At 35.1% G+C, this 115,343-nt stretch carries 115 protein-coding genes (1 of these 115 running past the window's edge); 29 read left to right on the top strand and 86 right to left on the bottom strand.

Going from position 1 to position 115,343, the window contains the following annotated elements:
- Positions 1-888: the 5' portion of an EAL domain-containing protein gene (locus ACXYMZ_RS00575; RefSeq protein ID WP_458946400.1), read on the bottom strand. It extends 105 nt beyond the left edge of the window; 888 of the gene's 993 nt are visible here — the first part of the coding sequence; it begins with the start codon at positions 886-888; the stop codon falls past the left edge of the window.
- A 132-nt stretch (positions 889-1,020) separates the two neighbouring features.
- On the opposite strand from ACXYMZ_RS00575, the gene ACXYMZ_RS00570 reads away from it, so the two are divergent.
- The 3 genes from ACXYMZ_RS00570 to ACXYMZ_RS00560 all read left to right on the top strand — a co-directional run bounded on the left by ACXYMZ_RS00570 (position 1,021) and on the right by ACXYMZ_RS00560 (position 3,667).
- Positions 1,021-2,004 (top strand): sensor domain-containing diguanylate cyclase, encoded by a 984-nt coding sequence (locus tag ACXYMZ_RS00570; protein WP_458946399.1) that lies wholly within the window; start codon positions 1,021-1,023, stop codon positions 2,002-2,004.
- A gap of 342 nt (positions 2,005-2,346) precedes the next feature.
- A complete protein-coding gene (locus ACXYMZ_RS00565; RefSeq protein ID WP_458946398.1) occupies positions 2,347-2,853 on the top strand; it encodes an RNA polymerase sigma factor in 507 nt (168 codons plus the stop codon).
- Complete coding sequence (locus ACXYMZ_RS00560; protein WP_458946397.1) at positions 2,840-3,667, top strand: hypothetical protein; 828 nt, start codon at positions 2,840-2,842, stop codon at positions 3,665-3,667. Before ACXYMZ_RS00565 ends, ACXYMZ_RS00560 begins: the two co-directional genes overlap by 14 nt.
- 185 nt (positions 3,668-3,852) lie before the next feature.
- On the opposite strand, the gene ACXYMZ_RS00555 is transcribed toward ACXYMZ_RS00560, so the two are convergent.
- Positions 3,853-4,233: a hypothetical protein gene (locus ACXYMZ_RS00555; RefSeq protein WP_458946396.1), complete on the bottom strand. Its 381-nt coding sequence runs from the start codon at positions 4,231-4,233 to the stop codon at positions 3,853-3,855.
- A gap of 96 nt (positions 4,234-4,329) precedes the next feature.
- Here ACXYMZ_RS00555 and ACXYMZ_RS00550 point away from each other — a divergent pair, with 96 nt between their 5' ends.
- Complete coding sequence (locus ACXYMZ_RS00550) at positions 4,330-5,973, top strand: GMC family oxidoreductase (protein ID WP_458946395.1); 1,644 nt, start codon at positions 4,330-4,332, stop codon at positions 5,971-5,973.
- 86 nt (positions 5,974-6,059) lie between these two features.
- Here ACXYMZ_RS00550 and ACXYMZ_RS00545 read toward each other — a convergent pair whose 3' ends face one another.
- From ACXYMZ_RS00545 to ACXYMZ_RS00520, 6 genes are all read right to left on the bottom strand, one after another.
- On the bottom strand, positions 6,060-7,019 hold the full coding sequence (locus ACXYMZ_RS00545; protein ID WP_458946394.1) for a zinc-binding dehydrogenase: 960 nt from the start codon (positions 7,017-7,019) through the stop codon (positions 6,060-6,062).
- 239 nt (positions 7,020-7,258) lie between these two features.
- A complete protein-coding gene (locus tag ACXYMZ_RS00540; RefSeq protein WP_458946393.1) occupies positions 7,259-7,993 on the bottom strand; it encodes an SDR family NAD(P)-dependent oxidoreductase in 735 nt (244 codons plus the stop codon).
- A gap of 23 nt (positions 7,994-8,016) precedes the next feature.
- A complete protein-coding gene (locus ACXYMZ_RS00535; RefSeq protein ID WP_458946392.1) occupies positions 8,017-9,282 on the bottom strand; it encodes an MFS transporter in 1,266 nt (421 codons plus the stop codon).
- Positions 9,283-9,311: 29 nt separating this feature from the next.
- Positions 9,312-10,625: an MFS transporter gene (locus ACXYMZ_RS00530; protein WP_458946391.1), complete on the bottom strand. Its 1,314-nt coding sequence runs from the start codon at positions 10,623-10,625 to the stop codon at positions 9,312-9,314.
- Entirely contained in the window at positions 10,626-11,420 is a 795-nt protein-coding gene (locus ACXYMZ_RS00525) for an SDR family NAD(P)-dependent oxidoreductase (protein WP_458946390.1), read from the bottom strand.
- 35 nt (positions 11,421-11,455) lie between these two features.
- Entirely contained in the window at positions 11,456-12,205 is a 750-nt protein-coding gene (locus tag ACXYMZ_RS00520; RefSeq protein WP_458946389.1) for an SDR family NAD(P)-dependent oxidoreductase, read from the bottom strand.
- A 408-nt stretch (positions 12,206-12,613) separates the two neighbouring features.
- On the opposite strand from ACXYMZ_RS00520, the gene ACXYMZ_RS00515 reads away from it, so the two are divergent.
- Positions 12,614-13,027, top strand: a complete 414-nt coding sequence (locus tag ACXYMZ_RS00515) for a MarR family winged helix-turn-helix transcriptional regulator (protein ID WP_458946388.1) — start codon at positions 12,614-12,616, stop codon at positions 13,025-13,027.
- 27 nt (positions 13,028-13,054) lie between these two features.
- Here the strand turns inward: ACXYMZ_RS00515 and ACXYMZ_RS00510 are convergent, their stop codons facing one another.
- The 5 genes from ACXYMZ_RS00510 to ACXYMZ_RS00490 all read right to left on the bottom strand — a co-directional run bounded on the left by ACXYMZ_RS00510 (position 13,055) and on the right by ACXYMZ_RS00490 (position 15,751).
- A complete protein-coding gene (locus ACXYMZ_RS00510) occupies positions 13,055-13,834 on the bottom strand; it encodes a hypothetical protein (RefSeq protein ID WP_458946387.1) in 780 nt (259 codons plus the stop codon).
- 121 nt (positions 13,835-13,955) lie between these two features.
- Positions 13,956-14,258 carry a hypothetical protein gene (locus ACXYMZ_RS00505; protein WP_458946386.1) on the bottom strand — a complete coding sequence of 101 codons (303 nt, stop codon included), beginning with the start codon at positions 14,256-14,258 and terminating at the stop codon, positions 13,956-13,958.
- A complete protein-coding gene (locus ACXYMZ_RS00500) occupies positions 14,228-14,740 on the bottom strand; it encodes a hypothetical protein (RefSeq protein ID WP_458946385.1) in 513 nt (170 codons plus the stop codon). Before ACXYMZ_RS00500 ends, ACXYMZ_RS00505 begins: the two co-directional genes overlap by 31 nt.
- 24 nt (positions 14,741-14,764) lie before the next feature.
- Entirely contained in the window at positions 14,765-15,052 is a 288-nt protein-coding gene (locus tag ACXYMZ_RS00495; RefSeq protein WP_458946384.1) for a hypothetical protein, read from the bottom strand.
- 99 nt (positions 15,053-15,151) lie between these two features.
- On the bottom strand, positions 15,152-15,751 hold the full coding sequence (locus ACXYMZ_RS00490) for a TetR/AcrR family transcriptional regulator (protein WP_458946383.1): 600 nt from the start codon (positions 15,749-15,751) through the stop codon (positions 15,152-15,154).
- Positions 15,752-15,919: 168 nt separating this feature from the next.
- On the opposite strand from ACXYMZ_RS00490, the gene ACXYMZ_RS00485 reads away from it, so the two are divergent.
- On the top strand, positions 15,920-16,672 hold the full coding sequence (locus tag ACXYMZ_RS00485) for an SDR family NAD(P)-dependent oxidoreductase (RefSeq protein ID WP_458946382.1): 753 nt from the start codon (positions 15,920-15,922) through the stop codon (positions 16,670-16,672).
- Positions 16,673-17,282: 610 nt separating this feature from the next.
- Here ACXYMZ_RS00485 and ACXYMZ_RS00480 read toward each other — a convergent pair.
- Positions 17,283-17,531 carry a hypothetical protein gene (locus ACXYMZ_RS00480; protein WP_458946381.1) on the bottom strand — a complete coding sequence of 83 codons (249 nt, stop codon included), beginning with the start codon at positions 17,529-17,531 and terminating at the stop codon, positions 17,283-17,285.
- Positions 17,532-17,954: 423 nt separating this feature from the next.
- Between ACXYMZ_RS00480 and ACXYMZ_RS00475 the strand changes: the two genes are divergently transcribed.
- Entirely contained in the window at positions 17,955-18,890 is a 936-nt protein-coding gene (locus ACXYMZ_RS00475) for a methyl-accepting chemotaxis protein (RefSeq protein WP_458946380.1), read from the top strand.
- Positions 18,891-19,100: 210 nt separating this feature from the next.
- Here the strand turns inward: ACXYMZ_RS00475 and ACXYMZ_RS00470 are convergent, their stop codons facing one another.
- Both ACXYMZ_RS00470 and ACXYMZ_RS00465 read right to left on the bottom strand, forming a co-directional pair.
- Positions 19,101-19,457, bottom strand: coding sequence for a hypothetical protein (locus tag ACXYMZ_RS00470; RefSeq protein WP_458946378.1), 357 nt, complete (start codon positions 19,455-19,457; stop codon positions 19,101-19,103).
- A 23-nt stretch (positions 19,458-19,480) separates the two neighbouring features.
- Positions 19,481-20,068 (bottom strand): hypothetical protein, encoded by a 588-nt coding sequence (locus tag ACXYMZ_RS00465; RefSeq protein ID WP_458946376.1) that lies wholly within the window; start codon positions 20,066-20,068, stop codon positions 19,481-19,483.
- 233 nt (positions 20,069-20,301) lie between these two features.
- Here ACXYMZ_RS00465 and ACXYMZ_RS00460 point away from each other — a divergent pair, with 233 nt between their 5' ends.
- Positions 20,302-20,847, top strand: coding sequence for a DUF488 domain-containing protein (locus ACXYMZ_RS00460; protein ID WP_458946374.1), 546 nt, complete (start codon positions 20,302-20,304; stop codon positions 20,845-20,847).
- 669 nt (positions 20,848-21,516) lie between these two features.
- On the opposite strand, the gene ACXYMZ_RS00455 is transcribed toward ACXYMZ_RS00460, so the two are convergent.
- The gene (locus ACXYMZ_RS00455) at positions 21,517-21,594 is read right to left on the bottom strand and encodes a putative holin-like toxin (protein ID WP_458946898.1); all 78 of its coding nucleotides are present in this window, start codon (positions 21,592-21,594) and stop codon (positions 21,517-21,519) included.
- A 183-nt stretch (positions 21,595-21,777) separates the two neighbouring features.
- On the opposite strand from ACXYMZ_RS00455, the gene ACXYMZ_RS00450 reads away from it, so the two are divergent.
- On the top strand, positions 21,778-21,981 hold the full coding sequence (locus tag ACXYMZ_RS00450; RefSeq protein WP_458946372.1) for a hypothetical protein: 204 nt from the start codon (positions 21,778-21,780) through the stop codon (positions 21,979-21,981).
- Positions 21,982-22,141: 160 nt separating this feature from the next.
- A complete protein-coding gene (locus ACXYMZ_RS00445; protein ID WP_458946370.1) occupies positions 22,142-22,432 on the top strand; it encodes an AbrB/MazE/SpoVT family DNA-binding domain-containing protein in 291 nt (96 codons plus the stop codon).
- A 312-nt stretch (positions 22,433-22,744) separates the two neighbouring features.
- On the opposite strand, the gene ACXYMZ_RS00440 is transcribed toward ACXYMZ_RS00445, so the two are convergent.
- Together ACXYMZ_RS00440 and ACXYMZ_RS00435 are read right to left on the bottom strand one after the other, a co-directional pair.
- On the bottom strand, positions 22,745-22,951 hold the full coding sequence (locus tag ACXYMZ_RS00440; protein WP_458946369.1) for a hypothetical protein: 207 nt from the start codon (positions 22,949-22,951) through the stop codon (positions 22,745-22,747).
- 127 nt (positions 22,952-23,078) lie between these two features.
- Positions 23,079-23,945: an SDR family oxidoreductase gene (locus ACXYMZ_RS00435; RefSeq protein ID WP_458946367.1), complete on the bottom strand. Its 867-nt coding sequence runs from the start codon at positions 23,943-23,945 to the stop codon at positions 23,079-23,081.
- A gap of 134 nt (positions 23,946-24,079) precedes the next feature.
- Between ACXYMZ_RS00435 and ACXYMZ_RS00430 the strand changes: the two genes are divergently transcribed.
- Positions 24,080-24,664, top strand: coding sequence for a TetR-like C-terminal domain-containing protein (locus tag ACXYMZ_RS00430; protein ID WP_458946365.1), 585 nt, complete (start codon positions 24,080-24,082; stop codon positions 24,662-24,664).
- A gap of 350 nt (positions 24,665-25,014) precedes the next feature.
- Here ACXYMZ_RS00430 and ACXYMZ_RS00425 read toward each other — a convergent pair whose 3' ends face one another.
- The 12 genes from ACXYMZ_RS00425 to ACXYMZ_RS00370 all read right to left on the bottom strand — a co-directional run bounded on the left by ACXYMZ_RS00425 (position 25,015) and on the right by ACXYMZ_RS00370 (position 46,934).
- Entirely contained in the window at positions 25,015-26,064 is a 1,050-nt protein-coding gene (locus ACXYMZ_RS00425; RefSeq protein ID WP_458946363.1) for a CHAT domain-containing protein, read from the bottom strand.
- Positions 26,065-26,250: 186 nt separating this feature from the next.
- Positions 26,251-29,337 carry a type I restriction endonuclease subunit R gene (locus ACXYMZ_RS00420; protein ID WP_458946361.1) on the bottom strand — a complete coding sequence of 1,029 codons (3,087 nt, stop codon included), beginning with the start codon at positions 29,335-29,337 and terminating at the stop codon, positions 26,251-26,253.
- 15 nt (positions 29,338-29,352) lie between these two features.
- Positions 29,353-30,567, bottom strand: coding sequence for a restriction endonuclease subunit S (locus tag ACXYMZ_RS00415; protein ID WP_458946360.1), 1,215 nt, complete (start codon positions 30,565-30,567; stop codon positions 29,353-29,355).
- Entirely contained in the window at positions 30,564-33,125 is a 2,562-nt protein-coding gene (locus ACXYMZ_RS00410; protein WP_458946359.1) for a type I restriction-modification system subunit M, read from the bottom strand. The genes ACXYMZ_RS00415 and ACXYMZ_RS00410 overlap by 4 nt, the downstream gene beginning before the upstream one ends.
- A gap of 239 nt (positions 33,126-33,364) precedes the next feature.
- Positions 33,365-33,892, bottom strand: a complete 528-nt coding sequence (locus ACXYMZ_RS00405) for a hypothetical protein (RefSeq protein WP_458946358.1) — start codon at positions 33,890-33,892, stop codon at positions 33,365-33,367.
- 1 nt (position 33,893) lies between these two features.
- Entirely contained in the window at positions 33,894-35,561 is a 1,668-nt protein-coding gene (locus tag ACXYMZ_RS00400; protein WP_458946357.1) for an N-6 DNA methylase, read from the bottom strand.
- A gap of 802 nt (positions 35,562-36,363) precedes the next feature.
- The gene (locus ACXYMZ_RS00395; protein WP_458946355.1) at positions 36,364-37,212 is read right to left on the bottom strand and encodes a glycine betaine ABC transporter substrate-binding protein; all 849 of its coding nucleotides are present in this window, start codon (positions 37,210-37,212) and stop codon (positions 36,364-36,366) included.
- A 211-nt stretch (positions 37,213-37,423) separates the two neighbouring features.
- On the bottom strand, positions 37,424-41,032 hold the full coding sequence (locus ACXYMZ_RS00390) for a S8 family serine peptidase (RefSeq protein ID WP_458946354.1): 3,609 nt from the start codon (positions 41,030-41,032) through the stop codon (positions 37,424-37,426).
- Positions 41,033-41,373: 341 nt separating this feature from the next.
- On the bottom strand, positions 41,374-43,641 hold the full coding sequence (locus tag ACXYMZ_RS00385; RefSeq protein WP_458946352.1) for an ATP-binding cassette domain-containing protein: 2,268 nt from the start codon (positions 43,639-43,641) through the stop codon (positions 41,374-41,376).
- 625 nt (positions 43,642-44,266) lie between these two features.
- Entirely contained in the window at positions 44,267-44,992 is a 726-nt protein-coding gene (locus ACXYMZ_RS00380) for a Fic family protein (RefSeq protein WP_458946350.1), read from the bottom strand.
- A gap of 242 nt (positions 44,993-45,234) precedes the next feature.
- A complete protein-coding gene (locus tag ACXYMZ_RS00375; RefSeq protein WP_458946348.1) occupies positions 45,235-46,146 on the bottom strand; it encodes a hypothetical protein in 912 nt (303 codons plus the stop codon).
- A 125-nt stretch (positions 46,147-46,271) separates the two neighbouring features.
- Positions 46,272-46,934: a hypothetical protein gene (locus ACXYMZ_RS00370; protein ID WP_458946346.1), complete on the bottom strand. Its 663-nt coding sequence runs from the start codon at positions 46,932-46,934 to the stop codon at positions 46,272-46,274.
- A gap of 441 nt (positions 46,935-47,375) precedes the next feature.
- Between ACXYMZ_RS00370 and ACXYMZ_RS00365 the strand changes: the two genes are divergently transcribed.
- A complete protein-coding gene (locus tag ACXYMZ_RS00365; RefSeq protein WP_458946344.1) occupies positions 47,376-47,507 on the top strand; it encodes a hypothetical protein in 132 nt (43 codons plus the stop codon).
- 186 nt (positions 47,508-47,693) lie between these two features.
- Here the strand turns inward: ACXYMZ_RS00365 and ACXYMZ_RS00360 are convergent, their stop codons facing one another.
- From ACXYMZ_RS00360 to ACXYMZ_RS00315, 10 genes are all read right to left on the bottom strand, one after another.
- Positions 47,694-50,408 carry an ATP-dependent DNA helicase gene (locus ACXYMZ_RS00360; RefSeq protein WP_458946343.1) on the bottom strand — a complete coding sequence of 905 codons (2,715 nt, stop codon included), beginning with the start codon at positions 50,406-50,408 and terminating at the stop codon, positions 47,694-47,696.
- A gap of 180 nt (positions 50,409-50,588) precedes the next feature.
- Entirely contained in the window at positions 50,589-51,719 is a 1,131-nt protein-coding gene (locus tag ACXYMZ_RS00355; protein WP_458946341.1) for a protein kinase family protein, read from the bottom strand.
- A 147-nt stretch (positions 51,720-51,866) separates the two neighbouring features.
- The gene (locus tag ACXYMZ_RS00350; protein WP_458946339.1) at positions 51,867-55,118 is read right to left on the bottom strand and encodes a type I restriction endonuclease subunit R; all 3,252 of its coding nucleotides are present in this window, start codon (positions 55,116-55,118) and stop codon (positions 51,867-51,869) included.
- A gap of 39 nt (positions 55,119-55,157) precedes the next feature.
- Positions 55,158-56,450 carry a restriction endonuclease subunit S gene (locus ACXYMZ_RS00345; protein ID WP_458946337.1) on the bottom strand — a complete coding sequence of 431 codons (1,293 nt, stop codon included), beginning with the start codon at positions 56,448-56,450 and terminating at the stop codon, positions 55,158-55,160.
- The gene (locus ACXYMZ_RS00340) at positions 56,440-57,957 is read right to left on the bottom strand and encodes a class I SAM-dependent DNA methyltransferase (protein ID WP_458946335.1); all 1,518 of its coding nucleotides are present in this window, start codon (positions 57,955-57,957) and stop codon (positions 56,440-56,442) included. Before ACXYMZ_RS00340 ends, ACXYMZ_RS00345 begins: the two co-directional genes overlap by 11 nt.
- A gap of 15 nt (positions 57,958-57,972) precedes the next feature.
- A complete protein-coding gene (locus ACXYMZ_RS00335; protein WP_458946333.1) occupies positions 57,973-58,566 on the bottom strand; it encodes a helix-turn-helix domain-containing protein in 594 nt (197 codons plus the stop codon).
- Positions 58,567-58,890: 324 nt separating this feature from the next.
- Positions 58,891-59,232 (bottom strand): recombinase family protein, encoded by a 342-nt coding sequence (locus ACXYMZ_RS00330; protein WP_458946331.1) that lies wholly within the window; start codon positions 59,230-59,232, stop codon positions 58,891-58,893.
- Between the two features lie 100 nt (positions 59,233-59,332).
- On the bottom strand, positions 59,333-59,545 hold the full coding sequence (locus tag ACXYMZ_RS00325) for a helix-turn-helix domain-containing protein (protein WP_458946329.1): 213 nt from the start codon (positions 59,543-59,545) through the stop codon (positions 59,333-59,335).
- A 219-nt stretch (positions 59,546-59,764) separates the two neighbouring features.
- Positions 59,765-60,511 (bottom strand): ATP-binding protein, encoded by a 747-nt coding sequence (locus ACXYMZ_RS00320; RefSeq protein WP_458946328.1) that lies wholly within the window; start codon positions 60,509-60,511, stop codon positions 59,765-59,767.
- A gap of 4 nt (positions 60,512-60,515) precedes the next feature.
- Complete coding sequence (locus ACXYMZ_RS00315; protein WP_458946326.1) at positions 60,516-61,457, bottom strand: hypothetical protein; 942 nt, start codon at positions 61,455-61,457, stop codon at positions 60,516-60,518.
- Between the two features lie 578 nt (positions 61,458-62,035).
- Here ACXYMZ_RS00315 and ACXYMZ_RS00310 point away from each other — a divergent pair.
- Positions 62,036-63,037, top strand: a complete 1,002-nt coding sequence (locus tag ACXYMZ_RS00310; protein ID WP_458946324.1) for a replication-relaxation family protein — start codon at positions 62,036-62,038, stop codon at positions 63,035-63,037.
- A 529-nt stretch (positions 63,038-63,566) separates the two neighbouring features.
- On the opposite strand, the gene ACXYMZ_RS00305 is transcribed toward ACXYMZ_RS00310, so the two are convergent.
- The 23 genes from ACXYMZ_RS00305 to ACXYMZ_RS00195 all read right to left on the bottom strand — a co-directional run bounded on the left by ACXYMZ_RS00305 (position 63,567) and on the right by ACXYMZ_RS00195 (position 77,443).
- A complete protein-coding gene (locus ACXYMZ_RS00305; RefSeq protein ID WP_144925649.1) occupies positions 63,567-63,803 on the bottom strand; it encodes a glutaredoxin family protein in 237 nt (78 codons plus the stop codon).
- 51 nt (positions 63,804-63,854) lie between these two features.
- Positions 63,855-64,241 (bottom strand): DUF302 domain-containing protein, encoded by a 387-nt coding sequence (locus ACXYMZ_RS00300; protein WP_144925646.1) that lies wholly within the window; start codon positions 64,239-64,241, stop codon positions 63,855-63,857.
- A 30-nt stretch (positions 64,242-64,271) separates the two neighbouring features.
- Positions 64,272-64,571, bottom strand: coding sequence for a rhodanese-like domain-containing protein (locus ACXYMZ_RS00295; RefSeq protein ID WP_144925643.1), 300 nt, complete (start codon positions 64,569-64,571; stop codon positions 64,272-64,274).
- Positions 64,572-64,586: 15 nt separating this feature from the next.
- Entirely contained in the window at positions 64,587-64,946 is a 360-nt protein-coding gene (locus ACXYMZ_RS00290) for a rhodanese-like domain-containing protein (RefSeq protein ID WP_144925640.1), read from the bottom strand.
- A gap of 180 nt (positions 64,947-65,126) precedes the next feature.
- Positions 65,127-65,387, bottom strand: a complete 261-nt coding sequence (locus ACXYMZ_RS00285) for a metal-sensitive transcriptional regulator (protein WP_088051596.1) — start codon at positions 65,385-65,387, stop codon at positions 65,127-65,129.
- Complete coding sequence (locus tag ACXYMZ_RS00280) at positions 65,377-65,733, bottom strand: rhodanese-like domain-containing protein (RefSeq protein ID WP_144925637.1); 357 nt, start codon at positions 65,731-65,733, stop codon at positions 65,377-65,379. Before ACXYMZ_RS00280 ends, ACXYMZ_RS00285 begins: the two co-directional genes overlap by 11 nt.
- 212 nt (positions 65,734-65,945) lie before the next feature.
- Positions 65,946-67,640, bottom strand: a complete 1,695-nt coding sequence (locus ACXYMZ_RS00275; RefSeq protein ID WP_458946320.1) for an FAD-dependent oxidoreductase — start codon at positions 67,638-67,640, stop codon at positions 65,946-65,948.
- Between the two features lie 11 nt (positions 67,641-67,651).
- Entirely contained in the window at positions 67,652-67,948 is a 297-nt protein-coding gene (locus ACXYMZ_RS00270) for a rhodanese-like domain-containing protein (RefSeq protein WP_380772809.1), read from the bottom strand.
- 58 nt (positions 67,949-68,006) lie between these two features.
- Positions 68,007-68,786, bottom strand: a complete 780-nt coding sequence (locus ACXYMZ_RS00265) for a sulfite exporter TauE/SafE family protein (protein WP_458946319.1) — start codon at positions 68,784-68,786, stop codon at positions 68,007-68,009.
- A 63-nt stretch (positions 68,787-68,849) separates the two neighbouring features.
- The gene (locus ACXYMZ_RS00260) at positions 68,850-69,077 is read right to left on the bottom strand and encodes a sulfurtransferase TusA family protein (protein ID WP_151025989.1); all 228 of its coding nucleotides are present in this window, start codon (positions 69,075-69,077) and stop codon (positions 68,850-68,852) included.
- 39 nt (positions 69,078-69,116) lie between these two features.
- Entirely contained in the window at positions 69,117-70,244 is a 1,128-nt protein-coding gene (locus ACXYMZ_RS00255) for an MBL fold metallo-hydrolase (RefSeq protein WP_458946317.1), read from the bottom strand.
- Positions 70,245-70,327: 83 nt separating this feature from the next.
- Positions 70,328-70,723, bottom strand: a complete 396-nt coding sequence (locus ACXYMZ_RS00250) for a DsrE/DsrF/DrsH-like family protein (protein ID WP_458946315.1) — start codon at positions 70,721-70,723, stop codon at positions 70,328-70,330.
- 12 nt (positions 70,724-70,735) lie between these two features.
- The gene (locus tag ACXYMZ_RS00245) at positions 70,736-71,287 is read right to left on the bottom strand and encodes a sulfurtransferase TusA family protein (RefSeq protein ID WP_147669150.1); all 552 of its coding nucleotides are present in this window, start codon (positions 71,285-71,287) and stop codon (positions 70,736-70,738) included.
- Between the two features lie 341 nt (positions 71,288-71,628).
- A complete protein-coding gene (locus ACXYMZ_RS00240) occupies positions 71,629-72,438 on the bottom strand; it encodes a cupin domain-containing protein (protein ID WP_458946314.1) in 810 nt (269 codons plus the stop codon).
- Positions 72,439-72,638: 200 nt separating this feature from the next.
- Positions 72,639-73,334 carry an ABC transporter ATP-binding protein gene (locus ACXYMZ_RS00235; protein WP_380772803.1) on the bottom strand — a complete coding sequence of 232 codons (696 nt, stop codon included), beginning with the start codon at positions 73,332-73,334 and terminating at the stop codon, positions 72,639-72,641.
- Entirely contained in the window at positions 73,334-74,455 is a 1,122-nt protein-coding gene (locus ACXYMZ_RS00230; RefSeq protein WP_458946312.1) for an ABC transporter permease, read from the bottom strand. Before ACXYMZ_RS00230 ends, ACXYMZ_RS00235 begins: the two co-directional genes overlap by 1 nt.
- A gap of 133 nt (positions 74,456-74,588) precedes the next feature.
- Complete coding sequence (locus ACXYMZ_RS00225; RefSeq protein WP_458946310.1) at positions 74,589-75,167, bottom strand: TetR/AcrR family transcriptional regulator; 579 nt, start codon at positions 75,165-75,167, stop codon at positions 74,589-74,591.
- Positions 75,168-75,421: 254 nt separating this feature from the next.
- Entirely contained in the window at positions 75,422-75,676 is a 255-nt protein-coding gene (locus ACXYMZ_RS00220) for a spore coat protein (protein ID WP_144925623.1), read from the bottom strand.
- Positions 75,677-75,690: 14 nt separating this feature from the next.
- Positions 75,691-75,876 carry a hypothetical protein gene (locus ACXYMZ_RS00215; RefSeq protein ID WP_380772800.1) on the bottom strand — a complete coding sequence of 62 codons (186 nt, stop codon included), beginning with the start codon at positions 75,874-75,876 and terminating at the stop codon, positions 75,691-75,693.
- A gap of 191 nt (positions 75,877-76,067) precedes the next feature.
- Positions 76,068-76,283: a DUF7695 domain-containing protein gene (locus ACXYMZ_RS00210; protein ID WP_144925618.1), complete on the bottom strand. Its 216-nt coding sequence runs from the start codon at positions 76,281-76,283 to the stop codon at positions 76,068-76,070.
- 105 nt (positions 76,284-76,388) lie between these two features.
- Complete coding sequence (locus ACXYMZ_RS00205) at positions 76,389-76,811, bottom strand: hypothetical protein (protein WP_458946307.1); 423 nt, start codon at positions 76,809-76,811, stop codon at positions 76,389-76,391.
- Between the two features lie 18 nt (positions 76,812-76,829).
- Positions 76,830-77,135, bottom strand: coding sequence for a hypothetical protein (locus tag ACXYMZ_RS00200; protein WP_458946306.1), 306 nt, complete (start codon positions 77,133-77,135; stop codon positions 76,830-76,832).
- Between the two features lie 17 nt (positions 77,136-77,152).
- Positions 77,153-77,443 carry a hypothetical protein gene (locus ACXYMZ_RS00195; protein ID WP_458946304.1) on the bottom strand — a complete coding sequence of 97 codons (291 nt, stop codon included), beginning with the start codon at positions 77,441-77,443 and terminating at the stop codon, positions 77,153-77,155.
- Between the two features lie 121 nt (positions 77,444-77,564).
- On the opposite strand from ACXYMZ_RS00195, the gene ACXYMZ_RS00190 reads away from it, so the two are divergent.
- On the top strand, positions 77,565-77,927 hold the full coding sequence (locus ACXYMZ_RS00190; RefSeq protein ID WP_458946303.1) for a helix-turn-helix domain-containing protein: 363 nt from the start codon (positions 77,565-77,567) through the stop codon (positions 77,925-77,927).
- Between the two features lie 348 nt (positions 77,928-78,275).
- Here the strand turns inward: ACXYMZ_RS00190 and ACXYMZ_RS00185 are convergent, their stop codons facing one another.
- Entirely contained in the window at positions 78,276-78,734 is a 459-nt protein-coding gene (locus tag ACXYMZ_RS00185) for a hypothetical protein (RefSeq protein WP_458946301.1), read from the bottom strand.
- Positions 78,735-79,081: 347 nt separating this feature from the next.
- On the opposite strand from ACXYMZ_RS00185, the gene ACXYMZ_RS00180 reads away from it, so the two are divergent.
- The 8 genes from ACXYMZ_RS00180 to ACXYMZ_RS00145 all read left to right on the top strand — a co-directional run bounded on the left by ACXYMZ_RS00180 (position 79,082) and on the right by ACXYMZ_RS00145 (position 85,160).
- Entirely contained in the window at positions 79,082-79,555 is a 474-nt protein-coding gene (locus tag ACXYMZ_RS00180; RefSeq protein ID WP_458946299.1) for a hypothetical protein, read from the top strand.
- 53 nt (positions 79,556-79,608) lie between these two features.
- Complete coding sequence (locus ACXYMZ_RS00175; protein ID WP_458946297.1) at positions 79,609-79,818, top strand: hypothetical protein; 210 nt, start codon at positions 79,609-79,611, stop codon at positions 79,816-79,818.
- A 68-nt stretch (positions 79,819-79,886) separates the two neighbouring features.
- Positions 79,887-80,081: a hypothetical protein gene (locus ACXYMZ_RS00170; RefSeq protein ID WP_458946295.1), complete on the top strand. Its 195-nt coding sequence runs from the start codon at positions 79,887-79,889 to the stop codon at positions 80,079-80,081.
- 446 nt (positions 80,082-80,527) lie between these two features.
- A complete protein-coding gene (locus ACXYMZ_RS00165) occupies positions 80,528-80,701 on the top strand; it encodes a hypothetical protein (protein ID WP_458946293.1) in 174 nt (57 codons plus the stop codon).
- The gene (locus tag ACXYMZ_RS00160) at positions 80,701-82,215 is read left to right on the top strand and encodes a recombinase family protein (protein ID WP_458946291.1); all 1,515 of its coding nucleotides are present in this window, start codon (positions 80,701-80,703) and stop codon (positions 82,213-82,215) included. The genes ACXYMZ_RS00165 and ACXYMZ_RS00160 overlap by 1 nt, the downstream gene beginning before the upstream one ends.
- 230 nt (positions 82,216-82,445) lie before the next feature.
- On the top strand, positions 82,446-83,627 hold the full coding sequence (locus ACXYMZ_RS00155; protein ID WP_340716806.1) for a nucleotidyltransferase domain-containing protein: 1,182 nt from the start codon (positions 82,446-82,448) through the stop codon (positions 83,625-83,627).
- A gap of 16 nt (positions 83,628-83,643) precedes the next feature.
- Positions 83,644-84,330, top strand: a complete 687-nt coding sequence (locus tag ACXYMZ_RS00150) for a hypothetical protein (protein WP_458946289.1) — start codon at positions 83,644-83,646, stop codon at positions 84,328-84,330.
- 32 nt (positions 84,331-84,362) lie between these two features.
- Positions 84,363-85,160 (top strand): hypothetical protein, encoded by a 798-nt coding sequence (locus tag ACXYMZ_RS00145; RefSeq protein ID WP_458946287.1) that lies wholly within the window; start codon positions 84,363-84,365, stop codon positions 85,158-85,160.
- A gap of 141 nt (positions 85,161-85,301) precedes the next feature.
- Here ACXYMZ_RS00145 and ACXYMZ_RS00140 read toward each other — a convergent pair whose 3' ends face one another.
- The 5 genes from ACXYMZ_RS00140 to ACXYMZ_RS00120 form a co-directional block, all read right to left on the bottom strand.
- Positions 85,302-85,625, bottom strand: a complete 324-nt coding sequence (locus tag ACXYMZ_RS00140; RefSeq protein ID WP_340716809.1) for a nucleotidyltransferase family protein — start codon at positions 85,623-85,625, stop codon at positions 85,302-85,304.
- A 214-nt stretch (positions 85,626-85,839) separates the two neighbouring features.
- Complete coding sequence (locus ACXYMZ_RS00135) at positions 85,840-87,213, bottom strand: sensor histidine kinase (RefSeq protein WP_340716810.1); 1,374 nt, start codon at positions 87,211-87,213, stop codon at positions 85,840-85,842.
- Positions 87,210-87,908, bottom strand: a complete 699-nt coding sequence (locus ACXYMZ_RS00130) for a response regulator transcription factor (protein WP_340716811.1) — start codon at positions 87,906-87,908, stop codon at positions 87,210-87,212. The genes ACXYMZ_RS00135 and ACXYMZ_RS00130 overlap by 4 nt, the downstream gene beginning before the upstream one ends.
- A 24-nt stretch (positions 87,909-87,932) precedes the next feature.
- Positions 87,933-88,883 carry an ABC transporter permease gene (locus tag ACXYMZ_RS00125; RefSeq protein ID WP_458946284.1) on the bottom strand — a complete coding sequence of 317 codons (951 nt, stop codon included), beginning with the start codon at positions 88,881-88,883 and terminating at the stop codon, positions 87,933-87,935.
- Positions 88,884-89,804 carry an ABC transporter ATP-binding protein gene (locus ACXYMZ_RS00120; protein ID WP_458946282.1) on the bottom strand — a complete coding sequence of 307 codons (921 nt, stop codon included), beginning with the start codon at positions 89,802-89,804 and terminating at the stop codon, positions 88,884-88,886.
- Between the two features lie 475 nt (positions 89,805-90,279).
- Here ACXYMZ_RS00120 and ACXYMZ_RS00115 point away from each other — a divergent pair, with 475 nt between their 5' ends.
- Positions 90,280-92,034, top strand: a complete 1,755-nt coding sequence (locus ACXYMZ_RS00115; protein WP_458946281.1) for a recombinase family protein — start codon at positions 90,280-90,282, stop codon at positions 92,032-92,034.
- Here ACXYMZ_RS00115 and rlmH read toward each other — a convergent pair.
- Complete coding sequence (gene rlmH / locus ACXYMZ_RS00110) at positions 91,930-92,409, bottom strand: 23S rRNA (pseudouridine(1915)-N(3))-methyltransferase RlmH (protein ID WP_458946279.1); 480 nt, start codon at positions 92,407-92,409, stop codon at positions 91,930-91,932. The genes ACXYMZ_RS00115 and rlmH overlap by 105 nt on opposite strands.
- A 119-nt stretch (positions 92,410-92,528) precedes the next feature.
- Between rlmH and ACXYMZ_RS00105 the strand changes: the two genes are divergently transcribed.
- Entirely contained in the window at positions 92,529-92,705 is a 177-nt protein-coding gene (locus tag ACXYMZ_RS00105) for a Spo0E family sporulation regulatory protein-aspartic acid phosphatase (RefSeq protein WP_458946897.1), read from the top strand.
- Between the two features lie 188 nt (positions 92,706-92,893).
- Here the strand turns inward: ACXYMZ_RS00105 and ACXYMZ_RS00100 are convergent, their stop codons facing one another.
- Positions 92,894-94,117 carry a hemolysin family protein gene (locus ACXYMZ_RS00100; protein ID WP_458946277.1) on the bottom strand — a complete coding sequence of 408 codons (1,224 nt, stop codon included), beginning with the start codon at positions 94,115-94,117 and terminating at the stop codon, positions 92,894-92,896.
- Positions 94,118-94,215: 98 nt separating this feature from the next.
- Positions 94,216-95,382: a TraB/GumN family protein gene (locus ACXYMZ_RS00095; protein ID WP_458946276.1), complete on the bottom strand. Its 1,167-nt coding sequence runs from the start codon at positions 95,380-95,382 to the stop codon at positions 94,216-94,218.
- A gap of 150 nt (positions 95,383-95,532) precedes the next feature.
- Between ACXYMZ_RS00095 and ACXYMZ_RS00090 the strand changes: the two genes are divergently transcribed.
- Positions 95,533-96,078, top strand: coding sequence for a GNAT family N-acetyltransferase (locus ACXYMZ_RS00090; protein WP_458946274.1), 546 nt, complete (start codon positions 95,533-95,535; stop codon positions 96,076-96,078).
- Here the strand turns inward: ACXYMZ_RS00090 and ACXYMZ_RS00085 are convergent.
- The 13 genes from ACXYMZ_RS00085 to ACXYMZ_RS00025 form a co-directional block, all read right to left on the bottom strand.
- On the bottom strand, positions 96,075-96,413 hold the full coding sequence (locus ACXYMZ_RS00085; RefSeq protein ID WP_458946272.1) for a YqzG/YhdC family protein: 339 nt from the start codon (positions 96,411-96,413) through the stop codon (positions 96,075-96,077). The genes ACXYMZ_RS00090 and ACXYMZ_RS00085 overlap by 4 nt on opposite strands.
- Positions 96,414-96,740: 327 nt before the next feature.
- Positions 96,741-98,456 carry an ABC transporter ATP-binding protein gene (locus tag ACXYMZ_RS00080; protein WP_458946271.1) on the bottom strand — a complete coding sequence of 572 codons (1,716 nt, stop codon included), beginning with the start codon at positions 98,454-98,456 and terminating at the stop codon, positions 96,741-96,743.
- A gap of 359 nt (positions 98,457-98,815) precedes the next feature.
- The gene (locus tag ACXYMZ_RS00075; RefSeq protein ID WP_458946269.1) at positions 98,816-100,021 is read right to left on the bottom strand and encodes a S1C family serine protease; all 1,206 of its coding nucleotides are present in this window, start codon (positions 100,019-100,021) and stop codon (positions 98,816-98,818) included.
- A 70-nt stretch (positions 100,022-100,091) separates the two neighbouring features.
- A complete protein-coding gene (locus ACXYMZ_RS00070) occupies positions 100,092-100,892 on the bottom strand; it encodes an MBL fold metallo-hydrolase (RefSeq protein ID WP_458946267.1) in 801 nt (266 codons plus the stop codon).
- Entirely contained in the window at positions 100,889-101,806 is a 918-nt protein-coding gene (locus ACXYMZ_RS00065; protein ID WP_458946266.1) for a two-component system regulatory protein YycI, read from the bottom strand. The genes ACXYMZ_RS00070 and ACXYMZ_RS00065 overlap by 4 nt, the downstream gene beginning before the upstream one ends.
- A gap of 2 nt (positions 101,807-101,808) precedes the next feature.
- A complete protein-coding gene (locus ACXYMZ_RS00060) occupies positions 101,809-103,146 on the bottom strand; it encodes a YycH family regulatory protein (protein WP_458946264.1) in 1,338 nt (445 codons plus the stop codon).
- Positions 103,143-104,969, bottom strand: coding sequence for a cell wall metabolism sensor histidine kinase WalK (walK, locus tag ACXYMZ_RS00055; RefSeq protein ID WP_458946263.1), 1,827 nt, complete (start codon positions 104,967-104,969; stop codon positions 103,143-103,145). Before walK ends, ACXYMZ_RS00060 begins: the two co-directional genes overlap by 4 nt.
- Before the next feature lie 5 nt (positions 104,970-104,974).
- A complete protein-coding gene (gene yycF / locus ACXYMZ_RS00050; protein WP_458946261.1) occupies positions 104,975-105,676 on the bottom strand; it encodes a response regulator YycF in 702 nt (233 codons plus the stop codon).
- Positions 105,677-105,951: 275 nt separating this feature from the next.
- Positions 105,952-106,836, bottom strand: coding sequence for a TIGR01777 family oxidoreductase (locus ACXYMZ_RS00045; RefSeq protein WP_458946259.1), 885 nt, complete (start codon positions 106,834-106,836; stop codon positions 105,952-105,954).
- Between the two features lie 171 nt (positions 106,837-107,007).
- Positions 107,008-108,378, bottom strand: a complete 1,371-nt coding sequence (dnaB, locus tag ACXYMZ_RS00040; protein ID WP_458946257.1) for a replicative DNA helicase — start codon at positions 108,376-108,378, stop codon at positions 107,008-107,010.
- Between the two features lie 66 nt (positions 108,379-108,444).
- Positions 108,445-108,891 (bottom strand): 50S ribosomal protein L9, encoded by a 447-nt coding sequence (gene rplI, locus ACXYMZ_RS00035; protein ID WP_458946256.1) that lies wholly within the window; start codon positions 108,889-108,891, stop codon positions 108,445-108,447.
- A complete protein-coding gene (locus ACXYMZ_RS00030; protein ID WP_458946255.1) occupies positions 108,888-110,864 on the bottom strand; it encodes a DHH family phosphoesterase in 1,977 nt (658 codons plus the stop codon). The genes rplI and ACXYMZ_RS00030 overlap by 4 nt, the downstream gene beginning before the upstream one ends.
- A 28-nt stretch (positions 110,865-110,892) precedes the next feature.
- On the bottom strand, positions 110,893-111,843 hold the full coding sequence (locus tag ACXYMZ_RS00025; protein WP_458946253.1) for a YybS family protein: 951 nt from the start codon (positions 111,841-111,843) through the stop codon (positions 110,893-110,895).
- Between the two features lie 445 nt (positions 111,844-112,288).
- Here ACXYMZ_RS00025 and ACXYMZ_RS00020 point away from each other — a divergent pair, with 445 nt between their 5' ends.
- The 4 genes from ACXYMZ_RS00020 (at position 112,289) to ACXYMZ_RS00005 (ending at position 114,905) form a co-directional block, all read left to right on the top strand.
- Positions 112,289-112,792, top strand: coding sequence for a DUF1189 family protein (locus tag ACXYMZ_RS00020; protein ID WP_458946251.1), 504 nt, complete (start codon positions 112,289-112,291; stop codon positions 112,790-112,792).
- A gap of 589 nt (positions 112,793-113,381) precedes the next feature.
- Positions 113,382-113,885, top strand: coding sequence for an RNA polymerase sigma factor (locus tag ACXYMZ_RS00015; RefSeq protein ID WP_458946250.1), 504 nt, complete (start codon positions 113,382-113,384; stop codon positions 113,883-113,885).
- The gene (locus ACXYMZ_RS00010) at positions 113,875-114,462 is read left to right on the top strand and encodes a hypothetical protein (protein ID WP_458946249.1); all 588 of its coding nucleotides are present in this window, start codon (positions 113,875-113,877) and stop codon (positions 114,460-114,462) included. The genes ACXYMZ_RS00015 and ACXYMZ_RS00010 overlap by 11 nt, the downstream gene beginning before the upstream one ends.
- A 212-nt stretch (positions 114,463-114,674) precedes the next feature.
- A complete protein-coding gene (locus tag ACXYMZ_RS00005; RefSeq protein WP_458946247.1) occupies positions 114,675-114,905 on the top strand; it encodes a hypothetical protein in 231 nt (76 codons plus the stop codon).
- Positions 114,906-115,343: the final 438 nt, after the last annotated feature.

Raw genomic sequence — 115,343 nt, 5'->3', positions numbered from 1 at the left:
TTCAGCTAACGGAATCGATGCAACTTCCCTTGCCTTCTCTAAAAAGTGCTTCGCGACTCTTTGCTTTTCTGGATCATCGTGAACACCTTGCACGTACTTCATGTCAAGTTTCATATACGTTGGCGTTATTTGTTCTAATACTTCAAGGGTGCTGAATCCTTCTCCAACATCATCCAACGCATACTCAAAACCTCTATCTTTATAATAAGATAGTATTCTTTTCAAATGTTCTATATCATCGACTTGCTCTGTTTCCACTACTTCAAAAACAAGCTGATCGGGAGAAATATTTTGTTCGTTCGCTGTTTGAATAGTAGATTTTAGGCAATGTTCCGGCGAATAAATAGAAGTTGGTATGAAATTGATGAATGCTTTTTGATCTGCTTTTATCGCGGCCGCATGCTTAACTGCGGTCATTCGACATAATTTATCAAGGGCATATAAGCGCCCACGTTCTTTTGCCGCTTGGAACATTTCATTTGGATAAATCACAGTTCCATCTTTATTTTTAAATCGTGAAAGAAGTTCAAATCCATAGATTTCCCGGCTTGCTTTCACAATTGGTTGATAGAGACAATGGACTAATTCCTCTTTAATAATCTCGTCCACCCATTGGATAGCAAGGACTTTTTCCACATCGACAAATGCTTTCCATTCTTCACGTAGCATTCGAAAGGTAATTTCGTTGATTTCCATATGATCGACACAGTACTGATATAGCTCTCTTACCCCATTTTCATGGATAATAAGAATATTATTCTTTTCTTCGACTTCAATGTTTCTTCTTTTTAAATGTTCGATGACTTCGGCTAACATCGAAAGATTTTGCGTTCCTTCAAATTTAATCTGGTACTTTACTGGATTTACTGAACAACTTTTACAATGCATGATTTGCCCCCTCTACCGGATAACTTTCTAAATGATAGTTTCAGTATACTACTTATCTGAATCTATTAATATTTTATAATCTAACAGGTCTTTTCACCTAAACAGAGTTATACTGTATTGGAGGTGAGGCCAGTGGATTATTCAAAATACACGAAGGAAGAATTACTAGATGTAATCGATGAGTTATCAATGCTTCAGAAGGAACTTTGGACAGATAGGGTACAAGAAGATAAATTAAATTTTGCCTGGGCTGGGAACCTCGGCCATTGGTATTTAAATTTCCGTACGAGTATTGTTTATTTTAATCCTTTAAAAGTCACCGTACTAGGATATGAAAGAGATGAACTTCCTGAAAAAGTAAGTTACTCTTTTTTTACGGATAAAGTTCACCCTGATGACTATGAAAATACCATGCAAGCGATGATCCTTAATATGAAGGGTGAAGCTGCAGTTTATGAATGTGAGTACCGTATTCAAACAAAAGATGGAAAATGGAAGTGGTTTTATGACCGTGGAAGAGTTACCCAACGCGATGAAAATGGTAAACCTCTATTTGCGGCCGGCATCGTATTTGACATTACAGAGCAAAAAGAATTGGAAGAACGATTGATCATTGAAAACAAAGAGTTAACAAAAGCCTATCATACAGATTCTCTTACAAATATTAAAAATCGTAGAGCAATCATGGAAGAGCTTGAAAATCGCATGGAACAAACGATAAAGTATACCTCTCCTTTAACTATTTTGTTAATCGATATTGATAACTTCAAGATGGTAAACGATACATACGGCCATACATTTGGTGATAAAGTTCTCCGAGGAGTTGCGCAGATTATCAAAGATAATATTAGAGGACTTGATACGGTAGGCAGATATGGTGGAGAAGAATTTTTAGTTATTTTGCCGAATACAAGCCTTGAAAGTGCGAGGTTCGTTGCCAATCGCATATGTTCTGAAATAGCAGCGCATCCTTTTGAAGATATTCAAGTCACGATAAGCGGTGGGATTGCTTTATATGATAATCAGAAGCCTGATAAGCTAAAGACGTTTATCGACCATGCGGATAATAATTTGTACCAGGCGAAAGCGATTGGGAAGAATAGGATTGTTGGGTAGGTGACGGACCTTACCCCTATAAAATTTCATTAACATACAAAAAACCAGGTTTGATTCGACCTGGTTTTTCGACTTATAATTTTTTAGTAATGTCTGCATCCACTCGTAGTTCGTCAATAATCATTTCCTCTAGTCTGAGGTGGTTTCCTTTAAAATTATCTCGTACCTGTATCTTACATTCCACTCTTTATGTATGGTTCATTTTATGTAAAAAGTGATAAAACATCATTTTATATGGAAATATTCGCCCAAAAGTAAAATCCACTGTAATCTTTTCTCCCTTTCGTTCGTCTAATAAGTAAGCATGAATTATCTCTGTTTCGCAGTTTAGGAGGGTTTCGTATGGATGAGGAGGTAATCAGTGATTGGTTTGATGCCTATGCAGATGATGTGTATCGGTTTTTAGTGTATTATACCGGGTCAATCGATGTCGAAGACCTTGTGCAAGAGGTATTTTTAAAAGCAGTGAACCGCTACGATTCGTATCAGGGAGAAGCTAGTCCAAAAACATGGCTAATCTCTATCGCAAGAAATTTAGCAATAGATGAAGCCCGAAAGCGTAAACGAAAAGACTGGCGAAAACTAATAAAGCATACGCAACAGTCGATAGAACCGAATCCGGAAGACTTGCAGATTTCCTCTGAAGAGAAATTGCTTTTGCATCAATCAATTGCCAAGCTGAAACAAAATTATCAAGATGTGATTGTTCTTCGGGGTATTGAGGAATTATCCGTTAATGAAACGGCGAAAGTTTTAAATTGGACAGATACCAAAGTGCGTGTTACTTTCCACCGGGCACTCAAGGTCTTGCAGACGATTGTAAAGGAGGATTTCCATGAACCGGAATGAGGAGGAATTAATCCAGAAACTTAAAAAGCTAAAGTTGGAACAGTCAATCCATCCACATCAAAAGGAGGAAATGAAAATGACGATCCAAAAGCATGCGAAGAAAAGCAGTCGAAGCAGGAAAAGAAAACCGTTACTCATCTCGCTTGCAGCTGTGGCTGTCATTCTCATTGGCAGTGTGCTCCTTTACCCGATGCTTTCTGACTTCATCACCGCTCCACCTCCCGAAAACCAGGAGGAAAACCAAACAAGTACTTCTGAAGAAAACAAAGAAACAGATGATTCTACAACTATTCCGAGTAATGAGGAAGTCGAGGAGAATGAACCTTTTCAAATAGTAGAACTCGGCAGTGAACCAAGTACGATTGAACTCGAAGGAATGGAAGAAGCAACAACAGTGTATCACTACATGATCGAACCCTATGGCATTTCCTATGCAATCGATGCGTTTCTCAATCATTCCTATATCGTTAAGAACGAAACAGTGACATACTATCCAGAATATGAATCTGTTGCTTCCGTTAGCTTATCCGTGATAGAAAATGTGGAAATGGAGCAGGTTGCGGAAGAGATGGCACAACAGTTTGAGGCGTATGAAGAAGTCAGTGACGGGGAAGCATTCATAGACGGTAATCACGATTATCCCGGCTGGAGTCAAACTGCGCTCAAACCGGCGGAAGATGGAATCTCTTCGCCTATTGGATACTATCTGTATCAAGTGGGGAAAAATGTATTGCTCATTGAATATGAATATATTGCAGAAGCAGGAGATGGTATGGGGCCGAGATTGTATATGCTTATAGAATCTATTCGGTAAGATTAATACTTGAAAACCATGAGGGATTTCAGGGGTGGGAGGATTAGTCTACCACTATGTTAAAGGATCCAGTGAAGTTTTGGGATTAGCACCCTGCCTTTTTAACGCACTAGACTAATGGGACTGTCCCCAATGTCCCTTTATTAACACAAAAAACCAGGTTTCTTTCAACCTGGTTTTTTAAATTATAAATTTTTAGTGATGTCCGCATCCGAACGAAGTTCTTCAATAAGTTTCTGGTACGTTTCTGATTCTTTTGCTGCTTTAATCTGTGCGATGAGATCGGGTTCTAATTCTTCAAACGAAGGAACTTCTACTTCCTCTTCACTTTCTTCATTCACTTGCTCTAACTGAGCGACATACATATCATACATTTCTTGAACCTCTTCTTCTGTCGGCTCAACATCACCAGACTCGCGAGCAATGAGTTTATCTACTTTGATTTGTGTTTCAATCACAGCCATGACTTCATCTTCACTCGTCCCCTGCTCCTCTAAAGCAGTAAGGAATGCATCTTGAGATTCGAGTCCATTTTGTTCGACCAGAATATCAAGTGTTTCGTTCATCGATATTTACGTAAATAGAGCTTAATAGAAATTTACACTAGAAAGAGATAAGTAAATCTAACATACTAATAACTTTTTTATGAAGAGGGGATATTTATGAAACATAAAGCGGAATATGATTACATCGTCATTGGCTCGGGTGCTTCTGGAAGTACGGTTGCAAATCGTCTTAGTGAGGATCCGAATTCATCTGTGTTAGTTATTGAAAGTGGTGGAAGTGATAGAGATCCGGTAATTTCTATACCTAAAGGATTTTACTTCATCATGGGCACAACAAAACACTCCTTTAATTACTCGACACTGCCTGTAGGCGCAGCACAGAAAGTTGAAATGTGGCAGCGTGGCAGAGTACTTGGTGGATCAACGTCAATCAATGGACTTAATTATGAAAGAGGAAGTTCAAGCTACTGGAATCGTGTTGCAGAACTAGGGAATGACGGCTGGGGATGGTCGGACATGCTCTCCGCTTTCAAGTCCTTTGAGAACCATCAGCTTGGTGCCTCAGAAACAAGGGGTGAAGGTGGTCCACTTGATATTCATGTGGAACGTGTGTCTGATGAGCTTAATCATGCCATATTTGCAGCTGGAGAAAAATGGGGCTTAGATCGAGTGGAAGATATCAACGCTTCAAATCACGAGCGAATTGGCTATGTACCTAATACAGCACGTCGAGGCCGGAGATTGAATGCTGCAAGTGCATTTCTTAAACCTGCTTTGAAACGTGGCAATCTTACATTGGAACTTAATACACATGTAGGATGGATCCTTCTTGACGGTGACCGAGCAGCTGGAGTTCGTGTAAAAGATAGTAACGGACAGGTTCGGGATATCTATGCTGAAAAAGAGATCATTGTTTCTGCTGGCACAGTAGAAACTCCACTCTTACTGGAAAGATCGGGGATTGGAAACGCAGAAGTTCTTTCTCGGATTGGCGTCCCAGTTCGCGTCGAAAGTCCAAATGTTGGGGAACATGTAATTGAACAACGAATGATCACATACCAAGCTAAAATTAACAAAGCAATTGGCTATAATGGAAAACTCTCATCAACGATGAAACAAATGATTACTGGTTCCAAGTATTTACTTAATCGTAAAGGAGTAATCTCTTCCGGTGCACATGAAATCGCATCCTTCTTTAAATCTAATCCTAGTTTGGATCATGCAGATCTTACAGGTATGTTCAATCCGTTGACAACCACTTTTGGGCCGTCTGGGATGAGGGTAGCGAAAGAACCAGGATTTTCTGCATCTGGATTATTATTGCATCCTACAACAGAAGGTTTCGTGCACAGCAGTGGATCTGAACCTGATGCACCACCGATTATTGATTCTCGCTATTTGGAAACAGACTACGATCGCAAGGGTATTGTTCAAGCCTTTAAGACGATTCGAGCAATTGCAGAGCAAAGTCCACTTGCCGATCTCATTGAAACCGAGTTGATACCAGGACCGAATGTTCAAAGTGCAGATGAATTGTTCGAACACGCGCTGAGAAGCCCACATGTTTTTCACGCTGTAGGTACATCTCGAATGGGTCCTAATGATGATGATGTCGTAGACTCTACGTTAAAGGTACGTGGTGTAAAAAATCTACGAGTAGTGGATGTTTCGGTCTTGCCTATCCAACCTGGTAACACGATGGCACCAGGAATTGCTATCGGATGGCGCGCAGGAGATATTATTCGCGCCGAGAATGGGTTACAACAATCAAAGGTTGAACAGAGTCCGGCTTATAACTAATAGACTTAAATACTTTTACTAAAATAATCTCTATAACAAAGTCAAAAAGCCTCATGAGTATATTTCATGAGGCTTTTTATTATCATTTATTCATTACCATCGTAAACAGCTACTAAACGACCTTGTACTTCCCCGGCCTTTAGTTTCTCAATACCATCAGGAATGTCTTTAAAGTCAATTTTCGATAACTTAGGATTTAGTTTTCCTGCTGCCATTAATTCATAGATGTCAGCGATATCCTGTGGTGTTCCACCAACGTTTGCTAATAATCTTTTAGCTCCCGTGATAAATGACGTTGTATTAATTGTAGTTTCTAATTTACCCATCCCTACTAATACGACTGTTCCTCCTGGTTTAACAACTTCTAAAGCGTCTGAGGTAGTCACTCCAAAACCAGCATAGTCCACGATTAAGTCTAGGTCTTTATCTGCCAGATCTTTAATATCAGATACTACTCCTGCTGCTCCGATTTCCTTAGCTAATTCACGCGCTTGCTCACTCACATCTGCTGCATAAATATTCTTAATTCCTTTTGCAATAGCTGCTTGTAATGCAAATTGTCCAAGTCCACCGATACCAATTAAAGCAATGTTCATATCAGGCTTTGCTTGTCCTATATTAAATAAGGCCGAATATGAAGTCATTCCAGCATCCGTCGCTGAAGCTGCCATTTCCATTGAAAGGCCATCAGGAACATGTACCAAATCCTCTGCAGGCGCATGAATTTTTGTTCCAAAACCACCATCATAATGGTATCCTGGATTCGTTCCAGATGGTCCGGTTGGGCAAACAGCTACACGGTCTCCGACTTTATAGTCTGTAACGCCTTCTCCTACTTCAGAGATTACGCCAGCATTCTCATGACCCATGATTACTGGTGGATGCATTAATGCCATCCAGCCTGGATCCTCTAACGTTCCAACATCAGAATGACATAAACCTACTGCCTTCGTGTCAATTACAACTTTTCCAGGAGCTGCTTTCGGATTTTCTTGTTCCACAAGCTTCAGTGGCTCATGTGTTTTAGTAAATTGCCAACCTTTCATTGTATCTCCACCTTTTTATTTTTTTATAAATGTAAGGTATTCTTCTTTAGAAGTTGTTGTACCTCCCTCCATTTATGTCATGAAGCCCATATTATTTTCTACTACTTTTTATTAAATATCCTTTAAAGCTATGATTAAACATTATTTAAGAAGTTATTTTTTATACGAGCTGCTATCTGGTTTTAAAATATTAAGAAAATGAAAAAAGGACCAACATTGGTCCTTTTTTTAAAGGTAATTTATTGTGCAGTTAATCCACCATCAATGACGAATTCAGATCCTGTTGAATAGCTCGAATCCTCAGAAGCTAAATATAAAACGAGGTTTGATACTTCTTCAGGTTTTGCTACTCGCTTTAATGGGATATGCTTGGAAAACTCTTTAATTACTTCAACGGCATCCCCTTGGGTAACCATTGGTGTTTCGATAACACCTGGGTGCACGGAGTTTACGCGAATCCCAAGATGTCCCAATTGTAATGCAACAGCTTTTGTCATCCCACGCACAGCGAACTTCGTATCTGTGTAGCCAACTGCACCACCTACTATTCCGTTCATGGACGAGATATTAACGATAGATCCTTTTCCTGCTTTTGTCATAGAAGGAACAACAGCCTTCATTCCTAAAAATACAGAAACTTGATTAATATCAACTATTTTACGATAGTCACTTTCAGACATTTCTAGAAGTGACTTACTCATGCTGATACCAGCGTTATTTACTAAAATATCAATTCCACCAAATGCCTTTTCTGTCTCTTCTACAACACGTTGCCAGTCGGATTCACTTGTTACATCTTGTTTAACAAATTTAACATTATCACCAATTTCGGATTCTAATGTACGTCCTTGCTCTTCATTAATATCGGTAAAAACTACTTTTGCGCCTTCTTCGACGAAACGTCTAACATGGGAAGCTCCCATACCTTGTGCGCCACCTGTAATGATGGCAACTTTTCCATCTAATTTATTCATTTTAAAATCCCCCTGGTTTCTATTTAATTCCATAATCCTGCTTTTTCTAACTTTTCTTTTCCTCTATATGCGATGAATACTGCAATAATATTAATAACGAGCATTGCTAGGATGGCATATAATCCTCCTGAATAACTACCTGTAAATTGGAAGATATACCCGTAGGCTGGAAGAGCAACAATCGAAGCTCCTGCTAATCCTAGTGAAACGGTTGAGTAAATTTGACTGTACTCTTTATTCCCGAATAAGCTTGAAGTTAGAGATGGTGCAATGATTCCAATTCCACTTGTAACGAATGCGAACAATACGAGCGCAATAATAATCAAGGCAGCGCTAGATGTTGCGAATAACAATATTAATACAGACACCACTCCTAAAATCATAGCCAAGATCGTTGTCTTTTTTGTTCCCATTTTATCATTTAAAACTCCGATAATTAGTGAGGCAAATACAACTCCTAGCATATAAAGACCCATCGCATTTCCTGCAAATTCTTGCGTGTATCCCTTATCAACGATATAAGAAGGAACGTGCATCATGAAACTTGCAATGGCAGTTATTAAGAAGAAGAAAATCATTAGAGCATAGAATGCAGAAGATTTCTTCGCATCTGCCATCGTGACGCCTTGTTCTTGATAGTCCTCATCTTTACCATTATTTTCTTCTGTCGACTCTTCTCTACCATATGGATACAAACCTTTTTCCTTTGACATCTTTCTAATAAATAGAACTGTCGCAACAACAACAAGAATGAGACCTGCAACACCCAAAGCTACATAGGAAAATCTCCAACCATTACTTACGATTAATCTTCCAACGATCGGTTGTGCAATAGCACCGAATATTCCTCCAGTTGCAGTTAAAATTCCAAGGGCTAAACCACTACTCTTTTTAAACCATTGGTTAATTAATACTGGACCTACAATAACAGTAAGGAATGTTCCACCGACTGCAAGAGGTACTGCAAAGACATACCAACCCCACACAGAATTCATAAAGCTGAATGCAATATATGCTCCTGCTTGTAGAATAATGGATGCAATTATTAAGAGACGAATATCAAATTTTGCAACTAATTTACCAGCGAATGGTAAGAAAATTAAGGTTACGAATGCAGAGACACTTAGGTAGAGTGTCAAATCACCCATACCAATATTAAGGTCCTGCGAAATTGGTGTTAAGAACAGACTTGCAGAGTTATTTAGTGCCCCTTTACTAACTCCAACGATGATACATAGACCTACAAGAATCCACCAAGCATAGTGAATCTTAAATTTAATTTTTTCCATTTCTTATATTCCCCTTTTGAGATTTATTTTTAATCCCATAATCCCGATTTTTCTAATTTTTCCTTGCCCTTGAAAGCGATAATTACAGCAAAAATATTAATAGTAAGCATTGCTAAAATCGCGTATAGCCCACCTGAGTAACTTCCTGTAAATTGGAAGATATATCCATAACCTGGTAATGCCACAATCGCTGCAATTGCTAAGCCTAATGAAGCAGTAGAATAAATCTGGCTATATTCTTTGATTCCAAATAAACTAAGCGCAAGAGATGGGGCAAGCGTACCAATGCCAGATGTAACAAAAGCAAAAAGTATTAGCGCTATAAAAATGACTGCAGAACTAGAGCTTGCGAACAATAGCAAGGAAACAGAAATAATTCCACTTATCATAGAAAATATTGTCGCTTTTTTCGAACCGAATCTGTCGTTTATTAATCCGATAACGATAGCACCAAGAACTACACCCAACATATAAATGCCCATTGCGTTAGCAGCAAATGTTTGATCATGCCCATTATCAACTAAATAAGTTGGAATGTGCATGGTAAAACTTGAAATCGAAGTTAAGAAAAATAAAAATATCATTAATGCATAAAAGGCAGAGGACTTTTTAGCAACAGCCATCGAAACACCTTTGTCTTGAATCGGGTTGTTACCCGTCTTTTTTTGAGCGTCTCTTTCCATATCTGTGGTTCCATATGGATAATGCCCTTCATTTGGATTTACTTTTTTAATAAACAAGAGGATAACTGGGACAGCTATAATAATCGCCGTTACTCCTATAGCTAAATAGGCGAATCTCCAGCCTTGATTTACAATTAAGTTTCCGACAATTGGTTGTGAGATTGCTCCAAATAATCCCCCTGTTGCTGTTAAGATACCTAGAGCAAGTCCATTTCTTTTTTTAAACCATTGTCCAATTAACACAGGGCCTGCAATGACAGTGATAAACACTCCACCAAATGCCAAAGGAACAGCGAATATATACCAACCCCATACTGAATTCATAAAACTGAATGCAATATAAGCTCCTGCCTCACAGATAATCGAAATAATTAATATTAATCGGATATTGTATTTTGCTATGACCCTTCCACCAAATGGCAGATAAAGCATTGTTATAACTGCTGATACGCTAAAATATAACGTTAAATCTCCCATTCCAATGTTCAGGTCATTTGTAATCGATGGTAAGAAAAGGCCAGCGGAATTGTTTAATGTCCCTTTTCCGAGTCCTACAATAATACAAAGACCAAGTAAGACCCACCAAGCGTTGTGAATTTTAGGCTTTTTCCCTTTTGGCTCATCAACGGTATCTAGAAGTACAGATGTTGGTTTCATCATTTACGACATCATTTCTCTAAAATCAGGGATGGTTGGATTACTTAAATAATGTCCACCCTCCACTTGAATGGTTTGACCTGTGATAAACTTCGACTCATCGGAAGCTAGGAATAATACCGTGTTACCAATATCTTCTGGTTCTCCATGATATGGAAGTTGGTTGTATTTCCCGAAAACATCTAATAATTCTTGAGACATATTATTTTTAGCTGCAGGTGTTAAAATAAGACCTGGTGCAACAGCATTACAGCGAATTTTATCTTTTCCATATTGTGTCGCAATATATTTGGTTAAATTAACTACTCCTGCTTTAGATGCTCCATAAGCTGCACGAATAGAGTCTCCTGCAAATCCAGCCATGGAAGCAGTATTGATAATAGAGCCTCCACCATTTTCTATCATATTAGGAATGGCAAAACGACTTCCTAGCAATACACTTTTTAGATTCAAATTCATCAATCGATCCCATTCTTCTAAATCGATATTTACAACATCTAAGTCTTTCTTTAAATTAGTCGAGCCAACATTGTTAAACAAAACAGTTATTTTTCCATAGTGTTGAACCGTAAATTCAACTGCTTCCTTAATTGAATCTTCCTGCCCTGCATCAAGGAAAATACTTGTTGCTTCGCCTCCAGTTGCTTTGATTTCTTCTGCAGCTTGTTTTGCCGAGTCAATATTGAAATCAGCTATGACAACCTTCGCCCCTTCTTTTGCTAAAAGCTGTGCTGATGAAAGACCAATACCTGAAGCGCCCCCTGTAACTAGTGCGACTTTCCCTTCTACTCTTCCCATTTAAATAAACCCCTTTTTATATTGGTTTTTTCATATTATCTTAATTTAGTAGAACCACCATCAACCATGATTGTTTGTCCTGTAATATAATCCGAGTCACTACTTGATAAGAAAACAGCTACTCTTCCAATATCTCCTTCAGGATCTCCCATTCTTCTAAGTGGAATGTTATTGATCATTGCTTCATATAGTTCTGGTGAACTCTTACTCCACTGTTCCACCCCAGCAGTAAGTGCGATTGGAGAGATGATATTAACATTTATCCCTTCAGGACCCCACTCGTTGGAAGCAACACGCGAAATTGCTCGGATTGCTTCTTTTGCTGCTGCATAGGAGCTTTGAGTTGCTTGTCCGTTAAGTCCTGCTCCAGATGCAAAGTTGATTACTTTCCCTTTGGTTTTCTTTAGTTCTGGATAAGCTGCTTGCATGAAGTTGAACGTTGGATAAAAGCCAGTTCCAAATGATAAATCCAACATCTCTTGTGTTGTTTCAGTAAATAATGCTTGCTTTGAAGCATGGGCATTGTTAATTAAAATATCTAGCTTGCCAAATTTCTTAACAACATCACTTACAATTTCTTCCACGTTTTCTTTCTTTGAAATATCTTTAATAAACAGCGTGCCTTCTTGATATTGATTGATTTCTGTTAACGTTTTCTGGCCTGCCTCTTCGTTAATATCAACAATGGCGATATGTGCCCCTTCTTTTGCTAAAGCAAGCGCCATACCTTTTCCAATACCTGAAGCACTCCCAGTAATAATTGCAACTTTACCTTCTAATCTCATCTTAATGCACCCCTTGAATGTTTTTGTTTTGTAGGCATCTAAAAAGTAAACGTTGATGAATAATATAGCTGTGACTTAAATTGCTATCATCATTTGCTGTGATGTTGGGATAAAATATTTATATAAAAGACCCTTGTTATTTTACGTTTAATATTTAGATGTCTAACTATTAACAACTAAACATTACTAAATTGTGACAAATAAAGCAACATTTTTTTGATGTTTTCTAATGAATCTAGATAATGTCTTCTATTTTTTCAGTAAATCTTACATTTTTTATTTTGTATTTAATTACGAAGCGTTACTCGTGTATGTTAAGTTGAAAGGTTTTTTGGGGAAGTACTGTGCTATAATGAGTAAAATGATTCCTAAGATGTATTTTAGGGATACTAAAGCGAGGTATATTGCGTGCAAAATCAAACCATTTTTGAAATTATACATAATATGGATAAGGTAACAAATAACCTAATTATTCAGTGGAATAAAGGATTTAATAAGGATTTGGGAGTATCACATATTCTTATTTTGGGCCATTTAAGAAAAAATGGGAAGAGCCGCCCTACTGATATGGCGAAAGTTCTTGGTTTAACACCACCTACCGTTACACATTTAACGGAGAAATTAGTGAAGAAGCAACTAGTGATACGCTCGAACGATGAAAATGATCGTCGAACGATTTATTTGGAAATCACCAGCGCTGGAGAAGAAATTCTTAAAGAGGCCAACGAATCAGGACAATTACTAAGGAAGAATCTATTCGAAAAGCTCACCGAAGAAGAAAGACAACAAATGCTCCACATCTACCGCAAACTAAATATGTGAGTGAGACATGGGGACGGTTCTCTTGTCTCACTCTATTTCCCATTCCACCTCAATCTTTCCTCTTAGGTCATCACCTGTGACGACTATTTTATGCTCACCTTCCTTTTCGGCTACAAATTCGTAGGTATGGGTACTTCTTTTTTCATAGTCATTTCTTGTATCTTCTAAAGTCTGCATAGGTACCAAGTTGTTTTTTTCGTCTCTGACATGGTGTCCATGCCCTCCTGCATTTTTTACAGTAATCGCTACAGACGCTTTCACTTTATCTCCTTTTTCTAAATTCAATGGAATTTCATGCTTTCCATTAAAGTATTCGAACGTTGCTGAATAAGAGGAGTCCGTAACTTGTGCATCCCATTGTTCCTTTTCTGTAAAATCGATGGTACTTACGCCAAATAGTAATGGAAAAACGAGGAGAACGAGCCAAGCGAGTTTCTTTTTTCTTTTGAAAAAATAACTGCCGAGAGCATAAATAAATGCACATAATGCACCGACAAATCCAGCAATTATAGCGATTGGATTGAGCCCCACTATTGGGAAGAAAGCTACGAAACCTGCGAGCGTGTGCAAAAGCATGATGTGCGTGGTCGTTAGTTTTTTCCATTTATAATCTACGAAATCGATTAATATTGTAACTAGCAGTGCGTATCCACTGATATAGAGCCAGAACTTGAGATTTGCGATTGTTTTTACAAATTCATAAAGATCAAAGCCCGTGGCAAGGAGTGCGTAGGAACACATGATAAATACTAAAAAGCCTAGTGCTGCGGTTTTGTTTAGTAGGTAGTTTATTGGATTCGACTCCATATGGAAGGCTCCTTTATGAATTTTTATTGGTGAAACATGGGGACGGTTCTCCTGTCTCATTTGTGGATATTGTTAGACTCACCTATCCTATTCAATGCAACACAAGAACCGTCCCCATGTCTCATTTAAATAAGTCTTTGATCTCGGCACTTTCTGCGATGGATTCTTCTTTTGCTAGGAAGGAAAGGATTGTTATTGGTTGATTTTGTTGGGCAGCAGCGTACATTTTGTGGTGACCGTCTACAATGTAATGCGAGAGACACCAATGTTCGGTATGGTTTAGCGTGCCACTATAGTCAGAAGGCTCTTTGATATCTAGGACAGATAAACTCAATGCTGTAGGCGTATTCCCCTCAGATAGTAGTGCTTTATATTTCTCAACCGTTTCTTCCTCTAACCAATTAACAGGAAAAGTCGGGACCATGAACTCAAATAACTTTGAAGTATTCGTTCTTTTGTTAACCCACGGTAATATTTAACTTTAGGAGAGTGTGGTAAGCCCCAAAATCCATCAATTCCCCAAATTTGAACTTGTTCATTGAAAAAATAGTCTTCTTTCGTTCCCAATTCAACGAGTTTAGGAGTTACCTCTATTAATGAAACTTCGTACTCACCAGTCGGTAGAATAGCTGACACCTTAGAAAGTAAGTCATTGTCTAGATTTGTGAGTCCTTGTTCTAGCGTTTTACTAATTTCTCTAGGCGATACACCTGTACTTGCGCCCGGTAAGCGCTCAAAGAAAAATTCACAAGTCCCACAAATATTTCCAATATGAAAAGCTTTTTTTCCCTCAATTGTTAGGTATCTATCCCATGCAGCCCAATGTCCACCACCAGCTGTTTCAAATGCGATTATAGAATTAGAGTCCTCGATTTTCCACTCTTTTTTGTCTATTAATCTACTCAAAAAGACCACGACCTATCTGTTTAATTATTCATCTTCCTTCAATACTTTAATATAATGATGACCTTCTTGATAAGATAATCCAAACGTTTCTATTGCTTTATCCCTTGCCTTTTCTTCCTCACCTGCTTCTATTAACTGCTTGAGTTCATCATCTATCGGATGGCCTGGATGGGGGTTTTCAAGGAGGTTTAACTCTTTAATAACTTGATCCAATTTAAATTGCATTCTTATTGTTCGATTTTCTATTTTATTAACTCTAGTTAAGATAACTCCTAGTAAAATAATAAGTGCGGTAATTATAACGTATTCCATTGACCTCTCTCCTCCTACTTTATCTTGCCTATGATACATTTTCACTTCTAGGCTGTTCAATCAAGGACTGCGACACGAGAACCGTCCCCATGTCTCATTTTATCTTTTCTTTATGTGGATGTCTTTGAGGGAGTATTTAAAGATTTTTACTAATTCGGTGGAGAATTCTTCGGCTGGGATTGGGAAGTCATTCGTGATCCAATCTAGTATCATGCCGATTAATCCGTATGCGTAAGATTTATTTAACAGCTCTTTGTTCACGTCATGTTGTGGATCATCTGTCATCTCAAAGTCTTCCAAGTATATATTGACAAACATCTCTATTAATTGTCTTTGAAAATCTATTTGTAAATGATTGCTTAGAAGAATCTTGTAATATTCACCATACTGTTCAAAATGACGCAGAATATATATTGGCTCATTTTCTAGCTCTTGAACATCTATAGAATCTTCATTAATATAGGAAGTTCGTTGTGCAGCTTGAGCTTCTTTAAATAAATAGTAAATGATTTCGTTTAATAAATCGTCTTTTTCCCTGTAATGGACATAAAATGTTCCTCTACTGTAACCAGCAAAATCAATTATTTCTTTAATTGTGATTTGTTCATACTTTTTTTCTTTCAACAATTCAAATAATGCATGATACAAGTCTTTTTTTGTGCGTTGGACTCTTTTATCTAAGAATTGAAATTCTACCATATATCTTCCCTCACAATTTTTTTATACATATTTGTATATTATGTCTGGAAATGAACAGATTACACTATTCTATACATCGATATAATTATACAACTTTAGTACACTTAAGGGTGAGTAAAGTACTTTTCATTGTAAGTGCTTTCAATCAAATATATAGGGGGATTTAGAATGAGTAGATTAAAAGGTAAGGTCGCAATTGTAACTGGAGCTGGTGGTGGACAAGGGGCAGCTGAAGCTACTTTATTTGCTCAAGAAGGCGCAAAAGTTGTTGCTACTGATATAGCATTTGAGAATGTACAAGAAGTTGTAAATAAAATTAATGAGGCTCATCCTGGAAGTGCAATTGCTCTTAAACATGATGTATCTTCAGAAGAAGAGTGGATAAATGTAGCCAAGGAAGCTATTGAAGCATTTGGTAAAATTGATACACTCGTGAACAATGCTGGTATTCTTGCAACGAAACCACATCAGGAAACAGATATTAACTATTGGAATACTGCATTAAATATTAATGCTTTTAGCCAATTTGTAGGTATGAAAGTAGTTGCTCCATATATCAAAGAAGCTGGTGGCGGATCGATTGTAAATATTGGTTCGATGGCTAGTATTGATAATTCTGGTGGGTTTAACGCTTATACAGCAAGTAAAGGTGCTGTTGAAGCTCTAAGTCGTGCAGCAGCTGTACAATTTGGGCCAGATAAAATCCGCGTGAATTCTGTTCACCCAGGAGCGATTGCTACGAAAATGTTTACGGACACCATTACTACAGACGAAGCAACTCAAGCAGTTATTGGTATGATCCCTCTTCGTAGAATAGGCGAACCTATCGATGTAGCGAAACTTGCTTTATTCTTAGCAAGTGACGACTCGGATTACATCTCTGGTACAGCACAGATTATTGATGGTGCAATGCGATTATAAGAATGGTTTGGAGATAAAGAATAGGCTATTCCTTCTTCCATCTTTAATCTATAATTTTATTTAATAATTTCAGGGTCAGTCCCGCACTTTTTAACGTATTAGAGTGGCGAGGGACTGACTCTTTCTATTCATTTAGTGTATATTTAATAACTATTTTTAAAGCACCATCATCATCCATCAATCTCAATATCCCTTCTTCCGATATTACTCGATCTAGTTTGAATTAGATTTTTTTGTTAAAAAAGGATCTTAATTGTCTGGTTAAATACGGCGCCAAACTGTTCTACTTATTATATCTACAATACTACGATATAAATAATGCGACTTCAATTTACCGTCTTCACCCAACCACGCCAAATCCCCTCAGAAACTTCATCTTCACAGCACCTGTTGGGCCATTTCTTTGCTTGGCTACAATCACTTCCAGTTCATTCTTCTGGTCACTATTTCACACGTAATAATCGTCGCGATAAAGAAAAGTAATGACGAAAGAACATTTGGTGCCTCTCTCAAGGTAAAAATCCTGTGATTGATTGTTACCTTTTGTGCAAAAAAACCACGGGAGCACAAGTCTTTTAAGTGTTCTCGTAGTTTTTTAAGCGGATATTCATTACGAATACAGTCCAGTGCCAGTTAATTTTAATAAGGTATGAACGATATACTTTTTACCTTCCTCAACATATACAAAGTCTTCTTTCAGCCTTGTTTGTTTATTTACCATTATTTTTTCTATTTCTGACAAAGTAATTTTATCTGCATTTTGCATATTATATATTTCAGCAACTTTTTCTTTCTCAATAATCCCATAAAAATTAGTAAGAGAAATAATATAGTCCGTGATAAGAATGATGGATAGCACTCCTATTTTAAACTTAGATACCTGTGACCCGCTAGGTTAAGGCTTTATGTTATGTGGTACAGATAACTTTCTCTCTACTTAAAATAACATTATTGGATTGAATGTCTTAATTTTTTCTCTATTTTTCTCCTTATGGTTCTAGACAGCAGAATGCAAAATAATTTCCTGCAACACGAGAACCGTCCCCATGTATCATCCACAAAATGTATAATGTTCTAGGTAGATATGTATAATGTTTTAGTTTTTTCGTACAAATACTCTTATAAAATGGGGGATGTCACTAATATTTTGTATAACTTATTACAAAATACAGAGTAAACATTTGACAAAACATATTAATTCCCTTAATAATGATATTAGCGAATTAGAATCGAATATTAACTTTCTAGCTTTTTAATACTTTTATACATAGGAGATTTAATAATGATGAAACTTGACTATCCATCCAATACATCTTTATCCAGTACGCAAGTTTTAAATAAAGATGCGGTACTTGCTGCTTTAGAACAATCATTAGCTATGATTGAATTTGATCCACAAGGAAATGTCATTTGGGCAAATCATAATTTTGCGAATGCGATGGGTTATGGTGTAGAGGAGTTGCTTAACGCACATCATCGCCAATTCTGTATACCAACATTTACGCAAAGTCTGGAATACGATAGATTTTGGAAAGATTTACGAAATGGGAAGTCTTTTCAGGAAAAGATACAACGAGTGACGAAGCAAGATGAGATTATTTGGTTGGAAGCTACTTATACACCTGTTTTTGATGAATACAATAAAGTGCAAGCTATTATTAAAGTTGCGACAGACATTACCGCACGTGAAAATTGGACGACGAAGGTAACACTTGAACTACAGGAAATGGCAGAAGTTCTTAAGAATCGTGTAGATGAAGGGATCGCGCGTAGTCAAGAGGTCACTACTGCTATAAACCAAGTAATTGAACAAACTACCGATAACAGAGAGGTTTTGCAGACACTTATTAATCAGACGGATACGATTCACGGTATTGTGAAAACGATTAGTGATATTGCTTCACAAACAAATTTATTAGCTTTAAATGCAGCAATTCAAGCAGCTCATGCTGGTGAACATGGACGAGCATTTAATGTTGTCGCTGAAGAAGTAAGAAGGTTAGCAACTCAATCGAAGGAAGCAACCCAAGAGGTAAATTCTAATGTCGGAAAAATTCTCGAACAAGTACAAAATATAAGTACAGGGACTAACGTTTCAGAAAAGATTATTTCTGATTGCCATTCCCGTATTGAACAAGCAGTTCATGCATTTATTGGTATTGGAGAATCGGCTCGTCAGCTAGATGTACAGGCTAAAACTTTGGTGGAGCAGATATAGTATATTGTCTAGCATGTCCCTTAGTTAGCTTTTTGTATGATTAGATTTTTCTAATTCAAAACAAATCAAAAATGACATACGACTTAGCTATAAATATGTGTGATTTTGCTGATAGAATGATAGATTTTCACATAGTTTAAGATAAGTCGTATGTAAGATAGGATAAAAGGAAAACGGGAATGAATTTTAGTTTATATACTAAACAACTACTTACGAATATAACCCAGTACCAGTCAATTTTAATAAAGTATAAACAATATACTTCCTACCTTCCTCATCATCTTCAAAAACTAATTCATCGAACGTGTAATTCCTCTCTCTAAAAAAGGTATGCCACTTGCCATCTTCCTTGTAATAATGAAAACCTTCTGCTGATGAATGCTTACTTGTTGTTTCGCTCTCAGGGATGCCGTGGATTAAAGTGTAGGCATATACCTCTTCTTTACTAACGGTAAAGACTTCAGAGTAACTATGGTTCAGCAAATTTTTGACCCCTAACGTTTCACAGGCAAAACCTAATGGATTCCCGTACAATAATACTTTTATTTGCGTTTCTTTATCTATCAATAATATCAGCTCCTAATAGAACATTAATCTTCCCAATAAAAGATAGCATCCCAAATTAAATATTCATGGGGATCTCTATGGAGTGTTGGAATATATGCTTCAAAGGGTAAACGTGGGGTAACATCTTCTTTTTGTAAAATAGTGTAATGATGCTTCAAAAATGTCCGCTCAATAATCGACTTTAGTGTGGTAAATCTTTCAGGGATTTCTAAGTCAACTGGCTCGGAGAAGAATGTTTTCGCTCCGTTTAATGATTCACCTGTTTCGATTCGAATTGTGTTGGATTTAAAACCAGTTCCAATTAAAATAACAGGAGATTGTAAACTTATATCAACGATTAAACCTTCTTTATCAAATGTACGCATTCCGTTTTTTTCACTGATTTCTACTTCATCATCGGTATAAAAAAACCATTCTACATACGAGGCATAGCCGCTCCCAAAATGTAATAGATCAGGTTCACAATGAAGATTGGGCATGCGCTCAAATTCTGCACGAATCATTTTTAAATAATTGAGTACTGCTTGTTGATCGTCTGTGATGTAAGGGTATATTTCGCCGATCATCTTTCCGTCGATTAGCGATTTTAGTTGATCATTGGAGAATAACATTTGTTCACCTTCTTTTTTGTGAGATATGAGCTTATTTTTAAACGTTTTATTTGTTGTAGTTATTATTTCATATATTAGAAAGGAAGACCATCATAGTCTTCGACTTAGGATCCCTTCCTCACTCATTTAAATTTCCACATAAAATGCATGCAGAATTGAGAATAAGGGTAGAAGTTGAGTATATCTTAACAATAAATCCACACCAACATAATTGGTTTAAGGAGGTTTGCTAAATGGATATTTATACCATTGGCCATTCCACTCATTCAAAAGAAGCATTTTTGCAGATGTTACAACAAGAGGATATCGAAGTTTTAGCAGATGTTCGTGCGTTTCCTGCGAGCAGGAAATTTCCACAATTTCACCAAAAAAACTTTGAAGTTTGGTTGGCTGAAGCGGATATCCAATATGAGCATTTTCCATTACTAGGTGGTAGACGAAGAAAATCACAAGAAATTCAAGAAGAACTAAATAGCCAATGGAATAATCCTTCTTTTCATAATTATGCTGATTACACATTAACTGCAGACTTCGAAAATGGAATTAAGAATTTAAAAAGAATAGCAAGCAAGAAAAAAACAGCTATATGTTGCTCGGAAAGACACCCCTCCAGATGCCATCGCTTACTAATTAGTAATTGGCTAACAGCTAAAGATTGGAATGTCTATCATATTATCAACCAAGGTGAAGAAATCATTACTTCTGTTCATGAATTGGGAGAGTGGGGTGCTATGCCGATTTTGGAGGAGGATGGGACGGTGGTTTATCCGGATATTTAAAGGAAGCAACCCTAGAAGTAGATTCTATTGTAAAAAATCCTCGAACAAGTATAAAATATTATTACAGGAACCTACGGATTCAAAAAAGAATATTATCGACGAGAAGATTTTTGCTATTCTAAATTAAAAATTGGAATGAGCCTGTGCTCACTCCAACAATTAAAATAAACAATTTAATTTAAAACATATTGAAAAAATAAAAGAGGAATTCCTAATTTATCTCTTTAGTTCCTAACCAATTGATATGCCGTCCGATATATATGTGGGGGGTGTTAAACTATCTACATTGAAATTTGATATTCTATTATAATCCATATTAGAAAAAGTATCACTTTTCCCTGCAAAAGTACCATTCATTGTTGTTACATTTATACCATCACCCATAAAAGCTTTATTACACTAAAATTTTATAGCACAAAACGAACGTAGTTTCCCACACTGAATATATATTTTTTAATTGAAAGGCCGTAAAATACCCAGAGGCCCACGAAAATAAGGTTTATTTTCATCTGAATATAGGGTATACTTTAATTAGAAAGTAATAGAATAAGAAAGAGCCCCTCATGCTGGTACATGAAGGACTCTAGCGTGTAACAGCCCTTTAAGGGGGCGACTCGCTAAATGAGTGAAAAAATAACTACCCAGTTGCTTGTCCAGCTGTATGGGTGGTTATTTTTTATTAGACATTATCGTCGCAATCAACGCTCCAAAAACAAGCATTAAATAAATTGTTTCGAATACTGTCATAGACATCGCCTCCTTTCCTATGAAAAAGAAAGAAAGCGAGTCACCACCCATAAAAGCTTTATTACACTAAAAACATTATAACATAATGAGAACATGAGTTCCTGGTTTTAACTCAGACTTTTCAGTTTATTATTAAAACTTAAGGGTAAACTCTATATAATTAAATAAAAGGCAGGTGGTTCGATGACGAAGAAAAAATTGATTATCTATGCATTTCTCGGCGTCCTTACCGGAATGGTAATGAGTAATCTATTCCCGCCTGATTTTCATGGCATTTTTGGTGAACCTACAGCTTTTAGTAAGACGCTTGTTACAGTGATCGGCGTATCGCTTATTCTATGCATTACAATTCCGCTCACCAGATACTACAATAAATTAGAAAATTAACGAATCTGCTTATTAAACATGGAGTTTTTTATTTTTAGGTGCGGTTATTAGTCATTTATTTTTCTTTGAATTAGGTATCATCTGTTATCATTTGTACGAATATTAATATAATAGGACTATGATTTTCAGAAAATAAGAAACCATAAAAAATGAGCATATAATGTCTGTTAAAGAGCGATTAACAATTCAAAAAAGAGGACAAATCACTTTACCAAAATCATTTATAGAAAAATTTGATTTACAGGAAAGAGATTCACTGGAGTTAGAAATCAGTGATAATGGGGATATTACGGTTGTACCTGTGGTTCAAATTCCTGCAAGTCAAAAATGGTTTTGGTCGGAAGAGTGGCAGAAAGGTGAACGGGAAGCAGAAGAAGATATTAGTCGTGGCAATGTGAAGAAATTTGATGACGTTCATGATCTTATTGCAGAATTAAAAACCGATGATTGAGTGAATAAAATGAAAGGATACCACAATCCCGACTGATGGGAATTGAGTGCTGATATAGATTAAAGAATAACTTTTGAATCTAATAGGTCAAACACACTGATACTCCGTAATTGTGGTCACCATGATCCTACATTAAAGAACCCGTAAGATTCCTTAAAACAAGTCAATGCTCCTTTATTCAAAAACGATATTTGAGTCAGCTCTTCGCCACTCTAACATATTAGTGTAGTGGAGGGCCCACACCTTTCTCTGGTCCAAAATCATCTACAACTAAAATTGCGTTCTTTAACAACTATAATTGTCTGTTTCTCATCAATATCGATATTCTAGTAGGAAAATACCGTTAAAGGAATTCATACAAGCGGTAGTAGCAGCTATTGTATTTACATTAGTTACAATTCCTTTTGTTAGGGATTTCTTTTTCCGTAATCGTTTAAGAAAGTTACATTTCGTACGTTTCGTCAATGCAATCACAGATTTAATCGTTTTTCCTGTATTTGGTTCTTCTGCTAAACTCAAATCAAATGAATAGTCGAAAAATAGGAATTCTCATAATTACTAATTAACCTAAAAGCCTTATCACGCATTAATTATGAATGGAGACAAAATATTATTTTGTCTCCACTTTTTTTACCCGCTATTAAATTTAAATCTCTTTTTCGTTCAGTGATTGAATATCATAAAATGCATCTTTTCCATAACTAATGTTTAAGTCCTGACCACTAATATAGCTCGCCATTTTACTGCCTAAAAATACTAATGGATAGCCCATTTCCTCTGAACTTGCACGTCTACCATTCCAAGCGCTAAGGTACATTTCATCAATTGATTGGACACCATCAATTTCTACTCCAGTTTGAGCGGCCCCTTGTTCTGCAGCTTCAGCAAAATCTTTTGATAGCCCAGTTTCTGTATTGCCTGGACTTATACTATTGATTCGAATTCTTCTATCTATATATTCTTTAGACCAAACTTTAGATTTTACATAGGCAACAAGTGCTTTCTTTGCAAATGAATAGTTATGTTGTTCTTCAACAAACTCTAGATTTTCTTCTACCCATTTTGTTGCGCCTTCAAAACCATCTGTTTCTAACAGTTCGCTAATACTGTTCCAACTTTTTTCCCAACCATAACCGCCATCAGAAGCAATGAATGTAACAGAACCATTATCAACGATTCGTGGAAGAAGTTTCTCTGCCAAGTAACGTTGAGAAATAAAGTTAACTTGCATTACAAGTACTCCTTTACCTGGCCATCCGGCGATACCATGGCAACTAAATACAGCATCAATTTCACCAGGGAGATCATTTATTGCAACATCAATTTCATCTTTTTTAGACATATCGACTTTAAAGGATTTTGTTACTGGTAGTGTGACTTCATTCATATCAAATGCATAAACATTCGCACCTAACTCTATCAAAAATTCTGTAGCAGCTTTTCCCATTCCTGAAGCTGCCCCAGTAATCACCACATTTTTTCCTTTATAACCGAACAGTTGTTTTAGATCCATCTACTATTCCTCCTTAGTTAAAATGTAAACGCTTTATTTTTAATTACATATTAAGTATAGTTAGAATAATACAATAGATAAACCAACAAAAGGATTGACGTTTGTTGGGCAAATACACGGAATTGGTGATAAAAATGAAGAAAACAGCAAAACATAAAATCAAACAGGCTCTTGTCTTCCTATTACAAACTGATTCTTTTGAGACTATAACCATTACCGATTTGGTAAATACTGCTAATATTAATAGGAGTACTTATTATTACCATTATTATAGGATAGAAGAAGTATTGAAAGAAATTAAGATGGAGTGTATTCATGACTTGGTTGAATCGATTAAGTCACCTTATAAAAATAAGATAATTTTTGAGATAAATCAAGATGTCCTTCCATCTTCAATTAACTTGTTCAATCACGTTTATCAAAAAAGGAAATTTTACAAAGCCCTTTTGAATAGTGACTTGGCTTATTCTTTCCAAAATGATTTTATAGATGTAATCGTAGAACTTTTTCAATACGATTTTAGGCCTGTGGAATCTAATGAGGGTATATTCAACAAGTTTTATAGTAACTTCAATGCGTATGGAATATTTTCTATGATTGTAGAATGGGTCGAAAATGACTTCTCTCAATCCCCTTACTCCATGGCAAAGCAATTGACTAATATTCTTTATCATAAACCAAAAGTTATTCGAGCTAACTTTCATGATGTGAAAAATTAAACTCTAAATTATACAACATTAATGTGCTTTTCATTGATTGCTAGTGATAGTTGAAAATCAAATATCCTTTTGTTTTTAACAACTAATTCTGGTAGTTTTATTAAAATAAAAGTCACTTTAGTCTTTGTAATTTATATCACGATGGAAACGAACACCGTAACCGATTATGAGATTTCATTTATTGATTGAGAGGCATAGGTGTAAATACTTGTCCATGTTAAAATCAAATTTACTCGTCAATAAAAGTTTCGATTCTAGTAATAATAATTTAATAACTTTAAATGATATTAACCCTTATTAATGAGGTGACTCCATTTCGTGTTCTGCTAATTTTAACAATAAAATAATTGTTAAGGTTTCACTATAATTAGCTCATTAGGATTAATTCCATCCTTTATATATAATTCTGGTGTATCTTCTTCCTTAATACCTTCAAGCATTAGAGCAGATTTCCCTTGTTCGAATGCCTTTTTAACTGACATCCCAAACCCTATAGCAGAATAAAAATAAGCGGCAAAGACTCTAGCGGCTGTATCACCTATAGTTGTTTTCATTCCTATGGCCGAATCAACATGCTCTACTACCGCTTGCGCTTGGCCATAAGAGAAACAAGTATTAAAAAATACCAATTTAATTTTATCTGATGTACTCATCATTGTTTGAACAAGTGCATCTTTGGAGACAAACTTTGCATTACCTTGATCATCTTGGAATACAATTTCATCATCGTCAGTTCCATGGCCACTAAAATGAATAATAGTAGGGTTTTCCTCGTTAATTGCTTGCATTACATCTAGTGCTCTAGTAGCCCATCGAGTTTCAAAAGATACAGCATCTCTATGTTCTGATTTCCTAATCATTTCTTGAATGTCTCTAGCTTCCTCATCCAATCTTAATGATGAGATGTTTAACGGATTGGAAGCCATAAACAATACAGTAACTTTCTCTGGTAAATTTTTTAATTCTTTCAATGTCTTACTTGTATCTCGATGTATTTCACTGTGTCTATCCAGCATTCCACTAACCTCCTTCATACGTTTTTCATTATCAGCTAGTCTCTTTCTTTCAGTAGTATCTCTTTTCTTTTGCTCACGCTCAACTTTACGACCTAACTTTCTTTCTTCAGAGCTTATATCGCCTTCAATTTTTACTATTTTCTTATCAAGTTCAGCAACCTTTTTCTCAATACCTGCCAATTTCTTCTCTTCTCGCTCAATTTCTTTATGTTTAGAATTTATAGTTGAAATAGACTTTGTCCTACCAATAGTAGCTTGAGCAGACAAAATTTTCTTCTTTATTGAAGGTACTTTATTGATTTCATTAGCTCTAGCAGTTCTAATTCTCCCTAATTCTATCTTCTTCCTCTCAATTTTCCTTCTATACATTTCAACTTGTGACAATTTACTACCCCTCCTTAAATTCAATTTTGTTACTAATATTATACACAAAAAAATCACTAAAGCAAACAAATGTTCCCTTAATAGACACTAAAAAGACAGTCCTTTTAATTTAAGACCAGAACTGCCTTTTACTTTTTATTCTTTAGTTATCGATTGAACAATACCATTATAACGTAGAACATTTTCTTACTTAAACTTTCTCTTCAACTTCGGTACAATCTCAGGCAACGCCTTCATTAAAGCCATATTATGTTCCAACAAATTACTAGCCTTTTGATCCTTTATCGAATTATAATCAACTGTTCTAGTTATATCATCAATATAAGGAATCTCAGTCGGATTTGCGCTGGAGTATGCTCCTACCGACTTCTCAAAAATCACTCCATCAATTCCCCACTCTGCTGAAATTTGATAAATTTCCTTGCGCAGCTTATTTCGTTTCCATTCCTCATATGCTTCATCAAAATTCACTGCACTTGATACATGTCCTGGCTCGAATTCCTCAACGACAAACTGCTTAAGCAACTCAGCCTGTTCATGATCACCGAGGTTACTCAACTCTTCAATATGTTGGTAAATCAACCGCATTGTTTCTGGATCAGCTGTTTGTTTTCCGTCTTTAGCAACTGCCTGCTCACCAAGCAATTGAATGATATAATGTGCATCGATTCGTTGTGTCCCTGCAAGTTTTGCTTCACCTAAGGGTAATACTGGTAACTCATCATCTGGAGGAACATCATCATCTCTTGTTAGATTTCGATAAGCCCCCACATAGCGCATCCACTCATGCTCCGTTACACCAAAGGCTTCATCTACCCAGGCAAACTCATAATACTGTTGAATTGTGTTTAATTGGCTATTCGCATTTTTAAAAGCTTTGACAAAGTTTTCTTTCGCTTCTTCATCTCTCTCTAATGCTTGCCATGAAGTTGGATCTTTTAAAATTTCCATCACTTCTTGTGAGGACTGCACGAATTCATCAACTGCTTCAGGATATGGCGCTACAATTGCTCGACTACTCTTCCCTCCACTACCATATAAAATCAATGCATCATTTACGGTCTGCTCCGTGATTCTTGGATATTGGAAGTTTACAATCGAGCCAAATTCCTTCTCTTTCCCATAAATACGGTTCGTTCGTGAATAAGCTTGAATTAATCCTTGTAAAGCTAGCGAGCGATCCACGTATAACGTATTAATATATTTAGAGTCATAACCAGTTAAAAGCTGATCCGCAACAATAACAAGGTCTATATTTTTCGGATTTCGTCCACTTCCACCACGTGTTGCACGTTCAACGACATCTTCATAATAGGCGTCTTCCCCACGACGTTTATCACCATAAGTATATTCAATACCAGTAAATGACGCATAATCTTTAAACATTGTCTGAATCAATTCTGGATCAGTAGGTTTTGTGTCTGCATCTGTCCCAAAGCTAAATGTCATTGCTACGTTAATTGCAATATCATCTCGCTCTGCTAACTGCTTTTTAAATTCTTCGAAGTATTGAAGCACACGATGTTTAAATGCAACCGTTAAAATCGCATTGAATAATTTCTGCTGTGACTGATATTCCCAGTTATTTAAGATTTCTTCAACAACTCTTGGTATATGAGTCTCATCATGATAAAACAATATTTTTCGGTCTTTTGCTTCGATTTCAACTGCTAAATCAGGCAACTGAAAAACTTCTCGCTCGATTTCTCTTACGGCTGTATCTGGTTTTTCAGCTTGTTTATATTCTACAATTTTCTCGCGTAACGTATCATAACTCTCAAATTCACCTGTATTGATATAGTCCACATGAAAACCTAAAACGTTTTTATCCGCAATAGCTTCATCAATAGTGTAACTATGCAATTCTGGTCCAAAGAGTTTTTCCGTAGTATTAATGAGTTCACTCTTCTCGTTAATCATTCCAGAAACTTTATTCTCATCGAACAAAGGCGTACCAGTAAACCCATAAAATAGCCCGTTTTTCTTAAAGTAATTTCGTATTGTTACCATCATGTCGCCCATCGTTGTACGGTGAGCTTCATCAATGATAAACACAATTTTCTTATCTGCTAAACTGTCATCTTGTGCTTCCGTTAAATCCTTCACAAGATTATTTAATTTAAATGTTGTCGTGACAACAATCCCTGTATTAGCAGATGATAATAGCTTACGTAATTGATACGTATGTGCAGTATCATCCACGTTCACAGATTCATATTCTGCATAAGCTTTGAAGTTATCACTTGTACGGCTATCAAGTTCTCTTCTATCTACTAAGAATACAACATTATCAAACCCTGCTCGTGTGGATAAAAATAACGCTGTTTTAAAGCTCGTAATCGTTTTACCAGATCCTGTTGTATGCCAGATAAATCCACCATGCGGAATCTTATCATCATTGTCCCAACCAAGTGCTGCACCTTCAACTGCTTGCAAGGCATGTACTTGATAAGAACGCAGTAACATATGCTTTCTATTCTCTTCATCTTTCGCTTCGTCAATAACTAAATAATCCCCAACCATTTGATGTGCCATCGGAATCATTAAGAAATGACCGATGACCTCTTCCCAATTATTGATTGCTTGATTCTCTTTATTTGCCCAATGGAAAACAAAGCTGGGATTAAACGCTTTAATCGACTTTGGTGTTGCAAAATAGCGCGTAGCAACTTCTGACGTCATCACCATCATTTGTGAAAATGCCATAAAGTTATTCACATATTCACCGTCAGCATAATAACGTTTGAACTGGTTATATGCTTCTTCTAGCGTCTTATCAGTACGCTTTTGTTCAATGTTGATGAGAGGAAGACCATTAATGAGTAAAACAATATCAAAACGATTTCCGTTCGCTGACTCCACTTCTCTTGCGACTTTATAACTTGAATCTCCACCACGAACTTGTGCCTTTTTAAAGATGGTTAAAGTAATTTGTTCGCGAGTTACTTCTGGATTTGAATCTCGATAGATTCCATCAATCTTTCCTGTTGATTGTTCCATTGCTAATATTTTAGCCGCTTCATAGCTGTTATCGATTTGCGAAACTTTCGTCATAACTTGTTGAAATTCGTTATCTGTTAAGGGAACCGTTTCTAGAACATCAGCATTCATGCGGTTTAATTCCTCACGCCAATGGTTGACAAGGTCTTGTACAGTTACCTTTTGTTTGTTTCCATCAAGATAACCTGGTGCTGTCCATTTATATTGTTCTAGTTTTGCAACGAACTTATCTTGAAAGGATTTTTCAGCTGCATTCTTACGTCCATTACTCATTCGATAGCCTCCTCTCTATACAAACATTTCTTCTAAATATGCTTCTTTAATTCGTTTTAATTTATCTAGTTTTATTTCTTCGGTTGCAATCTGACCATCTAGATTTTTGAAGAATTGGCCGATTTTTTCCTGTTCTTTTATAGATGGCACTAAAACTTCGAATTTAGAAAAAATAGATATCCAATGTCGCTCATGATTCTGCGGAACATACTGTATATTTTTCAACGCTAAATATACAAAATAACTATTAAAACTAGTTAAGTTTGGAATTAATATTTTCAAGGCGGAACTTTTCACTTTGAATGAAAAATTAACAAAGTGAGAACTAGTTGTAAAATCATCAAATATTATCACTGGGTTTTCTGAGCTTGCTTTTTTAACACCATGCAGTTCCTGCGTATAGCCTAACACAAAACTTTGACCAGCCGTTAGAACAGGTGTTACAAATCTGTCATTATACTTCTCTGAACTTACAATATAAATTGTTGGTTGTTCATAGGACAACATTTCGCCAAGAATAACTTTATTCCAATTCTCTCCAAATCCTTTAAACCTTCTTTTAGGTACTGTTTCTCCTTCTTGTGGAAACATTTCAGTTAGATAAGCAGACTTTAATGCTCTTACTTTAGCAATCTTTCGTTCTTGATTTGCAATTCTTTCATCTAAAACCTTAAAAAACTCACCGATTTTTTGTTGTTCTATTGTAGAACCATGATTAATATTGTATTCCCACAAATCATTTATAGTGATATTTGCTTGATTCGCATTCCCTCTTTCAATGCTTCTTATATAGTCTACATATCTTCTCTTTAATAAATTCCCATAAATAAAATACGAATTATAACCATTTATCGGAGATAACTTCACCAAATTCTGATTTAATAATCCTTGCTTTTTCCTCTTCACTAATATCGGTCTACCAACGGCTGATTCTTTAAGCTCAGCTTTTGAACCGACAGTGGTAATTATAATATCCCCTAAATTTAATTTATAGGATTCGTATTTCATTTGATAGACTCTATCGATAAATATCTTTTCATTATTATCCATAATTTCATTAGTTCCTAGGTCGGAAACTCTGATTATTCGTATACCTTCCTTTTGGTAATATCTTGATTTAAACGCAAAGCCCTTTATATAATAAATGCAATCTTTAATCCTTACTGTTTTCCATACTTCTTTAAATTCTTTAAACCTTCTTTTCGGAACTAAGCTTTTTACTTCCATCATTCACTCACCACCAATTCTGCGAGCATTGCTTCAAATTCTTCCTCTAGTGATTTACTTTTTTCTTCAATGGTTTCTAACGTATCAGCATACCTTTCTTTCAACTCTTTCAAAGTATTCAGCTCATTTTTAAGAGGTAATTCTACAAGCTTTGTGACGTCTCCTATTATTGAACCAAACCACTTTTTATACATAAGCTGATCTATTTCTTCATGCGTTAAATTTTCAATTCTTTCCTCCGCTTGCTCAGTTAATACTTTTTCTTTTTCTTTAATTGCTTTGTTTAAAGCGGCTCTGTCATCCAATAGTTTTCTAACCTTTTCTAATAAAGCAAATGCATCCGTATCTTTCGCAACTTTCTTTATCTCAGCTTTTACTGCCGATAATGTAAAGTCATCTTCTCTAGCATTTAATCCATCACCTAATGTTTCCGCTTCTTCACTTTCTTCAACTTTTGCCGCTTCAACAAGTTCATTTGTTTCATCATTAATAGCAGCTAAAGCATCTTTTTGGTTTTCTACATCACTTAAGTCCTCTGTGTAGAGTTCCTTCAAAATGAGTTCATTCGGTACAATTGCTCCTACCCAGCCATCTTGTTCTGTACGTTTCGTTTTACCAGAACCTTTTGTTACCATATTCGCTTCACGAGATACGCCAACTGTATAAAAATCGCTAATTGCAATTTTTTCAGCATCTTCGGAAAGGATGTTCTCCCATAACTCTGCGATCACTTGATAACCAGCATACGTACTCACATGATTGAATTGTTTTAAAAGCTCTTTCATTTTCGTTAACATTTCTTCTCTTAACGGTACAATTTCGTTCACATCAGGTACTGCTTTTAATTTTTCCCAGTAGGTATTCATATAAGATTCAATCTCTACTGTTAATGCTTTGATTTGATTTCGAACATTTTCATGTGATAACACTGCTTCTGTTAATTCTTGAACGTCTTGAGTCACTTCTACATAACCTGGACGAACTTCAGTAAGTGCATCATATAGAACATCTTTCGTCATATCATGCAGTACGGTTAATTTTTTAATTTGATGAAGTGGAATTCCACCGTATAAATGTGCATCAACATCATGAGCAATGTCTTCTTCAATCGCTTCAATATAGCGTGGAATGTTTAAATTATATTCATTTTCTTTAATGTCTTTTCTAGTTGCTAAGTAGCTATAACCTGCTTCACTTGTACGCTCGACATATGTATCAACGATTTTCGCGATATCTTTTTCTTGTAGAACGTTTTGTTTTCCTTCTTTTACGAATGCTTTAGACGCATCGATCATCAGGACAGGTTCGTCTAGCTTACGATTCTTTTTCAAAATCATGACCGTTACAGGGATACCTGTGTTAGTAAATAATTTATCTGGCAAGCCTATGACTGTATCAATATAGTTCTTTTCTAATAAACGTTTACGAATTTCTCCCTCTGCTCCACCACGGAATAACACACCATGTGGAAGAACAATTGCCATCGTACCTTCTTGTCCTAAGTGGAATAAACCATGTAAAAGAAAGGCAAAGTCTCCTTTAGAATCAGGTGGTAACACGCCTGCAACTTCAAAACGCGGATCGGTAACTTTTAATTCTTCTTGGTTCCAGTTTTTTAGTGAGTATGGTGGGTTCATTACAACCGCATCAAACTGGACACCTTCGTTTGGTCGTTCTGGATCTTCTGGCCAATCTGGCCCTAATGTATCCCCATTCTTAACTGTCATTTTCTCAGGACGAACACCATGGAGCAGTAAATTCATTCGCGTTAAGTTATATGTAGCGGTGTTTTTCTCCTGACCGTAGTAGTGGAGATCTTTACGATTTGCTTCCGTTAAATGACGGCTCACTGTAAGCAGCAGAGACCCCGAACCAACCGTTGGATCGTAAATCGAGTTTACTTTCGTTGTTTTGGCGACAATTTGTGCCATGACTTCACTTACTTGGCGTGGGGTATAGAATTCCCCCGCTTTCTTACCTGATTCCATTGCAAACTGACCAATTAAATATTCGTAAGCATCCCCTAATACATCACCTTTTTGGAGACTTACCATGTTTAAATCAGCGAATAGCTCGATTAGTTTACGAATGTTTTTGCTTCGTGCGTTTAAGTTACTTCCTAAAGCAGTGTCAGACAAATCTATTGTTGAGCTTGCAAATAGTCCTTTAAAATCATCGATATCTCCAGTTGTAGCAACTGTACGTTCAAAACTTTGTAAGCTCTCTGTTACCTTCTCTAATTCAAATGTGCCTTCACGAATATCTTTTAACCATGTTTGATATAAGTGCTGTGGCAGAACATAATAGCCGAGTACATTTTGAATCATTTTCGTGAGGCTATCCCCGTAACTTGCATACGCTTCTTCATATGCTTGAACAACTTCTGCTTCCGTACCTTTTGTACCGCTCGTTGTTATAAATGTTTCAAGTGTTTTATCACTAAGGAATTTGTAGAACATTAAACCTAACATATAATCTTTATAACGGCTGGCATCCATAGATCCTCTAAGATCATTAGCACCATCCCATAGTCTTCTTTTAATATCATCTGATGTAATCAATTTTTTTACCTCCAATTATAATTAGCTTAAATTTAGATAAGATAATGCTTGTTCATGCTTTTAGAAGTGAGTGTTTTTTTGTAAAAGAGTTGAGTGTAATTTTTTGTTTTTTAAATTTTGACTTATAGTTCAATCTATAGTTGATACTTATATCTTAGAATATCATGTTAGCATGATGAGTTCATTTAATTAATGTTCCTTCTACAACTCTTGCTTTAAGAGCTTCATTATATAGAGAGTCAATCAGTTTTTAGAAATCCTGTTTTTACTTCTTCCTCTATTACTTTTTGTAGACTACTTCGTGTTATCTTCAATCCCTTATTTGCTGTTAACCTAATTGTTTTAGGATAGCCTTCTTCATTTTCTATCATATTAATTACGCTCGAGTAATCACCTTTATCACGGGTTGAGTGAGGAATTGGACCAAATAAAATAAGTCTATTTTCTGGTCTAAAACTTAAACGTTTAAAATCAAATTTCTTATATTCATTGAATCCTAAATATAACTCGACCCTATTTTTTTCGATTCCTTGTTTTTTAAACATTTGATAGATAACGTCTTCTTTAATATTGCTCTCTCCAAAAATAAGTATGTTTCCATTTGGATAAGAAAAATTACTGTCTTGGTCTGGTAACAAATCGATTAAATTATATTTATTTAATGTTATTCTTAACGTTCTTTCGTCAGTAGCTTGTAATATTTTTCGAGTTAATATAGAAGAGGCTTCAGTAGCAATGTCAAATAACAAATCTTGTTCTATTTGCAACCTACCTCACCTCCATAATGTTATTTTTTTCTTCTTCAATTCGCTTAATTCTCTCTAAAGTAACCTCTTGTTCTCTTTTCAATAAATCATATGCTTTACCAATTTTATCTTGTTCTTCTTCTGTCAACAAAGGAATCATAACTTTTTCTAAATCTCGAATACTTATCGTTTTCATTGCATTTCCTTTTTCGTATTTCTTAAGTTCTCTAATCCCAAGTTCACTTTGCAAATATGCTTCAAGATATTTTGGATTAATTTTATTATTATCAACTTCTAAGAAGTATAAGTTACCGTTAACTAAAATTTGATTGTTTTTGTTTTCAATAGATGTCACTTTAAATGGAGACATTTTTGAAATAATCAACGAATGGCTTACTATTACATGCTTTTCTAATGATGAATCAATTTCTTTAATAAAAGGAAGCTTTTTACTTACAATCCCATTTGTAATATTATTTAAAGCTAAATATTGGTATGGTGTATGTGTTTCCGTTACTATTTCCTTTAAATTCTTATTAGAGATCATTGCACCACGATCTATTGATTTAACAACTTCTTTTAATGACAACGTCTTTTCGAAAGGTAAGTCTGGAATTAAATAGCGTTTTGATGATAGGGTGAAATCTTCTTTCTCTATTTCTTCAAAAGTGCACGTTTTGCTAATTTCACTGTCTCTTTCTAACGATTTTATGATTTCTTTAATTGCATCATCTTGTAACACAGTCCGATGTCGTTTAGTAGCACCTAATTTGGTCGCATCAACAAATGAAACATTTAAATTATTTTTACTCAATACAAGCAAACTTACAGGTATGGCAGTATAATCTAACAGACCTCCCGGTAGATCTATGATTGCTTCAATTAAGCCATCTTTCATTAATTGCTTTCTAATTAGTGCATCACGATTATTAACCAAAGGAGCCTCATTCATTACAACTACTAATTTTTCAAAATTTGAATGTAAAACCGCATCTAGAATGAATAACCAAGTACTATCATAATTAGGAATTAATTCTTCGTATGCTGTTCCACTAAATTTAGTATTGATTACTTCTTCAAATATGTCTTTTTGCACCCTAAGTCCTAGGGGTCCATTTATAAATATTTTATTCGCATCTAATTGACTGATATCTGTTTTAAGCGCATTATCTAAAATAATTTTTGATGAATCTTTATTCATAATATCTAATAATAATTTTGACTGAATATATGCCTGTGGGTTAATTTCTACGCCTAATAGTTCCGCATCCTTTTTCATTGATAAATGTGCCAATGTAATACCTAGCCCTGAGCACACATCAAGAATCGAATCTTTATCCTGAATATCAAGTAATTGAGCTACTAACTCAATAATACTTATAGGTGTTTTTTGGATTGCATTCTCTCTATTACCGAATGTTGATATTTGTTCTATAACATCTAGCCATTCCTTATCTAATAATATTGGCATTTGTTTAAACTCTTCTATTAAATTAAAATTATCTTCATATACTTCCTTTAATATAGATCTAACTTTTTCATCTTCAGTATTCCTTAGTACCTCTTCAAATTGCATCTTTTGCAATTTTTGACTTAAATATAAAGCTGTAAATAATGAATGAGATTCCTGTTCAACATCTCTTCTCGTCTCGTTAACTACTCTCAAAAAATCATTTATACTTTTTTCCAACAAGAACACCCCCGGTGGTTTATACATACCAAATTTGTTATGGTTTAAATATACCATTTGTTTTTTAAAATGTCAATGGTTTATGTATACCAATATTAATTTGTAAATACTAAACGTGCTTATTACTTTAAAGATCATGACGTTGAGGAATGTGGAAATATAAATACTAAGTACAATTATAGTCTCGATTGATTAATCTCAAAATATTAAATTAATGTGAATATCATTAAGATAAAACTCGAATAAAGGGATCAATCATTTCTAATTTATTGTGATAACAGAATGGAAGACCTAACCTTTATTCTTGGAATACCCTCACAGTACATCTCCCTCCCCCACAAATGTTATACTGATAATTTGCAGAAAAAATATTATGGGAGTATATCTTAGAAATTATTGTAACGAGTCAAATGAGAGTGAAATTAGGTTTTCCTGAAAAGATGGCTCCAATATTCACGAAACCTGAAGCTCTGCAAGAAATGAATGATTTTTAAGAGTGAAAGTTTTGATTACAAAGGATCTATTCGAATATGATGAGCTAAATGTAAATATGAACTGGGAGACGCTTGAAGACTTTGAAGCTTAAAAAATAGTTACGTTTCAAAGAATTCCATACAGGCTCAGCAAACACACCTAAAGAATCACCAATCATAGAATGTATAATTATTATATCTGAAATTGCTTCTACTTTAGAGTAGAATATTTTGTTTGTCCACCCCTCTTTAATCTGTTGAACTCAACATTTTGAAAATATAAAAGAAAATAACCGCCAATATGTACGGTTATTTTCTCATTAAATATTTTATTTTTCCAACCACTCATCAACAAGGTCTTGATTCTCTTCAACAAAGTTTTCAGCGAGTTCTCGTGGAGGTATCCCTGCATCGATTTCCATCAGCCATTCCTCCACAAAGTCTAAGCTAAAGTTCATGTTAGAGAATAGTGTATAAGCTGTCGGTGACTCTTCTTTTAACTCTGGAGTCACACCAACTTTAACATCGTCAAGATCCCATACTTCACGTGGGTCTTCAATCATTTTAATGTCATAACGCACAAACATCGGATGTGGTCGCCAAGCGTTAAACACGATCGGTTCTTCTCTATTAATACTTGCCTCAACTTGAGCAAGCATAGCTTGAGTACTACTGAACTGTATTGTGTATTCATCCATTTCATAGACTTCTACCATTTCTTCCGTAGTTAAACCGATGCCGCTACCGGGTTCAATAGAATAGAAGTTATTGCTAAATAACTCCGGATTATCAGCTACATCTTCAATAGAATTAATATCTTCCATATAAGATGGCACAGCGATACCCATTAACATATTCGACATCACTGTTCCTACCATTTCAAAAGAATCACCGTACTTTGCGATATAATCCCTATGTAAATGAGGGTCCCAAACGTCAATTGTTGCATCGAGGTCTTTTCGAGAAAGAGCTTCATAGATTACGCCAACATCAGCTTCTACAATCTCAACCTCATAACCTTCTTGTTCTAATGCTACCTGTGTAACATATGCTGCAACTGTCGCATAATCATAAGGCGTCAGCCCAACGGATATTTCAGTTATTTCACCGGTCTCTGATACATTTTCATCATCGTTTCCTCCGCATGCAGCAAGGAAAATGAGCATCATTGATACCATAAGCAATAGAATATGATTTCTTTTTAGTTTCAGAATAACTAAAACACTCCTTTAATTTCTTTATTATGGTTTTAAATATTAACATATAGATTGAATAGTAGAAACTGATTTGACCCAAAGTTTAAATGACAGAAGGGCAGGCGCTTTTCCCCGTGTACTTTAAAACAAAACACCCCAGCATATCTGCTAGGGTGTTTGATTGTTTCTTCATTTAATTTCTATCAATAACAACGTACGTTCCTGGGCCGTCTGATTTGAATGTGGCTGTGTCAGTTTTCTTATCGTATTTTGCTTTGTGTGTTTTACCAGTATTCAATTCTTCGCCCCATAGTTGATTTGTTTTTCCTACGTTTGATACATCAACTGCAAGTGTTACATCAATCTTTTCTTTGCCGATGTTAATTTCTTTTAAGTCTTCTCCTGTTGCGAAGTGGAAGGAGTAAACATCAGAAATTGCTTTGGCATTTGTTGATGCTTCTTTTGTTAGAACGATTGTTAGTGTATCATTTGTTCCTTTATCAAGTTTTTCTACTACTTTTCTTGCTAAAGTAAACGAAATTTCTTCACTTTCAATTACTAAATCTTTCTTCGAGTCTTTCAGTGCTTTAACTAATGCGCCGTCAATCTCTACGTTAACTGCTTCCTCGAACTGAGGTACAGAAACTGTTACTTCTTTTGCTTTCTTATTGTCTAGTTGAGACTCGATTTCTTCTGCAGGTACTGTATATGTTGCGTCATCACCTGGTACTTCTGGTTCTTCTGGCTCTTCAGGTTCTTCAACACCTTCAAATACAACTTTCTCAGCTGCATTTCCTGCTGCATCAACGTATTTAACAACTACGCTTTCTGGATTGTCATTACCAAAATCAAAGGTGAATGAACCATCTTGTTGTAACGTGATCGGTGTTGTAACTGTTTCACCGTCTTTTGTTACTTCAGATGTCGCTGTTAGTTTTGTATTGATATCGAAACCTAGTCCGTATTTCACTAGTTCTGTTTGGTAATCAACATATTTATCTACAATTTTACCAGTCACTGATGTTCCTTCAACTGCACTTTCAATAGAGCCTGCAGATGATTTAACAACGATTGGACCTACATAATCACCAATTACACCCGCTTCTGTCAAGCCTGTAAAATCAATAGTGTATAAACCATCAGGAATTGTAGTTGCTGGTTCTCCCGACCACGGATAATATTGTCCCGCGATATTCAGTGTGTATGATCCTGCTCCTAATGATGCACTTGCGTGTAGGTAACCGATGTAACCATCACCATACGCACCACCACCCGGATTCATAATATCCCAGATTTCAATATAATTCGTCTGCACATCACCAGTAAGTGTAAAGCCTAGTAATGCAGAATCTTTGTAACCGTCCCCGTCAAATGACAGATCCGTTTCTGAAATACTCATATCTTTAATTGTCGCAGGTTCTACGCCACCAAAGTCTGCTGCGAATGGTAGGGATAGATTAGAATTCTCCCCATTAATATGGATGTATCCTAAAATTTCATCGCCTGGTTTCGTATTTGAATTTTGTGAAGCTGTTAATGTGACAGTGATTACTTCTTCACCATTTAATGTAAATGAAGATTTATCAACGGATACGGATGCATCTGCAAATCTTTTAGTTACATCTACAGACACTTCATAGTCTCCACCAACATTGTTAAGGTCTTTTACAAGAATTTCTTTGGAAACAGTAATGTCTTCTTCAAGTGATTGTGGACCGAACGTAACGGTACCTTTTAAGTTTTCTATTGCTTCGCTATCTTCATTTGGTAATGCTCTGTCTACTGCATAAGCAAGGACATTTGCATGTGCTGCTGCATATGCATCAACTCGCCCTGCTCCTTGTGCGAAGACATCATATTTATCTGTGTCTAGAATTTTAGCTGTATTGGAAAGCGCGACTTTGACATCAAATGCGTTCCAATCAGGATTTGCTTGTTTTACAAGTGCTGCGATTCCTGCAACATGTGGTGTTGCCATCGATGTTCCTGTTTTTCTTGCAAAAGCATGCTCATAAGTTGCATCAGGAAAATCGGCTTTGTACATTGGAATCGTTGACAAGATATTTGTTCCTGGTGCACTTACGTCTGGCTTGATATCAAAATTCGGTACAGAAGGTCCGCGTGAACTTGAATCGTTTACTTCGTCACCTTCAGTAGTTGTCGCATTCACATTCGTGAATGTAACGGTTCCGTTTGACAGCTGAAGCGCTGCACGAATTGCCGTTCCATCTGTATAAGACATGTCCACAGTCGGAAGGAATGCAAAGTCATCTCCTAAGAATACATCGGAAATATCCGGTGAGTTCGATCCGTTATGTGAGTTATGAATAATTGTTGCTACAGCACCATTCGCTCTAGCATTTTCAATTTTTTCTACAAAAGGAATTTCTCCACGTGCGATGAGAGCGACTTTTCCTTCTACGTCTATTCCTTCAAAGTCTGATACTCCCCCGATTCCAGGAACTGCAACGAGGTCGAATTCACCTGCAAGTTGTTCCTCAAGGTTTGTCCCATAAGTTGTTGCCATTAAGTTCAATTGCGAAGATAGTTGATAATCTCCTGCTTCAACTGAAACATTTACATCATACATTGTTTCTGGATTTGTCGTGTTTCCAACTGCAATTCCAAATGGTGCAGTTGATGGTGTACCCATCGTTCCACGATTTGGACCAGAGTTACCTGTTGCTACTACGGAAATAACCCCAGCAAGCATTGCATTATTAATTGCATAAGAACCAGCGTCTGTCTCCGTATTTGACCCTCCACCTAATGAAAGGTTGATAACATCCATTTCTTGAAGAACAGATTCTTCAATGGCAGCGATAATGCCTGAAGTTGATCCACTACCATACGCTCCAAGTACACGGTATGCATAAAGATCTACTTTTGGTGCAATTCCTTTAATACCAAATTCATTGTTACCAATTGCTGCGATTGTTCCTGCTACGTGTGTACCATGAGAGGTGTAGAAAGAACTTCCATTTGCATTGAATTCTGGAGTACCTTCTGGACGTTCAGATGGTAATGTTTCAGAGGCATCATCATCTGCACGTTCTTTCGTGTAAGTGGATGAATTTGGAATAAAGTTCTTTCCACCTTTGTAAATTCCAGCGAAATCAGGATGATCCGCATCGATTCCCGTATCCAGAACGGCTACTTTAATTCCTTGACCTTCGTAACCTTCTGCCCAAAGAGGTTCAATTCCAAGGAATGAGTTGCTCGTATCCATTGCGATATCTACTTTTCCGTTCCCAGTTGCTGAAAGGTCTTCAGATGCATGAACTTCAACGTCTGGTTCAATTAATGTAACACCTTTAATATTAATTAATTTCTCAAGGTCATCCGCCTTTACTGTAGCTGCAATCCCATTTAATACTGTATCGTAACTGAATTTCTCTTTGAATGAAATCTTATTTGCATTCATTGCTCTTTTCATCATTCCATGTTGCGATGCTACTTTTGCCCTTGCAGATCTATTATCTGAAGCTGTGAATTTTTTACCTGATACTTCTTTGATGCCCTTTTCTAGCGCAGCAGGTTTTTCTGAAAGATGAATAATAACATCAACTTCCTGGCTGCCCTTCAGTTTTTTAAGACTTTCATGTAGCCTAGGCTCTTGTTCCGCCAATTTTAGTTGTTCGGCAATTGCCAGTTTTTGTTGCATGATACTTTCCGTTTGCCTGTCGGTTTTAAAAGCGTCACTCTTTGCTGCTGAGACAGGTGCAGTCGGTAGCAATAATGAAAGAACCATTACTAATGCTAAGAAAGTACTAAAAAACTTAGTAAAGTTTATTCTCTTCAATTCCCATTTCCCCTTTTTTCGTTTTATTTGCATTAGTAATAATTATGCAATAATAGAATTATAGCATGATAGATTTTGAAATTAATAGATTTAATTGATATTTTAGAAAAATGAGTATTTCGGTGGGCGAAATAATTTTAGTTTAGTTATTTAGACCTCTCGAATGTTTGGGTAGAAGGAATTATAAGGGGGGGGGAATTTCAACTAAATGCAAAAAAGGAAGCAGGGATTAGTGTCTGCTTCCATTGGATAGAGCTTTTATAGGAAATTTATGGGCAATATATTCTTTAGAGCAATGATTCTTTAACTAACTGTATTCATAACATTATTTCTTAAGTCTATTATTCACAAATCGACCTTAACCACTTAGCCGTCACTGTATCTTCCTGTAACATTTCTTCGGCCGTCCCTTCAAAAATAAGTTGTCCACCTTCTTTTCCTCCACCTTGACCCAATTCAATAATCCAGTCACTTGCTGCAATAAAATCTAGATTATGTTCAATAATGATGACAGAATTTCCTTTATTAACGAGATGTTGAAATACCGATAAAAGTCGGTCATTATCCATTGTGTGCAAGCCTATAGAAGGTTCGTCTAACAGGTAGATTTGACCTTCCTTTTGCAAATGGCTCGCTAATTTCAAACGTTGAACTTCCCCACCACTTAGGGAACTCGTCGTCTGCCCTAATGTCAGGTATCCTAAGCCAACGTCATGAAGTGTACGCACTCTTTTTATAATCTTTGCCATTTCAAAGTACTGCAGTGCCTCATCAATCGTTAAATTTAAAATCTCCACTATGTTCTTACCTCGATACTGATAAGACAATGCTTCCTCCGAATATCTCATACCTCCACATGCTTCACATGTAACAGTCACAGGATCTGCGAATGCAACATCTGGTTTCATGATTCCTTTTCCTTTGCATACAGGGCACGCACCTAGCGAATTAAAGCTAAACAATCCTGCCGGCTGTCCTGTTTCTTTAGAAAAAATAGAGCGAATATCATCCATGATTCCCATATAGGTAGCTAAAGTCGAACGGCTGGAGATTCCAATACTGCCCTGTCCCACCATAATTGTGTCTGGATAGCGCTCTGTAAATGCTTCCATCATTAAAGAACTTTTACCTGACCCTGACACTCCACATATAGAGACAAGCATATTTTTTGGGATTGTTACACTGATATTTTTTAAATTATTGTTCGTAGCATTTTCTATTAGAAATTTACTTTTTACTTTTCTTGGATGCTTATTTATATTTAGTTTGCGATCGAGATTGGTCGCAGCAATCGATACTTTGAGTCCTGTTACATTCCCTTGGTATACAACTTCACCACCAAGCGTTCCTGCCCCTGGGCCCATTTCAATAATTTCATCAGCAGCCTGGATGACAGATAAATCATGTTCAATGACAATCACAGTATTATGTTGTTCTTTTATATTTTTCAGCATGTCAATTAACAAGTCGACTTCTTCTAAGTGAAGACCTGCAGTTGGTTCATCAAAAATATAAATCATGTTGTTTAGGCTACTACCTAAATGGCGAGCAATTTTAACCCTTTGCGCTTCCCCACCTGACAAGGTGCTCATTTTCCTTGCTAGGTTCAAATATCCCAATCCCATTTTAATCAGTTGCTCGATGTGAGGGATGACCTGGAGCACGATGGATTCTCCCATCGGATCTTTTATCTTAGCTAATTCTTTTTTCAAAATGGTAAGTTCTAATTGGTCAAAATCCGCAATATTAAGTCCGTTTATTTTACACTCCAACACTTTGGGATTCAGACCAGACCCTACGCATGTTGGACATAAAGAATGCTTTGATACTGCAAGAACATCATTTTGGGACACTCCTTTTAGCTTTGATATATCTCGGTTAATATAGAGACGTTTAAATCTAGGCAATAGACCGTCCCATTCATGGGGCTGGGGTCCATTTTTTGTGTGAAATGGAGCAAAAATTTTCTCGCCTTCTGGAGGGCCGTGGATAAGTAAATTGTATTCCTTTTTTGAATAATCCTTTATCGGTTTATCTGCATCAAATAGTCCTCCAGTAATCATCCATCTACCTTGCCAGCCTGAAGGTGATAAGGGTTTGAATTTCACTGCGTATTCTCGTAGCGACTTATTGAAATCAATTAGCTTGTGTAAATCAGGGGTTATTACCTCTCCATAACCCGTACATTCTGGACAACTTCCAAATGAGCTTTGACTTGAAAAATCGGTTGCCGATCCGATCGGGGGTGTTCCTATTCTTGAAAACAAAAGCCTAATTAGCGGATTGATATCCATATAGGTACCAACGGTTGAACGGGAATTCCCTGCTACAGGTCTTTGATCAACAACGACCACGGGACTTAAATTTTGCATAAGGTCAGCATGAGGTCGTTCATATCTTGGCATTTGATTTCTCACATAGAGTGGATAGTTCAATGTCATTTGTCTTCTGCTTTCCGTTGCTAAGGTGTCAAATACAACCGAGCTTTTCCCTGAACCAGATAGACCAGTAAATACCGTGATTTTCTCTTTCGCAATATTTAAATGTATGTTTTTTAAGTTATTCTCTTTTAGTCCTCGTAGAATAATTTCATCTTTTCTTTCTGCCATTTTATCGACCTTTCTAATTTTTTATAAATCCTTGCCACTGAAAGAGGACTTGTAAACATGAGGAACATCTTGGATGGTTGCTTGGCTCCGGTGGGAACGAATTAGCTAGACAATTGCTAGAATCATTTTGAGGTGATAGTTTTTTGCATTTCTTTTACTTCTCTTGGACCCTCATTTTGAACTTGTAAGTAATACTTACAAGTTGCGTTTCCTTCTACCGAATATTATAACATCTATAAATAAGAATTCTTTTGAAATGAACAAATGCCCTCTTTAATTAAGACCGAAAAGAAAACTCCTTACATTCATCGAAGAACGAAAAAGGAGTTTGTTATTTGATATTTTTTTACACAGTTCTTATTTGAATTACTCTCAACTATAAATCTAATAGAGCCAGAGGCAGACACAAAATTATTGACGATGAACATATAATTCTTTATTATGAGTAAATACAAGAACCAGAATAACTCAAAGGAATTTCCACTGCTAAGTGTAAACACTCCTTTGGGTTATTTTTATACTTAAAAAAGTCGCACATAGCTACTAAATGATTATGATATCTACTATTTTTCCCCTCAAAAGAGTTATACTTCGACAATTTAAATTTTCTCTCATCATGCGTTTTCTAAACCACACTTAAATACAAATCTAATGAAACCTCTACTTCCTTTGAGACTAGTTCTATAAAGTCCCCATAATCTTCTGAGGCATTTGCTTTATCGAGTGCATTGTAATAAGCTAAGCGATTTTCGACTCGAATAATAATTGGTGGATAACCAGCTTTCATAAATTCTGAATTCAATAAAAGCCTTGCCGTACGACCATTGCCGTCTATAAATGGATGAATACCAACAAAAATTGCATGTAGCATTGCTCCTCGTACAATTGGATGTAATTCCTGTGCTGCTCCGTTATACCAAACCATTAGTGCATCCATTTGTTCCTGAATTTTTAACGGTGACGGTGGGGTATGCGTTGCACCTGAAATGAATACTTGCTGATCTCTATACACACCTGCGTACCTATCATCAATTCCTTTTAAAATTAACCGATGTATATTTTTGATTTGCCGTTCTGAAAATGGTTCTTCATTTTTTACAATATCTTCAACATACGAAATCGCTTCTCGGTGATTTATAACTTCTAAATGCTCGCGCATCGTTTTTCCACCAATGGTAATTCCCTCTAACACAACCTTTGTTTCATTTATTGTTAATGTGTTGCCTTCAATTGCATTTGAATGATAAGTCCACTCTAGATATATCTTTTCAAGAATAGATTGCTCAGTGTATTTTGGAAGAGGTTTCTTCGTATCTAACTGCTGTTTTTTAAAGTCAATTTGGTCGAGCAATCTTTTCAACTCCTTTACTTAATATATTCATGATAAAATTGTCTAATAAAATCAGTTTTAATCTACTTTGCAACACGAGAACCGTCCCCATGTTTCACTTATGGTACGGTTCACCGTGGTGATTTAAGAGGCAAAAAATAGACACTGGAGTATAAATCCAGTGTCTTCAATAACAACTCTACCCTTTTCTGAATAAAGTTGCTATAATTCTTCATTAAGTTCTTTCTCCGCCTGACAAAGACTTATTCTATTTCCTTTTCTTCAATATATATTTCAACTTTATTATCTTCTGTTTTTGTATCAATTTCCACATTATCCGAATAATTGTGTATATGAATTTGGGGCATTTGCTCTTTATCATTCGGAACTACCCCTTTAATAGTAATTATAAATCCAACTACTGATATTATAAAACCTGCTACAGTCATAATATCTTTAGCTTTTTCAGTAGTAATTACATTCCATAGCTTTTGCAAATGTGCAATCAGAGTTGTGTAACATTCAACGAGTATTTCTAATTGTTCCTCATAATAATCTTTTGCTTCAACAACATTTTCAAGATTTTTTGTGTTCTCTAAATAATCAATACCCGCCACTACTACAGCAAAATAATACCCATTATCTTGAAAACCATTTGTGATTCCCTTCAATCTCTCCGCTAAATTTGAAATCTGTCTATAAGTTGATGTATCAAATGCATTGCCCAATCTTTGCACTGCTTCTGTAGCCTGTCTATAAGCCGATGTATCGAATGCTTCGCTCAATTTTTGTACTGCCTCTGTAGCCTGTCTATAAGCCGATGTATCAAATGCTTTGCTCAATCTTTGTACTGCCTCTGTAGCCTGTCTATAAGCCGATGTATCAAATGCTTTGCTCAATCTTTGTGCTGCCTCTGTAGCCTGTCTATAAGCCGATGTATCAAATGCTTTGCTCAATCTTTGTGCTGCCTCTGTAGCCTGTCTATAAGCCGATGTATCAAATGCTTCGCTCAATCTTTGTACTGCCTCTGTAGCCTGTCTATAAGCCGATGTATCAAATGCTTTGCGCAATCCTTGTACTGCCTCTGTAGCCTGTCTGAAAGCTGTTGGCTCATACGTATTTGGTAATTTTCTTATTTGTCTATCCATTTTCTCAACATCTTTAATGCTACTCATCAGCACATCTCCCCTTCGCATTAGTCTCCCAAATAATAACTATATATTACTAGTATAAACTTAAAATTGTCCCTTTGTAATATAATGAAAAACAGAAAATCCTCCTAATAAAAGGAGGATTGAAACTATTCATAATAAGAATCCATTCTCATTTCAGATTCCATTTCATTTCTCGTTTCAATTAAATGTTGATAGTGCATTGATAAGTTATCCAGATTCTTAAATATTTCATTGAATACTACAATAAAGTGAGTTAAATCAACGACAACATTATCGAACTCATTTATATAAAACTGTGGCTCTTTTTCTCTAGTTAGTGAATATCTTGCAAAAGTAATATCCGAAAAACTTTTTCCTTCTTTATTTTGAATTTCAATTTTTTTATACAACTCATTTATGTACTTTGTTAATTTCCCGAAAAAATGTTCATAATCCAATTTATTTTCAAATTCTTTTTCTAATCTTTTGACTTCCTTTAATAAGGTTATAAGATTATGAGAGTTTTCATAAGTTTTTCCATTCGCTAAGAGGGTATTTAATGTCCATATTAATAATTTTAAATAAACTTCAATTGCATGATTTGCATTAAATAAGATTGGAAATATTAATGAATCCGCTTCTTTACCTTTATTATTATTTTCTAAGATTTGTTTAACCAATACTAATGAAGAATCAGCAAATCCTTTAGCAATTACATGCATATTATGTAAATGATCATGGTGACTTGTACGCCAATTCATATATGCTGTTTTATTAATATCTGCATTATATGAAAAAATATCTTTCATAATAGATTTCTCCCCATTTTCTTTTAAAAGTTAGATTTAGCATATCATACAGCAAATTTAGTTACTAGTTTATCTATTATATAAATATAGCTCAAGAATGCTCATTTATGGAAGATTGACCTTTTTGAAAATCAAACTTTAATCAACCAGAAGGTTTCGTTGTAAACATCTGTCATTTACTGGTTCATTTTTTATCATTCAGTGGTAAAAAGTATGGCAACGTTAGTACATTTCCTTGGCTGTAATCATTTACTACCTGTTCGAACGTAAGCAACACAATTCATAGAATTATTCTATCATCTTAATAGTAATATTTTTGATAGTTACAAAAGAAATTGTTTAATAAAAATATAAACGACTTTCCCTTAGTCAACTTTTGAAATATCTATCATATTTTATCTTCCAAGTAATATATTTATAGAAAAATAGGGAGGGAACACATTGCTAAAAAGGTTTTTTAGAAAAAGAAAATATACCAAGGAAGAAAGAATTGTGAGACTTTTTGTTAAGGCGGTAAAAAAGAGTAGGAGAGAAACTGGTGCGAAGTTCATTGGTATTAGAAAAGCCGATTAAATAAAAATGCACAACAAGACCCTAGATTTGCCAATATTTCTAGGGTCTTGTTGTGCCATATAATCACATTTATTCAATATATAAGAAAAGATGTACTATTCTCATTAAAGCATTACTGACCAATACGTATAATTTTAAAGAGAACAGGACTTTTAAGGGAAGTTAATATGCATTAAAGTCAGAACTTTATTCAACTGTCTCACTAATCTTTGATGATAATAGAGAAACATCTCTTCTGCTATTTTTTATTTCCAGATTGCTCAAAACTTTATGCTCCGTCTCTGGTGTCCAGTATATTTTTAATTTTTCCTTTGCGCGAGTTATTGCTGTATAGAATATGTTGTGAGTAATCATTTCTTCTATTTCATCTGTTATAACAATTTTAACAGAATTGTATTCCAGCCCCTGTGCTTTGTGAATTGAAACAGCATAGGCAACCTGAAACGGAACCACAGCGTCTGATGATAAATCGTCATCTTCATCAGTGCTTCTATACTTATTAACAAAAAAGCGTATAATTGAATTTCCATTATCAGAACTACCTATCAGCTGAAAATCATACCCCGCTGCATCCAACTGATTTATTACTTTATCTAGTTCAATATCGAATTGTATTTTATCATTAAATATTTCTATACCTACTATTTTACCTTTTAAGTTGTTATAAATTAAAGGAGCAAATCTTTCAGACTCATTAAACAAAATAGGATCATTGACCTTATAGGTTTGGATACCCCAGTAATAAGCATAGTTTCCATTGCTACTTTGCAAAAATCGATTAATATTGTTTATTCCATAAAGACCATCATAATTTAAACATAGTATTATTTCATCTTCTCCAGAATGTTCAAATATTGACTCATTTAGGCTGATAGAATAATTATTTTTGGTAATGTGTTCCAATAAATCCTCATCCATGTTCCTAACCTTATTCCACAAAGTAAGCAACTTAGAACTACTAGTTCGATAAGGCTTTGTTAACTCAAATACTGATGTTTTAGGAACAAAGGAACGAGCAACCTCAAACCAATTTCCAAAGACTATTGAGTCGATTTGATAAACATCTCCAACTAAAACTAATAATTTGAAGGATGCCTTTCTTATCACTTTGAGCATATCTGAATTACTAACTGTACTACATTCGTCAATAATCAATAAATCAAAATCTGTTTCACAATTCCTTTGTGCTATGAATTTTGCAATAGTTTTAAAAGTACCATTAGCAGCATTAACTCTCCTTTTTAAGTTATCTACTGCTGGATTAGTGTTTGCCAAATATAGCTTCTTTTTATCATTAAAAAAATTAGAGATATGATTTATCATAGTAGATTTTCCAGTTCCAGCAGAACCGTATATAAAAGCTACTTTGGAGTTCTCAAACATTTTATTTAAATAAGATTTCTTCTCATCACAATCAATATCATAGGCGGAAGATTGCAACCAAAATTGAACAGAGTTTGAGTAATTATCTATACCAGATGAAGCTAACTCTTTAAGATTTTGAATTATACTTTGAGTGTCCTCTTCATAACCATTTATATAAATATAATCTTTGTAATTCTCTAACCTTCTATGTTGATGCTTATAATATAACTTACTGTTATAGATCTCCATAAAACCATCAATATCATCAAAACCTGTAATATCGTTCTTAGGAGTATATAATTGGCCTTTTACTTCTGTATTATTTTTAACAAATCTTGCAAAAATCTCATGACCTCGATTAGTTGTATCTATGCAGTCGAGCAAATCCGAGATTTTAGGATTATGATTTCTTAATGAAGTATTAAACGGCATTTTTTCAAACGGTATACATCCATAAGCAAGATTTAGATTTGATAATACTTCGCAACCTCCGGAATTATATTGCTGCTTGATAATCTTGTTATTTAATCTGTAAAGTAAATATCTAATTACATTACTTCCTAAACTATTATTCTTTGCCAATTCACGGCATTTATCTAGTACTTCAAAAAAAGGAGAGACTTTAGATTCTTGAGCTACATGGCTCTTAATACTCATATATTCACTTTCTGATGAATCAATTACTTCAACTAAATTCTGTCCTGTTTCAGTTAGATATCTCATCAACCCTCGATACTCAGTATGTCCACTTTGTATTTTAGGATTAAACCCAAAAATTTTTGCAAAATTATTTAGTTCACAAGGACGAATCGAAACTTCCCATCCCTCAATAATTAATATCGGCATTTCTTTTCCTAAAATTTTTACAGAATCACTCTTTATTGAAAGTTTAACAGCATAGTTGTGTGTTAGATCTAGTTTTGTGAATGCAATAATTCTATCAAACTTACTTGCTCTATCATTAGCAAGAGTTAGAGTCACTTCATAATAAACATTATAATCTACGAAAAATGGCTTTATTCTTTGGATATAATACCGTTCTTTATATATGCTATTGGTTCTAGTCAAAGATAGTTGATTTATTTTATCCGAGATTTTTTCATAATACTCTTTAAGATTTGAATCTATATTAATAGGGTACTCATCTATGTTAGTTAGTACATCGAGATCAAATTCAACTTTTAAAAACTTTTTTATTTTAAGTAGGTACTCATAGTACTTCAGCATTAGTCTCTCGGAATTTTCTTCATTGAGGGTATAATGAGAAGCTGTAATCTGTAAGAGCTTATGGAATTTATTCAAAAACTTTAAATTACCTTTAGATTTAACATAATTATTTGCTTTCCCTATATTTTCATAGCTGTTCTCAATATCTTGTCCATTGGCGTACGCTTTTAATGATATATGTTCAACAAAATTTCTAAGCTGCGATAGAATGTTTTGTGATAATAACCCTCTATCAGATGAATCAAATCTATCAATATTTCTGCAAATAACTTTATCAATATTTAAGATTTCTAAATCAATGCTATTCAAAGATATCCTCCTTAATTTTCATGCATAGCTAATAAAACTTAAATAAAATGGCAATCTCCTTACCTGCTCTTTAGGCCCAAACTAGAAACTTACAATAACATTTTTCCATTTTTCGCTACACACTGTTCTCAATACGATTGTATTAAAATTTAAAGCCAGCCGCTTTTTCATCTAAGCATTCTAGAAAGGTAAGTCATCATCATCCAGTGCATATATTACCTTTACATTATTTAATCTTGATTTAATATTATTGAATACAATCTTCTGCTGAAAAGGAGTAAACCTTCGTAGCATCTCAATAAATTCAATAATTACCTCAACACTAATAAATGGTTTTGTAGAATAGTTAAAGCTATTATTAACAAAAGTCCCTATTAATTGCGCGTTATCTTGTATTAGATATTCCAATGCACTATCTTCAACTATTTTTAATAGACCTTTCATAATTTCATCTTCATTTTCTAGTGGTTTATAATCTGAAGTAAAATGGTTTACAGCGGCCATCAAATTATCTGCAAATGTAGTATATATTTGTCTGTCCTCATCTGAGAACATTTCAGTAATCAATTGACTACTATAAACTTCTCTTAATACAGATTTAAAATCACTAAATCTCTCAGCTCTAGAAATCTCAGTCATTTTCTTTAGTATTTTCTTATGCTTAAATCTTTCAATCTCATTACTTAATAATTGAGTAAATAGACTCCCAATATAAAAAATCTCTGTTTGGTGATCATACAATGAACCATTTTGGATTTCTTCAGGATGATTACTATATGGCCAGTTTAATACTATACTATATCCTCCTATTTCATTAGCATCTAGCTTTTTACCAAATCCAAAGTCAATTACTTTCACATTATTATTTTCATCAATTAATATATTTGAAGGTTTTATATCTCTATGTAAAACTTTTATCTTTTCTAAATAAGCGAAGGCTTCCAAGACTTCCACAAATATCTTTTCCCAAGGTTTTTGAGAATTTATTGGATTATACTGATCAATCGGAATACCATTAATAAATTCCATTTCAATATAACCCGTTTTGTATTCAGGATATAAATAATAATTGTATATCCTCACAATGTTAGGATGTGAAACTTTAAAAAGTATTTTAATTTCATTAATGAATCTACCAAAGCCATCTTCTGTATCATTCTCGAACACTGGATTATACTTTTTTATAGCAAATAAAGTATCTGTTAGTTCCTCTTTAAACAATTCTGTCTGCCCTGTACCCCCATTCCCTAGATTTCTTACATATTCTAATGATTTTATTTTATCAAATTCAACTACTTGTCCTTCTTTCAACAAAGTAATCTCTCCTTTTTGGATATTTGATTCTAAATTAAATTACGTACTGTTTATTTTTCTACAGATTGTCATGGTATAAAAAAATGCCAGTCATCCAAAAAAGTTTATCCACTAAACTCTTTCTAAAATGACTGACATTCGCTGTTATAATCTATATTCACCTTTTGATTCTGCTGCTTGCTGTATATCCCAATCCCTTACTTCTGTATGCTCCGCCATCAACTCCGCCTGATGCATAACAGTATCCAATGCCTTTCTTGCTTGATCTGGTGGATAGTCATACTTTCTTAGAAGTCTCTTAATGATTCTTCTCATTCCAGCGCGAGCGCTTTTTCTGACATGCCAATCTATCGTCATGTTACGTCTGATTGCTTGAGTTAACTCATTCGCTATTTTAAGCAATACCTCATCATCCATTAACTCTTTTACAATAGATTCAGAAGTTAGAGCGTCATAGAATGCAATCTCATCATCATCTAGACCAAGATCTTCTTCTTCCTGACGAGCCTTTTTCATGTCTTTAGCCATTTGAATTAACTCTTCCATTACTTCGGCATTGGTAATTGCTTGGTTTTTATATTTGTTCAATGATTGTTTTAGCTTTTCTGAGTATTTTTGGGATTTTACCAGATTACGTTTTTCCATTGTCTTAATGTTACCCTCAAGCAATTTTTTAAGCATTTCAACGGCTAGGTTTTTATGTTCATATGAGCGTACTTCTTCTAAAAATTCTTCAGATAAGATAGAAACATCAGGATGTTTCAAGCCCATTACTTCGAAAACATCTACTGCTTCCTCAGAAATAATAGATCGTTCGAGTAATTGACTTACACGAGCCTCTACTTCTTTCTTTGACTTTCGCTTTGGCTGTTTTTCTTGAAGTTTGTTTAAACTTGCTTTAACCGCTTTAAAATAACTGACTTCGAGAGCAACCTCTTTTCCTTCATCTGTTGCCGCACAAAGTGAGTGAGCTTTAGCTAGTTCTGTTGCTGTCTGTTTAAATTCTTTTTGTTCCTTTTCACTCTTACCGAAGATTACATTCATACCACCTGTAATAGCGCGAATTCGTCCGGCTTGAGAAGTTCCCATATATGCAGAATAGTCATAACCATGCATCATATCTTGTAGTATCTCTAACTTCTCTTTCATAATTGCAACAGCAGCAGATGTATCAATACCTGTTGTTTTCTTATCACTATCTGTATATTGATTTAGAGCTTTCTTTAAGCTTTCTAATATACCAATGTAATCAACAACAACTCCACCTGATTTATCCTTAAATACACGGTTAACACGCGCAATTGCCTGCATTAAATTATGACCTTGCATTGGCTTGTCAATATACATGGTGTGCATAGAAGGTACGTCAAATCCAGTTAGCCACATATCACGTACAATTACGATTTTTAATTCATCACTATTGTCTTTCATTCGTTTCGCTAATAAATCACGGCGTTTCTTTCCACCTATATGGGCTTGTAGTGCATCTTCATCTCCTGCACTTCCTGTCATGACTACTTTAATTTTACCTTTATCATCATCATCGGAATGCCAATCTGGGCGTAGACTTACAATTTCATTATAAAGAGCTACACAGATTCGACGGCTCATACAAACAACCATAGCTTTTCCATCAATCGTCTTAGCTTTTTCTTCATAATGATGAACGATATCTTTCGCTAATTGCTTCATACGATTTGGCGAACCAACAATCGCTTCAAGACGAGACCATTTAGACTTATATTTTTCACGTGTAGATTCTTCTTGGTCTTCTGTTATTTCTTCAAACTCTTCATCTATCCTAGCTAACTCTTCTTCATTGGCTTCCAAACGAATAATCCTATTTTCATAATAGATTTTTACTGTTGCCTCATCTTCAACAGCACGTGTCATGTCATAAATATCGATATAATTACCAAAAACAGCTGGCGTTGACTTATCCTCTAACTCAATTGGTGTGCCTGTGAAGCCGATAAAAGAGGCGTTTGGAAGAGCATCGCGTAAATATTTTGCATATCCATATTTAACATCGCCTGTTTGGGTATTTGTCTTGGCAGAGAATCCATACTGACTACGATGGGCTTCATCGGCAATAATGATGACATTTCTACGGTCTGTTAGGGCAGGCATTTCGCCTTCTTCTTCGGGCTTAAATTTTTGGATAGTGGTAAAAATAATCCCACCTGATTGTCGTTCATTTAAAAGGTCATATAACCCATTTATTTCTGTAGCTTTTTCATTGACCTGTTGTTTTTTCTGCTCGTCACTGAGCTTCCTAACATCAGCTTGTTTGGGTGCTTGTCTTAATATATCTTGTGATTTAGAAAATGTATTAAATAACTGATCATCTAAATCATTACGGTCCGTAATCACAACAATGGTTGGGTTATTTAACTGATTAATAAGTTGACCTGTATAGAAAACCATTGAAAAGCTTTTCCCAGACCCTTGAGTGTGCCAAATAACACCGATTTTACGATCTCCATTTTCACTTGTTGCTGTTTTCGTATGTTCTACAGCCTTTTTAACTGCAAAATATTGATGATATGCCGCCATTATTTTAGCAATGGTCTTCTTATCACCAATTTTGTTACCATTTTCATCACGATCTTCCTCATGAGATTCCTGAAAAAGAATAAAGTTTTGAATGATATCAATCAAACGGTCTTTAGAAAGCATTCCTCTCAACATAACTTCATATTGAGGGACTTCCATAGGTTCAATTGTTTCTCCATCCACCGAACGCCAATTCATAAAACGTTCCTGATTAGCAGTAATTGTTCCTGATTTGGCATTAATCCCGTCGGATAAGATACAAAACGCATTATAATAGAACAAGGAAGGAATATCACGTTTATACGTTTGAATCTGTGCATAGGCATTATCAATACTTACATTTTCATCCGAGGCAGATTTTAACTCAATTACTACAAAAGGAATACCGTTAATGAATAAAACCAGATCTGGTCGTCTCTCTTCTTTTTCAACAATGGTAAATTGATTTATAACAAGGAATTCATTGTTTGAAGGCTCTTCAAAATCAATTAAAAAGGCCTTCATAGAGCGATTTTGACCTTCTTTATGAAACGATACGTCTATTCCCTCGGTCATCAATTTGTGAAAATAACGGTTGTTTTCTTCAAGACTTGGGCTATTAAATGCAATAATTTGTCGAAACGCTTCTTCCAAGGCTTCGTGTGGCAAATGCCTGTTATTCTTAAATAAAGCATCTTTCACACGGTCTTCTAGAATAATTGTTCGGTAATCTTTCCGTTCAGGTCTTTCTCCGTCTGAACTAATTTCAGGTCCGAAGATATATTCGTAGCCAAGCTCTTGAAGAATTTCAATTGCTGCTTCTTCTAACTTGTCTTCTGTAAAATTTTCTAAAAAGCTCATTCACCTCTCTCCTTTCAAAAGCGTTACTTAGTTTTATTTTTAACCTTTTAAAGAAACTTCATCATCGATTGGTACATTAATTTCCCCTGTCATTATTTTAGGAAGAAGGGTATCACGAATCAATTGCAACTTTCTATTTTCCTTTTCGTTATAATAAACCTTTTTTAAACATGCATTTATAGTTTTATTTAATTGCTCTTGTATTTTCATGGGTGGGATAATAATCGGAACTTTCCGTAATTCTGATTGTCTAATTCCAGTTACTGTAGTTCCCGTTGCTCTATTATTAATGTTTTCTTTTACACTAGTAGAATTAATACTCATAAATAATAATGAAGGAAATATAATTTTTGGATTTGCTCGAATACCATATAGTCTTTGACTAAGAACGTATTCTTCCTTTTCAGCTAGATATAAAGTTTCACCTAATGGAGCTTCTGAGGTCATCAATATATCTCCTTCATCTAAAGTATCCTTCATCCACTTCTTATAAAGATTCTCATCAAGATATTTAAAGTCATCACTTCTTACAATTCTATTGTTTTTAATATTCTTTGCAGATATTGCTGTATATCCTATTTGTGACCAATCGCCACCTAGTTTTTTCGGGGTTTTACCACGGTGATCAATAATCAACGCTGTAATGTCGCCTAAGCTTTTTATTTCCCAAGACTTTGGTATCATCCCCAATTCACTCATAACCATTTCTCCACCACTTAATTTATAAGGATTACCATTTTCATTCGGAAATTCAAAATCAACAAACCAATGTTTAAACATCGCTTGAGCCATTTCTTCCAGCTTTTCATTGATTTGATTATTTATCTCAATTTTTTTGTCTAAGGTTGTAAGAATTTTTGCTATTGCTCTTTGTTCTTTCTCACTGGGAAAAGGTAACTTAATTGTCTCTAAACCCTTTTTGTTTATAGATGCAAAAACAGTACCTGTTTCTCTACTAGTTATTTCTCCAACATAGCTTTTTAATAAATAGTACAAAAACTCATTATTACCGTTAAGCATTTTAAGGCTTGCTAATCCACGTCCTATACATAAATCAGTAGTTGCTACATTTACATCCCCAACCGGAGCGCGAACACTCATTAAAATATCACCTTTATCAGCAAGCCTCTTCGGATCAGTACACCAAGTATCTATATCATGATATTTATCACCGAATGTTTTTCTTCCCTGCATGAAAGGTATTCCTAAACCTTCACTGTTATATGACTCTGACTTCGGAGATTGTCCCATTGTGATAATGGCTTTTGACTTTAACTCAACCACATCCCAATTTTCAGGGATAAAACCTACCTCAGATTCTTTAAAGCTCATATCCAATCCCTCCTAAATTCTTCTTAATTTCTTCTTCCAATCGGTGGGATTTATCGAATAACTCTTTTAATTCTCCGGTGAGAGTCTCCATTTTCTCTTCGAACGGAATACCATCATCCTCTACTTCCCTCAATCCAACATAACGTCCGGGAGTAAGCACATATTCGTTTTTACGAACTTCATCTAATGTAGCCGATTTACAGAATCCTTTAATATCTTTATACTCTTTATCTGCTTTACGCCAATTTCTATAGGCTCCGGCAATCTTCTGAATGTCATCTTCTGTTAATTCACGTAAACGACGATCTACCATTTTCCCCATGTTGCGAGCATCAATAAACAAAATCTCATTTTCATGACTTAGATAGTTTGGGTTACTTTTCTTATTACGATTTAGTATCCATAAAGAAACCTCAATACCTGTTGAATAAAATAATCTATCTGGTAAAGCAACAATAGCATCTACCAAATCTTCCTCTAGTAAGTTTTTTCGAATTTCTCCTTCATTGGATGTGTTCGAGCTTAATGAACCATTCGCTAATACAATTCCAGCTGTACCATTTGGTGCAAGGTGATAAATAATATGCTGCAACCAAGCATAGTTGGCATTTCCATTCGGCGGAGTACCATATTTCCAACGAACATCGTCTACTAATTCATTTCCTCCCCAGTCACTAATATTGAAAGGAGGATTCGCCAAGATATAGTCTGCCTTTAAACTTTTATGCAGGTCATTATGGAATGTATCCGCATGATGTTCTCCGATGTTTCCTTCAAGTCCACGAATAGCAAGATTCATCTTACATAGCTTCCAAGTTGTTGAGTTCAACTCTTGACCATAAATAGATAAGTTCTCTATTTTCCCTTGTCGACGTTCTACGAATTTTTCACTCTGAACAAACATACCACCACTTCCGCAGCAAGGATCATAGATTCGCCCCTCATATGGTTCAATCATTTCTACCAATGTTTGTACGACGCTTTGTGGTGTATAGAACTCTCCACCGCCTTTACCCTCTGCACTAGCAAATTTACCTAAGAAATATTCGTAAATACGACCAAGTAAATCCTTTTCTTCTTTACTGTGTAGTTTAATGGTTGAAATCAAGTCAATCAGTTCACCTAAACGACGTTTATCAAGCTCTGGGCGTGCATAACGCTTATCTAATACCCCACGTAATGATGGGTTTTCTTTCTCAATTGCAATCATTGCTTCATCAATGTATTGCCCAATTCTCGGATCTTTTGCATGGTCTTTAATGAAGTCCCAGCGTGCTTCTTTAGGAACCCAGAAGATATTTTCGTATGTATATTCGTCACGATCTTCTTCAAATCCATCGCCTTCTTCGACTAACTCTTTATACTTTGTTTCAAATTTATCAGAAATGTATTTCAAGAAAATTAATCCTAATGCAACGTGTTTATATTCTGATGCATCCATACTTCCACGTAGTTTATCTGCGGCTTTCCATAATGTTTCCTCGAATCCAATCTTTGCTGTTTCCATATTCTAATACTCCTTTTAATAGTTATGGTCATCTAGTACTTCAAATAATTCGCTTTCAAATTCATCCTGTTCAGGGCCTGTAGACACCCAGTCTGGTAGTACTTCTAAATAATGAGCTAAACCTTCAATTGTTTTATGAAAAGTTGGTTCATGCTGTGCTTTATCTAAAAGTTCCAAAACTAACTTAAATGTATCTAAATAAGGTTGGTGTTCTACATGGTTTACCATGTCTCGAAACTTTTCTATGAGCCTTGCTTTTTCAATGTCATGCTCAATTTGATTTATTTCCTCTTTATCATAAATAGGAACTTCAACAAGGTCGTTTTCTTTTCCAATTAGAAATTGTTCCTCATGCTTCATGATAACTGGATGTAGGTCTTGTTTTAGTTTTTCCTTTTGAATCTCCAGTTTTTCTAATTCGGTTAATTCTTTAGAAAAGTATTTAGCCTCTATACCAAAGATATTCTCCAAAGTAGGTAGATGTTTTTTAGAGATATTTTGTTTTCTCTTAATCCATAAGTTTATATTTTGCTTTTTGATGCCAAGCTTTTCAGCTAATTCGACGTGCTGCATCCCATAAAGATCTAAGATGTATTCTAAACCTATCAATTGATCACCTACCTTTGAATATTGTCTGAGTCAATATATTTATATTGTAATAGTAAAATGGTTTGCAGTCAAATGGTAACATGGGGCTTTAGTAACTAATTAGAATTATGTAGGGAAAGGAATAACAACGAGATTTCTAATCGTTCCTTGTACAATTGCAAAAACATTTAGGTATTGAACAATCAGCGAACCTTTTTCATCAGAACTTAGTAAAACCGTAGTTATTATCTAGCCTTGACTAAACAATCACCACGGTTTGCTTTTCTTTTTTTAATTAACTGATACTCCAACCTGATTAATCATCCATAAGGATCTATTAATTAACTAGTTATTTCCTCCAAAAGTATTAATACTATTATCTAATGCAATAATATTTACTTTTTGTTGTTGACAAAGATCCTGTAAAGGAATTGCTTGTTCGTAGTATCTGAATAAACGAGAAGCTGTCACAGAAATGATTACCTCAATTTTCTCTACTTTAGCAGCTTTTATCGCTCTCTGAAGTCCCACATTTAATCCCGGTCCCAAACTATTTTCATCTTTATAAATCTTACACAACTGCCAATTTTGACTATCGATATATTCCTCTATCGCTTTCACCTGTATTGATAAACTATACTCACTATGCTCTTTGCTTGATGTTCTTACATATGCTGCACATTTCATAATATAAATCTCTCCTTTTAAATTAATTAATTTTAGAACAGTTACTTTTATCTTGTGTATCTACAGAATATTGGACTTACTCAACCTCTTCTTGCTCTGGTTACTTTTCAATCTGAAAAACATCATGAAATTCTAAATCCAATTGATTTGATATTTTCTTTGCAACCGCTGGGCTAGGGTTTTTCTTATGATTAACAATTTGGTTAAAGTAATTTTCACTTAATCCGGTATGTCTCGAAAACTCTCGTTGGGAAAACCCTTTTTCAATTAAAATTGCTCGTAGTTTATTGGAATCCTTAACAATGATTTTCATGTTTTAATTTTCCCCTCCTTTTGTTAATTGCGTATTCTTCAAGATAAACAAAAAGAGAAAACCACCTTTAAAAGACTGCAGCATACACACATCGCTGTCACTCTATAGAAATGGGGTTTTCCCTTTTTATTGCTATATTCGATTCTATCTTTTGACTGTTATAATTATATTTTAACAATCTATTTCTATATTTTAAGAGATCAAACACATTAATCCACTTCATTTAAAAAACATCTTTGCTACTTCTTCATTTTCCTTTTTAGATATTATTTCTCTTACACTCTCTTCAGGCATAACAACTGGGAATGTCATCTTTTCAATACGACTCTTTATCCTCCCAGCCGGATACTTATTTTGGAGTGACTGTATTGGCATATTAGATGTGATAATAGTTGGTCTTTTGTAACTCATTCGCTCATCTAAGATTTGCGTCAAAACTTCCTCTGACCAATCTGTTGTTTTCTCTACACCAAGGTCATCCATTACGAGTAATGGGGCATGCTTAAACGACTCCATTAAACTATAAAAGGTTCTATTAGAGTCTTTACTAGAAAATGAATGCTTCATCTCATTTAGCATATTTACTACAGAAATATACACTGGCTTTATCTTATACTTGATAATGAGTTCATTGGTAATGGCAATTGATAGAAGTGTTTTTCCAGACCCCTTTGTATTACTGTAGAAGTATAATCCTTTCCCCATTTCCTCCATCTCTAGATACTGTTCAATATAACGTGTTGCAATCTTCTTAGCATATTGTGCAACTCCCACACTATCCTTCACCTGATAGATTTTCGTATCAAAATCATGAACTCTTTTATTTAAATAGTCATCTGGAATTCTAGCAGTCTTAATTTCACGCAACAGTTCTTTATATTCTCTGCATTTACACATTATAGCGACCTCAGACCCATCTTCTCTGATTTCATGAATCAGTCCAGTGCCGTCACATTCTCTGTACATACAATCATCTGTCGCCTTCGTTAATTTCCCCGGCTTCTTGAATTGCTGAACCGTATCGCTGGAAATATTCATCTTGGTCAATATATCCTGTAGCTTGTTCATCCTCTAAAACCTCCTGTTCATATTTATAGGCTTGATCAAATATATAGTTTGCAACATAACGAAATGACCGGATATTATCTAACTTGTGTTTTGGTTTAAAGTTATCAAAACATTCCTTTATCCAACCAATAATTCGATCAGTCTCCCAATTCTCTCCAACAACATCCTTAATCGCCTTTTGGTCATTAGCCGATAGCTGCATGTTATTACTAAGGCTCAAGTAGATTTTACTAATTAATTCAAATTGATTTGAATCATAAATAGTAATGTCATCTTCAATCCATTCACTCGACGAAGAAGTCTCTGTATTAATTTTTGGAGTAATCTCTGTAGTAATCTCTGGTATTGCAGCGCAATCATTGAGCTTCGAATCACTTTTTTCCACATTCGGAGAAACAGTTTGTTTACTCGAAGTATCATTTTCTTCCATTCGTAATAACTGTTTGTAATCATCTATTGGATATCCTAAATTACTTAAATCTATGATGACTTTCACTAAGTTCACACGATATTGTAATGTCTTATCCCACTTATACCGAGGGTTATTTCGTCTTTTAACATAATCCTTTTCTACTACTTTACCTAAATACTTTCGAATCGTATTAGGTGACACACCAAGCATTACTTCCTCAGCCAATTCCTCAGCTTTTTTATAAATCCAACCGTGTTTAAAAGAATCTGTTAAATGATTTTCTAAGCGTTCTCTTTCTTCAACCTTGTATTTACCAGCATCTTTCATACGATCTATCCAGTAAATTAATTGACCTAAGATTACAGCTTCTTCCATACTACCTGTTAATTCTACCAAGTCTTCTCTGATGACAGCCTTTTTTATTTTCTGCAATTGAATCTCTCACCTCTTAATTTAATTTGTTTTTTAATGTAGGTAGAATTTTGTTTCCTGATTATCATCTCCTCATCTACGTCTGCCATTTGGATTTTTAAATAAAAAAGAGAAAAACCCAAGACAGACGTAGCAAAATATATACACGTAATTTTGTGTACATTTCACTACTTCCTCTTGGGTTTTTCCCTTGTTGTTGAGAAAGTCGATCAATTTATTTATTTGACTATCATTATACAACGATGATTTTATATTGCAAGTCTTTTTACTTTTATTTTATAAATACCCACTCACTATTGAATTTACTTCTTTTATTTTATAGGACTAGGAATATCAAAATTTGACAGTACACTATTTAAAGAACACTTTTCATTCACCATTAACCACCCAAATAATAAGGTTACTGATAAAAATTAGCAGCATTTAAGTTAATTATTCAGGAGAAGTATATTACTTACTGAAATAGCATGCATGTAATCAACCTTTTATATAGCTGACAATAATAGTGAAAATTGAAATTCTAAAAGTGTTCTGGCAAGCAAATATCATTCACCCAAAGGGAAAGGAGAAAAAAACAAATGCAAGATAAAATCATCTTAAAGAAAAATGCGAGACAACGATTAGAACTTACTAATACAGATTTAAAGTTATTAGCATTTTTAGAACAACAGCGGTTATTAACTTTGCAGCAATTCTATCAAGCTGCTAAACACTTATTCGAATTGGGGATTAAAGAATATAGTTTTAAAAATCGAATCAGAAAGTTTGAGGACTATCATCTAATTCGTTCTGAACATTATTCTAAGGGTTTTGAAGGGGAACGTTTTAAATTCTTGGCAATCGGAAGTAAGGCTGTTGATGTATTAATAGAAAGTGGACTTCTAGACGAATCATACAACAAACCAAAAATATATAAATTTAATCAAAAGAAAAACTTGTTGCACTTTATTGCAACACAACAAGCAGCACTAAATATATTAACAACCTTTAATAAGAAAGCTATTAAAGATCCAAATACAAATAAAACAAAGTATCCAATCATTTATAATCAAACTTCATTTTCCTATTCACCAGCAATGTATCCATATACCGAATGGGTAAGAAAACATAAAAACCTACATCGACAAAATAACGGAGCATTTCATGCGGAAATAGCAAAATATATGACTACAGGAAGTAAAGCGGGCAATAAATTAAATGGAGCTACGATGACAATAGTAAAACCAGACTGGATTATTAAACTAAAAGGAACACCAGAAGTAAGGGACGCTATAATAAATATTGAGATGGATATGGGAACGGAGCCTATCGAAACCCTAGCTCAAAAGTTATTTAAATACGCAATCCTTGCTGAAAAGAATCCAGAAGTTCTTCATATCATGGATATTGTTATTGTCGATAACAGCTTATCAAATCGTTCCAGTTTTAGTGATGGAATTAATAGAACAAAAAATATACTACAACGATTTAAGTCGGACTCAGCAGTTATAAAGAGACTAAAAGAATCCGGCTTAAAACTTATCGTTCACCCTTTAGGACTAAATGTAAATCAATTATATAAAACACTACGTAAATACTGATTATTGCTTTTCACGCACAGTCATTCATTTGGAATGACTGATACATAAAACATCATTGGTAACCATTATTGGATACTATGAATAAAAACTATCGTATCAACACTTTCCCTTCAGTTACATCTCTCACCTTTCTATTCACTTTTACTATTAGTTACGATTAATAGTAACCATTATTCAAAGTAATACACTCATTTGATAATCACTAACATAAAAATAGCCATTAACATATGAATGGTAACCATTAATAGATACCAACTCAAACATTGACTGGCACTGCATTTCACTAACTTGATTGTTCTATTACTCTGCATAGTATCTTATATTGGTAACTATTAATAGTTACCATATATTGTATTTAACAAGCCACTGTATTAAATTCTAATGTTGTACATAAAAGTTACCCTTGTTAGAAGAATATTAAAGCTAGAATAATGCCTTTTTGCTGAAATCACTTTATTTTTATATCACAAAAAAACAGTAAAGAATGTTTATATCCTTACTGTCTTTACGTATTCGTTGTAGTACGAGATCATTTAATTAATATCTTTAACATTCTCTCCGGATCAAACCCGCTTATCCACTCTCCATTTATATTGGTTTGTGGAACCGTTAATCTTTTCGTTTTTCCTATCACTTTCATCCTTGCTATAGGATTCAAGTCTACAATTACTTCTTTATAAGTGATATCAAAGGAGTTTAGAAAGCTTTTTACCATTCCGCAGACTGGGCAGAAGCTTGATGTATATACCGTGACAGTTTGATTCATTTGTTCATAACCTCTTTTATTAACTCAAAATCCCTATTAAAATTCACTTGATTACTTACTTTTATCAATACAGGCAATCAATCTTTCTTCAATGTCGGTTGCAATTTCCTGTAATTCTTCATCTTCTACCATTTGAATTAAAGCAGTTGGTTTTGGTAGCCCTATGTTAGTTTTCCCTTTATCATCCTCGTAAACAACGATTTTACATGGAAGGAAATATCCAATTAACTGATTCGTTGACAACACACGCTGGGCTTCTATAGGGTTACATACTTCTAAAACAGTAAATGGATGGTCTAGTTCATATCCTTTCTTTTGTAATGTTTCCTTAATGTCAAACTGCCACTGAACACCAAACTTTTCTTCCTTTAAATTTACTTCCAATGACTTAATGGCATCTTCTATAGATTTGTTTGTCTCTATTGTGTAATGAAACATCTTTTGATTTCACTCCTATCTACTTAGCTTTTATTCAATATTTCCATTCCAATTATTCATTCCACCGATCATATCTTCAACTTTGAAACCTAATGCTTCAAGTATTCCACAGGCAGCTTTACTTCGGTTACCAGATTGACAAACAACCACGTAGTTCTTATCCTTGTCTAATTCACCTTTTCGTAATGCAAGCTGACCTAATGGAATGTTGTTGGCATTTGGAATTTTACCACTAGCTACTTCTCCATTTTCACGAACATCAATTATGAATACTTCTTCACTATTTTGAAGACGTTTAGCTACTTCTTCTGGTGCTATTTGTTTTGCCATCTCTTGTCATCCTTTCTAATACCAAGCACTCATTCCACCTTTTACATTGTAGATATTTTCGAATCCTTGTTTTTTCAGCATATTTGCTGCTTTTGCACTTCTCATTCCGCTTTGACATATAACAACAACTTCTTTATCTTTTTCCAATTTGTCTACTTGGCTAGGCAAATTGGAAAGTGGGATATTTTTAAACGGTTTGTGATGATTTGCTTTATATTCACCCGGTGTACGGACATCTATAAATTGAACACTTTTATCCTTAATTTTATCTTTTGCTTCTTGAACAGTTATATTCGTAATGCCCTTTTTGGGAATAAAACGATTGATCACAAAGAGTGCGATCAAAATAATAAAAATCCATTGTATAATATCCACTCTACCTTCACCTTCTCTTTTCTTAACTTTTATCTGATGTCATTTTACCTTCTGTTCTAATTGTTTCATTTGATTACTTCTATTAGGATTTCAACTCACCCATATACCCAGCGGGGTATAATTTATTTAAAAAGAAAAAGGCTGTTAAATTTCCTTTTAGTAAGAAAATTGTTAGAACCTTTATCTACTTTTAACTAATAAATTTACTGCTTCTTTTACAAGTTCTTTCGTGTCTTCACCATTTTCAATATTCTCTCGAACACATTGTTCTAAATTCATGCTTACAATTAATCCAATTGTACGATCAATACCAGTACGCGATGCTGATAATTGAGTGATTACTTCCCTACAATCTTTATTTTGCTCAATCATATTTAATACGCCTCTAATTTGGCCTTCAATACGTTTTAAACGATTTATAACAGATTTATCATACTCCATCTATTATTCCTCCTTTACATGCACAACCTATAATCTCGAAACTACTAACACTATATCCTTTTCTTAATAAAAATCTCACACCTAGATTAATATCCATTCGATCACTCGCAACAACATGAAGTGACTGATCCGGAATCTCACTGTAGTGTCTTCTCAAATAAGCGTAAGGTATCTGCATTGCCACATTTTTTAAAGTTCCTTTTTCGTTGAAATCTCTTAAATCTAATATAACGATATCCTTTTCGCCAATTCTATTTTTACAAGTTATCCCCTTAATTGGGAAGTACCTTCTAAATAATTCATAACATAATAAAACAATAACCGCACTTAGCAAATATATAATCATAATTGATCACCTTTTAATAAGGATTACATAAACAATAATATACCCCATAAGGTATATTGTCAAGATTTCAATATTATTTTCTATTAGTCGCTTTTGCTTTCTTTAACAAAACTTATACACATCATAAGAATAGAAAATATATGGAGGATACACCAAATAATGTACCTCCGTTTCATTACTGTTAAATAATATTCTTCAGATTTTAAGTCAATCTATTTAAAATTATATTCCGTTACTATTCTTTCTCTACCAGTAACTAAATCATTAAAGTATTCATAAAGATTTACACCCAAATAGGAACCAGAAATGTTGTATACATTCTCATATCCTAAATTTTGTAATGCCATTACCATATTATAACTTCTTTGACCTGAACGACAGTGAATGTATACAGGTTGATCTTTTGGAATTTCATCAAGTCTCTGTCTAAACTCACTTAAAGGAATATTAACTGCGTTTTTAAAATGACCTGTATTATATTCACCTTGTTCTCGTGCATCAATAATAAAAGCATTACTTTCTACCAGTTCTCGAACTTGGGAAACTTTGACTTCTTTGTATCTGCCTTTTAGTAGATTTAGCCCTACTAAAGCGGCATGATTAACGACATCTTTAGCCGTTCCTAGCATTGGTGAGTAGGTCAATTCTAGATCTTTCAAATCTTCCAACGTACCATTCATTGTAATCATGGTTGCAATAACATCAATTCGTTTATCTACATTTCCTTTACCAATTGCCTGCGCACCTAAGATTCGACCTGTTGGATATTCATAAACCAATTTAAAATGCATTGGATTGCTGTCTGGCATGAGTCCCACTTTATCTCCCGGCATTAAGTAAACATAATCGTACATCATTCCTGCTTGCTCAGCTGTTCTTGCATTAAGTCCAGTAGATGCTGCATTTAAATCAAAGAGGTGGATGGATGATGATCCGATTACACCGATATTTCTAGTTGGAATTCCATGCATATGGTCTGCGGCCACTCTGGCTTGTTTTTGGGCTGGCCCGGCTAGTGCTAGTCTTGTTTGTTTTTGTAACAAACGATGATACACTTCAATGGCATCCCCAACTGCATAAATATCTCTATCACTTGTTAAGTAATTGGAGTCGACTTTAATAGCTCCTGTTTCTCCAATCTCAAGACCTGCCTCCTTAGCCAAGTTGGTTTCAGGTCTTACACCAATCGCTAATACCACTGCCTGCGCATCAATTTTCCTACCGGAGTTTGTTGTAATATATCCATCAGAAATTTTAGCTAACCCATCATCTAGAATAAGTTCAACTCCGTGATCCACCATTTCTTTATGAAGGATTTGAGCCATATCGTAATCAAATGGTGCTATTACTTGATTTGCAAACTCAACTAATGTTACATTATAGTCTGCAAGTTTAAGATTTTCTGCAACCTCTACTCCAATAAAGCCACCACCGATGACCGCGATATCCTTCATACCTTTTTGCTTGATATATGAATTGATATTCTCAATATCGACTACGTTACGTACTGTAAAAACATTAGAATTGTCTATGCCTTCTAAATTTGGTCGAATAGGTGAAGCACCGGGGGAAAGCACCAATTTATCATAGCCCTCTTCGTATGTTTTATCTGAGATCAAATCTTTTACAGTGATTGTTTTCTTATCCCGATTAATTTGAATAACTTCCTGTTGTACCCTAGCTTCAATATTGTAGCGACTCTTAAAGATATCGGGAGACATTAAAACAAGTTTTTCGCTATCTTCTACAATACCGCTTAAATGATAAGGTAACGAACAGTTTGAAAAGGAGACATGAGGACCTTTTTCAAACATAATAATCTCTGCACTTTCATCTAATCTTCTGACTCGTGCAGCGACAGAAGCTCCACCAGCAACCCCACCAACAATCAGTACTTTTTTTCCCATATTTAAGCCTCCTATTCTATTTCACCTTGCCACGCTAACATTCCGCCAGTCATATTCGTAACATTGTACCCTTGATTAATTAAAAATTCACATGCACTTGAACTTCTTCCACCAGAACGACAAACCATATAATAATGTTTATTTTTATCGAGTTTTTCTAAAGAATTAGGTATATCACCCAAAGGAATATGTTTAGCTTCTGGAATTTTCCCCTCTGCAACCTCAACGTCTTCCCGAACATCAATAATATGAACCTTTTCTCCATTTTTTATTTTCTCTTGTAACTCTACTGCTGATATACTTTTCATCAGTCTGCATCTCCTTTATTATTGTCTATTTTCGTATCTAGAAGGTTTAAAATATTATTTAAGTCAAAATATCTATCCAAATTTTAATAGCAGTACCCGCAATCAAAAGTGCTAATATCACTTGTAAAATTCGGGTATTCATTCTCTTTCCTACTTTTGCTCCAAGTGGTGCCGCTAATAAACTTGCTACAATCATAATAGCAGCGGGCCAATAATCTACTTGTCCAGTAACAAGTTTACCAACACTTCCCCCGATGGAAGAAATGAACGTTACTGCTAAACTTGTTGCAATCGTCATGCGTGTTGGAATGTGCAAAACCGTAAGCATGATTGGTACAAGTAAAAATCCTCCTGCCGCACCGACTATACCAGATGCTATTCCCACAATTAATGCTAATATTGCCGCTAGTGGCTTGTTGAAGGTAACATCATTTAATGGTACATCGTCCATTTGTTTCTTTGGTACAAACATCATTACAGCTGCAATCACAGCTAGAATACCATACACAACATTTACTGCTTGCTCGGATAAGAAAATCGATCCATAACTACCAATTAGACTTCCTATCAGGATAGCTCCACCCATATAAATGATGAGCTGCTTGTTTAGGTATCCACCTTTTCGATATGCCCATACACCTGCAATGGAAGCAAACAGTACTTGTACTGCACTTATTCCAGAAACCTCATGGGCTGTAAATGCTACTAGACCAAATAAAGGTGGAATATAAAGTAGCATTGGGTATTTAATAATGGAACCCCCAACACCTAACATACCGGATAAAAAGGAACCAATAAACCCAATCGCAAACACAACGATGATAAAAGTTAAATCCATTACTAAACCTTCATTCTAATTTAGAAAAGCGAGTAGTTCATGCTACCCGCTATTTGGTTTTCCTTATCCTTTTTGAATATAGAAATACAGAACATCTTCTTCTGTTTTTTGTTCTAATACAGTGTGGCCACCTGATTTTGCCCATGCTGGGATATCGTTTAAAGCACCCTTATCTGTTAGAAGTACTTCAAGTACTTCACCTGAGTTAATCGTATCCATTGCTTTTTTAGTTTTTACAATTGGCATAGGACATGCTAAGCCTTTTGCATCTAATGTTTTTGTGATGTTCATTTGTTATACCTCCATTTTATTTTTATTTCTATTGATTAATTAGCGAACTGCACAACGATTTGGACCAATTTCCATTTCTATTTGTTCGTCATTGTCAGGTGTAATTTTACCCATGTTTACCTGACGAATTTGTTCATACGCATTTGGCTGTGGTGGTAGGTTATCTGTAACAGTACGACGGAATTCCGCTTCATCCTCGATGTTTAAGCCATGATTATCTTTGAACAAATCACCTAATCTTCTAGCCACTGTACCATCTTCATTTAACTCATCAATAATCATGAAATGTGCAGGTAGCACCACTAGGTATTCAGCTAGTTCACGATAACGGGAATATAGTGTTTCTCGTAAGTCACCTACCCAATCTTCCGCAAGTCCTGCTAAATCGGGACGACCAATGGAGTCGATAAATAAAATATCACCTGTTAGCAAGAACTGATTGTCGATAACAAATGAAGTAGAACCTATGGTATGACCCGGTGAATAAAGTGCATTTACATCAATTTGAGATGCACCAATTTTTACATTTAATCCTTCTGTAAGAGGCGTGTAATCAAACACTACCTCTGTCGCATCTTTTGGTGGTAGGTAGTAAGTTGCTCCTGTATTTGTTGCAATTTGACGTCCACCTGAAATATGATCTGCGTGTAGGTGTGTATCAAATACGTGCTTGATTTCTACTCCTTTTTCTTTCGCAAAGTTTGTGAATACGTCCGTGAAACGCACTGCATCAATAATAGCTGCTTCGCCTTCAGAAATTACCATATAAGATAAACAACCTTTTCCTAAACGAACAAATTGGTATAGCTCCCCACCATTTTCTAAATCGGAAACTTTAATTGGTTCTAGATAACTACTCCAAGATTTCATTCCACCTTCAAGATATGCAACTTCACGACCAGCTTCAGAAAGCATTTCTGCTACCATAACGGAAGATCCTTCCTTAGCACATACTACTAATACTTCCTTATCTGTTGGAAGTTTAGGCAAAATCTCTTCTACACCATCTAATAATTCGAAGTAAGGGATATTTAAATACTCGAATTTATGTCCTTCAATTTTCCAATCCTCAAATGCATCATGATTACGAACATCTAAAATAAATAATTCTTCGTTATCAATTACTTTTCGAGCAACATCTGCTGCAGTCCATTTATTTACCGTCATTTTCAAATTACCCCCCTAGGTATATTTTTAATTATTTTTTAGCAGTGGAGAAGTTCCCCACTGCATGAAGTTTAATAATCTAATTAAAAAGTTAATGTTGGTGCTGCATCTTTTGCATATTCTAAGAATGTTACTGCTCCACCAACTTCTATACCATCAACGAAATCTTCTTTCGTAAGTCCCATAACATCCATTGTCATTTGACATGCAATAAATTTAACACCTAGTTCCTGTGCCATCTCAACTAATTGTGGGATAGTAGGAACATTTGCTTTTTCAAACCCTTCGGCAAAATGTTCCTTCCCTGCTGGCATTTCTAAAGCGTGCATTGCTTGTTTATGAATTAAGTTTAGTCCTTCAAAAGTGAAGAAGATTTGTACCTCTTTTTCTGAAGCTGCTGCTGCTGTTGCGATATTGAATACTTTGTATGCATCAAACATTCCACCGTTTGCTGCGATAATAGCTACTTTTTCTGACATAATAAATTCCTCCTAGATTTCTTTTGTTATTTTTCCGTTCCACTCATTCATACCCGGTAGAACGTTATAAACTTTTTTATAACCATTGTTTGCTAATAGTTGTGCTGCCAAATCAGAACGTTTCCCTGTACGGCAGATTACATAGATTTCTTCTTCTTTATCCAATTCTCCAAGGCGTGATTCTAATTCACCCATCGGAATGGACTTTGCACCTTGAATATGACCAAATGCATATTCTGCTGCTTCACGCACATCTAAAATTAAACCGTCACCTGATTCAATTTCATCAAGTGAAACAGTGTGTTCAAATGTTTTTTCCACTTCTGGTTCATTAGAGCCTTTGCGAATGTAATGATAAAGAACATCGCCTTCTTCCAATGTTCCTAGATATTGGTGTCCAACAGTACTTGCCCATGCTGCTAAATCAGCTTTAGATCCTTTGTCTGTAGCTTGAACTTCCAATACTTGACCATCTTCAAGATCCGTAATTGCTTTTTTTGTTTTCACAATTGGCATTGGACAAGCTAAGCCTTTTGCATCTAATTGGTGATTTGCTTGAATCATACATTTACCCCCCACGGTATTATTTTTAACAAAAAAATTTACGATTCTGCATTTATTATACCTGTATGGGTATAATGTTTAGCAATAAATTAGTCGTTATGGATAACGACGTTTGCAGAATACCTTTTATAAATTTCCATTGATTTAGCTTGTTGAAAATCAATTACAAGACCAATAATATACCCCCTAGGGTAAAATGTCAACCTTGTTATCTAAATTTTTATAGATGCCTATTGAAAAGTACTTAATTTAAATTATTATCCATTTTGATTTTTCTTTAAAACAAAATCAAAAAGGAGTTTCATCAAAAATGATAAACTCCCTTTTACAATAAGAAAGCATTACATATTTTTACTTTGCTGAAGAAGTTTTGATTCACCTGTACGTTCCCATTCTTCTACAGTCTCATATGCTCTTTCAGGAGAATAGCCTTTTCCGACGAGAACTCCCATGAGAATAAACTCTTGAAGGATATGTGTAGCATTTATTCCTCTCTTAACGTCTTCTAATCCTTCTTTCACTAAAAACTCTGTGTACTTTACCCATTCATCTGGAGTTCTACCGAAATAAGTTGGATTGGCCGAATTACCGGTTTCTTCCGCAGCTATTGCATCTGCTTTCGTTTGGTGAATCGTTCCAAATGGATGTTCTGGAGGTGCATAAATGGTATATAACTTTAAGGGCTTATTTCCAGTGTTTGTTAAATTATGCCACTTACCAGCAGGAACCATGATAGCATAATCTTCAGAAACCCTTCTTTCATAGTTCAAATTATTTTCGGTGTCACCCATTTGAACAAGTCCCTGACCTTCTTCAATACGTAGAAATTGATCAACATTTGGATGAACTTCTAAACCAATGCTCTCCCCAACAGCAATACTCATTAATACGACTTGCAAATGATTTCCAGTCCATATTGCCGTGCGAAAGGTACGATTCCTTTCCGCAGCTTCCTCAATATTTATTACAAATGGCTGTTTCCCTTGATCTCTAAACACCATATTTTCTGCTCTTTCCTCTACTTGCATTGGTTGATAAAAACTCCCTGTATTTGTTGCTTGTGGGTAACTCCAATATATAGGCTGTTGACGAATCTGGTGCATTGGAACATTTACATAGTAATTCGGATACATATAAGGTGAATAATACATTTTCTCACTCCTCCATTATTGTCATATGTATCCTATGTATCATGCACAATAAATGTACTTTTGTATAATTCGAAAGGAGTCTTGTACGGAACTTGATTGTCTGATACTTTTGTTACATTCACCTAATATTGATAAAGAAAAGTCCGTAATTAAATAGAGCCAGTCCCCCACCATCGTAAGTGAGATACTGACTCTTTTGTTTACTGAACCGCACTTTGCTCTTCAGATAATGTTAAATTTCCATCTACCATTTTATAAACTTTATCGCAATATTTTAATAAACGTTCATCGTGGGTAACCATGATTGCCGCTTTATTTCTTGATTTCAATCCGCTTTTCATTAGTTCAACAATTTCAAAGGCTCGTTGTGTATCAAGACTCGCTGTTGGTTCGTCAGCAAGAATGATATTCGGATCATTTATTAATGCACGAGCGATTGCGGTTCGTTGTCTTTCTCCTCCTGATAACTGATCAGGGTATTTTTTTAATTTTTCTCCTAAACCAACTTCTTCTAACAATTCTTTAGCTAATTGTTTATCTTCATTTGTAATAGAGCCTTTCATTTTCTTTACAACTAACAATTGATCAAGAACTGTCAAGTATGGAACAAGGTTTGAGGTTTGTAAAATGAAACCAATTTGTTCTAATCTTAATTTCGAAAGTTCCTTCGGCTTCAAATCGGAAAGTTGTGTCCCATTTATTATGACGTTCCCTTCAGACGGTTGAAGAAGAGCGCCAGCAATGGAGAGAAATGTACTTTTTCCCGAACCTGAAGGACCTATTACTGCAACGAATTCGCCGGGTTTAACCGAGATGGAAACATTGCTTAAAGCAGTAAAAGTTCTGTCTCCTTCTTTATAGTGCTTAGATACATTTTCAAAGTGAATTCCTTTCATTACTCAACCCTCCCAATTGCCTGAAGTGGATCTATCTTCGTTATTTTTCGAACGGAAAAAAGGGAACTTAAAACAGATACCACAAGTAGTATGATTGCATAAATGATGACAAGTATAGGATCAAGTGTAAAAGGCATTGCCTCTGGTAAAATCGCTGCAGTTCCATAAGTTAAAAGAATTCCTAACCCAATGCTTATAACCGCTAACATGAATACTTGGGAAACAACAGCTCGTCCGAGGAAGGCGTTACTTGCGCCAATTGCTTTCATAATTCCAAATTGATTCGACTTCTGCAACGTTATCACATAGAAGAAAACAGTAATAACAAATGCAGAAATTGCTAGGAGAAAGCCAAGCATCATCATAATCGTTCCATTTTCAGCTGTATATCCCGGAATTCCATTAATCGCTTCTTGTTTCGTTGCTGTCTCAATTCCTTCAACCGATTGATTGATATCCTCCGGTACAATATTCTCCCCTTGAAGCATAATTGCATTGACTGGGTTAGTAACACCCATATCTGAACCTGTTGCTGCAAAATGAATCTTACGCCAATAATCCATTGTCATAAATACAGCAGGCAAATGATTAAATGATTCATTTTCAACAAAACCAACAACTTTAATAACTTCATCAGAACCTTCAATTTCAAGAGTGTCGCCGATTTTTATACCTTGGTTCTTTAACACATCATTAACAATAACTTCAAGGTCTTTTCCTTCTGCTAATGGATTTCCCTCAATGACTTCTGGTTCTAAAAATGTTCCCGGATTAACACCAAGAAGGGAAACATCGATTTTTTCATCATTAGTTGTTGCATTTTCTTTAAGAACCACCGCAGTGCGGGAACCCATTGGAGCTGCATCCTTAACGTATTCCTGTTTTTTGAGTTCTTCAGATAAATCTTCAGATATGACTGATCTTAACATAGAATGGCGAGACCCATCTTCAAAGACAACATAATCCGCATCCATGTTTTTGAATGTTGCCGCACTAAGGGAAGAAAGTCCATTTCCTAACCCCGATAATATAAAAACAAGCCAAGAAATTAATACGAGAATCATACCGATCATAACAAAACGTAATTTTGCATGTTTTAATTCTCTTAAAGCTAAAAACATCATTTCACCTCATTGTTCAGATTACTTGAATAATACTAAATGTAAATCGGATCCGACGGTTACAGAAGTGTAACTTTATATAAAAAAAGACACTTACGTAACAAGTTCATTATGAATCAAAGTTACACAAGTGTCAACTTCTTTCGACAAACATTCCATGGCGAAGAAATTGTATCATTAAGTTTTTCCATTCCTGTTCTGGTAATTTAGAGTAATTAGGAATATTTACTGTTTGAAAAATAAATCCTAATATTAGGTGATTAGGAAATTCAAGTTTTAATAGTTTTTCACTTTTTCCTAATTGGATAAAATTGTTTAAATATGTATACATTTTTCCATGTTGATACTCTAACTGTTCCAAGGTTTCATTTACTTTTGGATGATCAGATTTTGGTATTTGGAAGACCATAGAAAGTATTTGATGGATTTTACTATATTTAAAAATAACTCCTAGTAAATAGTCTAGTTGATCTTCAAAGTGTGGATATTTTTTTATTTTTTCAAGTTCCTGCATGAATCGCTCCATTTCAAATTCCATATATTCCGTAATCAATTCATCTTTATTATCAAAGTATTTATACAAAGCTGCTCTACTTATATCCAATTTCTTAGCCAGTAGACCAAAATGAAATCCCGCATAGCCATGTTGCAATAATAGATGATTGGTTGCCTTATACAAATCATCTTTTGTAAATTTTCCTTCACGTGCCATCATGTCACCCCATCTTCATTATAAGCTAAATATAAATATTTTTCGAATAAAATACGGAATGACATATATAAAATTATCCATAAATAAAGGCACAGCTAGTATGAATAATAAATTACTTCATCTTGTAAATTCAATAGTACGTTATCATTTCTTCACTTATAAACTTTGATATGCAATAAAAAATAAGCAGTCCAATTGAACTGCTTATTTTTTATTACTACCTATAAGGAAGCTTGGCTTCTAAAAAAATAATATTATTGTTCTTGTGTTAATTGTGATTTAAGTTGTTGGACTACTTCCTCTGAAGCAGGTGCGGCTGGTTGATAATATCCCTTTTGCAGTGCATAACTGTACAATGTTCTTTGACGAGATTCATCCTGATTTCTTAGTTGTATTAATGCTTGACGTAATTCAGAATTATTCGACTGGGTAATCATATGGGCATATCCTGTTAAGCTTGCATTTAACCCAGCTAAATAATCGCTCACAATTTCTTTATCTTGAAACATATTTTTCATTCCTCCTAACCTAAAAATGTCATTAGATGTTGTTGGGCTTGTTTTGCAGCTTGGGCATCTCTTTGTAAAATAATTTTTAATTCGGCGTCCTGACAATTTTGTGCATATGTTTCTAACTTTTTTGTAACCAATCCATGTCCACCAATTAAATGGCGCAAATTTTCCACTTCAAGTTCTGTTAAATTGTTCATAACAAAACCTCCTATGTTAATTTCAATTCTATGTTCCCCAGTTCCATAAAAAGCATACGGTTTAATGGTGTGTGCTATAATTAATCACTAAAAAGAGGAATTGATTGCTCTAAGTTCCAATAAGATAGTTTAATTATATTGACACTCTAAGGTTGGTACGAAATGTATAAGGGATATCCTAAAGTCTATCCTCAATCTTCTTCATAAACCGAATAACTAAAATCGATGAAGTCCTCTAATCTTGCACTATCAGGCTGATTTGTCCCCCAACCATACCGCTGGTAATCGTTGCCTCCATCCAAAAATATAGCCCCACATTTACATCGTTTAAAATCATGAATATGTACAGATTCGATAATATCGTCGCACTTTTTACAACGAACCTTGTTCACTAATACTCTTCTCATTAGATTCCATTCCTTTCTAACTACTATGTGCGCGCGTTCAACTAGACTTGTAATTAACAATAAATATCATAAAAAGAAGTTCCCCTTTCGGAAACTTCTTAATAATTAATACTTTACAAAGTATTTGCTATTATGATCAAGCTTTTTTATCCATCTTTTGTACCTGTCTATATTTGATAAAGTTAAATTAAAACGTTGGGCAGTATTACGAGTTCGGATCTCATCCCAATTTCTTGTTATACATTCGAAAACTTCATCCATTCGAATCCTTTTACGATTATTTGTAGAAGCAACATAGTAACACGCAAAGAGGAATGTCAAATCCGCTAAGGGCATTGTTTCTCTTCTTATTTCCACCATGATACTTTGGGGTACTATATAATATCCATATTGTTTAATCAACGTAGCCGGAACTTCTTTACCATCATCAATCATGTAACGAATAATGTATTCACCACGATTAATGCTTATTTCTCTATCTTCAAATAAAGCTTTTGGTATTTCTGTTATACTTGTGCTTTTAACCATTACTGTCTTGATATCCCCTTAGTCTAATTTAATAGTTATACGATTTGCCTTATTATAAATTGATTCAGCTCTTCTCATAGATTCCTGCTTTTCCTTTTCAATCAGTTCCAACTCAACATCATATGCTACACCTTTATTTTCTAATGTAACTCCAAATGATTGACTGATATAACCTTTTGCACCTAAGAGAGCCATGATTTCATTAGTTAGTTCAGGCGTAAATCCTTCATGGGCTTCATCTGTCATAGTTTTTTCATCGCTAGTTTTTACAGCTGCTACAATTTCTATAACCAATTTTCCTTTGAATAGATTCATTGATGACATAATTCGCAACAACTCCTTTATCTTTTAGGTATTAATAATGTATCAACAAAAAATGAAAGTGCATCTTTAAATGCCACACGGTAGGTCAACTTACTTTGCTGGAATACCTGTTGAAAAATATTTGATTTAAGATCTTCAATAAGATTATTCTTTGCCTCTTCATCAAAATCCTTAATGCTTGACGATAGCTTCTGTTCCAAATCCTTATAAATCCCTTCCATAAACATCTCATATTCTTCACTGGTAATAATGTTTTCTAAACGACTTTCTATTAGTTGATTAACCAATCTAGGGAAACCGTCAATCATCTAAAATCACTCCTTATTCACCATATGGATATATTTATATTACGAATATATAATGATATCTATTGATTGTAAAACTAGAAAATTATACGATTAAGGAAATAGAATGAGAAGGGAAATTAAAATGGACGATTTACAGGCTGGTAAGTTGATACGTAGGTTAAGAAGAGAAAGTAAATTAACAATGGTTGATTTTGCAAAACAAATTGGTCTTTCTCAACCTTCTTTATCACGAATAGAAAGCGGCAATCAAGAAATCACCTTCTCCTTATTAGAAAAAATATGTAAGGCACTTAATATATCGATGGGTGATTTTCTGTATGCACTTGAAGGGGAAAGCAAACTACAAAATATCGAATTAAGTGAAGAAGATGATACAAATACTGAAGAAGAACTTGATGCTAAATTAAATAAAATGATTTCGTCGTTATCTCTTGAACAGAAGAAAGGGCTATATACGCTGTTGCTTCCATATGCTAAAGACTAGAGGGAACATATCTTTGTATAAGTTGTTATAAATGATTTACACTTTTATTTAGTCTATTGGATTTATCTGGTTGCTTAATCGTGGTATGGTGACATATAATAAATATGTCTATTAATACTACTAGATTGATTAACGCTACGATGAATATTTCTGGTGTTAGTGCAATTTGTAGGTCTAGAAAACGGAGGTGTCATAAAAGACATTTCCGTTTTCTTTATTCAATTATAAATTCCATTTACTTTTATCTGTACTGGATTACTCCAATTCATTTCGTCTTCAATTTGGCCATTATACTTTCTTCTACCTATTGCAGTTCCTACATCTACGTGGCACGACTTAGGTTAAAGTTTATTCATAGTCCTTTTCCTGACCATCAGCCATCCTTTGCAGGAATTCTTCCCACTTGTCATCTTCCAAGTAGAAAAAGTCCAAATAAGAAGATTTTACTACTTCCCCAAATGGTCCTTTTTCTATCAACTCTCTTTGGCCATATCCTTCATTTTGCGATGAATATATATGTTGCAAGTTTGATATTAACTGATTAAATCGCACATCAGTTTGCTGCTCCCAGATTCTGTGTAAGAGTGACATAATTCTATTTATTCGTTCCTTCTCCCGCATTTTTCCACCTTCATTTTCCTCGGAGTTTATTACCTCAACTGTACCATCGTAATGTTCTCTAACCCATCCCTTTTCAGTCCTATATGCAATAGCAGTCTTATGTACTTTCGCATCAATCCTTGCACGTTCACCAGTCATCTTGGCCCAGTCATCCACCCAGCCGAATTTCCTCTTACTATCTGTCATAAAATCACTTTATCCTTTCCTATTTAGCACTTCTCCTTCTTTCACCAAAAGACGCTACTATTTCGATTATGTCTTAGCACCTATTCATATCTAACCATTTCTAAGGGAATTAATTACCTTTTATCACGTATTAGCAATAGATTCAAACGGCTATATCAAGTTGGGCAAATTTTTATGCCCTTGAAATGGCGATTTATGACTAGCATCTGACCTGTTATGACTACGAATCGACCTGTTGCAGAAAAGGTATATAAATTTTTCAAGGTAATCGTTATAATAGCGTTAACAAGTAAAGAAAAGGCCAATAAAGTGCAATGGAGAAATTCATTTATTTAAGAGGGACACAATTGGGGGCATTCTACATTCTCGGTATTGTAAATAAATTCGAAGCAAAATTTACTAACCCACTTAATCAAGTCCATTGGGAACAATACATAAATGAGCGAATCGATCTAGAGCAGTATACTACAACTCTGACTGACTTTACTGCAAAGGGTGAATTAAAAGAAAGAGTCTTTAAAGAAAATATCGAGAGCTTTTATAAAAAGCTTGTCGAGATTACTAAAGACGATAAAATAGCCACTTACTTCGAGGACTCTAAAACAGACATAGACAATTATCAAAGTAGGCATACAGTGATGACCTTTCAGTATCCTGATACACAGATAACCATATCGGCTGAAATTGCCATACTATTCATTGAAGGAAAAGTATTTGTTGAAGAATTTAGCTTTGAACCGAAGATAATTAATTGGTTATTCCGTCATATTGATATTTCAAATCCACTTGCAGGCTGTGTTATGAGTGATGTGCTTAGTTAATAGGTTTAAATAACTAAAAGCATTATAAGACTAATCAAATTAGGGTGAACTACATGGATTTCTTTAAACTTGCTTATATCATAAATGCAATGGCAATCAGCCTTAATGCTGCAGCAACATATACAGTCATAGTAAATCTTTTCTTTAACCAGCCTATCTATCCCGGTCTGATTGTTAGTCTAGTCATAGGATATGGAGTAATGATTAAATATAACTTTTTATTCCATGAAACATGGGATAAATGGTTTAGAAATAATAAATGAACGATAACATAAATCATTTCCCACGTGGTAATTCCCACCGGATTGTAAAAGCAAATGGAGGAAATTATATGAAAAGTCACGTTGTTATTGGTTTTGACGCTAGAGATCATATTGTAATCGGTAAGGTATTTGAAGATTTAAGTGCAGCAAATGAATATCATCATTATTTAAATACCGAGATGATTGGAAAAGTCATAGGAACAAAGAATCGTCAATTGGATTATGCAGATCTATTTGAGATGGATTACGTTCCTATAAAATAACAACCGAAGATTAATAGTTGAAGCAATAAAATAACTCCCTACACCCTATATTCCGAGTAATGGATTACTTGTAACGAGACAATACTTTTTTACAAGCGTTAATGTCATCTTGTATTAATACTACAAGATGACATTAACGCTACGATGAATATTTCTGGTGTTAGTACAATTTGAGGTCTAGAAAACGGAAGTGTCCATAAAGGCACTTCCGTTTTCTTTTTTCAATTATAAATTCCATTTTATTAACTTATTCTTTATTACTCCATTTAATTTTACCCTCCGCTTAACCATTCTACTTCCTTCCATCTGTTAGAGTATTACGAATATATAAACTTTATTTTCACCCCTTCAAACTCTTAAAATCTTAAAATTCGAAGGTATCATGTTTTCAACCAAATAGGTTGCCGGCAAAAATTTGGATTTTACTTTAAGAAGGAAGATTCAAAATGAAAAATAAAGACTTACTTGATTATAACTCTTACTACGAATCTATATTATCTACCGAAGATGACGAGGGGAAACTGAATGCTTCTGATTTTATTGATTACTTTTCTGAACTTATTATTAAGCATTCTGCCACTTTGGAAAAGAAATTCTTACGTAAAGGGGACTCCAAATAATGAGAAAAAGAAATAATAGAAAGAAAAATAAGCTAACTAGAAGACTAAGAGCCTACGCTTATGCAAGAAGAAGTCCGAATCCTGACATGGATAGTACATCAATTGAGAAACAAATTGAAGAAATAGAGAAATACTGTTTACAAAATGATATTGAATTAGTAGATATATTCGTCGATGATCTTAAATCTGGTAAATCATTTGAAGGTAGAGATAACTTTAAAGAAATGTACAACAGTATATTAAGATCAGACGATATAGATTACATTATAGTTTTAAAACAAGACCGAATTTCTCGTGATCCTCTAGATACACTTTATATTTTAAAGCGACTTAATTCTCGTGATAAACATCTTATTTCTATTACTGACAATGTTAATACCGAAGACCCTAGTGCGAAAATTCTTGTTCATATTTTGTCATTAGTTGCGGAACTTGAAAGAGAATTTATTAATTTAAGAACTAGCTCTGGAATGGAAAAACGTGCAGAAGAAGGACGTTTTTTAGGTGGACAAGTTTATGGATACAAATTGATTAATAAAGAGTTAGAAATTATACCCGAAGAGGCAAAGGTTGTGAAATATATTTTTGAAAAATACACAGAAAATATGTGGGGATATAAGAAAATTGCATCCAATCTAAATCTACAGGGTATCAAAACAAAAAAGGGAAATTACTGGACAACCACTGCTATTAAGACAATATTAGAAAACAAAATTTATATCGGAATGACTAAATGGAAAGGGAATTATCATAAAGGCGTTCATACACCAATCATAGAACCCTCCCTCTGGGAAGAGACTCAAGGAATGTTGAAAGCAAGAAGCTATAAACAAAAGAAAGTTCATCCGGGTTTATATCCATTATCTGGATTAATAAAATGTCCTGAATGTGGCTCAGTAATGGTACAAGGGAATAGTAGTCAGAAATATAAATACTATCAATGTAGCAAAAATAAAAACAGCGGTAGAGTTGCTTGTTCCTCCAACCTTGTTAAGAAGGAACATGCTGAAGAAAAAGTTCTAGATGAAGTATTTCAATATCTAGACAGTTTCAATCTAACACCTGCAATTGAAAATGCTACAAACGATAGCTTAGCATTTGAACTACAACCTTTAGAGAGAGAAGCCCGATACCTCAATAACAAAATCAAACGCATTAAGGAAGATATGTCTAATGTAATTGACCTAATGAACGATGAAAGGTATTCCATCGACAAAGAACTATTAATGGATAAGCTTATGCTCCACCAAGAAAACTTAAATGAAAAAAATAACGATCTAAAAGAATTAAATAAACAAATAGAATTCAAAAATAGCAGAACTTCCCGTGAACTTATTAATTACTGTACTCAAAATTTTGAAGAATTCTATTTTGCAATTCCTGATGAAGAAAGAAAGTTATTCTTACACCGTATCATCAAAGAGGTTCATGTCACTAAAGGGGAAAAACCTAAAGACCGTACAATAAAGAATGTTGTTTTCAAATTTAATAACGAGGATATATTTATGGAATAGGAGAAAGGGGACCATCCTTTCTCCTTTTTGCCCTTTCAATATAGAAGTATTTGCAAATTTAGGAAATGGTGATATGCTCCTTAAAAAATCCTCTAAAGGTATAGGTTATTCTTTTTAATAGATTATTAATAACACCATATATTGTGGGAACAAATATTCTATGTTACTATATTTAGTATGATGGTTGGTAACATAAACCAATTGATAAACAATACGAAAGGGGATTTGTAATGCCTGAAAAAATATATAAAAAAGGTGTTTTAGAAGAAATGATTGATCAACTAGATTTACCTGATTATGTTGTTGAAAAAACAATTCAAAGATATAAGTCGTTGGGAGAATGGCTTAATAGAGAAAATAGTTCTTTCAAAGATGTAGATATAAACATATTTCCTCAAGGCTCTTTTGCATTAGGTACTACTATAAAACCTATTATCGAACAAGAAGAATATGATTTAGACATGGGTTGTAAAGTCATTATCCCAAACTTTAAGTCTTTATTTACACAGGAACAATTAAAAGAAATGGTTGGTACTGAACTAGAAAGTTATCGTGTAGCAAAGGGTATCAAGCAGGAACTAGAAAAGAAGCACCGCTGTTGGAGATTAGAGTATATGGATGAGGTTAAATTTCATTTAGATATAGTTCCATGTATACCATTAAATATTGATAAGCAATCGGTCTACAAAAAACAATTGGAAGATACTTTTAATTATGAAGAATCCTTAAACAAATCTGTGGTCGACGCTGCTATAAACATAACTGATGATCAACTTGAAAATTATTCCATTATCTCGCAAGACTGGAATATTAGTAATCCAGAAGGATATTTGAAATGGTTTGAGAGTCGCATGACAATGGGCGACTTCGGAATATACAATCGTTCTTCCATAACGCCTGTTCCAATTTATGGCAGAAAAACCATTCTTCAAAGATGTATTCAATTGTTAAAGAGACATCGCGATAATATGTTTGGAGAAAATGATAGTAAGCCGATTTCTATCATTATAACAACTTTGGCAGCTAGAGCCTATAATGGAGAATTGAATTTAGAAGAAGCATTGATGAATCTATTGGAAAATATGCCAACATATATTAACCCTAGTACTCCCAGAGTTCCCAATCCTGTGAACCCCAATGAAGATTTTACAGACAGGTGGGATACGTCAGAAGGAAAGAAATTAGATTTAGAAGGAAATTTCAAAAACTGGTTATTACAAGCGAAAGTTGATTTTAACAACTTATTAAAAACGGAAAGTTATGAAACAGCTAGCTTAATCTTAAATAATAAATTCTCTTTGAATATAGATAACAACTTTTTAAATAAGACATACAATCTTAAAAGTAACAAACAGAGAAATGTCACTAGCCTACCAATAAATCCACCGAAGCCTTGGGGTGATGCATATTAATATTAAAGAATTAGAAATGTTTTTAGAAAGTAACCCCCAAATGTCTTTGGCTCCTTCAAACAACGAAGAGTACGTTGTTAAAGGGATCTTGTCTCTAGATATAACGGATGAATCCTATGGAAATATAAAGGACGAGTTTTTAATAAAGATTGTCATCCCTAAAATTTTCCCAAATGAGATTCCGACTGTCTACGAAATCGGAGAGAGATTTCCCAAAACGTTGGATTATCATGCGTATCCCGATTCATCTCTATGTTTAGGATCGCCAATGAGCTTGAAGAAACGTATTAAGGACAACCCTACTTTAGATGGCTTTATTCATTCATGTGTGGTTCCATACTTCTATGCAATTTCACTTAGACTTCAAGGTGAGGAAAACTTTGTATTTGGTGAGTTATACCACGGTATAGATGGTATTATTCAGGATTATGTGGAAGTTTTTGAACTTAAATATATTGATCAGGTAATTAACTTATTAGATATATTAAGTCAAAAACCAAATAGAGGTAATAAAAAGAAGTGTCCGTGTGGTTGTGAACGCATTGTAACAAAATGTTCTTTCCATAAAAAAATACTTGAATATAGAAATGTGATGACTCGGAAGGAATTTTCTATTGATAAAGATATTATTTCTCTTTATTACGATAAATGGAAAGAAAATCAAATGCAGAAACGTATGCGAAAATTAATCCCTTATGCATAATGACAAAATATTATTTAGGGGTGATATCGGTAGTGAATAAGGTCTTATTTCAATGTTTATTAATCTTGTTACCAGTAATAGTAAGTATCTTTTACCCACTTCAAGAGATTGCCTACGGTATTCTCTCCCTGATAGGTATGGATGCAACAAATTTTGATGAAATGATAAAAAGCATTATTAATAGTGAACGAGTAATTTCTATTATTGGCGGGTTTATTTTATCTATAATTATTTATATTTGGAGAACAAAAGCAAATAATGACAAATTATTCAACTCTGGAAACAAGTATAATGAGTATCCAATATGGGTATATTGGTTAGCCAGCAAAATTCTTGGCTATGGGAAGGTTAGTCTAGTAAGAGTACCTATGTATCTACAGTATAAATTACTTTTGAAGGATATTTTCCCTGAAGTGATTGTTGATAGTGATGTAGAAGTAAAAGCTCAATCCATTAATGTCATCGAAAAGAATATGGATTATCCATCAAATGAGTTGAATTTGATACTGGTTGATACCTATGAAATTACTGATAGCCAAATTCCAACAAACAAGGCTCATCTTCCTACTATTTTTATTAAAAGTGGTAATGAGATTGATAGCAATCGCTCTCTAAATCCCGAATATATAAAAGAGATAAGAAAAAGAACCAATGTCTATCACAAGAGTTATAAGAAATTAAATGTATTTTGCACCACGAATACTAATCATAATCAATTAATCATAAATAAATGTTTTAAAAACGGTAGTAGAACAGGGTTTGAAAATATCATTGTGTATCAAGCCTCTCGAAGCAACTATTTGTTTAATAGGGGATATAAAGTGTTGTGATATTAAGAAGACCCTTGAGTAAATAGAAAAGCAGGGTACTTACTTTATAATTGGATAAGTACCCTGATCCGTTATCTGATTAACAAAGCAATTATAATAATGATTCGAATACCCAGAAAATTACTCCTGACGAATAGACTGCTAATTATAATCCCACTGGTTGTCCTCGGTTACATATGTAATGGTTGCTAGAATATTTGACTTTAAAGAAGGTTTAATATCATTTAATATGACTAACTCAATCGGCTTCTGAAAAAGATCCTCAAGGCTAATTTTTAAATCCATGTAATTATCAAAAGATAAATCCGCGTCGTTAAACTCTACGATCACATCAATATCGCTAGATTCTTTTTGTTCATCACGGCTATACGAGCCGAATAAACCAATTAGCTTTACACCATAATCTTCTTTCCATGTATTTAGGTTTTTTGATAATTCAGCAAGGATTACCTGTTTCGATAACATATCACCAGCACCATTTCCTACGTAAGTTATTTCCTTTCATTATTTTATCTCTCGTAGAAGAAAGTCCATTACCGTAATTGCACTAACCACTCATTAGTTTAATAAGACATTTATAAAACAATTGCGCCCCGATTATGGGGTATTTTTTCTGTTGAATGGAATCGTTGTGTACTGCCCAGTAAATGACTTGGTTAGCTAGTTGTGAGACTTCAAGTTAATTTAATGGGATGGTAAGTGTAAAAAGACTCCCTTTTCCTTTTTGACTTTCGACATTAATAGAACCTTGATGAACTTTAATAATATAATTTACGATGGAAAGACCTAATCCTGATCCACTGCTTTGTTTTTTAGTTCTTGACTTTTCACCTCGAAAAAAGGGATTAAAAATGTTTGGTATATCTTCCTCATCAATTCCTTGACCATCATCTCTCACTTTTACAATTAGGTGTTTATTTGTTTGTGCTACTTCAATAAATATTTCATTGCTTCCATATTGAATTGAATTGTCAACTAGGTTAGTCATTACCTGCCTTATCCTTTTAGGATCAAGTTTCATCTGAATAGGGGGAGCTTTGATAACATATTCAAGCTTCGTCTCATTACGAATCAAATCAAATTTCACTTTATCCAACATCTCTTCAAAGTAATGATTTACATTCACAACTTCTTTATGAATTGGAAGTTCCTCTATTTCCATTTTCGAGTATTCGAACAGGTCTTCAATTAAGTTATCTAAGTGATTTGATTTATCATAAATAACTCTCAGATACCTTTCACGCATTTCTTGATCCCTTGCTACTCCATCTAGTAAACCTTCAACATATCCCTTTATTGAAGATAAAGGTGTTCGTAAGTCATGAGAGATACTGGCTATTAACACATTTCGTGATACTTCATATTGTTTTTGTTTCGCATAGGATTTTTTTAGGTGTTCTCTCATCAAGTTGAATCCCTGAATAAACCGGCCTATCTCATCATCCCTTTTATATGTTATGGGATAATCAAGATTTCCCACCCTCATTTCCTCTGTAGCTTGATAAATATGTCTTATCGGACCGAGTACCGTCCTTGTTATATACCATATCCACCCAACAATTAGTAACATTAAAGTAATTAGACCAATTCCTAGACTAATAAAAATGAGCCGTAAGACATCTCGAAAAACACTAAAGGGTTTGCTTTTAAATGAATTGGCTTCAATATCAATTCGCCATAATTCACCCAAAGGAGTATGGACATCTATTGTAAAATTACCAATGTCAATTAGATGATTCTGACTCTTATCTCTAGGTCGAAATTGTTTTGAGTCAAATAGTAATTCATTACTTTGTTCGTAAATAGATAAGTTAATATCGTAATAATCTAATAAAGGAACAAGATTTGTGTAAAAAAGTTGTTTATCGGATATATTATCTTCATTATCCCTAATATTCTTTTTTACATCTTTGAATAAAGCATTCAACTGGTCATCCTCTTGAGAATCAAAATTTTCGGCTCCTATCAAAAATGAAGCAATTGTGGCAAGGATAGGAATGATTATTATTGATAAAAAGGCGAGAATCAGCCTATTTTTCAGACTTGATTTCATAATTCATCATTCAATCGATAACCTACACCCCAAACGGTTTGAACATATTTTGGTCTGGAGGAGTCGGCTTCTATTTTTTCTCTAATTTTTCGAATATACACCGTAACTGTATTTACATCACCAATATGATTGTATCCCCATATTTGCTCATACAGCTGTTCTTTTGTATAGACTTGTCCCTTATTAGATACCAAAAAATATAGCAACTGGAATTCCTTCGCCGTTAAATCAACTTTCCTTTTTTTTACATATACATCATACCTATTTTTATCTAACCTTAGATCGCCATATGAAACGATTCCCTTATCATGTTTTTGATCAGAGAAATGTTTATAACGCCTAATATGGGCTTTAATCCTCGCCACTAATTCCCCCGGACTAAACGGTTTTGTTATATAATCATCAGCGCCAATACCTAGATTAATGATTTTATCCGTATCCCTCTGTTTAGCGCTCATCATTAGAATTGGAATAGTTGATTCTTGTCTGATCCTACGACATACTTCTGTTCCATCTATATTAGGTAACATAATATCAAGAACAACCAAAATTGGCTGTTCCTGATGAAATAATTGCATTCCTTCCTCACCATCTTCTGCGAGAATTACTTGATATCCTTCCACTGTAAGATAATCTCTTACTAATTCTCCAAGTTCTGTTTCATCTTCTACAACTAAAATTTTATCTGGCTTCATAATAATCCACCTTTACCACCGTTATTATGTCGTAACATCTCTCTTTTCAAAAGTAATCCAAGAAACGCCAATAAATATAACAAAATAAATAATAAGCATACTTATGGAAAAAGCCATTGTCATTCCTTCTACTATAGGAATTCCATTCGTATATTGCTGTAAATTAGTATTTGCAAATAAGACATACTTCACCCATTCATAATTACTTAACAGTTGCACGAGTTGTGGACCAGTAAACATTAAAAATATAGAGATACCAATAGCTAACGAGCTACTCCGGAACACAGTAGATATCATAAATGCAAAGGTAAGCATCATGAAAAGATCGATACTATTAAATCCATATAGACTTATAATGTAAGTTATCATATTCTGCTCAACAACCTGATTATTTTGATATATTAAATTAGACTGTTCTATCCCACTAAATCCGAACAACAAACTACCAAAAATAAAGGATAAACCAAACAATAGTGTAATCAATAATAATGCAAATAAAATGGTAGTGATATATTTTGAAAGTAATATTTTTGAACGACTAACTGGTCGAATGAGCAGTAACTTTATGGTCCCCCACGAAAACTCACTTGCCACAATACCTGCAGCAACTACAATAGAAAATAATCCGACAAAACCTGTAAAATTTGTTACATCAATCATGAAGCCCCACAAAGATTGAGAATTGATAGGTGGATCATCATTTTCAAGTCTATAATTATTGATAGCTAATTGTTGTTTTACATAATTACTCCCTATACCCAACTGTTCAGTGTCTTTCATCGTATTCTCTAACTGCATATTTTCAGCTTTCAGTTGCTCTTTCCAATCTGTTTGTTCATTTGAATCTAAAACAAATTTCGTAAAAAGCCCTACACCAATTATTGCCAATATAATTAACCCTATCATCACCCAAGTACCAGTACGTTTATATAATTTCATATTTTCGTTTCTAATCAATTGAATTAACGATACCATCTATTTTTCCTCCGTAATTTCTAAGAATTTATCTTCCAGCGTAGCTTGAGTAGAGATTATTCCATACACCATGAAATCATTTTCCACCAGTGCTTTGTTACATTGAGGAATCTGTTCTGGTTTCAATCTTATCTTAATAAAATCATCTACTATTTCTATATCTGTCTTTTCATATAAGGATTGTAAAAAATGAAAGGCTTCATCCAAAGGTTTCACCTGAAATTGAATGGTTGCTTCTTTAGAAACATCAACCATTTCTCCTATCGTTTCCACGCGAATCAACTTCCCATTTTGAATAATCCCAATTCGATCACACATTAATTGCATCTCTGCTAGCAAATGACTGGATACAAAAACAGCCATGTTCTCCTCATGTGCAACTTTTCGTATATATGTTCTAACTTCACGGATACCAGCAGGGTCGAGACCGTTTGTTGGTTCATCTAGAATTAACAATGAAGGCGAATGGAGCAATGCTTGAGCAAGTCCCAACCTTTGCCGCATCCCTAATGAATATCTGCCTACTTTTTTTTTTATACTTTTTTCAAGACCAACAAGTTTAACGACTTCATTTATTCTTTCTTTTGTTATCTTTTGGGGAACCATTCTGGCATAATGAACTAGATTATCATAGCCAGACATAAACTTATACATCTCTGGATTTTCTATAATTCCTCCTACATTCGAAATAGCTTTTTCGTAATTTTTCTTAATACTAATCCCATTGATAAGAATTTCACCTTCTGTAATCCCAATTAATCCAGCCATCATTCGTATGGTTGTTGTTTTCCCAGCACCATTAGGACCTAAGAAACCAAAAACTTCCCCTTTGAAGACTCTTAGAGATATGTCATCTATAATAGTAATTTTTCCAATTTGTTTTTTAACATTGATCAATTCAACAACTGCTTGATTTTCCAATTTTAATACCTCCAGTTTTATCTTTTATCTATTCATTATTATTACACTGGGACTTTATCATACACTTATTAAGTTCTTAAAAAAGTATTAAGATTTATCTACTATATGAATTTCTCCACTCAAGCCAAAAAGGATAAAATATAGGACACAAAAAAGCTGCATTCCTTCTCAGAAAAGCAGTATATTGTAAGTTCAAGTTCAATTGGTACGCAGTATATCATCTACTACGTAATAAAGGATAACTCCGCAATCTCACATGATTCATGAGCGAATATTAATCTGAATTTTAAACTAACCCCTATTAGCATTAAGAACACTATTTCACAAGTTATAAATCTTCCTCAAAGTAATGATAATGTCCTGAATTTAATTTCCGTAATACTACTTACCACACAAATACAATCTGATAAATACTAAACTCCTTTTTCCTCTAATATTATTTTCATAGTATTATAATGATAAAAGGAGGACAACTATGACAACAGAAATAAGAAGAGTAGCCATCTACGCCCGCGTAAGTACAGAAGAACAAGCAAAAGAAGGTTTCAGTATAGCTGCTCAACTTCAAACACTCCGGCAATATGCTCAAATCTATAACTGGGAAGTGATTGATGAATATGTCGATGAAGGAATTAGCGGTAAATCCGTAAAAGGACGGCCGGAAATGAAAAGACTAATAAAAGATGTAGAAAATGAGAGATTTGATGCGGTATTAGTTTGGAAAATTTCTCGACTTTCTAGAAATATGCTAGAAACACTTATGATGCTAGATAAATTTGAAAAATACAACGTCAAATTTATATCCTACTCAGAAAACTTTGATACCAGTAGTCCTATAGGTCGCTTAGTACTTCAAATTATGGCTTCAATAGCTGAAATGGAGCGAAATACATTAGCGGAAAATGTTAAGCTTGGAATGAAACAGAGGGCTTTGGAAGGGAGATGGAACGGCGGAGTTGTATTTGGATATGACACTGTTAAGAAGGAACTAGTTATCAATGAAAAAGAAGCTGAAGTAGTACAGTTAATCTATCATATGTATGCAAATGGTAAGGGCCTTAGAGCAATTTCCAACCATTTAAATAAAGCAGGATATAGGACGAAACGGAATCGGTATTTCTCTATTAATGGTGTAGCACAAATCCTAGACAATGTAATATATAACGGTAAAATCAGTTGGCTAAAATTTGAAAATTGGGATTCTAAACGAAGAAAAGGGAAAAATCCAAATCCCATTCTTGTAGAAGGAAAACATGAACCTATTATTTCAGACGAACTTTGGAGCGTTGTACGAGCAAGGAGAAAAAGTAAATCATTTAAGCAGCGTCAATCAAACGAACCCTTTTTACTTAGTGGCCTTTTACGCTGTCCTGATTGTGGTCAAGGAATGGTTCCATCGATTACAACACATACTCGAAAGGATGGGACGAAACGGAAACATCGTTATTACGTCTGTAGCGATTTTCATAATAAAGGATCAGCTGCTTGTAAAGCTAATTCTATTAAGGCTTATGAAGCAGAAGATACGGTTATCAAGAAAATTGAACATTTTAGTTCTAATAAGAAGAGATTATATAAGACGCTCACAGACATAAGTTCAAGTTCTGCTCATTCGATAAGTCAGCTTAACAAAGAACTAGAAAAGATTGACATACGATTAAAAGAAATTGAACAATTACAGGCAAAGTATATGGATGCCTTTGAGAAAAATACTCTTCCTGTCGATATTCTGCAAGAAAGATTGCAAAAGGTATCCATTGAGAAAAGGGAGTTAGAACAGAAGAAAAATGAGATTATAATACAATTAGGTTCTATCGATTCTAAAGTGATTCAACCAGAGTTGATCGAAAAGCTACTAAAAAAATTCCTGTCAGTTTATAGGAAGACTTCTAGAGAAAATCAAAAACAATTACTTCAGTTGTTAATTGATAATATCGCAATCAAGCAAATAGATAAATCTAGAACTATAAAAGCCATAGAACTTGAATTTGATTTTACTGAAATGAATATATCCAAAACCTTTATACTTATCCATTTGTTATATCGTGAAACGGATAATGAAAACACATTTTCAATACCCGCTTCCGATAAAGAATTACCACCTTATCTACAACAATTTTTGCCTCTATTTGTGGTACGGTTCATTCCTATTAATCCGATAAGCCCGATAAACTTGCTCCACCAAAACCAACCTCATCAACTGATGGGGAAATGTCATCTTAGAAAATGACAAAGCAAAATCACTGCGCTTCTGTACTTCGTCGCTAATCCCAATCGATCCACCAATCACAAAAGCGATTTTACTCTTTCCATATGTCGCAAGCTCATCCATTTTTGCTGCGAGCTGCTCCGAGGTCAGCATTTTTCCTTCAATCTCTAATGTGATGACATACGTATCGGCAGTAATATTGCTTAAAATCCTCTCGCCTTCTTTTTTCTTCACGTTCAGCATTTCTGCTTCGCTCATATTTTCTGGGGCCTTTTCATCTGCTACTTCAATGATTTGCACATTTGCATAGGTAGAGAGTCTTTTTAAATACTCCTGAATCCCTTGTTTAAGGTACTTTTCCTTTAATTTTCCGACCGTTATAATCGTTATTTTCATGTAATCTTCCTTTATGAGCTTTTTTTGATAGTTTACCATAGATAATTTAAGAGTTTGCGTTTATATTTTTAAAAAAGGGATAATATATATGTACTATAGAGAGAAAGTGGTGAACTTGTCTGGATCAGAGAAACGAGTTAGAGATCCAAATTGAGCAGCTGCGTAAGAAAATGTACGAAGCATACGAAAGTCGTGCAGACTACGATATAATAGTAGAAATTTCTACGAAGCTTGATCATTTGCTCAATAAATTAGATAAGCAAAAAAAGACTGAGATGGGTAGGCTTTATGAATAGATAAACTCCCAATCGTTTATTCTGAGCACTCTAGTCATTGGCTATCCAAATGTTTTTTATACGTTTGCATCTTGAGTTTGCAGAAAGATGTAAAGATAATAGTTGATACAAGCTTACCGTCTACCTATCTTAGTTTAAAAAAAGAGGCCTCCGTTTATTATTAGCGTTGGCCTCTTCTTAATGCTTCTCTATTTTATAATTTTTACTCGTCTGATCGAGTGGTCTTTAACCGTTAATACTTTAAAGGTTAGGTCTTCTCTTTCTAAAACGTCGCCTGCTTGAGGAAAGCCTTTAAATTCGCTTAAGAGATACCCTGCAAGCACATCTTCTTCTTCAGGAATATCTGTGTGGAATACGGTGTTCAAGTGGTGTAAAGTTATTTTCCCGTCACATATTACTTTCGTTGGGGTTAGTTGTTCAATTAACACTTCATCAGCTAAATCCATCTCGTCTTGAATCTCTAAGCCTATCATTCCTTCAATGATATCCTCATGCGTAATAATTCCTTCTGTACCACCATACTCGTCTAAGACGATAGCTAGATGTCGGCCATGTTTTGTCATTTTACGAAATATCGGTTCAATCGGCTGGAATTCATAAACGATCATCGGGTCATTATCCATGAATTCTTTGATACTTTTCTCTGGATTGACGGACCAGGAGAGTAAATACTTTGTATGAATGATACCGACGATGGAGTCAATATCTTCATCATAAATTGGAAAGCGAGTATAGCGATTTTCAATGGCAAAATTACGTACTTCTTCGTACGTCGCCGTTACTGGTAAAGCGACAATATCGATTCGTGGTGTTTTCATGACGTCTTTCACATTCAAATGTTGGAAGTCTAGCACACCTTTAATTCGATAGGACTCGTCAGCTTTAAATGTACCTTCTAAACCAGCGAGGTCAACGAGTGTACGCAGCTCATCCTTCGATACGGAAATGTCATCTTCATTTTCTTTATTAAATCGTTTGGTTATAAAATCGGATAAATAATTTAATAGCCAAAGAATTGGTTTAAATACTTTTATAATCACCCCAATGATTGGAGCTACAATATAGGATATCTCTGTTGGAATCGTTCTTGCGATTGCTTTTGGGATAATCTCCGCGAAAATAATCACGCCAATAATGGTTATGCCCACAGCTAATGCAACATTAAAATTTGTCTCGAGCGCCCAAAGTACAACGACAGCAACTAATGTGAGGTCAACGATATTATTCCCAACGACTGATGTTGTATATAAATCATTGGAGTTATCTGAAAGCGTTAAAAGCTTCTCTGCCTTCTTGTCACCGTTTTTAGCATTTGTTTGCAATGTGACACGGTTTAAGGATGTAAGCGCTGTCTCACTCCCAGAAAAGAAAAATGAGAGACAGAATAACAATAGGATGATCAAAATGATCACAAACAATTTCCTCCTTCAAAATTTCCTTAATATATTTTAATAGATTAGTAGAGTTTAAAAGAAAGAGGCACTAATGAATCAGTGCTCTCTCCTCTAGTTTAGAACAAATTCTGAATAAATAAGCGTACAACATCTATTCCAGCGACAAATGTGCCGAGTGAGCTTCCTAGGTTGGCTAGTACGATCACAAGCAAGACGCGAGTTACTTTGTTATTCCAGAATCCCTTTAGACTTGTGACATCATCAGATAGATTTTCAAAGTCACGCACAACTGGCTTTTTCACCCATGCTTGAACGAATCCTGCAAACCATCCTGCTGCAAGGAATGGATTTAGCGATGTAAATGGCGCTGCTATAAAGGCGGTTATGACGGCGAGCGGATGGCCAAATGCAATAATCGTTCCAATTGCTGCGAGTGATCCGTTCCACAGTAACCAGCTTGTTACCTGCTGCATACCTGCTTCTGGGTTGAATAAAAATGTTGTAATGATTAAAGCAATAATTGAAATCGGAATGAGCCAGCCAATAATCTTTGGAACTTTTGATTTTGGTGGTTTTGTAGTTAACTCTTTCAGATCTTGCTCTTTATATATTTCCTTTGTAATTCCAGGGATGTGCGCTGCTCCAAGAACTGCTACAACTTTATCTCCCGGTGCGTCTTTAATTTTTTGTGCTAGGTATTGGTCACGCTCATCAATTAATGGCGTTTTTAGCTTTGGAAAGCTTTCTGTGATTTCTTGCAGCATCGCATTGATTGTATCTTGTTGCTTCATTTTTTCTAATTCTTCTTCAGTAATTGTTTCTTTACTGAAAATGCTGTAGATGACTTGCGTAAGGAGCATTGCTTTTCCTTTTACACCAATGTTTCCCCAAATTCTAGAAAAAGTTATTTGAATGTTACGGTCAGCTAAGACTAAATCTGCTCCGACTTCCTTCGCAGACTCAATTCCTTGAATCATTTCTTGTCCAGCGTTGATGCCAAATTGTTTAGCCATTCGCTTTTGGAATGAAGATATCGCTAGATTCATAAGTAGGAGAGATGCTTTTTTCTCTTTAATTACTTTGAATATATCTGTATCTTTCCATTTGTTTCCATCTTGAATCGACTGATAACGCTGTTCATCAAGCTCAATACATACGGAATCAGGTTGTTCTGTCTCTATAACTTCTTTTACCTGCTCGGCACTTAGCTTTGATACGTGTGCAGTACCAATCAGGATGATTTCTTTATCATTAATTTCTAATCGGGTAATATTATTATCCACGGCTCTAGTTACCTTCCTTTTCTCACGCTAAGATTTTCATTATAAGTATTACTTCTATAATAAACTAGAATGAGCAAAAGTAACAATATATCTTCCCTTTTTATGAAGAAAGCTGTAAGATGAAGAAAAATTTGAGAAAAGGTGAAGGTAATGTTTGGATATGAGGTTGATGAAGAAATTACACTTAAATTAATTCAGGAAAGCGATGCGAGAGATTTATTTGCGCTTACAGACGGTTCGCGAGCAATTTTAAGTGAGTGGTTACCTTGGTTAAATACCACAAAAACGGAAGAGGACTCACTAGATTTCATCAAGCATTCGCTTATAAATTATGAAGCAAAAAAAGGCCTGAACTGTGGCATCTTTTTCAATGGAGAACTTGTTGGGATGGCAGGTTTTAATACCTTTGATTGGACGAACAGGATTGGAACGATTGGTTATTGGCTAGGTGAAGGTGCTCAAGGGCATGGGATTATGACGCGTACTGTACGGGGATTAATTGATTATGGGTTTGGTGATCTTGAGCTGAACCGAATTGAAATTCGTGCAGCGATAGGCAATCTTAAAAGTCGAGCAATCCCTGAGCGTCTTGGGTTTAAAGAAGAAGGGGTGATTCGCCAAGGAGAATGGCTTTATAATCACTATGTGGACCATGCGATTTATGGCTTATTAAAAACGGAATGGGACGCTAATTAACGGTCGGTTTCTTCCATTATTATATCAATGACTTCTTCTGTTTGTGTATCGAAATGAATGGTAATAAACACACCAAATTCCCTATCCTTGGCTTTGAGCCAGAGCTTAAACTTTTCAATGGATTTTTCATTCTCCATCTCTTTGCCAATATGTAAATAATCGATGATATCAGCATCGGGATATTTCTCTTTCGTTTCCTGCATGGCGACTCTTCCCCACTTGGCGTAAGGCGGAATTTCTTCAAGAAGGATCGGCAAGGTTGCAGGAGCGATTGGAGCTGGGCCAGGGTTTAGAGCGAGCAGCGTTACACCAACAATTAAACTAACTTTCCACATGAGAATCATCTCCTTTTTTTTAGTTTGTGCTTGAGTGTGGATTTTATGCTTGGAATTGGTGTGGGTGATTGATGAAAGTGAGTTATAGGACGGTAAAATGTGGGAGCTTGATTTATGGACCGATTAAAGCGGGTTATTGGTCCGTAAAATGCGGAAGCACGATTTAGCAACCGATTAAAGTGGGTTATCGGTCCATAAAATGCGGCAGCTCGATTTACCGACCGATTAAAGCTGGTTATCGGTCCATAAAATGCGGGATCCATATTTAGCGACCAAAAAAAAGAAAGCACACCAACCCACCCAAGGATTGATATGCTTTCATTACCTCTAATTCATCTGTATATTATGCAACCTCGCGAACAAACCATTCTTCGCAAGTAGTTCTTCATGTGTTCCTTCTTCTTCAATACCATTTTTCGTTACTACTTTAATGCGATCGGCATTTCTAATTGTAGCAAGACGGTGAGCGATCACAAGCGTCGTACGGTTCTTCGCTAATTCATTCAGAGATTGCTGAATGATGCGTTCTGTTTCCGTATCGAGTGCTGATGTTGCTTCGTCTAGAATTAGAATTGGTGGATTTTTCAAGAACATACGCGCAATCGCGATTCGCTGTTTCTGACCTCCAGAGAGCTTCAAGCCTCTTTCACCAATTTGTGTTTCATAACGATCTGGCAACTCATTAATAAACTCTTCCATATGAGCGCGCCTTGCTGCTTCATAAATCTCTTCGTCTGTTGCTTCAAGATTCCCGTATGCAATATTTTCCTTCAACGTTCCTGTGAAAAGGAAAACGTCTTGCTGAACGACACCAATATTTTTCCTTAACGAGCGCTTCGTCATATCACGAATATCGATGCCATCAATTTCAATTCCACCATCAAGCACGTCATAGAATCTTGGAATCAAGGATGAAATTGTTGTTTTCCCTGCTCCAGATGGACCAACGAAAGCAACTGTTTCTCCCGCCCGAATGTCCATGCTTAGATTATTTAGTACAGGTGGTTTATTTTCTTCATAACCAAACGTTACATTTTTAAACTGAATATTTCCTTGTAAGTGGTCGATTTCCACCGCGTCTGGACGATCTTTGACATCAGGTTCAACATCCATCATTTCAGTAAAACGTTTGAATCCTGCCATTCCTTTTGGATACATCTCGAGTAAGGCAGTGATTTTATTAATTGGGCTAGTAAGTACGTTCATTAATAAAATAAAACTCACAAGCTCCCCGTAACTCATCTGATTATTAAACGTCAGCCATGCACCAACAACAAGCACAGTCAGCGTCATCAAACGCATTAGCAGGTAGATATTTGAGTGAACGGTCGCCATTACTTTGTAAGCACCAATTTTCGCATGTCTAAAGCTACGGTTGTTCTCTACAAAACGACTCATTTCAAACTTCTCATTGGTAAACGCTTGTACAACACGAACGCCTGAAACAGCATCCTCAACTCTCGCGTTTACCCCAGCAATGTCTTCATACATCTTTTTCCACGAACGGTTCATGCGAATGTTTCCATACGTGATCAATAAAATAAGAATCGGTACGACGATTAAAATAATGAGAGCAAGCATTGGGTTAATCATAAACATGATAAAGAATGCACCAACAAACGTCATAATCGAGATGAAAAAGTCCTCTGGTCCGTGGTGTGCAAGCTCCCCAAGGTCGAATAAGTCTGTTGTAATTCGGCTCATCATATGTCCTGTCTTTGTATTATCGAAAAAGCGGAAGGACTGCTTCTGGATATGGTGGAATAAATCATTACGCATATCTGTTTCGATATTAACTCCGAGCTTATGGCCGAGATATGTTACTACATACTGTAAAAGGGTACTGACGATATAAACGAATAATAATAGCACTCCGACTAAAATAATGATATTCCAATTATCACCCATCAATAGGTCATCGATAAACCATTGGACGGCAAGTGGAAATGCAAGTTCTAAAATTGCTACGATAATAGCAGCAGTAAAGTCCACTATAAACAATCGTTTATGTGGCTTATAATAAGAGAAAAAACGACGTAACAACGTGATGCACTTCCTTTTTTAGTTTTTATAAAGTCTCTTAGAAATTATATGGTGAATGCTTACTCTTTTCAAGAAGCATGAACTAACTCACAAAATATTTCTTTTCCACAGTTCTTTCTTCATTTATACTTTTCCAGTGGACAAGTGGTGGATAACAATTAAATTTAGCTCAAAAAGACCCTGTTATCCCCAAAGTTATCAACATATGCACAAATGTTCTCATTTATTTTGTGACAGAACAAATTTTCTCTACCATATATTGATATTCCAGAATTTCTTATCCACGGTTTGTGCATAATTCGATTTTTTTGTGGATAAGATGCGTGTACAAAAGAAAACCACCCTCTAAACGAAGATGGTTATTGAGCTTCAAGGGTTACTTCTGTTTCGTATCTTTCCCCATTGCGGTAATACACAATGTGCATTGTATCCCCTATATTCTTATCTTGATATAAAATTTTTCTTAATTCAATCACATTTTCCACAACTTCACCATCAAGTTCGGTAATTACATCAAGACGTTCTAGTCCTGCTTGATCTGCTGGGGATAACGGCTGAATGCTCCAAATATAAATTCCACCAGTAATATCTTTAGGCAGTGTTAATGTGTCTTGCCACTCGCGATGTGGGATTTCATCCAATGAATAAATTTCTACTCCGAGAAATGGGCGTTGAACTTCTCCGGTTCTCTCGAGTTCATCCATAATTGGTAAAGCGTAATCCACAGGAATTGCAAAACCTAATCCTTCCACGGCTGCTTCATTAATCTTCATTGAGTTAATTCCTATCAGCTGTCCGTATATATTAATGAGAGCTCCACCACTATTACCAGGGTTGATTGCTGCATCGGTCTGGATAACTTCTGCTTGCCAGTCAGGTCTTCCGTCAAAATCTAGGTCGATTGGAATTGTTCGTTCTGTTCCACTAATGACGCCTTGTGTGACTGTACTCGAGAACATAAGCCCGAGTGGATTCCCAATTGCAATTGCTGGTTCACCGACTTTCACTGTTCCTGAAGTTCCAATCTCAATGACTTGATCGACCGTATCAGCTGGCATTCGAATGACCGCTAAATCAGAGAAAATATCTCCACCAATAATTTCAGCTTCTACATGTGTATCATCATGTAAAACAACCTCGATGGAATCTGCTCCTTCAATTACATGTTGGTTTGTCACGACGTATGCAACGCCGTCAGCGATTTTATAAATAACGCCTGAACCAGTTCCCGCTTCGACAGAGCCTTGCTCAAACCAGAAGTCACTCTGTCTTTGAATATTAGTCACGCCCACAACAGCTGGTGTGACTTTCTCAACTATATCTGTAATTTGCGTTGTCACATCAACTGATACAGAGGTGTTCAGTTCAGAAGTTACACGGTCAGGTGCTACACCTGGATCCTGATTTGCTGGTTGATTATTTGAATAGGGAATAATATTTGCTTTCATTAATTCTGGAAGTGCGACAGATACGATTAAAATACCGATGATAACACCGAGTAGTAATGGAGTAAGCCATTGGTTTTTCTTTCTTCTTGGTTCATAGCCTTGATTGTAATAACCCATACGCTGCCTCCTCTTCATCCTCGTCGATAAATAGTTGTTCCCTATTCAAGTATTTCCCTGAATGAAAGTCTTATACAATAATCCGGTCACCTACATCATATAAAGCAGTCGGCTCTTTCGGATCTGTATCAAGAATTGGAATTTCGATTCCTCTTTCTTTCAAAATCTCTTCAACCGACATACGTGCGATTTCTTTCATATTATTATCAAGACTTAAATGCGCAAGATAAATCCGTTGTGTATTGTTTCCAATAACATCAGCTAACGCAAGTCCTGAATCTTCATTCGATACGTGCCCCATATCCCCAAGAATACGTTGCTTCACACTCCATGGGTAACGTCCCATCCGTAACATATCGACATCATGATTCGCTTCAAAGATATATGCGTCCGCATCTTCGACAGACTTTTTAATCCGGTCCGATACGTAGCCTAAATCGGTAACAAGGGAGACCTTTTTTCCATTTGCATAGAAGCTATAAAACATTGGTTCCGCTGCATCATGTGACACCCCAAATGACTCAACATCAATGTCACCAAATGTCTGAACACTGTCTCGGTTAAAAATAAACTTCTGATCAAGTGTCAGCTTCCCGAGCGAACGCTCCATTGCTTGCCATGTTTTTTCATTCGCATAGATTGGTAAATTATATTTTCTCGCAATAATTCCTAACCCTTTTACATGATCACTATGCTCATGTGTGACTAAAATTCTAGATAATTTTGTCGGGTCTAATTTTGCTTTTGAAAATAACAAGTCTATTTGCTTCCCGCTCAAGCCAGCGTCGACAAGGATTCTTTCCTTATCTGTTTCTATATAAAATGCATTTCCTGTACTTCCAGATGCAAGTACACTAAAACGTAAACTCATTCTGTTTCACTCCGATTATCAAGCTCTAACCTTTTATTTAATTCTGCTAAAATGGAAGACCTTAATGCTTCATCTTCCTCTAAACCAGCTACTAACGCTGCATTGTCACTTATCGTATCCATATAAAATTCAAAGGAATCACTATCATATATAATTCCTTCAATTGCATTCACAAAATGATGCCGTTCATCATTTACTTCTATCTTCCATGTTGGGGCAAATACTTGGATACCTTCTGCAGAAATTCTTGAGTAATATCCCATATTTACATCAGTGATTTCATCCCCACGTTGCAAGTGATTTCCATTAAAAAGAATGCCAATCACTTGTGTCGGTTGGTTTAGTGTCACAAGATCACCTTGAACTTCTGATTCACCCAAAATGGTTTGTGTATAATGTGTTGCTTGATTATCTTCATCGAGATAAACAAGCAGCAATCCACTTTCGTTATAATAAATACTTCGGCCCTCTTTTGTCTGGAAGAAAACAAGGATATTCAATTCCTCGTTCCAGTCCCAAAATTGAAATTCCTCACTATAGAGGACATTGCCTTGAAGCAGGGCTTCGATTGCTTCAGGTGACATATTTGGTTGGATTTCAAATGGATTATCAAGCTCAGAGATAATATGATTATTCTCAAATACAACAATATCTTGATTATCCATGGCATCGAGCTGCTCTAATTCCTCATCTGACAATGTGCGCTGCATGACCGAAATATAAGTTGCTTCTGTTATATCAACATTAAAGTCTCCATACGTGATATCTTCCGCGGCTAGCTGCTCCTCGATGGTCACCTCTTGGTTTGCAATATAACCAACCTCTTGCTGTCGATCATTAAAGGCACCAAATAGAAAGATATTTAAAATGAGGAAACTAAGGATAAATACTGTCTTTATATGACCCCACTGCATCCTTAATCCTCTCCTCTCGGACTGGAATGTTCATCGAAGATAATCTTTTGCCACGTATTGTTCTCTTTTTTATACCAAAAAGGGCTCAATTGAAAATACTCGCTTTCCAGATCATATGATAATTCATAACTCACTTGAATATCTTGTATGTTTTCTAATGACACATCTGTATTATTTTCTAAATATGCCAGAACACTTTCACCTGATGGTAAATAGACCGTATCACTGAATAATATATTACGTTCAAGTAAAAACAATGGACGATCGTATTCAATCAATTGGTAGCTATTTTGATAAATGCCCCAGGCTTGTCTAATTGTTGCTAACTTGTAGTTACTAAATACTGGAACACCATCATAATGCAATTGAAAACTAATGTTGCGTGTTGCAAGATCCACTTGGTCCAAACGATAATTGCCTGTCCAACCGAAATGATTGTTGATATTAATAATCGAACGATCAAGTAAATCAACTTCACTTATGATGATATCTTCATCTACTGTTGGTGCTGCATGGTTTACGTATTCCATCCGCATTCGATTCTGATACACACTCATCTGTCTATTATCGGTGAAATACGTTTCTCCAATGCTTTGTGAGCTTGTCTCTCTTACTACCGCCGGATTGGAGAATAAAATATTTACAAATAGGGTTGGATCGATTTCTGTTGGTGTAATCGAGTAAGCGGGTAGATTTATTGCTGGTTCTGGAATATAAAAGGCCAGATCATTTTCATTAACTGCAATATATTTTACCAATATTTCTGGGTCGATTTCTGTAATCAACGACGCAAGTCTATCATAGGAATCTGAAGAGTTTATAATTCCTGCCGATACACGGTTATTCTCCCTGGATATGAATTCAACTTTCAGGGATTTACTATCTTCAATAAAATGGATATAGATTCGATTAATCGACCATGAAGGTAAATCAATATCCTCTTGTTCGAAGTTAAATAAACTATTCATGATCTGCATTGGAATATCATCCGAAAATTGCAATTCTACTCTATTATCTGTTGCCGCGACCTGTTCACGGGCTACAGATGCTTCGAAGCCAGCAATTGTCCATTCCTGCATTTCTACATAGAGGTTGTCGCGTTCGATGGCCTCCGTATATCCATAGTGTTCGCCAGCTGTATGGAAAACAATATCACTTGGCTTTACCATGCTTCGTTTTGTTTCATCTGTTAAGCCACCTGCGTTTATATCATTTGTAACGACATCTCCACTCAATGCTCTTTCAGAATTAGGCTGATAGCTCCATAAGGAAAGAGATAACACCAAGCTAAGCGCTATTAAAAGTACTAATATAATCGACTTTATCGTTTCTAGCTTCAATTGCTATCCCTCCGCTTCCTTTTAATAAGCGGTAGCGAGAAGTAAATGGTTGTTCCATAACCTTCTTTACTTTTCGCCCAAATTTTCCCATGGTGAGCTTCTACAAGTTCTTTTGTAATCGCTAGTCCTAATCCTGTACCACCTAACGTTCTCGTACGTGCTCGATCTGCACGGTAGAAACGTTCGAAGATTTTTTCCAGTTTATCATAAGCAATTCCGACACCTTCATCTTGGACGGTTACAAGTAAATAATGTCGTTTACTTTCTAAACGAAGCACAATTTTTCCGCCCTCAGGAGAGTACTTAATCGCATTGGAAATGATGTTGTCTATGACTTGTGTCATCTTATCCTTATCAATCCAAACGCTATATCGTTTGTTCGGAATATCTCTTTGAATCGTTATTGTTTCAGGTACATTCATCTCGAAACGGTCGATTACTTTATGGAAATACTCCACAAATTCCGTGCGTTCCTTATGAAGTGGATATTCATCCGAATCCATTTTGGAAAGCTGTAGTAAATCATTAACCATTCGAATCATGCGTTCCGTTTCATTTTGCGTAACATCTAAGAACTTCGGTGCAATTTCTTTATCTTCCCAAGCACCTTCTGCTAAAGCTTCTAGATAACTCTTCATTGTCGTTAGAGGGGTACGAAGCTCGTGTGATACGTTCGAGACAAAATCTCTACGCTCTTGTTCTACTTTTTCATCCTCGGTTACATCATTTAAAACAGTGATGAAACCTGTCGTTTCGCCTTCATCATCCATAATCGTTGAGAAGTTAGCTCGCATCAAGAAGAGCTGATTTTCGTCACTTAAATCGATAATCATCGAACCACTATCTTGAAGTTCAGAAATATCTACTGTCTTCTCATCTAGTTGAAGTACTTCTAGTAAATCGTCACCAATCATATCGTCTGGGTTTTGCCCAACGAGTATTCCAGCTGCTTCATTCATTAGGGTAATCGAGCCTTCATTATCGGTTGCTATTACTCCATCGGACATGTTTGATAATACAGAGCTTAGCTTCCAGCGCTCTTCTTCAATGGTTGCATAGGAATGCTTCAAACGATTATTCAAATCATTAAATGCTTCCGAAAGCTGGCCTATTTCATCACTTCCATACACATTAACTTGTTGGGTAAAATCACCCTTCGCCATCGTTTGCGCTTGACGACGCATTTCTTTAATTGGCTTTGTAATAGAACGAGCAACAAGCACACCAATAATCGCGGCTATCGAGATTGCTAGGAGTGCACCTTGAAGGAATATCCTATTGATTTCTTCAATTTGACCATAAACTTCTTCAAGCGAAGATTCGAGATAGATTGCTCCAATCACGATACCATCAGAATCAATGATTGGATCTACTCGAACATACACCGTGTCGTCGGTATCTTGGTTAATAAAGACCCCTTCTCGGTGACTATCGAAAAAGAGTACTTGCTGAATAATTTCCCGGGTAATTCTTTGGTTCACGGAATAAAGATTACTATTCGTTCCAATAATTCTACTTTGATTATCAACGACGATTACATTCGTAATATCATCAGTTGTTAACTCTGTTACAATACTATCCACATTTGCTAAGATATTTGGTCCTTCTTCATCTTCACTTGTGTCTGGATCAAATATGCGTTCAATATTGTAAACTAAAAGCTCCATCCGACTGTTGACGTTTTCTTTGAAGTTCTCTTCTAAATTTGTCTTAAGATTCCCAGTAAAAAACGTACCAATCATTTGGACGGCTAATAATAATAAAAGGATATAGATAATAATAAACTTTAGTTGAATCGATCTGAAAAATCCGACCTTATGCATCGCAACTACTCCTGCTCAGGATTTCGTAAATAATACCCTACCCCACGTCTTGTGACTATCCATGTTGGGTTACTTGGGCTCTCCTCAATTTTCTCACGTAGTCTTCTCACGGTAACGTCAACGGTTCGCACGTCACCAAAATAATCATAGCCCCATACCGTTTCAAGTAAGTGCTCACGCGTCATTACTTGTCCAATATGGCGTGCTAAATAATGTAGTAATTCAAATTCACGGTGTGTTAGTTCAATCTGAATCCCGTCACGAGAGACAACATAGGCATCAGGGAAAACAGTTAAGTTTCCAATAACGATGTCTTTTGTCGGTTTCTCTGTTTCTTCAGGGATTTGTTGTCTACGTAAATTAGCCTTTACACGCGCAATTAATTCACGGTTACTAAAAGGTTTTGTTACATAGTCATCTGCTCCAAGCTCTAGACCTAGAACTTTATCGATTTCTGAGTCTTTTGCTGTCAGCATGATAATTGGCATTGTTTTTGTTTTTCTTACTTCCCTTAGTACCTCGTTGCCGTCTTTATTCGGTAACATAATGTCTAATAAAATTAAGTCTGGATCTTCATCTAATGCTAATTTAATTGCTTCATCGCCATCATGGGCAACGATTACTTGGTAACCTTCTTTTTCTAAGTTGAATTGTATAATATCTGCTATCGGCTGTTCATCATCTACTACTAGTATTTTATGGTTCAAAATGGTCACTTCCTTTTAATTTCGAGCTTTGTTCTATTTTATCTTACTTTGCTTGTAATGTCTTTATTTTTAAGGCTTTTTATGCTTATGTGTAACTTATCATTCATGGGCTTCGTGCTCAAGTGGAATGAATTAGAGTAATAATCTCGCTTCGGAAATATACTTCGCTTTCCGCGAGCTCGCGATATGCTTCCTATGCTAAGTTTGTAAAATTTCTTAGAACATTAGCTATTACATAAAATGATTAGATAGAATACTTTAAATCAAATTCACCACTAATTTATTATCTCTTGAAACGTCTCTTTCAGTGTTGGATATTTGAAGGTGTAGCCTGCTTGTTCTAGCCTTTCTGGGAGGACCCAGCGGCTTTTTAGGACGAGTTCGGTTTCTGTACGGAGAAAGATTGATCCGAATTCTAGCATCCATTTTGAGGCTGGTAAGCCAAAGCGGACGTTCATTGTTTCTCTTAGAGTTTTCATAAGCTCACGGTTACTTACAGGATTTGGGGCGGAACAGTTAAATGCGCCATGGAGTTCCTCTCGATCTTTCAAGAACTGAATAATTTGGAATAAATCTTCGATATGAATCCAGCTGAATTTTTGATTTCCATTTCCTTGTATCCCGCCAAGGCCAAACTTCACTAAATTTTGATATGGGATCATGACACCGCCACCTTTGCCCAAGACAATTGCAATACGTAAAGCGACTTGCCTTGTTTCTAGTAATTGGAAGTTAAAAAATGTCTCCTCCCATTTTGTCGCCACATCAACGGAGAAGCCAGAGCCGATCTCTCCATCATTCTCGGTCATTGGTCGATCTTCTGCATGACGATAAATAGTCGCTGTACTGGAATTGATCCACAGTGCTGGTGGGTTTTCACATGCTTCGATTGCCTCGCCTAATATGGTAGTCGTTCTAACTCTTGATTGGATGATTTCAAGTTTGTTTTTGTCATTGTACCTACAATTTACTGATTTACCTGCGAGGTTTATTAGAAGCTCAGCATCTTCCAAGGCTTCGATGATATCTTGTTTGTTTTCCCAGGCAATATGTTGCTTCCCACGGGAGATAATTCTAATTTCATAGCCTAATTGTTTGAATCTTTTTTGAAAATATTCTCCGATAAAACCGGTGCCCCCAGCTAGAACGACTTTTTTCATATGAAGCTTCCTTTTCATTATATTTAAAATAACTTTGTTAGAAATTAAGTTTAGTAATATATCTTCATTCTAACATAAGTATTCAGAATATATCTTTAGTTTTTCCAATGAAAAAACATGAATGAAATCTACTTAAAATAGATGCATTCATGTTTTTATTAAAATATATATTTACACTGGCGCTGGTTGTGGAATATCACTATCTGAATAGCGATAATCTAAATCAACGAACTTATTATATTCTTTTACAAAAGCAAGTTCTACCGTCCCTGTTGGACCGTTACGTTGTTTTGAAATAATAATCTCGATGATATTTTGCTTTTCTGATTCACTATCGTAATAATCGTCACGATATAGGAATCCTACGATATCCGCATCCTGCTCAATACTTCCCGATTCACGAAGGTCGGACATCATTGGACGCTTGTCCTGTCTAGATTCCACGCCACGCGATAGCTGTGAAAGTGCGATTAAAGGAACTTCTAATTCTCTTGCTAGTCCTTTTAAAGAACGAGAGATTTCCGAAACCTCTTGTTGTCTGTTCTCTTTAGAATTCGCGCTTCCTGAAATTAACTGAAGATAATCTATCATAATCATCCCAAGCCCGTGCTCTTGTTTTAAGCGGCGACACTTCGAACGAATTTCACTTACGCGAATACCTGGGGAATCATCGATGAAAATGCCAGCATTGGATAAAGAACCCATTGCCATTGTCAGCTTGCCCCAATCTTCTGGTAGAAGTTGTCCACTACGTAAACGGTGGGAATCAATATTTCCTTCAGCACAAAGCATACGCTGAACGAGCTGATCTGCCCCCATCTCCAAACTAAAAATAGCGACATTCTCGTTTGTTTTTACGGCAACGTTTTGTGCAATATTAAGGGCAAAAGCGGTCTTACCAACCGATGGACGTGCTGCAACAATAATTAAATCATTTCTCTGGAAGCCACTTGTTATTCTATCAAGCTCTTGATATCCAGTTGGAATTCCTGTTACATCGCCATCACTTTCATGAAGCTTTTCAATATTATCATAAACATCAATTAAGACATCTTTTATTTCTTTAAAACTTCCGCTGTTATTTTTACTAGATACTTCTAAAATTTGCTTCTCCGCTTCATTTAGAACATCTTCTATATTGTCTTCATTTTCAAATCCTGAAGTAACAATATCTGTCGCAGCTCGAATCAAACGACGTAGCAAAGCTTTTTCTTCGACAATTCTACAATAATATTCAATATTCGCTGCAGTTGGCACACTTTCTGCGACTTGTGTCAGATAAGCAACACCGCCAGCTTCTTCTAGCTGTTTCACGTTATTTAAGTAAGTTGTAACAGTTATTATATCAATCGGCTCGCCACGGTCAGACAATTTCAGCATCGCAGCAAAAATACGTTGATGGCTCGCACGATAAAAATCATCAGGCAGAAGAATCTCAGACGCAGCAGAGAATGAATCTGGGGCTAAGAAAATAGCTCCAATCACAGATTGCTCTGCTTCAATATTATGTGGTGGTGTACGATCAATATAAGAATCACTCAAGGATAGCTCCTCCTCTCTTGATGTATTTCCGAATCAAAAAGCTCACAATAATGTGAGCTTTTGTCCTTACTGCTCGGTTACATGTACTTTTATGGAACCTGAAACTTCTAGATGAAGTTTAACTGGAACCGTTGTATATCCTAAAGAACGAATTGGTTCTTCTAATTCTATTTTACGTTTATCAATTTTATAGCCGTGATCTTTTTGTAGTTTATCAGCGATTTGTTTACTTGTGATGGAGCCAAATAGACGCCCACCTTCACCTGATTTAGCTTTCATTTCTACTGTTAGATCGGCAAGTTTATCTTTTAAATCCATTGCTTCTTCTTTTTCTTCTTGCTCTTTCATATCTGATTTACGTTTTTGGGCATTCAATGCTTTTAGGTTACCTGGTGTAGCTTCAACAGCGAGGTTGTTTTTTAGTAAATAATTTCTTGCGTAACCTTCTGAAACATCTTTCACTTCACCTTTTTTGCCTTTACCTTTTACATCTTTCTGGAAAATTACTTTCATTCCGTCTCTCTCCCCTCATAGTACTCTTCTAAAATATCTTTTAATAATAATGCAGTATCTTCTACTGTTGTATCTTCTATTTGAGTTGCAGCGTTTGTTAAATGACCGCCACCATTCATTCTTTCCATAATAATTTGTACGTTGACACTTCCTAAGGATCTCGCACTAATTCCTACTCTGCCATCATCTCGTTCAGAAATAACGAAGGATGCGGATACACCTGTCATTGTTAAAAGCGTGTCTGCTGTTTGGGCGATTAAAACTGGACCGTAAGTAACTCCTGATTCTGCCGTAATAATAGCAATTGAGTCACGGTAGATTTCAGTTCGTTCAATTAGCTTACTACGTTTCAAATATAAATCAAGGTCTTCTTTTAGGAACTGCTGGACTAAAACGGTATCTGCTCCTTTTGAACGTAAATAAGAAGCTGCGTCAAATGTTCTCGAACCTGTTCGTAACGTAAAGCTCTTCGTATCTACAATAATACCTGATAATAAAGCAGTAGCTTCAAGCATCCTTAATTTCGTTGTTTTTGGTTGGTACTCTAGAAGTTCTGTCACCAACTCTGCAGTAGAAGAAGCATATGGTTCCATATATACTAATGTTGGATTATCGATAAACTCTTCTGCTCGTCTATGATGATCAATAACAACAACATAATCTGTTTTTGATAATAAATTCGGTTCGGTAACCATCGATGGTTTATGTGTATCGACAATTACAACCAAACTATTACTTGTAACTTTATCCATCGCTTCTGACGGTTCGATAAAATGCTGCCAAAGTTCTTCATCTGATTGAATAGCGTCCACTAAACGGTGTACCCCAGTATCTACATCATCAGGGTCAAACACAATTGCTCCCTCAACATTATTTGCCTTCGCTATATTTAAAATACCGATTGCCGATCCAAGCGAGTCCATATCTGGAGATTTATGACCCATAATAATTACATTTTCACTAGCTTTCACAAGGTCCGTCATTGCATGGGAAATTACGCGTGCTCTTACTCGCGTACGTTTCTCCATTGGGTTGGTTTTCCCACCATAGAAACGAACTTTCCCTGCTTCATCACGAATCGCAACTTGGTCGCCCCCTCTACCTAGTGCTAAATCAAGACTCGATTGAGCTAACTCACCAAGCTTAGGTAGTGGTACTTCCCCATGGCCGACACCAATACTTAGGGTAACATTCGTATTTTGATCCCCACTAATATCCCGTAGTTCATCTAAAATATCGAAACGGGACTCTTCCAGATTGCGAAGGATTTCCCTTGTACCAACTGCTAAAAAGCGTTCTTGAGATGTTCTCTTCAAATAGAGTCCAAAATCTTTCGCCCACTTATTAAGAATGGAAGTCACTTCTGAGTTTAGTTGACTCTTTGCCGTATCATCCATTGGCAGGGTAATTTCTTCATAGTTATCAAGGAAGATCGTTAATAATACAGTTTGATCATTGTCATAAAGGTTTTGTAAAGCTTCTTGCTCTGTATAATCAATAAAATATAATAAACGTTCTTCTTTTTTTATAATAACATGGTAGATGTATTCATCTAATTCCACTTTTATATTTGTGTTATTCTCTTTAATTTTTGGAATTAATTTCTCCGATAAAACATTTAGTGTTGTTCCAATAAGTTGTTCTTCTTCCGTATCGAAACTTCTCATGTAGGGATTTGCCCATTCGATATTGAAGTTCTCGTCATACAGAATGATACCAAACGGAAGCTCTGTTAATGCTTCCTTACCTGCGCTTTTTACCCTTGATGTAATCATCAGAATTTCTTCTTCTAATGCTTTCTGACGGATTCTCTCTTTATGAATGCTATAGGCAACAGCTGCTGCCAAAAGAACAACAAAAACAATCGCAAGTTGCCAATTATAATAACTAAGAACGGCAAGCAAAACGGCAGATAAGATGTAAACTATCCACAAATGCGTGCTCCATATTGTTTTTTTCTGAGATTCCGACATGCTGTTCACTCCAATTTTGCTCTAAAATCTATTTATCTTTCTTCTCTAAACGGTCACGCATATTTAAACCTATATCAATTATACCTAATATCCTTATGAAATAAAGGAGAAATATTGGAAACACAATTGTTAGCACGATACTAACTACTGGTATTGTTCTCGACCACTTTTTGTAATGTGAGAAATAAAAGATGAAGGAGAACCCTTGAATAACAAGTAACATCTCTAAGATCATCAGCGCATTCTGTATACCAATAGCAAAGATTCCTGATGACGAGATATCAAAGAATGATGTGATAACAACAATTAGATATAACCAAAGAATTGAAATCGGTAAACGTAAATTTCTAAATGGCGGGAAATGTAATTTCTTTTTTTCAATACGATTGATAATTTTATACCCCATCCACTGAACTAGAAATGCAGACCCAACTGCCATTAACGCTAAGAAAGCAGGAACAAGATTAATCATGTAATTAATTTGCTCTGTGAAAATTTCCTCCAGATCCACGTCTGGATTTCCTTCCGAAAGACCGACACTTTCAATAATGGAAACATAGCTACTCATCTGCTGCATTGCCATATTTTCCAGTTCTGCCATGAAGTTTATATTCATCATCACTTGCATAATCGCAAGCGCAAATAATATTCCACCTATAAATCCTAGTGTACCATATGCCCAAGTTTCATAAGCACTACGCTTCTTGTAGATGCCATGTCCGATAAGTAACCCACCTGCTCCGACTAAAAGCGTATACGGCAGCGATAGTATCGTAAAAAAGATAATGGTAAGTAGCGATGTGACTGTTAGAACAAGCAGTCCTGGTTTCAAGCCATGTCTTGCAGCATATAGAACGAATGGTAAAGGAAGCAATATCATTGTAAACAACGATAGGATTGGAATAAACGAAGCCAACATCAACGCGATGAAAATTGCAGAAAATATTGCTCCTTCAGTTAGCCTTTTTGATTGGTTCATTTCTTGCACCTCAATTATAATATCATGTCTGTGTTTTTTTCTGTCTCTCTATAATAACATGAATCGGCTTCTCTTACTGTTCATATGGCTATAATATGCCTAAGTAATTTAAGGAAGTTCCATTGCTCACGCTTCGGAATATTTTGTAGAATATTGCCCAGGAAATAATCTGCTTGCTTTATCATTTTTAATCGTCATTCGACACAAGTAATTAGAGAAAAGGAGTATGGGTTCTAGGAACATTCTTTATAAACCACTAAACGGAAATAATCTTAGAAGAAAACACGTTGAAATGGAGCTCGAATATATTCGACATAAATATTGCGAATGAATGACATTTTAAATTTGGCTTGATTATATTTGCTATTTCCTTCTTCTAAGCAAGCATTCTCTCCCTTTTTCAATTATAATAGGAATGGTATTACATTTATGAAGGATGAAGCAAATGATTTTTATAGAAGCATTGGTTGCTAGTTTAAAGCTTCCAACAAAGAAAGCGATGTTTAAATTAAATCGAATTGGTATGGATGTAGTCGTAATCTACTTATTTATCCTACTTTTTATTACCTCGATTCCAGCATTGATTGATCAGCTTGCTGTTACAGAGGATTTAATTGGTAGGTTACCTGTCATCTTGAAGTTTATTTACTTTTTTATGTTTTATTATTTACCACTAACGGTCGCGGTATTTATTTTCATTTCAATCGTTGCCTATATCGGTGTTTTACTATCAAAAATGATGAAACGGAAATTACGCTATCAAATCCTTTGGAAGCTCATCGGCTTTACAGCTACACTCCCTTTTCTCATTTATATGATCGTGGCATTCTTTTATCCGATAAGTGATCGTTACCTGTTCTTTATTATAATCTATTCCATTGTGATGCTAGTTATTATGATTTCTAAATTTCCAAAGCGAAAAGGATCGAGAAGAAGAACGAAGCAATAACCTTTATGTTGGGTTTTGCTTTGTTTTTTATTTTTAATCGAATTTTACTACACACTGATTTTATAATTACTCTTTACTATTATGAGTCTTTGTTCGATTTCAATAAGTATACTAGATTCCATATTATACCCACTGCAATAAGTATGAACGAAAACAGCCAAATAAAATAATAAAGTGTGTGGTTAAAAATTACGTTCTCTGCTAAAAGTAAAATTATTAACCCAAAAAACAGATACATATGAGGTAAAATGTATTTATTCAAATGAAGTCTCCTTTCTAAATAATATTTAATCTTAAATATGTAAACAAATTATAGCATTCAATTAGGTAAATTATGTAATTTCATTTTATATTTGTCTTAAAATTCCCATTTTATAGTATAATTGGATTATAAGAATTCTACTTGATGAACAACCTATGGTTAATTAATTTAAATCCTCATTTTAAGATTAAGAGCAAGCAAGTGATATTTTAAAAGGTATCACTTATTTTACTCTAAGCTTTGAATAGAAATAATCGAATTATTTTAAAAATTCATTTATAGTGGGAACTTCTCAGGTTTTGTCAGAGTCTATATATGTAAGAGGAGGTGTTTGAAATTAGTAAGTTAGATGAGAATGAAATATATGTACGCTATTTCGACAAAGTGTACAAAACTAGTTATTACATCTTGAAAAACGAGGAATTAGCAAAAGATGCGACACACGATACATTTATAAAAGCGTTTAAAAACCTTAGAAAGATTCAGGACCAATCAAAATTAAACGCCTGGATAACTACGATTGCTACTCGTACTGCCATTGATATTTATAATAAAAATAAAAAGAGAATAACGCATGAACTAAAAGAAGAACACATTCCAGTTTCTGATGATATCAATTATAAGAAAATGGAGTTAGAAAATTATTTAGAGTCGATTCCACCTGAACAAAAACAAATATTGATTTTAAAGTATATAGAAGATTTAACAGAGAAAGAAATTGCTAAGCTACTTTCTATTAAGTTAGGAACAGTTAAGTCGAGGATATATCGTGCGAAGCAAAAATTATTTGATCAGTATCAATTGGGAGGTGAAGACATTGTTGGAAAGTAACAAAAAAGAAGAGCATATAAAAGAATACCTAACAAAAGAAATAGATTCCATTAAAGTACCTAAAGGCTTAAAAGAAGAATTATGGACTGAGATAAAAACTACTCGCAAGAAGAAAATGTTTCATTCAAAGCTTCTTCCATATATAGCTGCTATTGCGGTTGTCGCTCTCTTTATTCCATTGGTATTAAGTTTGCTACCTACTTCAGAAATGGCTAGCGATGAATTTTCTGGAAAGACCCTCGATGTCAGTGCGCGTGAAACACTTACTGATCCTGATATACTTACTCCTGTAATCAGGTTAGAGTTTGAAGAAGGCAATATTGTGAAAAATGCAGGAGGTTACGAAGAAGGCACGTACGAACTAAATGGTGATAAACTTATGATTCTGATGGAAGATGACAATGAAAAGGTAGAAATTGAACTTACTCTTCATGAAAGCGATAAAGATTTTATCCTGTATAGAGCAGAAGTTACTAATGTAGATTACCAAATGAACGACTGGGATCAAATTAGCAAATACAGAGGATTTATGGATAAATTCAGACGATACCCTTCTTATGAACTTATACAAAAATAAAAATGACTAAGCTATCATAAAAGTAGGTGTTTCTTATTGTGTTAATGGGCGCGTGAATCTTAATAGGATTAACCGCTTTTTTTATATCTACCGAATTTTGCTAATTAAGCTATAAGAAGGATAAACATCCCTTCTTGCCGAATCTACTAAAGAGATAGTTTTTCCGTGTATGAGAATTAGATTAGATTATTACTTAAAGGGGTGCATAATCTATGAGCAAAAGAAAATATTTATCCTATTTAATTTTGGCCGTTATTACTGGTTTGTTTTTTATACCAGCCTTATTAGATTGGTTAGGAGTTCCATTTACATTTGCCAATGTATTATATTGGGTGTTTGGCGAACCTAACGTTCTGAATAGAATTATCATTCTAGTTCTTACTGGTATATTTGTATTACTTGTTGGTCGGAGTTCATATAAAACTTATAAAAAGTTAACATAGTATAGTTAATTCTGCTAAAGCGTATTATTCTTAAAGAACTACTAACAAGTAAATATAAATTTAATTGGTTACGTTCATTAAAAACTTTAGCATTAACTAATATAATGTCATTCCACACGATTATGGACAGATCTTATTCCTTAACGAAAGAAGTGATAGCTTGAAAACAAAGGATATTGTAATGAAGTATCTATATTTATAGCTTATGTCATCATAATTAGCCTAGCTATACTAGTTTTAATGGATATAACTCTAAATGGAACTGTTTTATTATTTCTACTAACGTTTTCTATTACAATTATTTATATGTCGCTCATCACTAGTGTTGCATTAATATAGTTTGAATTTTCAGTTACTAACTTTTTTCTAAAAGAGCCAAAAAACTAAATACCCTATTAAAGGTGGCTCCATCCATTTGGGATTTATTTACAGTTAGAC

The organism is Oceanobacillus sp. CAU 1775 (assembly GCF_054482815.1).
This window is presented reverse-complemented; position numbering and strand designations above follow the sequence as displayed.

Excerpts from the sequence above, each read along its gene's own strand:
- ACXYMZ_RS00565 (WP_458946398.1), top strand. The coding sequence starts at position 2,347 with ATGGATGAGGAGGTAATCAGTGATTGGTTTGATGCCTATGCAGATGAT.
- ACXYMZ_RS00560 (WP_458946397.1), top strand. The coding sequence starts at position 2,840 with ATGAACCGGAATGAGGAGGAATTAATCCAGAAACTTAAAAAGCTAAAG.
- ACXYMZ_RS00555 (WP_458946396.1), bottom strand. The coding sequence starts at position 4,233 with ATGAACGAAACACTTGATATTCTGGTCGAACAAAATGGACTCGAATCT.
- ACXYMZ_RS00550 (WP_458946395.1), top strand. The coding sequence starts at position 4,330 with ATGAAACATAAAGCGGAATATGATTACATCGTCATTGGCTCGGGTGCT.
- ACXYMZ_RS00545 (WP_458946394.1), bottom strand. The coding sequence starts at position 7,019 with ATGAAAGGTTGGCAATTTACTAAAACACATGAGCCACTGAAGCTTGTG.
- ACXYMZ_RS00540 (WP_458946393.1), bottom strand. The coding sequence starts at position 7,993 with ATGAATAAATTAGATGGAAAAGTTGCCATCATTACAGGTGGCGCACAA.
- ACXYMZ_RS00535 (WP_458946392.1), bottom strand. The coding sequence starts at position 9,282 with ATGGAAAAAATTAAATTTAAGATTCACTATGCTTGGTGGATTCTTGTA.
- ACXYMZ_RS00530 (WP_458946391.1), bottom strand. The coding sequence starts at position 10,625 with ATGATGAAACCAACATCTGTACTTCTAGATACCGTTGATGAGCCAAAA.
- ACXYMZ_RS00525 (WP_458946390.1), bottom strand. The coding sequence starts at position 11,420 with ATGGGAAGAGTAGAAGGGAAAGTCGCACTAGTTACAGGGGGCGCTTCA.
- ACXYMZ_RS00520 (WP_458946389.1), bottom strand. The coding sequence starts at position 12,205 with ATGAGATTAGAAGGTAAAGTTGCAATTATTACTGGGAGTGCTTCAGGT.
- ACXYMZ_RS00510 (WP_458946387.1), bottom strand. The coding sequence starts at position 13,834 with ATGGAGTCGAATCCAATAAACTACCTACTAAACAAAACCGCAGCACTA.
- ACXYMZ_RS00505 (WP_458946386.1), bottom strand. The coding sequence starts at position 14,258 with ATGGTCCCGACTTTTCCTGTTAATTGGTTAGAGGAAGAAACGGTTGAG.
- ACXYMZ_RS00495 (WP_458946384.1), bottom strand. The coding sequence starts at position 15,052 with ATGGAATACGTTATAATTACCGCACTTATTATTTTACTAGGAGTTATC.
- ACXYMZ_RS00490 (WP_458946383.1), bottom strand. The coding sequence starts at position 15,751 with ATGGTAGAATTTCAATTCTTAGATAAAAGAGTCCAACGCACAAAAAAA.
- ACXYMZ_RS00485 (WP_458946382.1), top strand. The coding sequence starts at position 15,920 with ATGAGTAGATTAAAAGGTAAGGTCGCAATTGTAACTGGAGCTGGTGGT.
- ACXYMZ_RS00475 (WP_458946380.1), top strand. The coding sequence starts at position 17,955 with ATGATGAAACTTGACTATCCATCCAATACATCTTTATCCAGTACGCAA.
- ACXYMZ_RS00465 (WP_458946376.1), bottom strand. The coding sequence starts at position 20,068 with ATGTTATTCTCCAATGATCAACTAAAATCGCTAATCGACGGAAAGATG.
- ACXYMZ_RS00460 (WP_458946374.1), top strand. The coding sequence starts at position 20,302 with ATGGATATTTATACCATTGGCCATTCCACTCATTCAAAAGAAGCATTT.
- ACXYMZ_RS00455 (WP_458946898.1), bottom strand. The coding sequence starts at position 21,594 with ATGACAGTATTCGAAACAATTTATTTAATGCTTGTTTTTGGAGCGTTG.
- ACXYMZ_RS00450 (WP_458946372.1), top strand. The coding sequence starts at position 21,778 with ATGACGAAGAAAAAATTGATTATCTATGCATTTCTCGGCGTCCTTACC.
- ACXYMZ_RS00445 (WP_458946370.1), top strand. The coding sequence starts at position 22,142 with ATGTCTGTTAAAGAGCGATTAACAATTCAAAAAAGAGGACAAATCACT.
- ACXYMZ_RS00435 (WP_458946367.1), bottom strand. The coding sequence starts at position 23,945 with ATGGATCTAAAACAACTGTTCGGTTATAAAGGAAAAAATGTGGTGATT.
- ACXYMZ_RS00430 (WP_458946365.1), top strand. The coding sequence starts at position 24,080 with ATGAAGAAAACAGCAAAACATAAAATCAAACAGGCTCTTGTCTTCCTA.
- ACXYMZ_RS00420 (WP_458946361.1), bottom strand. The coding sequence starts at position 29,337 with ATGAGTAATGGACGTAAGAATGCAGCTGAAAAATCCTTTCAAGATAAG.
- ACXYMZ_RS00415 (WP_458946360.1), bottom strand. The coding sequence starts at position 30,567 with ATGATGGAAGTAAAAAGCTTAGTTCCGAAAAGAAGGTTTAAAGAATTT.
- ACXYMZ_RS00395 (WP_458946355.1), bottom strand. The coding sequence starts at position 37,212 with ATGGTATCAATGATGCTCATTTTCCTTGCTGCATGCGGAGGAAACGAT.
- ACXYMZ_RS00385 (WP_458946352.1), bottom strand. The coding sequence starts at position 43,641 with ATGGCAGAAAGAAAAGATGAAATTATTCTACGAGGACTAAAAGAGAAT.
- ACXYMZ_RS00375 (WP_458946348.1), bottom strand. The coding sequence starts at position 46,146 with ATGAGTAGCATTAAAGATGTTGAGAAAATGGATAGACAAATAAGAAAA.
- ACXYMZ_RS00370 (WP_458946346.1), bottom strand. The coding sequence starts at position 46,934 with ATGAAAGATATTTTTTCATATAATGCAGATATTAATAAAACAGCATAT.
- ACXYMZ_RS00350 (WP_458946339.1), bottom strand. The coding sequence starts at position 55,118 with ATGAGCTTTTTAGAAAATTTTACAGAAGACAAGTTAGAAGAAGCAGCA.
- ACXYMZ_RS00345 (WP_458946337.1), bottom strand. The coding sequence starts at position 56,450 with ATGAGCTTTAAAGAATCTGAGGTAGGTTTTATCCCTGAAAATTGGGAT.
- ACXYMZ_RS00340 (WP_458946335.1), bottom strand. The coding sequence starts at position 57,957 with ATGGAAACAGCAAAGATTGGATTCGAGGAAACATTATGGAAAGCCGCA.
- ACXYMZ_RS00330 (WP_458946331.1), bottom strand. The coding sequence starts at position 59,232 with ATGAAATGTGCAGCATATGTAAGAACATCAAGCAAAGAGCATAGTGAG.
- ACXYMZ_RS00325 (WP_458946329.1), bottom strand. The coding sequence starts at position 59,545 with ATGAAAATCATTGTTAAGGATTCCAATAAACTACGAGCAATTTTAATT.
- ACXYMZ_RS00320 (WP_458946328.1), bottom strand. The coding sequence starts at position 60,511 with ATGTACAGAGAATGTGACGGCACTGGACTGATTCATGAAATCAGAGAA.
- ACXYMZ_RS00310 (WP_458946324.1), top strand. The coding sequence starts at position 62,036 with ATGCAAGATAAAATCATCTTAAAGAAAAATGCGAGACAACGATTAGAA.
- ACXYMZ_RS00305 (WP_144925649.1), bottom strand. The coding sequence starts at position 63,803 with ATGAATCAAACTGTCACGGTATATACATCAAGCTTCTGCCCAGTCTGC.
- ACXYMZ_RS00300 (WP_144925646.1), bottom strand. The coding sequence starts at position 64,241 with ATGTTTCATTACACAATAGAGACAAACAAATCTATAGAAGATGCCATT.
- ACXYMZ_RS00295 (WP_144925643.1), bottom strand. The coding sequence starts at position 64,571 with ATGGCAAAACAAATAGCACCAGAAGAAGTAGCTAAACGTCTTCAAAAT.
- ACXYMZ_RS00285 (WP_088051596.1), bottom strand. The coding sequence starts at position 65,387 with ATGGAGTATGATAAATCTGTTATAAATCGTTTAAAACGTATTGAAGGC.
- ACXYMZ_RS00280 (WP_144925637.1), bottom strand. The coding sequence starts at position 65,733 with ATGATTATATATTTGCTAAGTGCGGTTATTGTTTTATTATGTTATGAA.
- ACXYMZ_RS00275 (WP_458946320.1), bottom strand. The coding sequence starts at position 67,640 with ATGGGAAAAAAAGTACTGATTGTTGGTGGGGTTGCTGGTGGAGCTTCT.
- ACXYMZ_RS00270 (WP_380772809.1), bottom strand. The coding sequence starts at position 67,948 with ATGAAAAGTATATCAGCAGTAGAGTTACAAGAGAAAATAAAAAATGGA.
- ACXYMZ_RS00265 (WP_458946319.1), bottom strand. The coding sequence starts at position 68,786 with ATGGATTTAACTTTTATCATCGTTGTGTTTGCGATTGGGTTTATTGGT.
- ACXYMZ_RS00260 (WP_151025989.1), bottom strand. The coding sequence starts at position 69,077 with ATGAACATCACAAAAACATTAGATGCAAAAGGCTTAGCATGTCCTATG.
- ACXYMZ_RS00255 (WP_458946317.1), bottom strand. The coding sequence starts at position 70,244 with ATGACGGTAAATAAATGGACTGCAGCAGATGTTGCTCGAAAAGTAATT.
- ACXYMZ_RS00250 (WP_458946315.1), bottom strand. The coding sequence starts at position 70,723 with ATGTCAGAAAAAGTAGCTATTATCGCAGCAAACGGTGGAATGTTTGAT.
- ACXYMZ_RS00245 (WP_147669150.1), bottom strand. The coding sequence starts at position 71,287 with ATGATTCAAGCAAATCACCAATTAGATGCAAAAGGCTTAGCTTGTCCA.
- ACXYMZ_RS00240 (WP_458946314.1), bottom strand. The coding sequence starts at position 72,438 with ATGTATTATTCACCTTATATGTATCCGAATTACTATGTAAATGTTCCA.
- ACXYMZ_RS00235 (WP_380772803.1), bottom strand. The coding sequence starts at position 73,334 with ATGAAAGGAATTCACTTTGAAAATGTATCTAAGCACTATAAAGAAGGA.
- ACXYMZ_RS00230 (WP_458946312.1), bottom strand. The coding sequence starts at position 74,455 with ATGTTTTTAGCTTTAAGAGAATTAAAACATGCAAAATTACGTTTTGTT.
- ACXYMZ_RS00225 (WP_458946310.1), bottom strand. The coding sequence starts at position 75,167 with ATGGCACGTGAAGGAAAATTTACAAAAGATGATTTGTATAAGGCAACC.
- ACXYMZ_RS00220 (WP_144925623.1), bottom strand. The coding sequence starts at position 75,676 with ATGTTTCAAGATAAAGAAATTGTGAGCGATTATTTAGCTGGGTTAAAT.
- ACXYMZ_RS00215 (WP_380772800.1), bottom strand. The coding sequence starts at position 75,876 with ATGAACAATTTAACAGAACTTGAAGTGGAAAATTTGCGCCATTTAATT.
- ACXYMZ_RS00210 (WP_144925618.1), bottom strand. The coding sequence starts at position 76,283 with ATGAGAAGAGTATTAGTGAACAAGGTTCGTTGTAAAAAGTGCGACGAT.
- ACXYMZ_RS00205 (WP_458946307.1), bottom strand. The coding sequence starts at position 76,811 with ATGGTTAAAAGCACAAGTATAACAGAAATACCAAAAGCTTTATTTGAA.
- ACXYMZ_RS00200 (WP_458946306.1), bottom strand. The coding sequence starts at position 77,135 with ATGTCATCAATGAATCTATTCAAAGGAAAATTGGTTATAGAAATTGTA.
- ACXYMZ_RS00195 (WP_458946304.1), bottom strand. The coding sequence starts at position 77,443 with ATGATTGACGGTTTCCCTAGATTGGTTAATCAACTAATAGAAAGTCGT.
- ACXYMZ_RS00190 (WP_458946303.1), top strand. The coding sequence starts at position 77,565 with ATGGACGATTTACAGGCTGGTAAGTTGATACGTAGGTTAAGAAGAGAA.
- ACXYMZ_RS00185 (WP_458946301.1), bottom strand. The coding sequence starts at position 78,734 with ATGACAGATAGTAAGAGGAAATTCGGCTGGGTGGATGACTGGGCCAAG.
- ACXYMZ_RS00175 (WP_458946297.1), top strand. The coding sequence starts at position 79,609 with ATGGATTTCTTTAAACTTGCTTATATCATAAATGCAATGGCAATCAGC.
- ACXYMZ_RS00170 (WP_458946295.1), top strand. The coding sequence starts at position 79,887 with ATGAAAAGTCACGTTGTTATTGGTTTTGACGCTAGAGATCATATTGTA.
- ACXYMZ_RS00165 (WP_458946293.1), top strand. The coding sequence starts at position 80,528 with ATGAAAAATAAAGACTTACTTGATTATAACTCTTACTACGAATCTATA.
- ACXYMZ_RS00160 (WP_458946291.1), top strand. The coding sequence starts at position 80,701 with ATGAGAAAAAGAAATAATAGAAAGAAAAATAAGCTAACTAGAAGACTA.
- ACXYMZ_RS00155 (WP_340716806.1), top strand. The coding sequence starts at position 82,446 with ATGCCTGAAAAAATATATAAAAAAGGTGTTTTAGAAGAAATGATTGAT.
- ACXYMZ_RS00150 (WP_458946289.1), top strand. The coding sequence starts at position 83,644 with ATGTTTTTAGAAAGTAACCCCCAAATGTCTTTGGCTCCTTCAAACAAC.
- ACXYMZ_RS00140 (WP_340716809.1), bottom strand. The coding sequence starts at position 85,625 with ATGTTATCGAAACAGGTAATCCTTGCTGAATTATCAAAAAACCTAAAT.
- ACXYMZ_RS00135 (WP_340716810.1), bottom strand. The coding sequence starts at position 87,213 with ATGAAATCAAGTCTGAAAAATAGGCTGATTCTCGCCTTTTTATCAATA.
- ACXYMZ_RS00130 (WP_340716811.1), bottom strand. The coding sequence starts at position 87,908 with ATGAAGCCAGATAAAATTTTAGTTGTAGAAGATGAAACAGAACTTGGA.
- ACXYMZ_RS00125 (WP_458946284.1), bottom strand. The coding sequence starts at position 88,883 with ATGGTATCGTTAATTCAATTGATTAGAAACGAAAATATGAAATTATAT.
- ACXYMZ_RS00115 (WP_458946281.1), top strand. The coding sequence starts at position 90,280 with ATGACAACAGAAATAAGAAGAGTAGCCATCTACGCCCGCGTAAGTACA.
- rlmH (WP_458946279.1), bottom strand. The coding sequence starts at position 92,409 with ATGAAAATAACGATTATAACGGTCGGAAAATTAAAGGAAAAGTACCTT.
- ACXYMZ_RS00090 (WP_458946274.1), top strand. The coding sequence starts at position 95,533 with ATGTTTGGATATGAGGTTGATGAAGAAATTACACTTAAATTAATTCAG.
- ACXYMZ_RS00085 (WP_458946272.1), bottom strand. The coding sequence starts at position 96,413 with ATGTGGAAAGTTAGTTTAATTGTTGGTGTAACGCTGCTCGCTCTAAAC.
- ACXYMZ_RS00075 (WP_458946269.1), bottom strand. The coding sequence starts at position 100,021 with ATGGGTTATTACAATCAAGGCTATGAACCAAGAAGAAAGAAAAACCAA.
- ACXYMZ_RS00070 (WP_458946267.1), bottom strand. The coding sequence starts at position 100,892 with ATGAGTTTACGTTTTAGTGTACTTGCATCTGGAAGTACAGGAAATGCA.
- ACXYMZ_RS00065 (WP_458946266.1), bottom strand. The coding sequence starts at position 101,806 with ATGCAGTGGGGTCATATAAAGACAGTATTTATCCTTAGTTTCCTCATT.
- walK (WP_458946263.1), bottom strand. The coding sequence starts at position 104,969 with ATGCATAAGGTCGGATTTTTCAGATCGATTCAACTAAAGTTTATTATT.
- ACXYMZ_RS00045 (WP_458946259.1), bottom strand. The coding sequence starts at position 106,836 with ATGAAAAAAGTCGTTCTAGCTGGGGGCACCGGTTTTATCGGAGAATAT.
- rplI (WP_458946256.1), bottom strand. The coding sequence starts at position 108,891 with ATGAAAGTAATTTTCCAGAAAGATGTAAAAGGTAAAGGCAAAAAAGGT.
- ACXYMZ_RS00030 (WP_458946255.1), bottom strand. The coding sequence starts at position 110,864 with ATGTCGGAATCTCAGAAAAAAACAATATGGAGCACGCATTTGTGGATA.
- ACXYMZ_RS00025 (WP_458946253.1), bottom strand. The coding sequence starts at position 111,843 with ATGAACCAATCAAAAAGGCTAACTGAAGGAGCAATATTTTCTGCAATT.
- ACXYMZ_RS00020 (WP_458946251.1), top strand. The coding sequence starts at position 112,289 with ATGATTTTTATAGAAGCATTGGTTGCTAGTTTAAAGCTTCCAACAAAG.
- ACXYMZ_RS00005 (WP_458946247.1), top strand. The coding sequence starts at position 114,675 with ATGAGCAAAAGAAAATATTTATCCTATTTAATTTTGGCCGTTATTACT.